This window comes from Kineosporia rhizophila (assembly GCF_021277265.1).
Classification (GTDB): Bacteria; Actinomycetota; Actinomycetes; order Actinomycetales; family Kineosporiaceae; genus Kineosporia; species Kineosporia rhizophila.
The window spans coordinates 111,759-219,583 of the sequence record NZ_JAJSOH010000013.1; the positions used below are offsets into that span (position 1 = coordinate 111,759).

82 protein-coding genes and 1 pseudogene (1 of these 83 only partly in view) are annotated in these 107,825 nt (G+C 70.9%); 16 read left to right on the top strand and 67 right to left on the bottom strand.

Features of this window, described 5'->3' with window-relative positions; all coding sequences use genetic code 11:
• Together LWF15_RS19205 and LWF15_RS19210 are read left to right on the top strand one after the other, a co-directional pair.
• Positions 1-440, top strand: the 3' portion of a protein-coding gene (locus LWF15_RS19205; protein ID WP_232812226.1) for a VOC family protein. It extends 43 nt beyond the left edge of the window; only the last 440 of its 483 coding nucleotides appear in the window; its start codon lies off the left edge, out of view; the stop codon is at positions 438-440.
• A gap of 183 nt (positions 441-623) precedes the next feature.
• Positions 624-3,329, top strand: a complete 2,706-nt coding sequence (locus tag LWF15_RS19210) for an AfsR/SARP family transcriptional regulator (RefSeq protein WP_232812227.1) — start codon at positions 624-626, stop codon at positions 3,327-3,329.
• On the opposite strand, the gene LWF15_RS19215 is transcribed toward LWF15_RS19210, so the two are convergent.
• The 46 genes from LWF15_RS19215 to LWF15_RS19440 all read right to left on the bottom strand — a co-directional run bounded on the left by LWF15_RS19215 (position 3,301) and on the right by LWF15_RS19440 (position 65,083).
• Complete coding sequence (locus LWF15_RS19215) at positions 3,301-4,275, bottom strand: acyltransferase domain-containing protein (protein WP_232812228.1); 975 nt, start codon at positions 4,273-4,275, stop codon at positions 3,301-3,303. The genes LWF15_RS19210 and LWF15_RS19215 overlap by 29 nt on opposite strands.
• Before the next feature lie 8 nt (positions 4,276-4,283).
• On the bottom strand, positions 4,284-5,216 hold the full coding sequence (locus tag LWF15_RS19220) for an ACP S-malonyltransferase (RefSeq protein WP_232812229.1): 933 nt from the start codon (positions 5,214-5,216) through the stop codon (positions 4,284-4,286).
• On the bottom strand, positions 5,213-6,397 hold the full coding sequence (locus LWF15_RS19225; RefSeq protein ID WP_232812230.1) for an FAD-dependent oxidoreductase: 1,185 nt from the start codon (positions 6,395-6,397) through the stop codon (positions 5,213-5,215). Before LWF15_RS19225 ends, LWF15_RS19220 begins: the two co-directional genes overlap by 4 nt.
• Positions 6,394-7,365 carry an aromatase/cyclase gene (locus tag LWF15_RS19230; protein ID WP_232812231.1) on the bottom strand — a complete coding sequence of 324 codons (972 nt, stop codon included), beginning with the start codon at positions 7,363-7,365 and terminating at the stop codon, positions 6,394-6,396. The genes LWF15_RS19225 and LWF15_RS19230 overlap by 4 nt, the downstream gene beginning before the upstream one ends.
• 12 nt (positions 7,366-7,377) lie before the next feature.
• Complete coding sequence (locus LWF15_RS19235) at positions 7,378-8,157, bottom strand: SDR family NAD(P)-dependent oxidoreductase (protein WP_232812232.1); 780 nt, start codon at positions 8,155-8,157, stop codon at positions 7,378-7,380.
• Positions 8,154-8,423, bottom strand: coding sequence for an acyl carrier protein (locus tag LWF15_RS19240; protein ID WP_232812233.1), 270 nt, complete (start codon positions 8,421-8,423; stop codon positions 8,154-8,156). Before LWF15_RS19240 ends, LWF15_RS19235 begins: the two co-directional genes overlap by 4 nt.
• A 16-nt stretch (positions 8,424-8,439) precedes the next feature.
• Positions 8,440-9,678 (bottom strand): beta-ketoacyl synthase N-terminal-like domain-containing protein, encoded by a 1,239-nt coding sequence (locus LWF15_RS19245; RefSeq protein ID WP_232812234.1) that lies wholly within the window; start codon positions 9,676-9,678, stop codon positions 8,440-8,442.
• A complete protein-coding gene (locus tag LWF15_RS19250; RefSeq protein ID WP_285625609.1) occupies positions 9,675-10,934 on the bottom strand; it encodes a beta-ketoacyl-[acyl-carrier-protein] synthase family protein in 1,260 nt (419 codons plus the stop codon). The genes LWF15_RS19245 and LWF15_RS19250 overlap by 4 nt, the downstream gene beginning before the upstream one ends.
• Positions 10,931-11,257 (bottom strand): TcmI family type II polyketide cyclase, encoded by a 327-nt coding sequence (locus LWF15_RS19255; protein ID WP_232812235.1) that lies wholly within the window; start codon positions 11,255-11,257, stop codon positions 10,931-10,933. Before LWF15_RS19255 ends, LWF15_RS19250 begins: the two co-directional genes overlap by 4 nt.
• 2 nt (positions 11,258-11,259) lie before the next feature.
• Complete coding sequence (locus LWF15_RS19260; protein ID WP_232812236.1) at positions 11,260-12,777, bottom strand: FAD-dependent monooxygenase; 1,518 nt, start codon at positions 12,775-12,777, stop codon at positions 11,260-11,262.
• Between the two features lie 170 nt (positions 12,778-12,947).
• Positions 12,948-13,148, bottom strand: coding sequence for a hypothetical protein (locus LWF15_RS19265; RefSeq protein WP_232812237.1), 201 nt, complete (start codon positions 13,146-13,148; stop codon positions 12,948-12,950).
• Between the two features lies 1 nt (position 13,149).
• Positions 13,150-15,408 (bottom strand): ATP-binding cassette domain-containing protein, encoded by a 2,259-nt coding sequence (locus LWF15_RS19270; RefSeq protein WP_232812238.1) that lies wholly within the window; start codon positions 15,406-15,408, stop codon positions 13,150-13,152.
• Positions 15,405-15,671, bottom strand: a complete 267-nt coding sequence (locus LWF15_RS19275; protein WP_232812239.1) for a hypothetical protein — start codon at positions 15,669-15,671, stop codon at positions 15,405-15,407. The genes LWF15_RS19270 and LWF15_RS19275 overlap by 4 nt, the downstream gene beginning before the upstream one ends.
• The gene (locus tag LWF15_RS36570; RefSeq protein WP_269810444.1) at positions 15,664-16,848 is read right to left on the bottom strand and encodes a cytochrome P450; all 1,185 of its coding nucleotides are present in this window, start codon (positions 16,846-16,848) and stop codon (positions 15,664-15,666) included. The genes LWF15_RS19275 and LWF15_RS36570 overlap by 8 nt, the downstream gene beginning before the upstream one ends.
• Before the next feature lie 15 nt (positions 16,849-16,863).
• Positions 16,864-18,000, bottom strand: a complete 1,137-nt coding sequence (locus LWF15_RS37645; RefSeq protein ID WP_232812240.1) for a glycosyltransferase — start codon at positions 17,998-18,000, stop codon at positions 16,864-16,866.
• A complete protein-coding gene (locus LWF15_RS19290) occupies positions 17,997-18,344 on the bottom strand; it encodes a hypothetical protein (protein ID WP_232812241.1) in 348 nt (115 codons plus the stop codon). Before LWF15_RS19290 ends, LWF15_RS37645 begins: the two co-directional genes overlap by 4 nt.
• Before the next feature lie 32 nt (positions 18,345-18,376).
• Positions 18,377-19,096, bottom strand: a complete 720-nt coding sequence (locus LWF15_RS19295) for a class I SAM-dependent methyltransferase (protein WP_232812242.1) — start codon at positions 19,094-19,096, stop codon at positions 18,377-18,379.
• A gap of 4 nt (positions 19,097-19,100) precedes the next feature.
• Positions 19,101-20,627 carry an FAD-binding oxidoreductase gene (locus tag LWF15_RS19300; RefSeq protein WP_232812243.1) on the bottom strand — a complete coding sequence of 509 codons (1,527 nt, stop codon included), beginning with the start codon at positions 20,625-20,627 and terminating at the stop codon, positions 19,101-19,103.
• The gene (locus LWF15_RS19305) at positions 20,624-21,307 is read right to left on the bottom strand and encodes an antibiotic biosynthesis monooxygenase family protein (protein WP_232812244.1); all 684 of its coding nucleotides are present in this window, start codon (positions 21,305-21,307) and stop codon (positions 20,624-20,626) included. The genes LWF15_RS19300 and LWF15_RS19305 overlap by 4 nt, the downstream gene beginning before the upstream one ends.
• A gap of 8 nt (positions 21,308-21,315) precedes the next feature.
• Positions 21,316-22,359 carry a methyltransferase gene (locus LWF15_RS19310; protein ID WP_232812245.1) on the bottom strand — a complete coding sequence of 348 codons (1,044 nt, stop codon included), beginning with the start codon at positions 22,357-22,359 and terminating at the stop codon, positions 21,316-21,318.
• A gap of 162 nt (positions 22,360-22,521) precedes the next feature.
• A complete protein-coding gene (locus LWF15_RS19315; RefSeq protein WP_232812246.1) occupies positions 22,522-24,126 on the bottom strand; it encodes a DHA2 family efflux MFS transporter permease subunit in 1,605 nt (534 codons plus the stop codon).
• Between the two features lie 186 nt (positions 24,127-24,312).
• Positions 24,313-25,017 (bottom strand): VOC family protein, encoded by a 705-nt coding sequence (locus LWF15_RS19320; RefSeq protein WP_232812247.1) that lies wholly within the window; start codon positions 25,015-25,017, stop codon positions 24,313-24,315.
• A gap of 67 nt (positions 25,018-25,084) precedes the next feature.
• Complete coding sequence (locus LWF15_RS19325) at positions 25,085-25,489, bottom strand: hypothetical protein (protein ID WP_232812248.1); 405 nt, start codon at positions 25,487-25,489, stop codon at positions 25,085-25,087.
• A gap of 39 nt (positions 25,490-25,528) precedes the next feature.
• A complete protein-coding gene (locus tag LWF15_RS19330) occupies positions 25,529-26,263 on the bottom strand; it encodes a thioesterase II family protein (protein ID WP_232812249.1) in 735 nt (244 codons plus the stop codon).
• The gene (locus tag LWF15_RS19335; RefSeq protein WP_232812250.1) at positions 26,260-27,078 is read right to left on the bottom strand and encodes a hotdog family protein; all 819 of its coding nucleotides are present in this window, start codon (positions 27,076-27,078) and stop codon (positions 26,260-26,262) included. The genes LWF15_RS19330 and LWF15_RS19335 overlap by 4 nt, the downstream gene beginning before the upstream one ends.
• Positions 27,075-29,870, bottom strand: coding sequence for a non-ribosomal peptide synthetase (locus LWF15_RS19340; protein WP_232812251.1), 2,796 nt, complete (start codon positions 29,868-29,870; stop codon positions 27,075-27,077). Before LWF15_RS19340 ends, LWF15_RS19335 begins: the two co-directional genes overlap by 4 nt.
• 13 nt (positions 29,871-29,883) lie before the next feature.
• On the bottom strand, positions 29,884-40,851 hold the full coding sequence (locus tag LWF15_RS19345; RefSeq protein WP_232812252.1) for a non-ribosomal peptide synthetase: 10,968 nt from the start codon (positions 40,849-40,851) through the stop codon (positions 29,884-29,886).
• A 41-nt stretch (positions 40,852-40,892) separates the two neighbouring features.
• On the bottom strand, positions 40,893-41,093 hold the full coding sequence (locus LWF15_RS19350; protein WP_232812253.1) for an MbtH family protein: 201 nt from the start codon (positions 41,091-41,093) through the stop codon (positions 40,893-40,895).
• A 146-nt stretch (positions 41,094-41,239) separates the two neighbouring features.
• Positions 41,240-43,747 carry an FtsX-like permease family protein gene (locus tag LWF15_RS19355; protein ID WP_232812254.1) on the bottom strand — a complete coding sequence of 836 codons (2,508 nt, stop codon included), beginning with the start codon at positions 43,745-43,747 and terminating at the stop codon, positions 41,240-41,242.
• The gene (locus tag LWF15_RS19360; protein WP_408623589.1) at positions 43,741-44,499 is read right to left on the bottom strand and encodes an ABC transporter ATP-binding protein; all 759 of its coding nucleotides are present in this window, start codon (positions 44,497-44,499) and stop codon (positions 43,741-43,743) included. Before LWF15_RS19360 ends, LWF15_RS19355 begins: the two co-directional genes overlap by 7 nt.
• Positions 44,500-44,603: 104 nt before the next feature.
• Positions 44,604-45,383: a DUF4097 family beta strand repeat-containing protein gene (locus LWF15_RS19365; protein ID WP_232812256.1), complete on the bottom strand. Its 780-nt coding sequence runs from the start codon at positions 45,381-45,383 to the stop codon at positions 44,604-44,606.
• The gene (locus tag LWF15_RS19370) at positions 45,380-46,057 is read right to left on the bottom strand and encodes a response regulator transcription factor (RefSeq protein ID WP_232812257.1); all 678 of its coding nucleotides are present in this window, start codon (positions 46,055-46,057) and stop codon (positions 45,380-45,382) included. Before LWF15_RS19370 ends, LWF15_RS19365 begins: the two co-directional genes overlap by 4 nt.
• Positions 46,045-47,334 carry a sensor histidine kinase gene (locus LWF15_RS19375; RefSeq protein ID WP_232812258.1) on the bottom strand — a complete coding sequence of 430 codons (1,290 nt, stop codon included), beginning with the start codon at positions 47,332-47,334 and terminating at the stop codon, positions 46,045-46,047. The genes LWF15_RS19370 and LWF15_RS19375 overlap by 13 nt, the downstream gene beginning before the upstream one ends.
• 79 nt (positions 47,335-47,413) lie before the next feature.
• A complete protein-coding gene (locus tag LWF15_RS19380) occupies positions 47,414-48,376 on the bottom strand; it encodes a TauD/TfdA family dioxygenase (RefSeq protein WP_408623591.1) in 963 nt (320 codons plus the stop codon).
• An 18-nt stretch (positions 48,377-48,394) separates the two neighbouring features.
• Complete coding sequence (locus LWF15_RS19385) at positions 48,395-49,324, bottom strand: TauD/TfdA family dioxygenase (RefSeq protein WP_232812260.1); 930 nt, start codon at positions 49,322-49,324, stop codon at positions 48,395-48,397.
• A 90-nt stretch (positions 49,325-49,414) separates the two neighbouring features.
• Positions 49,415-50,722 carry an MFS transporter gene (locus tag LWF15_RS19390; protein WP_232812261.1) on the bottom strand — a complete coding sequence of 436 codons (1,308 nt, stop codon included), beginning with the start codon at positions 50,720-50,722 and terminating at the stop codon, positions 49,415-49,417.
• On the bottom strand, positions 50,719-51,609 hold the full coding sequence (locus LWF15_RS19395; RefSeq protein WP_232812262.1) for an ornithine carbamoyltransferase: 891 nt from the start codon (positions 51,607-51,609) through the stop codon (positions 50,719-50,721). The genes LWF15_RS19390 and LWF15_RS19395 overlap by 4 nt, the downstream gene beginning before the upstream one ends.
• Positions 51,609-56,687, bottom strand: a complete 5,079-nt coding sequence (locus tag LWF15_RS19400; protein ID WP_232812263.1) for a non-ribosomal peptide synthetase — start codon at positions 56,685-56,687, stop codon at positions 51,609-51,611. Before LWF15_RS19400 ends, LWF15_RS19395 begins: the two co-directional genes overlap by 1 nt.
• Positions 56,688-56,720: 33 nt before the next feature.
• On the bottom strand, positions 56,721-57,728 hold the full coding sequence (gene sbnB, locus LWF15_RS19405; protein WP_232812264.1) for a 2,3-diaminopropionate biosynthesis protein SbnB: 1,008 nt from the start codon (positions 57,726-57,728) through the stop codon (positions 56,721-56,723).
• Positions 57,722-58,729: a 2,3-diaminopropionate biosynthesis protein SbnA gene (sbnA, locus tag LWF15_RS19410; RefSeq protein ID WP_232812265.1), complete on the bottom strand. Its 1,008-nt coding sequence runs from the start codon at positions 58,727-58,729 to the stop codon at positions 57,722-57,724. The genes sbnB and sbnA overlap by 7 nt, the downstream gene beginning before the upstream one ends.
• Positions 58,726-60,060: a condensation domain-containing protein gene (locus LWF15_RS19415; RefSeq protein ID WP_232812266.1), complete on the bottom strand. Its 1,335-nt coding sequence runs from the start codon at positions 60,058-60,060 to the stop codon at positions 58,726-58,728. The genes sbnA and LWF15_RS19415 overlap by 4 nt, the downstream gene beginning before the upstream one ends.
• Positions 60,061-60,102: 42 nt before the next feature.
• A complete protein-coding gene (locus LWF15_RS19420; RefSeq protein ID WP_232812267.1) occupies positions 60,103-60,348 on the bottom strand; it encodes an acyl carrier protein in 246 nt (81 codons plus the stop codon).
• A gap of 27 nt (positions 60,349-60,375) precedes the next feature.
• Entirely contained in the window at positions 60,376-61,332 is a 957-nt protein-coding gene (locus LWF15_RS19425; RefSeq protein ID WP_232812268.1) for a beta-ketoacyl-ACP synthase III, read from the bottom strand.
• 29 nt (positions 61,333-61,361) lie between these two features.
• Positions 61,362-62,117: a 3-oxoacyl-ACP reductase FabG gene (gene fabG / locus LWF15_RS19430; RefSeq protein WP_232812269.1), complete on the bottom strand. Its 756-nt coding sequence runs from the start codon at positions 62,115-62,117 to the stop codon at positions 61,362-61,364.
• Positions 62,118-62,188: 71 nt separating this feature from the next.
• The gene (locus LWF15_RS19435) at positions 62,189-62,686 is read right to left on the bottom strand and encodes a DUF1203 domain-containing protein (RefSeq protein WP_232812270.1); all 498 of its coding nucleotides are present in this window, start codon (positions 62,684-62,686) and stop codon (positions 62,189-62,191) included.
• A 15-nt stretch (positions 62,687-62,701) separates the two neighbouring features.
• Positions 62,702-65,083 (bottom strand): AfsR/SARP family transcriptional regulator, encoded by a 2,382-nt coding sequence (locus LWF15_RS19440; RefSeq protein WP_232812271.1) that lies wholly within the window; start codon positions 65,081-65,083, stop codon positions 62,702-62,704.
• A 420-nt stretch (positions 65,084-65,503) separates the two neighbouring features.
• On the opposite strand from LWF15_RS19440, the gene LWF15_RS19445 reads away from it, so the two are divergent.
• Positions 65,504-66,274, top strand: a complete 771-nt coding sequence (locus LWF15_RS19445) for a hypothetical protein (protein WP_232812272.1) — start codon at positions 65,504-65,506, stop codon at positions 66,272-66,274.
• Between the two features lie 6 nt (positions 66,275-66,280).
• Here LWF15_RS19445 and LWF15_RS19450 read toward each other — a convergent pair whose 3' ends face one another.
• From LWF15_RS19450 to LWF15_RS19470, 5 genes are read right to left on the bottom strand one after another with little or no spacing between them, the layout of a single operon-like run.
• A complete protein-coding gene (locus LWF15_RS19450) occupies positions 66,281-68,788 on the bottom strand; it encodes a protein kinase domain-containing protein (RefSeq protein ID WP_232812273.1) in 2,508 nt (835 codons plus the stop codon).
• Positions 68,789-69,331 carry an FHA domain-containing protein gene (locus tag LWF15_RS37650; protein WP_232812274.1) on the bottom strand — a complete coding sequence of 181 codons (543 nt, stop codon included), beginning with the start codon at positions 69,329-69,331 and terminating at the stop codon, positions 68,789-68,791.
• A complete protein-coding gene (locus LWF15_RS19460) occupies positions 69,319-69,960 on the bottom strand; it encodes a 4Fe-4S single cluster domain-containing protein (RefSeq protein WP_232812275.1) in 642 nt (213 codons plus the stop codon). The genes LWF15_RS37650 and LWF15_RS19460 overlap by 13 nt, the downstream gene beginning before the upstream one ends.
• On the bottom strand, positions 69,957-71,852 hold the full coding sequence (locus LWF15_RS37655) for an AAA family ATPase (RefSeq protein ID WP_232812276.1): 1,896 nt from the start codon (positions 71,850-71,852) through the stop codon (positions 69,957-69,959). Before LWF15_RS37655 ends, LWF15_RS19460 begins: the two co-directional genes overlap by 4 nt.
• A 2-nt stretch (positions 71,853-71,854) precedes the next feature.
• Positions 71,855-73,096 carry a hypothetical protein gene (locus LWF15_RS19470; protein WP_232812277.1) on the bottom strand — a complete coding sequence of 414 codons (1,242 nt, stop codon included), beginning with the start codon at positions 73,094-73,096 and terminating at the stop codon, positions 71,855-71,857.
• A 144-nt stretch (positions 73,097-73,240) separates the two neighbouring features.
• Here LWF15_RS19470 and LWF15_RS19475 point away from each other — a divergent pair, with 144 nt between their 5' ends.
• From LWF15_RS19475 to LWF15_RS19490, 4 genes are all read left to right on the top strand, one after another.
• Positions 73,241-73,411, top strand: coding sequence for a hypothetical protein (locus tag LWF15_RS19475; RefSeq protein WP_232812278.1), 171 nt, complete (start codon positions 73,241-73,243; stop codon positions 73,409-73,411).
• 1 nt (position 73,412) lies between these two features.
• Positions 73,413-74,321: a hypothetical protein gene (locus tag LWF15_RS19480; RefSeq protein ID WP_232812279.1), complete on the top strand. Its 909-nt coding sequence runs from the start codon at positions 73,413-73,415 to the stop codon at positions 74,319-74,321.
• On the top strand, positions 74,314-77,808 hold the full coding sequence (locus LWF15_RS19485; RefSeq protein WP_232812280.1) for a CHAT domain-containing protein: 3,495 nt from the start codon (positions 74,314-74,316) through the stop codon (positions 77,806-77,808). Before LWF15_RS19480 ends, LWF15_RS19485 begins: the two co-directional genes overlap by 8 nt.
• A 66-nt stretch (positions 77,809-77,874) precedes the next feature.
• Positions 77,875-78,468, top strand: coding sequence for a hypothetical protein (locus tag LWF15_RS19490; RefSeq protein ID WP_232812281.1), 594 nt, complete (start codon positions 77,875-77,877; stop codon positions 78,466-78,468).
• On the opposite strand, the gene thiE is transcribed toward LWF15_RS19490, so the two are convergent.
• On the bottom strand, positions 78,442-79,143 hold the full coding sequence (thiE, locus tag LWF15_RS19495; protein ID WP_232812282.1) for a thiamine phosphate synthase: 702 nt from the start codon (positions 79,141-79,143) through the stop codon (positions 78,442-78,444). The two genes, LWF15_RS19490 and thiE, sit on opposite strands and share 27 nt — an antisense overlap.
• Before the next feature lie 165 nt (positions 79,144-79,308).
• Here thiE and thiO point away from each other — a divergent pair, with 165 nt between their 5' ends.
• Genes thiO through moeB form a run of 4 tightly spaced genes read left to right on the top strand, consistent with a single transcriptional unit; the run spans position 79,309 to position 82,641 of the window.
• Positions 79,309-80,481: a glycine oxidase ThiO gene (thiO, locus tag LWF15_RS19500; protein WP_232812283.1), complete on the top strand. Its 1,173-nt coding sequence runs from the start codon at positions 79,309-79,311 to the stop codon at positions 80,479-80,481.
• Complete coding sequence (gene thiS / locus LWF15_RS19505; RefSeq protein ID WP_232812284.1) at positions 80,478-80,711, top strand: sulfur carrier protein ThiS; 234 nt, start codon at positions 80,478-80,480, stop codon at positions 80,709-80,711. The genes thiO and thiS overlap by 4 nt, the downstream gene beginning before the upstream one ends.
• Positions 80,708-81,526 (top strand): thiazole synthase, encoded by an 819-nt coding sequence (locus LWF15_RS19510; protein WP_232812285.1) that lies wholly within the window; start codon positions 80,708-80,710, stop codon positions 81,524-81,526. The genes thiS and LWF15_RS19510 overlap by 4 nt, the downstream gene beginning before the upstream one ends.
• The gene (moeB, locus tag LWF15_RS37660) at positions 81,523-82,641 is read left to right on the top strand and encodes a molybdopterin-synthase adenylyltransferase MoeB (RefSeq protein ID WP_232812286.1); all 1,119 of its coding nucleotides are present in this window, start codon (positions 81,523-81,525) and stop codon (positions 82,639-82,641) included. The genes LWF15_RS19510 and moeB overlap by 4 nt, the downstream gene beginning before the upstream one ends.
• Positions 82,642-82,738: 97 nt before the next feature.
• Here moeB and LWF15_RS19520 read toward each other — a convergent pair whose 3' ends face one another.
• Positions 82,739-83,812 carry a glycoside hydrolase family 6 protein gene (locus tag LWF15_RS19520; protein WP_232812287.1) on the bottom strand — a complete coding sequence of 358 codons (1,074 nt, stop codon included), beginning with the start codon at positions 83,810-83,812 and terminating at the stop codon, positions 82,739-82,741.
• 179 nt (positions 83,813-83,991) lie between these two features.
• Between LWF15_RS19520 and LWF15_RS19525 the strand changes: the two genes are divergently transcribed.
• Together LWF15_RS19525 and LWF15_RS19530 are read left to right on the top strand one after the other, a co-directional pair.
• Complete coding sequence (locus tag LWF15_RS19525; protein ID WP_232812288.1) at positions 83,992-85,281, top strand: SMI1/KNR4 family protein; 1,290 nt, start codon at positions 83,992-83,994, stop codon at positions 85,279-85,281.
• A 55-nt stretch (positions 85,282-85,336) separates the two neighbouring features.
• Positions 85,337-85,942 carry a DUF2625 family protein gene (locus LWF15_RS19530; RefSeq protein WP_232812289.1) on the top strand — a complete coding sequence of 202 codons (606 nt, stop codon included), beginning with the start codon at positions 85,337-85,339 and terminating at the stop codon, positions 85,940-85,942.
• Here LWF15_RS19530 and narI read toward each other — a convergent pair.
• Genes narI through LWF15_RS19555 form a run of 5 tightly spaced genes read right to left on the bottom strand, consistent with a single transcriptional unit; the run spans position 85,920 to position 93,957 of the window.
• Entirely contained in the window at positions 85,920-86,660 is a 741-nt protein-coding gene (gene narI, locus LWF15_RS19535; protein ID WP_232812290.1) for a respiratory nitrate reductase subunit gamma, read from the bottom strand. The genes LWF15_RS19530 and narI overlap by 23 nt on opposite strands.
• Positions 86,660-87,361, bottom strand: coding sequence for a nitrate reductase molybdenum cofactor assembly chaperone (gene narJ, locus LWF15_RS19540; RefSeq protein ID WP_232812291.1), 702 nt, complete (start codon positions 87,359-87,361; stop codon positions 86,660-86,662). The genes narI and narJ overlap by 1 nt, the downstream gene beginning before the upstream one ends.
• A gap of 14 nt (positions 87,362-87,375) precedes the next feature.
• Complete coding sequence (gene narH / locus LWF15_RS19545; protein WP_232812292.1) at positions 87,376-89,040, bottom strand: nitrate reductase subunit beta; 1,665 nt, start codon at positions 89,038-89,040, stop codon at positions 87,376-87,378.
• Position 89,041: 1 nt separating this feature from the next.
• Positions 89,042-92,776 carry a nitrate reductase subunit alpha gene (locus LWF15_RS19550; RefSeq protein ID WP_232812293.1) on the bottom strand — a complete coding sequence of 1,245 codons (3,735 nt, stop codon included), beginning with the start codon at positions 92,774-92,776 and terminating at the stop codon, positions 89,042-89,044.
• Positions 92,773-93,957, bottom strand: coding sequence for an MFS transporter (locus LWF15_RS19555; protein WP_269810499.1), 1,185 nt, complete (start codon positions 93,955-93,957; stop codon positions 92,773-92,775). The genes LWF15_RS19550 and LWF15_RS19555 overlap by 4 nt, the downstream gene beginning before the upstream one ends.
• Before the next feature lie 324 nt (positions 93,958-94,281).
• On the opposite strand from LWF15_RS19555, the gene LWF15_RS19560 reads away from it, so the two are divergent.
• The gene (locus tag LWF15_RS19560; protein WP_232812295.1) at positions 94,282-94,755 is read left to right on the top strand and encodes a MarR family winged helix-turn-helix transcriptional regulator; all 474 of its coding nucleotides are present in this window, start codon (positions 94,282-94,284) and stop codon (positions 94,753-94,755) included.
• Here the strand turns inward: LWF15_RS19560 and LWF15_RS19565 are convergent.
• From LWF15_RS19565 to LWF15_RS19575, 3 genes are all read right to left on the bottom strand, one after another.
• A complete protein-coding gene (locus tag LWF15_RS19565; RefSeq protein ID WP_232812296.1) occupies positions 94,752-95,639 on the bottom strand; it encodes a hypothetical protein in 888 nt (295 codons plus the stop codon). The two genes, LWF15_RS19560 and LWF15_RS19565, sit on opposite strands and share 4 nt — an antisense overlap.
• Before the next feature lie 90 nt (positions 95,640-95,729).
• Entirely contained in the window at positions 95,730-97,589 is a 1,860-nt protein-coding gene (locus tag LWF15_RS19570; protein ID WP_352396681.1) for an ABC transporter ATP-binding protein, read from the bottom strand.
• 119 nt (positions 97,590-97,708) lie between these two features.
• Positions 97,709-98,734 carry a LysR substrate-binding domain-containing protein gene (locus LWF15_RS19575; RefSeq protein WP_285625462.1) on the bottom strand — a complete coding sequence of 342 codons (1,026 nt, stop codon included), beginning with the start codon at positions 98,732-98,734 and terminating at the stop codon, positions 97,709-97,711.
• A gap of 98 nt (positions 98,735-98,832) precedes the next feature.
• Here LWF15_RS19575 and LWF15_RS19580 point away from each other — a divergent pair, with 98 nt between their 5' ends.
• Positions 98,833-99,879, top strand: a complete 1,047-nt coding sequence (locus tag LWF15_RS19580; RefSeq protein WP_232812299.1) for a threonine aldolase family protein — start codon at positions 98,833-98,835, stop codon at positions 99,877-99,879.
• Positions 99,880-99,887: 8 nt separating this feature from the next.
• Here the strand turns inward: LWF15_RS19580 and LWF15_RS19585 are convergent, their stop codons facing one another.
• A complete protein-coding gene (locus LWF15_RS19585; protein WP_232812300.1) occupies positions 99,888-100,838 on the bottom strand; it encodes an aldo/keto reductase in 951 nt (316 codons plus the stop codon).
• 132 nt (positions 100,839-100,970) lie between these two features.
• On the opposite strand from LWF15_RS19585, the gene LWF15_RS19590 reads away from it, so the two are divergent.
• Entirely contained in the window at positions 100,971-102,005 is a 1,035-nt protein-coding gene (locus LWF15_RS19590; RefSeq protein WP_232812301.1) for a glycosyltransferase family 4 protein, read from the top strand.
• Here LWF15_RS19590 and LWF15_RS19595 read toward each other — a convergent pair.
• The 5 genes and pseudogenes from LWF15_RS19595 to LWF15_RS19615 all read right to left on the bottom strand — a co-directional run.
• Complete coding sequence (locus LWF15_RS19595) at positions 101,945-103,429, bottom strand: glycoside hydrolase family 130 protein (protein WP_232812302.1); 1,485 nt, start codon at positions 103,427-103,429, stop codon at positions 101,945-101,947. The genes LWF15_RS19590 and LWF15_RS19595 overlap by 61 nt on opposite strands.
• Positions 103,426-104,472 carry a hypothetical protein gene (locus LWF15_RS19600; protein WP_232812303.1) on the bottom strand — a complete coding sequence of 349 codons (1,047 nt, stop codon included), beginning with the start codon at positions 104,470-104,472 and terminating at the stop codon, positions 103,426-103,428. The genes LWF15_RS19595 and LWF15_RS19600 overlap by 4 nt, the downstream gene beginning before the upstream one ends.
• On the bottom strand, positions 104,469-105,602 hold the full coding sequence (locus LWF15_RS19605) for a glycosyltransferase (RefSeq protein ID WP_232812304.1): 1,134 nt from the start codon (positions 105,600-105,602) through the stop codon (positions 104,469-104,471). Before LWF15_RS19605 ends, LWF15_RS19600 begins: the two co-directional genes overlap by 4 nt.
• A 265-nt stretch (positions 105,603-105,867) precedes the next feature.
• A complete protein-coding gene (locus LWF15_RS19610; protein WP_232812305.1) occupies positions 105,868-107,055 on the bottom strand; it encodes a serine hydrolase domain-containing protein in 1,188 nt (395 codons plus the stop codon).
• A 96-nt stretch (positions 107,056-107,151) separates the two neighbouring features.
• Positions 107,152-107,663 (bottom strand): annotated as a pseudogene (locus tag LWF15_RS19615) (molybdopterin-dependent oxidoreductase); the annotation flags it as partial.
• Between the last annotated feature and the right edge of the window lie 162 nt (positions 107,664-107,825).

Below are 107,825 nucleotides of genomic sequence, written 5' to 3' on the forward strand. Positions count from 1 at the left end.
TCGATCACATCAACGTCTCGGTGTCCGACATCGACAAGTCGCTGGACTTCTACGAGCGCGCCCTGAACGCCATCGGCGTGCTGAAGGTGCTCGACGTACCGGGCGACGAGAAGGAGTCACGGCCCCGCATGGTGGGTTTCGGCTTCGAGAACAAGCCCTACTTCTGGCTGGTCGAGGCCGGGACGGTCGACCCCAACCTGCACGTCGCCTTCAACGTCGGCTCACGCAACCTGGTCCGGCGCTTCTTCGAGGCCGCCGAGAAGGCCGGTGGGCAGGTGAAACTGGAACCCGCGGTGCATCCGGAGTACCACGAGCACTACTACGCCGCGTTCGTGCACGACCCGGACGGCGTCAATGTCGAGGCCGTGTGCCACCTGGACGACCAGGACGGCGTCGCCTTCGCCGAGCAGCAGGGCCAGGCGGTCGCCGGGAAGTCCTGACCACCCGCGGCCGGGCGGGGGCGCCCGGCGCATCCCGACACGATTCCCTGGGGGGAAATTGAGTAAGCACGGGCCACGGACGGCTACCGGATACTGCCTCACCGAAACGCTTTCCGCCGGACGGCGGAGACGGATCACCCCCCGGGGCGTCGTGGGCCGCCCCGCCCGGCCGACGGTCGCGCCGTGACCGGGACCCGGTTCGACGTCCTCGGCCCCCTGCACGTGCGGCAGAACGACGAGCTGATGACCATCACCGGCCAGAAGAACCGCACGGTGATCTCCTGCCTGGCCCTGCACCCGGAACAGACCATCAGCATGGACACCCTGCTGCGGGCGGCCTGGAGCGACCCGCAGCCGCGCAGCGCCGTGCACCAGGTCCGCAAGATGATCTCGGCGCTGCGGCTGGGCATCGAACAGGGCTGGGACCTGGTCCGCACCTCGCAGGAGGGCTACCTGCTGCGGGTCACCCCCGAGCAGTCCGACCTGGCCGACTTCACCCGCAGGTACGCCCGGGTGATGTCGGGTTCGCTGAACACCGACGAGGAACTGGCCGCCGCCTACGACGCCCTGGCCCTGTGGCGCGGCCGCCCCTGCGAGGGCTCGCTGCCCAGCGGGTGCGAGGAACGGGTCGCCGAGCTCGTCGAGCAGCACCGCTCACTGCTGCTGAAGACGTTCCGGGCGTTCTCGGACCGGGGCCGCGAGGACGAACTGGTGGCCGTTCTGCAGACGGCGGCCAAGATCCACGGGCAACCGGTCCAGGAGGCCGTCGCCACCGAACCGGCCCGGCCACCGTCCCCGGTTCCGGTAGTCACGTCGGCCCCGCCGGGCGGGAGCCCGCTGAGCCGGGTAGGGACGGTGGGCGGCCACTGCCTGCCGCGTGATCTGAAGGACTTCAGCGGCCGCGAGGAGGAGGGCCGCCGGCTGCACGAGTACCTGCTGGGCGAGTCGCCGGGCCCGTTCGTGGTCACGGTCCACGGGATGGGCGGGGTGGGCAAGACCGCCCTGGCCCTGCACACCGCCCACCAGCTGGCCCCGCACTTCCCGGACGGGCAGCTCTTCGTCAACCTGGACGGGGTCCGCTCGCCCGAGGCGCAGTCGGTCCGCAACACCCTGGGCGTCCTGCTGCGTCAGCTCGGGATGGCGGAGGAGGACATCCCCTCCTCGCAGGAGAGCCGGCTGGCCCGCTGGCGGGAGGTGACGGCCGGGCGCCGGCACCTGCTGGTCCTGGACGACGCGGCCGGCCTGGCCCAGGTCGAGCCCCTGATGCCGGCCTCCGAGGGCAGCGCCTGCATCATCACCTCCCGGGTGGTGCTGTCCGGCATCGACGGGGCGGCCTACCTGCGCCTGGAGGTGCCCGGCGAGGACGAGTGCGTCGAGCTGCTGCGCAGCATCGTCGGGGACACCCTGGTCGACCAGGACCCGAAGTCGGTGCGCTCGGTGATCCGGCAGTTCGAGAACCTGCCGCTGGCCCTGCGGCTGGCCGGGGCCCGGCTCTCCACCCGCGAGTTCGTCAGTTTCGGCGAACTGGCCCGCAGCCTGCAGGACTCCTCCAGCCCGGTCGACGAGGTGGAACTGCCCGGCCGCAGCCTGATCGGCCGGCTGGACACCTCCCTGACCTCGATGGAGCCCTCGGACCTGGACCGGTACCTGCGCCTGGCCCTGCTGCCGGCCCCCGAGCTGGACGAGGTCGCCGCCTCGGTGGCCATCGGCGGCGGCACCGACCAGGCGCGGCGGGCCTGCCGCCGGTTCACCGACCGGGCCCTGCTGCAGCGGGTGGCCACCGGCACCTACCGGATGCACCCCCTGCTGGCCCAGACCGCGGCCCTGCACATCGAGCGGTCGCTGTCGCCCGCCGTGCAGCGGTCGGTGATCGCGGCGGCGCTGGAGTACTACAAGAACGCCGTCGGGCTGATCGGATCGGCCCGGGTCAGCCCCTCTCCCGGCCCCTCGCCCGCCCTGCTCTTCGGGACCCTGACCCGGGCCGCGCAGCTGGCCGAGGAGCTGGACCTGCGCAACGCCTTCGCCGACCTGTGCCTGGCCTGGGAACGCCCGGTCAACCTCTACCTGGACACCGACCAGCAGCAGACCGTCTGGGACCTGGCGCTGGCCGCGGCCCACGACCACCCGGACCGCTCGATCCGCGGCAACATCCGGCTGGCGGTCTCGCGCTGCCTGTGGCACCGCACCGAGATGCGGGCCGGCATGCAGGCGGCCCGGCTGGCCTGGTTCGACGCCCAGGAGGCCGACGACCACCTGCTGCGGGTGCGCTCGCTGCTGCGCAGCAGCTCGTTCTGCTGGCTCACCGGCGAGACCGCCGAGGGGCTGCGCTACCTGGCCGAGGCCCGCGGGCACCTGCGGGCGTGCCAGGAGCAGGCCGGGGAGGCCGCGGCCGGGCGGGAGGCGATGGAGATCATGTCGAACGAGGCCGCCCTGCTGGCCGAGCGCCGGGAGTTCGCCCGGGCCGCCGAACTCAGCCAGAGGGTGATCGACGCCGACGGCATCGACGCCCGGGTGACGATCATGGCCAAGGTCACCCAGGCCGCCGCCCAGCTGGGCCTGGGCAACTACGGGCAGGCCCTGTGGGCCGGCACCGCCGCCCTGCACGAGGCCAACCAGATCCGCTCCGCCTACGGCCGTTCGCTCGCGCTGCAGCAGATGGCCCGGACCCTGCGGGCCATCCCGCACTCGGCCGCGGCCTCGGCCGCCGAGGCGGCCCAGGCCTCGCGGTCGGCGGTCCTGGAGACCGGCTCCCTGCGCATCGTCGACGAGATCGACGCCTTCCTGGACTCGGTCCCCGCGGCCGGGCCCTGCATCGTCTCCGAGGCCTGTGACCCGGCCGCCGCCGACCCCGGCCGGGAGGTCAGCGAGGGACCGGCAGTGAACTGCTGAGCTCGTCCCGGACCGCCGTCCAGGACGAGATCCCGCTGCTGGCACCGGGTTGCGTCCCCAGCACCCGCGACGAGCCGGCGGCGACGTGCCGCAGGGTGCGCGCCGCCGTGCTCAGGGTGGCGCCCGGGCCGGTCTCGACGAAGAGCAGACCCGGCCTGTCCAGCCCCCGCAGGGCCTGCCGGAATCGCACCGGCAGGGCCATCTGGGCGGTCCAGAAGTACGGGTCCCGAGCGTGCCCGGCGGTCACCGGCACGCCGGAGAAGGCAGATACCAGAGGACGATCGGGGCCCCTCAGTTCGTCGGCCCGGGTAGCGAGGAAGTCGCCCAGGGAGCGGGCCGACGCCGCCATCAGCGGCGAGTGGAACGGCCGGGTGGAAGGGACCCGCATACAGGCGATCCCGGCCTCCCGCAGGACCTCGACCGCTCTGGCCACCTGTGCCTCGGCGAGGCTCACGACGCACTGCCCGGGCCCGTTGTCGGCGCCGATCACCCCTTCCACCGCGTGCTCCTGGAGGTGGCGCATCACCTCGTGCGGCTCGGCGCGGCAGCCCACCATGCCGCCGGCCGGATCCTCGCGCAGCAGTTCGGCCCGCCGCCGGATCAGCGCTGCGGCCAGGTCGATCGACATCACCCCGGCCAGGGTGGCGGCCGCCAGCTCGCCGACGCTGTGCCCCACCAGGACCGGCCGCAGGTGCGGCCGGGCCGCGAGCAGGGCCCGGGAGGTGGCCAGCGTGACCGCGAACAGCAGCGGCTGGGCCACCTCGGCCCGGGCCAGATCCCGGCGATCTCCCTGACGCCACAGACGTTCCAGCTCCTCGGCGCCCTCGCCGTAGGCCTCGAAGAACTCGTCGACACAGTCCCGGAAGGCGTTCTCGTGCTCGTACAGGGCCTGGCCCATACCGGGGAACTGCGAGCCCTGGCCGGGCAGCATGAACACGACGTCCACGGCGCGGCTCACCATTTCGCCAGGGCCGCGGCGAAGGCGTCCCAGTCGTTGGCCCGGTAGGCGCGGGTCCCGGGCAGGGCCCGCTCGACGAAACCGCTGAGCACCCGGCCCGGTCCCAGTTCCCAGGTCTGGGTCACTCCCCGCCGGGCGATCTGGTGCATCACCTCGACCCACACCACCCGGTGGACCAGCTGGGCACCCAGCTGCCGGCGGACGTCCTCACCCGATCGGTAGGGACGGGCGTCGGACCCGGACAGCAGCTCGGTCCGCGGGGTGCGGAAGGTGAACTTGTCCAGGAACCGGGCGAAGTCCTCGGCCGCCTCGCCCATCAGGCTGGAGTGCGCCGGCCCGCCGATCCGCAGCACCGTGGCGCGGGTCTCGGGCTCGCGTTCCAGGTCCTCGATCAGCAGGTCCACCGCGACCGACTGGCCGGAGACCACCACCTGACGCTCCTCGTTGTGGTTGGCGACCTCGACGACCAGCCCACTGGCGGCACTCACCCGGGCACAGGCGTCCTCGATCTGTGACAGTGTGCGCCCCAGGACGGCCGCCATCTTTCCGTCCACCCGGTTCTGCACCCCGGCCATCAGCTCTCCCCGGTAACGCACGATCTGCAACACCTCCCGCCAGTCCAGCACCCCGGCGGCGGCGATCGCCGAGTACTCCCCCAGACTGTGCCCACTGACCACGTCGGCCCGGGCCCCGGCGGCCCGGGCCGCCGCGAAAGCCGCGTAACTGCACATGAAGACGGCGGGCTGGGTGACCGGCATCTGCCGCAGCAGGCCCACCGGCCCGTCCTGGCAGGCCCGGGTCAGCTCGAAACCGACGATCTCGTCGGCCTCCCGCCACAGCGGCCCGACCAGGTCCGGGTAGCGCTCGCGCAGGAACACTCCCATGCCGACCTTCTGGGTGCCCTGGCCGGGGAACAGGAACGCCTTCATCGGCTGAACACCGCCCCCATCGGGAAGGACGAGAAGCCCGACGGCGCGGGCCCGGAGGTCAGCCGCGACACCTGCCGCACCATTTCGGCCCGGAAGTCCTGGTCCTGCTCCAGACGCTGCGCGATCTCGGCCCTTTCGGTCACCGCGGCCTCGTCCACGTCGAACAGCAGCCGGGCCTGGGCCCGCAGCCGGCCGGCCTCGGCCGCCGCCTCGGCGGTGGCCTCGTAGGCCTGCTCGTCCCGGGCCACCGGGCAGCCGCGCAGGTCACGCACGACCCGGGCGGCCAGGGCGTGCGCCCCGATCAGGGCGCTGGAGAGTGCGGCGCCCCCGATCGGCACGAACTGGTGGGCCGCGTCCCCGCAGAAGGCGATGCGGGACAGCACCATCTGCTCGTTCCAGGTGGCCCCGTCGCCGAAGGTGTCGATCCAGGTCAGCCCGCCCGGCAGGGCCTGGCCGGTGGACTCCGTCCAGGCCCGGCGCAGCCGGGCCTCGTCCACCTCCGGCCCGACCGCCCACTCCGGGTCGTGCATCATGATCCGGGTGGTGGTCGCGTCGAGGGTGGCGCAGACCAGCGTGCGTCGGCCGATCCGCTCGAAACGGCGCGGCGGCAGACCCTGGGTGGCCAGGTCGGCCCGCACCAGCGAGCGGGTGGCCGGGTGACCGGTGCGCCCCACCCCCAGCACCTTTCGCACGGTGCTGTCCGCGCCGTCGGCCGCGATCAGGAATTGCCCGGCGTAGGTGCGACCGCTGCCGGTGCGCACCTCCACCCCGCGCGAGTCCTGACTCACGTGCGAGACCGGCTGCCCCCACTCCAGGACGACCCCCTGGTCCTGCGCCCACCGGACGAGCCGGCGCACGAGGTCCGGCTGGGGGCACTTGCGGATCCCCGCCCAGGCCGAGGGGGCGTCCGAAAGGTCCAGCGGCAGCCCCACGTAGTGGCCCTGCCGGCTGACCGGCAGGTCGCCCAGCCCGGGCACGCGCAGACTTTCGAGGATCTCCATGACCCCGGCGTGCAGGGTGGAGGCCCGGGACTGGGCCGGGGGCGTGTTCCCGGCCTCCAGCACCGTGGCCCGCAGGCCGGCCTGGGCCAGGGCGCCGGCGGCGAGCAGCCCGCTCGGGCCGGCCCCCACCACCAGCACGCCCTGGCCGTCGGAGGCCGGAGCACTCGTCGGACGGGTCACGAGACCGTCGTTTTCCGGCCGGCGTTCTCGTGGGCCCAGCGCACCGCCGCCTCCAGGGTGCGGAGGCTGTTGTTGCCCAGGTTGCGCCGGGCCAGTTCGCGCGCCTGCTCGACGGTCGCTTCCGGGCCGAGGACCCGGGTGACCGCGTCGGTACGGATGGCCACCGTGTGCTCCGAGCGCACCCGCCACTGTTCGCCGGCCGGGGTGATCGTCCAGACCCCGGTGTGCAGGGTGAGCAGCCCCGGCAACGTGGTCTGCTTGTACCGCAGCACCGCCGGGCCCTGGGAGAGCCGGAACGACTCGGTCACGTGCGAGTCGCCGTCGGGGGTACGGGTGGTCATCCGCAGGAACTGCAGCCCGTCGGTGAACTCGTCCATCCGCACCTCGGCCACGTGCCCGAGCCGCTCCGCCCAGCGCCCGCCCTGGTCCAGGAACGCGAACACCAGGTGCGGGTCGGCGTCGGTGAGGACCTCGTCGGAGAAGGTGAACGGGGCCGCGTCGGCGTCGTTCTCGCGCTCACAGGCGCTCTTCAGGGCGGCCAGCTCCTTGGTGCTGTTGCCGTCCACCGCCCGGGCGATCCACTCCAGCGACTGCTCGTCGTCGTCCTGCGCGGCGTAGGTGTGCAGCAGTTCGACCACGGTGTTGCCCGGGCCGGCCCCCATCACGCTCCAGGCGCCGCTCATCCGGGCCACGGGGGCGGCCGTGCGGCTCTGGTGCCAGGTGATGCGACGCTGCTGCTCGTCGAGCTGCCGCTCCGAGACCCAGGTCTTGGGCTCGCCGTTGGCGACGGCCCACAGCTGGATCAGCTGCCGGCCCTCGGTGCGGGACAGTTCGCAGGCGTGGATGGTGGGCTCGAACATCTCCGGCCAGCGCGCGACGTCCTGCAGCCGGGCGAAGACCGCCGCGGCGTCGGCGTCGATCCGGATGCGGTGCACGTCGGTGCGTTCGGTCCGGTCCTGGGTGCTCATCTGGTTGTCCTCCTAGAAGTTGCCGAGACCGCCGCAGACGTTGAGGGCCTGGGCCGTGACCGAGGCCGCCCCCTCGGTGGTGAGGTACTCGACCATCGAGGCCACCTCGTCGGGGGTGGAGTAGCGGCCGAGCGGGATCTTGGCCTCGAACTGCTCGAGGATGTCCTCGGTGGTGGTGTCCCAGGCCGCCGCGTAGTTCTGCCGGACGCGTTGCGCCATCGGGGTTTCCACGTAGCCCGGGCAGACCGCGTTGACGGTGATCCGCTGGGGGGCCAGTTCCTTGCCCAGGGCCTTGGTGAAGCCGACCACGGCGTGCTTGGAGGCCGAGTAGGGCGCGGCCAGCAGGACGCCCTGCTTGCCGGCGGTCGAGGCGATGTTGATGATGCGGGCGGCCGGCTGAGCGGTGATACCGCCGTTGGCCAGCACCTCGCGGGTGGTGTAGAAGACGCTGTCCAGGTTGGTGCTCATCACGTCACGCCACAGCTCGTCGCTCAGCTCGGCGGTCTTCCCGCCGCCGTTGCGCCCGGCGTTGTTGACCAGGATCGAGATCGGCCCGTTGCTGCGGACGGCCTCGGCGACCAGGCCGGCGACCTGGTCCGGAAGGCTGACGTCGGCGACCACGGTGGTGACCGCCACGTCCTGCTTGGCCAGTTCCTCGGCCGCCTCCTGCAGGCGCTCGGGGTTGCGCCCGCAGATCGTCACCCGGTGCCCGGCCAGGCCCAGGCGGGCGGCGACGGCCTTGCCGATACCGCTGGAGCCGCCGGTGACCAGGGCGTGCCCGGCGGCGTTCACGAGGCCACCTTCCGGCCGGCCAGGGCCAGGTTGACCGCGTCCAGCAGCTGCTGCGGGGTCTCCAGGTCGGTGAACACCTCGTCGTCGATCTTGATGCTGTTGTCCCGGCCCAGCCTCAGCCCGGTCTCCAGGACGGCCAGCGAGTCGTAGCCCAGCTCGCGGAAGGAGCTACCGAGCAGGTCGCGGTCGAGGTCGACCCCGTCCTGCACCCCGGAACCCTCCAGCAGGGCCTGCTTCACGTCGGCCATGGTGATCTGGTCTGCCATTGCGTTCTCCCTCTGGTCAGGCCCCGACGATCAGGGCCGAGTTGAATCCGCCGATGCCCCGGGCGAGCACCAGGACGTTGCGGACGGCGGTGCGGCGGGCGGCCCGGCACAGGTCGATGCCCAGGGCCGGGTCGGGTTCGACGTTGATCGTGGGCGGCAGGACCTGGTCGCGGATCGAGAGCAGGGCCATCGCCACGTCCAGCGGCGCGGTGCCGCTGCCCATCCGGCCGGTGGCCGCCTTCGGTGCGGTGACCGGCACCGAGTGCGCGCCGAAGACCTGCGTCAGGGCGTTCGCCTCGCTCAGGTCGCGGCGGCGGGCGCCGGCCGCGTCGGCGAACACGGCGTCCACGTCGCGCGGCTGCAGCCCGGCCTGCTGCAGCGCCGTGCGTACGGCCCGCACCAGCCCCACCGTGGAGTCCTCACCGGGACCGTCGATGGTGGCCCCGTGGCCCAGCAGGCGGCCGTACGCGCCCGGCGCCGGGGTGCTGGTCAGCACGAGGTGGGCGCCGCCCTCGGCCTGGACCCAGCCGCGGGCCCGGCGGTCGAAGGGCAGATAGGCCAGCTGCGGGTCGGCGACCGGCGAGGTGAGCCCGGTGGAGACGTGGGCCACCCGTCCCCACGGGCACATGGTGCTGTCCACCGCCCCGGTGAGCACGGTGTGGTTGCCGCGTTGCAGCCGCCGGGCGGAGGCGGCCAGGGCGTCCAGGCCGCCCGCGTCGTCGGCGACGAGCACCCCGCTGTGGCCCTTGAACTTGTGCCGGATCGAGATCTGGCCGGTGTTCACGGCGTAGAACCAGGCGTAGGACTGGTGGGTGCTGACGTACTCGGGGCCCTGGGCCCAGAGGTTCTGCAGCTCCTTCTGCCCGAAGGCGTAGCCACCGGCCGAGGCCGCGGTGACCACCCCGACCCCGTCCCGGTCGAGTCCGGCCGCCTCCAGACCGCTGTCGGCGATCGCTCCCTCGGCCGCCAGCAGCGACATCTGGGTCATCCGGTCGGTGGCCGGCAGCAGGCGCGGGGGCAGACGGTCCAGGGGCAGGTCCCCGGCCTCGCCGCTGACCGGGTTCTCCAGCCGCGCGGAGTCGAACCGGGCGGTAGGGGCCAGCCCGCTGACCCCGTCCAGGACGGCCTGCCAGTGCTCCTCGCGGGACAGGCCCAGGGGCGAGACGATGTCGATCCCGGTGACCGCCGCCGTGCCGAGCCCAGTGCCGCGCTTGATGCCCGCCTGGACCGGCCCGGCCAGGGGTGCGGCGCTCACGAGAACATCCCCGGGGCGGTGAGCACCATCGCGCTCTGGAAACCGCCGAACCCGCTGCCCGTGGTGAGCACCGCGTCGGTGCGCTGCGAACGTGAGTGCAGGGGCACGTAGTCCAGGTCGAGCGCGGGGTCGGGGGTGTGCAGGTTGGCCGTGGGCGGGATGCAGTCGTAGCGCAGGGCCATCGCGCAGGCCGCGATCTCGATCGCCCCGATCGCCCCGAGCGAGTGCCCGACCATCGACTTGATCGAGCTGATCGGCACGTGGTGCGCGGCCTCGCCGAGACTGGCCTTCAGCGCCGCGGTCTCGTGCTTGTCGTTCAGCTTGGTGCCGCTGCCGTGCGCGTTGACGTAGTCGACCTGGTCGGGGCGCAGCCGGGCCTGGCCCAGCGCCGAGGTCACCGCGGCGGCCAGCTCCAGCCCGTCGGCGGTCAGCCCGGTCATGTGGAAGGCGTTGCCGCGGCTGGCGTACCCCCGGATCTCACCGTAGACGCGGGCACCGCGGGCCACGGCGCTCTCCTCGGACTCCAGCACGAACATGGCGCTGCCCTCGCCGAGCACGAACCCGCCCCGGCTGACGTCGAAGGGCCGCGAGGCGCTGGCCGGGGTGTCGTTGTAGGTCGAGGTCGCCTTGATCGCGTCGAAGCAGGCCACCGTGATCGGTGAGATGGGGGCCTCGGTGGCGCCGGCCACGACGCAGTCCAGGACGCCGTCCTGGATCAGTTCCCAGGCGTGGCCCACCGCGTCGATCCCCGAGGTGCAGCCGGTGGAGATCACCGCGCTCTGGCCGCGGGCACCGACCTCGGCCGCCACCTCGGCGGCGAAGGAACTGGGCACGAAGTAGGAGTAGAGCGCCTGCGGCCCGTCGGCCATCACGTCCCAGAGCCGGCCCTCCAGGCTCAGTTCCCGGTACACCTGTTCCAGCCGGGTTGTGGCCCCGACCGCCGACCCGATGACCACACCGGCCCGCTCCGGCGGGCAGCTCTCCCGCCAGCCGGCGTCGGTGACCGCCTCGCGCGCCGCCACCAGGGCGAACTGCGCGGCCCGGTCGAGCACCTCGACCTGGCGCTCGCTCAGCCCGGCCACCTCCGGGTCGAGGTCCACCTCGGCAGCGACCTGCGAACGGAAGGGCGTGGGGTCGCACAGGCTCAGCGTGCGTGTGGCCGTGCGCCCGTCCATCAGCAGTTTCCAGAAGTCGTCGCGGCTGGCGCCGCCGGGGGCGACGACGCCTACGCCGGTGATGAAGACACGTCTGCTCACGAGGAGGCCTCCCAGTGGTAGAAACGCTCCGCCATGGCGTCCTTGGGGGATCGCCAGTCCGGCGCGAAAGGCTCGATGTAGGGCCTCAGATCGGCACTGACCTGGATGAAGCGGGGATCGGTCTTCGCGTCCTCCACCACGTGCTCACCGTTCTCGCCGGCGAAGTCCTGCAGGTGGAAGTAGAGGTTGTGGAAGCGGAACAGCTCCCGGCGCCGGGTGCCCATCAGGTACGGCATCTCGGTGCCGTCGAAGCGGCCGAACAGGTCGGCCACCGGCAGGGAGTGCGCCGGGTCCATCCGCGCGACGATGAGTGTGCTGAACACGATCAGACCTCCAGGGTCTGCGCGGCCGGCGTCCCGAGCCACGCGGTGAGCGACGCCTGCAGGTCCTGCAGGCGGTGGCCGGCCCAGGCGATGTGACCGTCCGGCCGCACGAAAAGAGCTTTCTCAGAGGTGAACCCGGGATCCACCGGCCGGGCGGCCACCACACGCAGGTGCGGCTCCCGACGACGGGCCTCCGGCTCCAGCTCACCCGGATCACCGGCGCCGTCCAGCAGGACCAGCAGGGCCTGGCCGTGGCGCAGTTCGTCGGCCGGGTCGCCGCCGGTCCGGGGATCGACCAGGACGCCCGGGGCGAGCCGGCCGCCCACCAGCGGCGAGGCGTTCTCGTCACCGAGGTCGTAGCGCACGTCCAGGCCGCTGACGCTGTCTCCCAGACGGGCTGCCACCGAGGGGATCTGGAGCAGGCCTGCGAGGATTTCGCGCAGCGGGTCCACCTCGGGGCCGCGCAGGAAGAGCTGCCCCTGGGCCGCGGTGTTGCGCAGCAGTTCCTCGGCGACCGGGCGCCTTTCGCTCTGGTAGGTGTCCAGCAGGCTCTCCGGCGCCCGCCCCTGGACCACCGCGGCCAGCTTCCAGCCGAGGTTGACCGCGTCTTGGACGGACACGTTCATCCCCTGCCCACCGGCCGGCAGATGGGTGTGGGCGCTGTCGCCCACCAGCAGGATGCCGCCCTCGCGGTAGGCGTCGACCAGGGCCGAGGCGTCGGTGAAGGAGCTGGCCCACAGGCACTCGCCCGCGTCCAGCGGCTCACCCACCACGTTGCGGTAGGCGATCCGCACCTGCTCGTGGGTGATCCCGGAGCCCTGGGGGGCGAAGGGGCGGCTGAAGTCGCAGACGATCACCCGCTCGGTACCGTCGCCGAGCGGGGCCGACATCACCATTCCGCCGCGGTGTTTCACTCCGAAGGGCCGGTCGGCCAGACCACTGCCGCGCAGGTCCCCGACCAGCATCTGGACCGAGGGCTCGGTCCGCCGGGAGCCGATGGCGGTCGACTCGCGCACCCGGCTGCGGGCCCCGTCGCAGCCGACCACGAACCGGGCGCTCACCACCCGGCGGCCGGCCGGGCCCTCCAGCACGCACCGGTAGCCGCCCTCGTGGGGTTCCACCGAGACCAGGCGCCAGGGCCGGTGCGCCTGGACCCCGAGGTCGGCGGCCCAGCCGGCCAGCGCCTCCTCGGTGCGCGACTGCGGGTACTGGTTGGCCGGGCGCACCGGGCTGGACAGGTGACCGGAGTCGATCCGCAGCCCGGCGAAGTGGACGCCCGGCTGCTGAGCGAGTTCGCCGAAGCGGGACAGGATGCCGCGTTGCTGGAAGATCTCCAGCGTGCGGACCGTGAAGCCGAGCGCCCGGGACTGACCCGTCGGGGTCTCGAGGGCGTCGATCAGCAGAGGCCGGGTGCCGGCCAGCGCCAGCTCGGCCGCCAGCATCAGGCCGCTGGGCCCGGCCCCGACCACGAGAACCGGGGCCTGGTCAGGGAAGTCGTCCCTGGGCTCGTTGGTGTTCACCCCAGGAACTCTCCGCGAGGCGACTACCCCTGGGTAAGGGCGCCGAACGCCACGATCAGGGTATATCCGTGGTAGCGGCCAGGAACGGGCAGTCCGGGCACAACGAAAAGCGGCCTCCCCCGCTCCGTTTCGGAGCATGGGGAGGCCGCAGTCGTTGCCGGCGGGTCCGGTCAGCCGCCGGACCAGGCGTACCGCAGCCAGCCGGGATCGTCCTCGACCGCGACGGCGGCATCACGCCGCCGAGCCGGCCGGGCGGTGGGCAAGGGCTGGACGGCGGCCCGCACGGCCGGGTCGAGGTGGTAGTAGACGCAGGAGGAGATCGTCAGGGCTCTCACCACCCACCAGGCGAACCGGCGCAGGGCCGGCGGCACCTCACCCCACCGCCTTGCGCAGGTGCCGGCCGGTCAGCGAGGCCCGGCAGCGGGTCAGGTCCTCGGGCGGGCCGCTGAAGACCACCTCACCGCCGTCCTCACCGGCTCCCGGGCCCAGGTCGACCACCCAGTCGGCGGCCGCCACCACGTCCAGGTCGTGCTCGATCACCACGACCGTGCTGCCCGCCTCGACCAGGCGGTCGAGCAGGCCGATCAGCCGGGTGACGTCCTGGCGGTGCAGCCCGGCGGTCGGCTCGTCGACGATGTACAGCTCGGCCGGCTCGGACAGCTCGATGGCCAGCTTCAGCCGCTGCCGTTCACCGCCGGAGAGCGTCGACAGCGGCTGCCCCAGGCTGATGTACCCCAGCCCGGCCTCGGACAGCAGGCGCAGCACCTCGGCGATGCCAGGTTCGGCGTCGAAGAACTCCGCGGCCAGGTCGACCGACAGCTCCAGCACCTCGGCGATGTTCTTGCCCCGCAACCGGTGCTCGAGCACCTCGGGGCGGAACCGGGTGCCGCGGCACTCCTCGCAGACGGTCTCGATGACGTCGCCGCGGCCCAGCTCGACCTGGATCACCCCGGCCCCGCCGCAGTTCTCGCAGCCGCCCTTGGAGTTGGCCGAGAACTGGCTCGCGGGCTGGCCGCTGGCGTCGGCGAACCGCTTGCGGATCGGGTCCAGGATGCCGATCCAGCTGGCCGGGATGCTGCGGCGGCTGCCGCGCGGCAGGTCCTGGTCGACCACGACCGCCCCGGGTACGGTGCGCCGCAGGGCGCCGCGGGTCAGCGAGCTCTTGCCGGCCCCGGCCACCCCGGTGACGGCGGTCATCACGGCCGTGGGGATCTGCACCGAGATGTTCTTCAGGTTGTTGTCGGAGGCGTTGTTGACCTTGATCCAGTCCCTGGCCTCGCGGGGTTCACGCAGACGGGTCGGGCGGCGCAGGGCCTCGGCGGTGGGGCCCTTGCTGCGGGCCAGCCCGGCCGGGGTGCCGGCGTAGACGATCTGCCCGCCTCCGGTACCGGCCTGCGGGCCCATGTCGATCACCCGGTCGGCCACGCTGAGCACCTGGTAGTCGTGCTCCACCACGAGCACGGTGTTGCCCTGGTCGCGCAGCTCGACCAGATGGCCCAGGACCCGCTCGACGTCGTGCGGGTGCAGCCCGTTGGTGGGCTCGTCGAACACGTAGGTCAGGTCGGTCAGCGCCGAGCCGAGGTGCCGGATCATCTTGATCCGCTGGGACTCCCCGCCGGAGAGACTGGCCGTGCGCCGGGACAGCGACAGGTAGCCCAGGCCGAGCTCGACCATGGCGTCGAGAGCGGCCTGCAGCCGGGGCAGCCCGGCCCCGGTGGGCTTCTTCCACCCCCGGATCTCCTCGGCCAGGTCCTTGACCTCCATCTGGCCGAGCTCGGCGATGGTGCGGCGGTTGAGCTTCACCTTGCGGGCCGGCTCGGCCAGGCGGGAGCCGTCGCACTCGGGGCAGGCCGACTGCACGGCGATGCGGGCCACCGCCTCGCGCACGTGCTTCTGCAGGGAGTCGGGCTCCTTGGCCAGGTACAGCCGGCGCAGCTTGGGCAGCAGACCCTCGTACTTGGTCTTCATGCTGCGGTTGACGATCGTCGCCTCTTCCAGCTCCAGCAGGTGGTGGCGTTCCTTCTTGGTGTAGCGGCCGATCTTCTTGTCCGGGTCGAAGAACTGCGAGTCCACCACGATCGACCAGAAGTTCGAGCCGACCGCGAAGGTCGGGAACCGGATCGCCCCCTCGTTCAGCGACTTGCTCTCGTCCAGCAGCAGGCCCGGGTCGACGTCGGCGTAGAAGCCGGTGCCGTGGCACTTGGGGCACATGCCCAGCGGGTCGTTGAACGAGAAGTGGGTGGCCGACCCCAGGGCCGGGGAACCGTACTGGGCGAACAGCGAGCGCAGTTTCCCGTAGGTGTCGGTGGCCGTGCCCACCGTCGAGCGGGGGTCGGAGCCCAGCCGGCGCTGGTCGACCATCACCACCGGGGCCAGGCCGGTGAGGTCGTCGACGTCGGGGCGCCGGGTGGTGGGCAGCAGTCCTTGCAGGAACGCGGGCTGGGTCTCGTTGAACAGCCGCTGCGACTCGGCCGTGATGGTGCTGATCACCAGTGAGCTCTTCCCTGAGCCGGAGACCCCGGTGAACACGGTCAGCGACTTCTTGTCGATGCTGACCGTGACGTCCCTGAGGTTGTGCGTACGCGCCCCCGTGACGACGATCTTGCTGTGATCGTGGCGCTTCGCGCTCATGAGTGCTCCTCGTGCTCGGTCGGTGCGGACGCCTCCGGCAGGATCCGGAGCGCGTCCATGGGGCACGAGCGCACCGCGCGCTCCAGGTCGCCCCGCGTCTGTGCGGCCGTCGGGACCGACAGATCGATCTGCAGCCGGCCCTGCCGGCTGCCGAAGACCCGGCGGGAGAGGCCCTCGCACTGGTCGTGCAGCTCACAGCGGCGGGCGTCGCCCACCACCGTGAGCCCACCGGCCAGATGGGCCTCCTGGCCGGTCTCAGGCATGAAGCCTCGCCTCCAGCCGGTCGATGCCGCGGATGGTGTTGTGCAGCCGCCAGGTCGGCCGGCCGGTCTCGATCCGGTCGACCTGCCGGATCAGCGCCTTCAGCAGGCTCTGCCCCTCCAGGCGGGAGAGGGCCTGACCGACGCAGGCGTGGATGCCGTGGCCGAACCCGACGTGCTGGCCGACTCCCGGCCGGGCCACCTGGAAGTCCTCCGGGCGGTCCCAGAACCGCTCGTCGCGGTTGGCCGAGCCGAACAGCAGCAGGACCCGGGAGCCCTGGGCCAGCGGGGTGCCGCCCAGTTCGGTGTCCTCGGCGACGTAGCGGGTGAAACCGCGCAGCGGCGACTCGATCCGGATGATCTCGTTGAACGCCGAGCCCACCAGCGAGGGGTCGGCCTTCAGCGCGGCCCACTGCTGCGGGTGCTCGGCCAGCAGCCAGATCATGCTGGACAGGGCGCTGACCGAGGTGTCCATCGACGGGGCCAGGAAGTCGCCGAGCAGACCGGGCAGCAGGTGCTCCTCGATCTTGCCGGCCCGGGCCTCCAGCACCAGTTCCTCGCCCCAGCTGCCGGGCCGCAGGTTGCCCGGCTCGGACATCCGCTGCAGGAACTGCGACATCTCCCCCAGGTGCGGAAAGCCCTCCATGGTGCGCTGGTTCAGCGGTCCGAAGGCGTTGAACCCGGCGCTGGCCCAGTCCAGCAGACGCTCCTTGCCCTCGTCCTCGGGCCAGCCCAGCAGGTCCGGCACCACGGCCAGGGGGAAGGCCTGGGCGAAGTCCCGGACCACTTCGAAGTCGCCCTTGGCCACCAGCTGGGCGACCAGGCGGTCGGCCCAGCCCTCCACGTACTCGTGGATGTCGACCATCGAGCGCGGCCGCAGGTGCCGGGCCACCAGCCCGCGGACGTGGGCGTGCCAGGGCGGGTCGCTGGTGAAGCTGCTGCCCTTCTGGGCCTTGTTCAGGGTGTCGGTCAGGCCCACGCCCTCGCCGGAGATGAACGCCCCGTGGTTGTGCAGGCCGTGCAGCACCTCGTCGTAGCGGGCGGCGCAGAACACCTCGTACTGCGGCAGGTAGCTGACCGGGGCCAGGTCGCGCAGCTCCCGGTAGACCGGGTACGGGTCGGCGATGGACGCGTCGCTGTAGGGGTCGATGTCGGTGGCCGGTACGGTGATGGTCGGCATGAGAGTCCTGACTCCTCAGGTGTCTTGGGCGACGAGCTGCTCGATCAGGGGCACCACACCGGCGGCGGTGGGCGCGGTGGCGGCGTCCTCGGCCAGCTCGCGGGCCTTCAGCGCGTAGCCGGGCTCACGCAGCATCTCGGCGGTCACCTCGGCGACGGCCTCGGGTGAGCCCTCCTCGCGGTACAGGCTGCGGGCCGAGCCCTGGTCGGTGAACCTCTTCAGGGTCGGCACGAACGCCTCGAAGGGATTGAGCAGCAACTGCGGGGTGGCGGTGTTGACGGCGTTGATCGCGGTCAGCCCTCCGGCCGGGTGGATCAGCACGTCGCTGCTGGGCAGGATGAACTCCAGGGGGATCCAGCCGGCCCGGACCTGGGGGAACTCCTGCCGCACGACCTCGGCCTTGTCCTCGCCGATGGCCACCACCACCTCGGGCCCGAGCCTGGTCAGCTCGCCCAGCAGCCCCAGCACCCGGCCCATCACCCGGGGGTCGGCATAGCGGAAACTGCCCATGGTCAGGCAGATCCGGCCGGCGTCGGGGGCCTGGATCATCCACGGCTCGATCCGGCGCGGGGTGTTGTGCGGGGTCCAGCGCATCAGCGAGTCGGTACTGGCCAGGCTGGGCGGGCAGATGTCGAGCTGCAGAGTGGGTTCCGGCAGCGTGGTGGCGCCGATCTTGCCCAGCTGCTCGGCCATCTCGGTGCACACGTACTGCTCGTAGCCGTGGATGTCGAAGACGTCCCAGGACTGGCGCACGAAGGGGATGCCCAGGTAGCGCGCGGCGACCTCGGCGCCGTGCCCGAGGCTGCCGGCGATGATCACGTCGGCGCCCCACAGGCGGGCCACCTCGACCAGGTCGTCGAACACGTAGCTGCCCTGACGGCCGAACCAGTGCCCCAGGTAGAGCATCTCCTGGGCCGGTTCGTGCGGGTACTCGATGGCCGGGCGGCCCTCGGAGGCCGCCTTGATCCCCTCGGTCGTGTGCCCGGCGGCGACCACGTAGGAGGGCAGCCCGACCCCCAGGACGGCCGGGGCCATCTCCTCGAACGAGGCCACCAGGATCTCGTGCCCGGCCGCCCGCAGGGCCGAGGCCAGCGGGCCGATCGCGAACGCGCTGGCCGGGCTGGTGCCGGCCGCGTAGAAGAGCGCCTTCACCGGGCCACCGCCGGCCGGGCCGCGTCGCGCTCGGCGAAGTAGGCCTCGTTGAGGCCGACGACCTCGAACGAGATCTCCGCCATCGCGTCGGTGATCAGCCGGCTGGAGCGCAGCTGCCGGACCAGGTCCAGGTAGTCCTCCATCTCCTCGAACCGCATGACGAAGAAGCTCTCCGCCTCGTGGCCGTAGCGGATCGCCCGCACCGGGGTGACCTCTCCCCCGGCCTTGACGAAGCCGGCGATGGCCGGGAAGACGTGCTCGTGCTCGAAGTCGATCCGGTTCTCGTAGGCCAGCGCGTACCAGGGCTTCTGGTAGTCGACGACCATCACGGCGGTGAACTTCATCGGTGCACTCCTGAGATCCTGGGGGCGGGTGGTCAGGCCGGTCGGGCGAGGCGCTCGGCGTGCAGGTGCCAGATCGACGAGACCACGCAGCCGTTCTCGTCCACGCTGACGCCGGTCAGGTTCTGCGTCGGCGCGTCCAGCTCGAAGGTGCGCGGGTCGACCATCTGCGCCACCGCGGCGGCCGGCAGCGAACTGGAGTAACGCGCCGAGGAGATCGAGTGGATCTTCCAGGTGGCCTCGAAGTCGGTCCGCAGCTCCACGGCCGAGCTGCGGCGCGGCCCCGGGAAGTCGGGGGTGAGCTCGGTGGCGAAGGTGAACAGGTGCAGCTGGGCCCGCTCCTGCGTGATCGCGTCCAGGAGCGCCAGGTAGGCCGGGATCTCGGTGCGGGGCAGGGTGTGGAAGAACGCGCTGTCCAGCACGGTGTCGTAGCGCACGCCGGCCTCGGCCAGACCGAACGCGTCCGCCGCCACGAACCGCACGTCCAGGCCGACCTTCTCGGCCTTCTCCTGGGCGCACTCGATCGCCACCGGCGAGATGTCGACGCCGGTCACCTGCAGTCCCTTGGACGCCAGGTACAGGGCGTTGTCGCCGAGCCCGCAGCCGATGTCCAGCACGTGCCCGCCCAGCGCGTCGCGGTCGGCCAGGGCCCGCACCGCCGGCTGGGGCCCACCGATGTTCCAGGGCATCAGCGGGCCGCTCTTCTGGCCGTCGCCGTACAGCTTCTCGAAAGGGATTCGTTCGGTGGAGGTCACGCGATCACACCTCTGCGGGGTCGATGGACATGCGGTGGTGGAAGACGCCGTGCGGGTCCCAGGTGCGCTTGGTGCGCTGCAGGCGTCCGTAGTTCTCCTGGTAGTACAGATCGCTCCAGGCCGCGTCGGAGCGGTTGTGCATGGGATCGAGCACGTCCGCGTCGGGGTAGTTGATGTAGCAGCCGTCGGTCGAGGCGTTGCTCAGCGGGACCCCGCCGGTCTCGGCGAAGAACTCCTCGTACAGCCCCCGGAGCCAGCCCAGCTGCAGCTCGTCCTGGCCCTGGTCCAGCCAGGCGGTGAACCACGACGACTTCGCGATCGAGTCGCGCTGCACCGAGGCGGTGGCGGTGCGCTCGCGCCGGTTGATCTCACCGCCGTAGCTGTTGAGCATCACGTACGAGGCCGGACCGGCGTGCGGGGTGGTCAGGTGCCGGTAGAGCACGGCCAGTTGCCCGGCGCCCGGGGCGGCCCGGTGATAGGCCGACTTGGAGGCCGAGCGGGCCCCCATCACGTCGCCGCAGTCGGCCTGGCTCATGTAGCGCGTGCCGGTCAGGAACGTCATCCGCCCACCCCGGGGGATGCCCATGACCCGGGTGCCGGCGGTCAGGCCGGCCACGAAATCGGCCAGGGCCGAGCCGTCCTGGTCGATGTCGGCGTCCGACTGGACCATCAGCTGCAGGTACGGCGTGGTGTTGTGGTGCAGGAAGAACGTGGCGAACACCGAGGCCTCGGCGGTGCCGGGCTCCTGATGGCGTTCGTGCCAGGCGAAGAAGCGCCCGATCAGCTCGGTGAAGGCGGCCTCGTCGATCATCGGCCACGGGTAGATGATCTTCTGCACGTGCAGGCCGCCGGCCGCCCGCGGCAGGCGCACGCCGGCGCCCGGCTCGACGAGGTGCTCGGGGCTACGGAACTCGTAGGCGGTGACCACACCGAAATTGCCGCCCCCGCCGCCGGTGTGGGCCCAGAACAGGTCGCCCAGCTCGCCGTCGTCATTGGCCCGGGCGGTGATCAGGCGCACCTGACGGTCGCCGTCGACCACCGCGACCTCGACCGCGGCGAGATGGTCGGCCACCAGGCCCAGTTGCCGCGACAGGGGGCCGTAGCCGCCACCGGCCACCAGACCGCCCATGCCGACCGCCGAGCAGGCACCCAGCGGCAGGGTCACGCCCCACTCCCGGAACAGCTCCTTCTGGACCTGGCCCACGGTGGCGCCGGCCTCCACCCGCACCCCGTGACCGTCGGCGGTGAGCCGGATGTCGTTCAGCCGGTGCAGGTCCAGCACCAGGTTCCGCCGGGGCGTACCGACGAAGTCCTGACCGCAGTGGCCACCGGAGCGGCAGGAGATCTCCCACCCCTGCGTCACCGCCTCCTGCATCGCGGTCACCACCTCGGCCGCGGTGCGCGGCAGGACGAAGGCGTCCGGAAGCACCTCGAAACGCTGGTTGTCCGAGTGCGACAGCTCGGCGAACCGGGGGTCACCGGGCCGGACCTGTTCCTGGAGCCGGATCCCGGGCGCCACCCCGGCGCTCACGGGGTCGCCTCCTCGAGCGAGCGGGAGAACACCACCTCGTAGGTGTTCGACTCGTAGGAGGTCAGCAGCGACCGGGCCCGGGCCCGCATGTCCCGGTCGTGCCGGGGGCGCTGCTGCTCGGGCTGGTCGTGGAACCGCTCGTAGTCGGCCTGGCTGTCCCACTGGGCGTAGTTGACCACGATGTCGCCGTCCAGACCGCGCAGGATGCTGTGCGAGCGGTAGCCGGGCTGCGTGCGCATCCACTCGTCCGGCTTGGTCATCAGGTCCACCAGTTCGGCCTGGTCGGCGCCGTCGCAGCCCATCAGCACGATCACGGTGAAGTCGTCCCGGTCGGGATCGATCAGCACCGGGGCGTCCGCGGAGCTCTGCACGGTGACCACCTCGGTCTTCAGCAGGTGCACCGAGGTGGTCAGGTCGGTGAAGTACGGCACCGTGTTGTGCTTGAAGTTCTCGCCCTCGTAGCGCTCGCGCAGGTCGGCCAGCGAACGCCACTGGATGTAGTTGGCGGCGCAGGGTTTCGCGATCCCGCCGTGCAGGGTGGAGGAGCGCCAGCCGTCGTAGTTGGCGTTGGAGATGATGCCGCGCATCGCCTCCAGCAGGGTGGCCTGCTTCTGCAGGTCGGTGGTGTTGAACAGGTTGAAGACGGTCAGCGAGCCGTTGTCGGGGGTGATGAGGGGCATGGGTCCTCCTAGGGGCGCTTGGTGCCGTGGACGATGGACTGCAGGCCGGCCCGGCTCAGACCGGTCACCTCGATGCCGAGTTCGGCGAGCAGGACGCGGAAGTCCTCCAGCGAGCGCTGCTTGCCGTCGCAGAGCACCAGCATGTCCATGTCCATCAGGCCGATCGCCTCGTCGAACTGCGCGTCGACCCCGACCACGGCCTCGATGACGGCCAGGTCGTCGCCCGGGCGCATGGCGGTGGCGATGTTGCGCAGGATGGCCCGGGTGCGCGAGTCGTCCCAGTCGTGCAGGACGTTCGAGATCAGGAAGATGTCGCTGCCGCTGGGCAGTTCGTCGAAGAACGAGCCCGGGGCCAGGGTGACCCGTTCGGCGACCCCGGCGTCCTGGAGCACCTGGGGGGCCCGGGCCAGGACGTCCGGCTGGTCGACCAGGACGCCGTTCAGGTGGGGGAACTCGCGCAGGACGGACGAGAGCAGGGCCCCGCGTCCGCCGCCGATGTCGGTGACCGACTTGTAGCGGCTGAAGTCGATGCCCTGCACCACCGGGCGGATGACGTGGCGCGAGAGTTCGGTCATGGCCGCGTTGAACACCGCGCCGGTGTCGGGGTGGGTGTCGAAGAAGTCCCAGACCCCGGTGCCGTGGACGGCCGCGAACGGCGACCGGCCGGTGCGCACCGCGGTGGGCAGATGGGCCCAGGTGGCCCGGTCGGCGCTGGAGCCGGACCAGCGCGCGAAGTTGCGCATCGAGTGGGCCGACTCGGTGGCCAGGGCCTCTCCGAGCTCGGTCAGTTCCAGGGTGCCGTGCGGGGCCTCGGCGATCAGGCCCACCGCGCGGGCGGCCCGGCAGAAGCGGTCACTGATGTCCCGCTCCAGACCCAGCCGGAAGGCCAGCTGGGTGGGGGTCAGGCTCCCGGCCCGGAACGCGTCGGCGACCCCGAGTTCGGCGAAGGTGCTGACGACCCCCGCACGCCAGCTCCCCATCAGCAGGTCGAGGATCTGCACGCTCACCGGAGGTCGGGCCGGCAGGGTCCTTGCGTCGTCCGAAATCTTCATGATGTCCCTTCGGGGGTACGCGGAACCGAGGGCGACGAACGTGGTTCCACTGAGATGGTCGTCGCCTCGGCGAACAGGCCGACAGGTATGCCTGTGGGAGGGAGGTGGGATCTTCGGGGCGGGACTGTGGGCGGGCGCGGCCGGCCCACAGCCCCGCGGGTGCTATGCCGTGGGCGTACCGGCCTCACGGCCGGCACCCGCCTCGGCCGGGTCGGCCTCGGCGCTGGGCCGGGCAGCTGCGGTCTTGGGGATCAGGAAGGTGGCCAGCAGCCCCAGGAACAGCAGGGCGGCGCAGGTGTAGCCGTTGATCTGCACGCCGTAGGTCATGGCCTCACGGGCGGCATCGGCGGCCGACGCCGTGTTCGGGTCGGCGGCCAGAGCCGGGATGGCCGCACCGGCGCTGTCGCCGACGGCCTTGCCGAGCTCTTCGGCCGCGCCCGCGGGGGCTCCGGAGTCCTTCAGCCGATCCACCGTGCTGGAAGCCAGGACGCTGAAGAACGTGGTGGTCAGCACCGCGATACCGAGGGCGGAGCCGAGCTGGCGGGAGGCGCTCTGGATGCCCGAGCCCTGACCGGCCTTGCGCGGCGGGACGTCGACCAGGACCACGTTGGTGACCTGGGCGGTGGCGAAGCCGACGCCGGTGCCGTACAGGAACAGGCCGATCGCGATGATCCACCAGCTGGAGTCGCTGCGGGCCAGGACCGCGAAGACCAGCAGGCCCAGCGCCTCCAGGACGAGGCCGATCTGGACCAGGCGCACCGGGGAGGTCTTCTCGGCCATCCCGAAGCTGGCGCCGCTGGCGAAGAAGCTGCCGATCGCCACCACGGCGATCATCAGGCCGGTCTGCAGGGTCGAGTAGCCCAGGGTGAACTGCAGCCACAGCGGCAGCACGGCCAGGATCCCGAACTCGGCCAGGCCGATGATCAGGGTGGCCAGGTTGCCGGTGCTGAACGACCGGATCGAGAACAGCTGGGTGTCCATCAGCGGCTCGGGCGAGCGGGTCCGGGTCAGCCGGGCCTGGTGCAGCAGGAACAGGACCAGGGCCACCGCCGAGACGGCCAGCGCGACCGGGATCACCGACAGGTCGCCGAACGAGATGCCCAGCGGCCCGGACTCCCGGGTCGACTCCCACCAGCCGTAGTTGCGGCCCTCGATCAGGCCGAAGGCCAGCAGCCCCAGGCCGACCACCGACAGCACGGCCCCGAGCACGTCGAGGGCGGCCCGCTGGGTGTGGGCCTCGGTCAGGTACTTCATCACGCCGGCCACGATCATCGCGATTACCACGATGTTGATGCCGAAGGCCCAGCGCCAGGAGATCTCGCCCAGCCAGCCGCCCAGCAGCGGGCCGACCGCGGCGGCCGCGCCGATGGTGGAACCCCAGATGGCGAAGGCCTTTCCGCGGTCCGGCCCCTGGAAGGTGTAGTTCAGCAGGGCCAGCGAGGTGGGCATGACGATCGACCCGCCGATGCCCTGCACCAGGCGCGCGGCGATCAGCACGTCACCGTTGGGGGCCAGGGCCGCGGCGATGCTGGCCACCCCGAACAGGAGGGTGCCGAGCAGGAAGAGCCGACGGGCCCCCCAGATGTCGGAAAGGCGCCCCATCACCAGCAGCAGGGCCGCCAGGGCGATGGCGTAGGACTCCTGGATCCACTGCGCGTCGAGCGAGGAGATGTCCAGGTCTTCCACGATCGGCGGGATGATCACGTTGACGATGGTGAAGTCGACGACCACGAGGGAGACCCCCAGTGAGATCGCCAGCAGGCCCATCCAGTCACTTCTGGACGCCTGCACGGGGTTCGGTGCATCGGCCGACATGAGGTGGCCTCTCTCGGTAGTGGAGACGGGCTGGGCGGTCCGGGCTGGCCGGATCTGCGCCTCGAGCCGAGATTCCCACCGCGGCGTGACAGGTCCTGTCCGCTACTACGCCTTCGAGAGGGGCTGTTCAGGGGAGGATCAGCCGGCGTCGGTCAGGCAGAAGGGGTGCCCGGCCGGGTCGCGGAACACCCGGAACGTGAGCTGATCGCCCGGCACCCTTGTGGCCCCGGCCTGCAGCGCGTGCGCCTCACCGGCGTCCAGGTCGTCCACCGCGATGTCGAGATGGGCCTGCTGCGGGTGCGCCGGATCGGGCCACTGCGGGGCGGTGTAGCCCTCGACCTGCCGGAACTTCACCACGAAGCTGCGGTCCGGGCTCAGCACGGGCTCGCCGGAGGCCACCTCGACACCCAGCAGTCGCCCGTAGAACGCGGCCAGTGCGGCCGCGTCGGGGGCGTCGACCACGACCGCCTCCAGACCGGCCGCCTCGCCGACGCCCGAACAGCAGCACAGGCCGAACGGGTGCCCGGCCGGGTCAGCCAGGGTGATGTGGCCGAATGTCTGCTCCAGCCGTGTCGCCCCCAGCCGCTCGGCCTGCTGAGCGGTTGCTGCCGGATCGCTGACCAGCAGATCCAGCCGAAACTGGGACGGCGGCCCCGGCACGTGGTCAGGTGCCGCCTGCAGCCCGACCTCGAACCCCTCCCGGGTGCGCAGGGTGACCCAGCCGGCGTCGGACTCGGCGATCGTCCAGCCGGTCAGCGAGGCGTAGAACCCGGCCAGGGCCTCGATGTCGGCCGCATCGAGAACGACCGCCTCAAGACGCCCACGAATCGATTCGCCCGACATGCGGCAACCCTATGCTCAGCCGCCCCAGTACGACCCCCTTTGCCGCGACTCGCACCGGCGGGCCTTCTCACCGAGCGAGAATGTCGATCTCCGCCGCCCCGGAGTCCTTGACACTGGTCTCGAGCGTGGCCGGGCCGGGCACAGCCCCCGGTGGCAAAGTGACCGTGGTGGCGAAGGCGCCGGTCTCGATGTCCGCCTGGGCCTCACCCACGTCGATCCGGGTCTCCCCTTGAACCAGGAAGAGCCTGATCGGCCGGGTCATCCCCTTCGACTCCGCCGCCCTGCCGTTGGCGATCGTGTCACCGCACTCGCTGAGGAACGACTCCCCCTGCACCTCAAGGGAATCGCCGGGGACGGCCTCGCGAATCGACACCAGCAGGCCGGGGCGGGCACAACCAGCGTTCTCAGACGTCGACGTTGCGCAGGCCGCCAGTCCGGCCACCGCCAGCAGAACGACCACAGACCGCGCCATCCCTGGCCTCCTTCGACACTCCCCGACGCAGAAATCCTGTCACATCGGCGCGAGCACGTCCCTCACTACCTCCGATAGCCGGGGCACCAGGAAGAAGTGCCCGCCCGGATGCACGCCCAGCCGGAAGGGCCCGGCGGTGACATCGGCCCAGTGCTCCATCAGCGGCGGCGGGGCATGCTGGTCGTCGGTTCCGGACAGAGCCAGGACCGGGGTGCACAACGGCGGATGGGGCAGGGCCGCATAGGTTTCGACGGCCTGGTAGTCGGAACGCATGATCGGCAGGATCAGGGCGCGCATGTCCGGGTCGGCCAGCAGGGCCTCCGGGACACCGCCCAGCTGAAGCACTTCCGCTGCGAAGGCCTTGTCGTCGAGCTGGTGCAGCACACCGGGACGATGGTGGCGCCGGGCGATCCGGCCCGAGACGACGAGCCGTTGCAGGGTTGTCGAGGTCTCCAGGCGGCGGGCGACCTCATAGGCCACGAGAGCACCCATGCTGTGCCCGAACAGCCACAGCGGTGTCCCGTCGAGAAGGCCCGGCACTTCGGCTGTCTGGTCGGCCAGACGCTGCAGATCGGGTACGAGCGGCTCGCCGAAACGGTCTTCCCGGCCGGGGTACTGCACGGCCCAGAGTTCGCAGTCTGCGGGTAGCGCCGCGGCCCAGTCACGGTAGAAGCCCGCACCCGCGCCTGCGGGTGGGAAGCAGACGAAGCGACGGGCGCGCACGCCCCGGGCCGGCCACCGCCGCACCCAGGAGGCCGTCGTGGCTGTGGTCACGACGTTGCCAGAAGCTGCTCGATCGGTGCGAGAGTGGCCACCATGCGGCCGATCTCGAGCACAGGCACGCCGTTCACCCGACTGCCCCCACGCACGATGCTCATGCCGCCGAGGTTCCGCACGAAGACGATCTCGTGGTCGATCCGGGAGCCCAGCTGCACGGGCGGGCCGAACGTGACCCGTTCGGCGGTGCCCGCCACCGGAACCCCGCCGACGCTCACGTGCGGGTGGGGGCGTTCGGCGAGCAGGAGGACGAGGGCCGCCTGGGCCCAGGACTCCAGCAGCATGGCCTGAGGCAGCACATCGCCCACCGGTTCCAGCCAGGCCGGTTCGGCCGACACGGTGTGGTGGGCCACAGCCCGCTTGCCCGGCACGAGTTCGCTGACCTGGTCGACCAAGAGGATGGGAGGGCGGTGCGGAATGATGCCGGCGATCGCCTCCCGGTCCAGCACAACCGGCAGCTCTGCGGCCGGAGGACGCACCGGGAGCGGTCCCGGATGGTGGGCGGCCTGGGTGCGGAAGCGGATCTGGGCCGATGGGCGACCGGCGGCCGTGACCATTGCGGTGCATAGACTTCCGCCGGGCTCGACGGTGATCTTGGCGACGATCTCCTCACCGGGGAAGGTCGGGCCGACGAACCGGCACTGCTCGACCTCGACCAGTTCGGCGTCCGGGAAGGCCCGCCGGACCACGTCGACCAGGTAGGCGCCCGGCACGAGCGGGAAGTCGGGGTAGTGGCCTTTCAACACCGAATGATGGACGGGTGTGGTCACCTTCACGGTGATGCCTACCGGGGTGGTGGTGTCAGTGGTCATCGGATACTCCGGGGGCCGGTGCGGCTGATCAGGTCGGCTGTGCTGGTGAGGACGGCCTTGCCGCCGTCGGAGTTGGTCAGGCAGACGAAACCGGTGCCGGAGGCGATCCGGGTCATGCTGATCGCCCGGAAGCCCACCACCTCACCGGCGTGACCGAACTCGGGGTCCTCGCCGCTGGTGTCGAGCACCGTGCCCAGGCCGTAGAAGCTGCCCGGGTGCTGCAGGGTGAGCATCTGCCGGGCCGCCCCGGGTGAGAGCAGGGTGGCCGGTTCACCCCGATAGGCGTGCCGCAGGTCGACTGCGATGCGGGCCAGGTCGGCGGCGGTGGTCCAGAGACCGTTCGCGGCCACCGTGGGCCGGGTGCGCCAGCCTTCCGTGATCGGCCGGCCCACGGCATCGTGGCCCAGGGCGCGTTCCTGGTCGTCGAAGTCGTGCCGGAACGTACTGCCGGTGAGGCCCAGCGGGGCGAACACGAACTCGTCGGCGAGTTCGGCGAAGGGGGTGCCGGTGCGGTCTTCCAGGAGAAGCTGAAGGACGGCCCAGTGCGATCCACTCTTCTGGAACGTGCTCTCCGGCGCCGCGTCCCGGCGGATCGGCCCCTCCTGCCCCGGCGCGGTGCCCTGCAGGACGGCGACCAGCGAGGGCAGGTCCTGGGTGGGCGAGTACCAGGTGGCCGGCGTCGGGGACAGGCCCGAGCGGTTGGCCAGCAGGTGCCGCATGGTCACCGGGCCGTACCCGCCGGGGATCCGCCAGCGGCGCAGGTGGATGTTCACGTCCTGGTCGAGGTTGAGCAGGCCCCGGTCGACCAGGCGCAACGCCAGGCAGGCGCTGACGTGCTTGCTGATCGAGGCGACGTGGAAGCGGGTCTGCTCGGTGACGGCGGCCCCGCCCGGCGTGAGGAGACCACTGGTCGTCACCTCGCTGATCTCACCGTTGTGGATCACCGCCACACTGGCGCCGGGGACGTCGTTGTCCTCGAGCGCCTGACGCAGGCCCAGCGCGACCACCGAGCGGGCCGACCGCGCAGCCTGGTCGATGCTCGCCGCGAGCTGCTCGACGGTCTCGGACATCAGCAGCGTCTTCAGCTGCACGGTGAGCCCGGCCCGGCGGGCGGCCCCGAGCAGGCTGACGATGCGCAGCGAGTCGATGCCCAGGCGGGAGAACCGGTCCCGCACGCTGATCCGGTCCCGGCCCAGGGTCTCCGCGCAGATCCGCACGATCAGCCGCTCGGTGTCGGTCCGCGGCTCGACGTACTCGTCCCCGTCCCGGTAGCTGTCACTCGAAGGGGCGGGCAGGGCCTGCCGGTCGACCTTGCCCGAGGCCAGCAGGGGCAGCTCGGGCAGCACCACCACCGCGGCCGGGACCATGTATGCAGGCAGTTCCTGGCCCAGGTACTCCCGCAGGCCGACCGCGTCACCGCCGGTGGCGTAGGCGACGAGGCCCTTGTCACCTTCAGAGTCCTCCCGCAGCACCACCACGGCATCGCCGCCGGCCAGGTCCGGGTGCCTGCGCAGACACTCCTCGATCTCACCGAGCTCGATCCGGTGGCCGCGCAGCTTGACCTGGTGATCCACCCGGCCCAGGCACTCCAGCTCGCCGTCGGGCCGCATCCGGGCCAGGTCGCCGGTGCGGTACATCCGGGCCCCCGGACGCCCGAAGGGCTCGGGCACGAACCGTTCCGCGGTCAGGTCGGGGCGGTCGGCATAGCCGCGAGCCACTCCGTCCCCGGCCAGGTACAGCTCGCCGACCACCCCAGGGGCGACCGGCTCGAGGCCGTCACCGAGAACGTAGGCGCGAGTGTTGTGCAGCGGACGCCCGATCGCCACTCCCCCGGCGCCGCCTTCTGGAATGAGCCAGCCGGTGGACCAGACCGTGGTCTCGGTGGGCCCGTACAGGTTGTACAGCACCGGCACCCGCCGGCTCAGCTCGGCCGCCAGACTCGGCGGGCAGGCCTCGCCGGTGGTGATCGCCGTGATGTCTCGCTGCCCGAAACCGGTGGCCAGCAGCAGTCTCCAGCCCGAGGGGGTGGCCTGCAGGTGGGTCACCCCCTCGCCCTGGACCAGTTCGCACAGGGCGAGGGGGTCGTGCACCTGCTGGTCGGTGGCCAGCACCACCGTGCCGCCGGTGATCAGCGGCAGCCAGAGCTCGGCCATCGAGATGTCGAACGAGAACGAGGTGGCGGCCAGCCAGACGTGCCCCGGCCCAGAACCGAGCCGGGCCCGCATCGAGAACAGGAGGTTGATCAGAGCGCGCCGGCTGATCTGCACGCCCTTCGGCCGCCCGGTGGAGCCGGAGGTGAAGAGCACGTAGGCCAGCAGATCCCGGTCGTCCCGGCCGGGCCCGGCCTGGGCCGGAGGACCGGTCAGACGGTCGGTCAGCACAGTGTGCCCAGCGAAGCCGGCAGGCAGGTTCGCGGTGAGCCCCGAGGCGGTGAGCACCACCCGGACCCCGGCCGTGGCCAGCATGTACCCGATGCGCTCGGGTGGCAGAGCGGGATCGACCGGCAGGTAGGCCGCCCCGGCCCGCCAGACCCCCAGCATCCCGGCAAGGGCCTGCTCGGACCGTTCCAGCATCACCGCCACCACCTGGTCGGGCCCGGCCCCGGCCGCGGCCAGCCCGCGGGCGACCGAGCCGGACAGGCGGTCGAGCTCGGCGTACGTGATGCGGCGCCCGCCCACCACCACCGCCTCAGCGTGCGGAGTCCGCAGAGCCTGCTCGGTGAAACAGGCCGCCAGGCTGTCGATCGGCGCCTTGACCCGCACCGGGGCCGAATCCGTCGTCAGAGTAGTCATTGTGAAGCCCCCCTCACCACTCGACGTCCGTGTCGTTCCATTCGTGCAGCAGCCGGTCGCGTTCGGCCTCGGAGACCAGGGCCGGCTGGGCCGGTCCGTCCGGGTCGGTGGCCATGGCCTCCAGCACGGTGCGGTACATCGCGGCGATCTGCTCGGCCCCGGCCCGCGCCACGGCGTGGTTGACCAGCCGCACCGTGAGCTGGCCGGGCTGCGTGTTCACCGACATCAGGAACTCGTTGGCGCTGTCGGAGGCGCCCCCGCGCACGTCGACCTGCTCGCCGTCGACCTGCCCGAAGTCGGTGTAGTTGAACATGACGTTCAGCAACTGGGCGTCCCCGGCCATCCTCTGGATCTCCGGCATCGGGAAGCGCCGGTGGCCCCAGATCGCAGCCTCGGTGTCGAAGGTCCTGCGAACCAGCTCACGCCAGGTGGTGGCCGAGCGGTCGTACGGGAAGGGCAGGGTGTTCAGGAACATGCCGTAGACCCGCTCGGCCCCGGCACTCTCGGGCCGGCCACTGCTGACCAGCCCGGCGTGGAACGCCTCCGCGCCGGTCAGCTGGCTCAGCACCTTCAGGTGGGCCGACAGCAGCACACTCTTGAACGAGACCTGCTCGACGCGGGCCAGTTCGCGCAGGGCCGGTTCCAGGTCGGCGAACCCGACGCGCAGCTTGAACTGCTCCCGCGGAGTGCCGGCCGGTTCGCCCCAGCCCTCCGGAAGCACGAAGCTGCGGTGGCGATCCACCAGATCCCGCCAGAACGCCCGATCACCATCGCCATTCAGAGATTCGCGTTCCGCCGCAATGAACTCGGCATACCGCGAGACTGGCGGTTCCCAGACCGGTTCCGGTTGCCCGTCACTGCAGGCCCGGTACAGCTCGAGCACCTCCATGAGCAGGTTGTGCTGGCTCCAGCCCTCGGTGATGGCGTGGCAGTGGGTGAAGGCGAGCCGCCAGGAGTCGCCATCAGTGATCAGCGCCCCGATGCGCAACAGCGGCGGTGCGCTGAGGTCGAACGGCGTGGAGCGCTCGGTGCTCAGCCATTCCCGTACCGCCTCCTCCTCGTCCCGGCCTCGCACATCGGCCACCTTCACCCTGACGTCGGCCCGTTCGTGCACGACCTGCAGGGGCTCGGCGTACTCGTCCAGATGAATCGAGGTGCGCAGCATCTCGTGCCGGGCAACAACAGTTTCGGCGGCGCGTTGCAGCGCCTCGATCTGCAGCGGCCGGCCGTCCCGGATAACGAAGGTGGAGGCGTTGATGTAGCGGCGCTGCCGGTCGTCCCCCAGCATCTCGACGAGCATGCCGAGCTGCACCTGGGCCAGCGGATAGGCATCAGTGGCATCCTGCGGCAACCGGGTGCGGTCAGCCGCGCTGATCATCGAGAACGGCTGCACCGCAACCTCGGCCACTGCCTCGGAAGAACCGACCACCGCAGCCAGAGCCCGAACGGTGCGGTACTGGAACACATCCTTGACCTGGACCTCGCACCCGGCTGCCCGCAGGGCGCCGACCAGGGCGATGGCCCGGATGGAATGCCCACCCACGGCGAAGAAGTTGTCCTCCACACTCACCTGATCGACCTCGAGCACCTCGCACCAGATCCGTGCGATCAGCGCCTCCAGCTCGGTGGCCGGCTCGACCACAACCTGCTCCGAGGCGTCGATCTCAATGGGCGGCAGGGCCTTCCGGTCCACCTTGCCGTTGCGGTTCAGCGGCATTTCGTCCAGCCGCACGAACACCGACGGCACCATGTACTCCGGCAGGCGGTCCCGGCAGAAAGCACCAACAATGGACGAGTCGCCACCAGTGAAGTAGCACACGAGACGAGCGTCGGGTCCAGTTCCGTCGACGACCACCACGGCCTCGCCCGCGCACTGCCGCACCACCGCGGCCACCTCACCCAGCTCGATCCGGTAGCCACGAACCTTCACCTGGTCGTCCACGCGCCCCAGGAAGTCGACCACCAGAGGTGAGTCCGAACCGGAGGGATCGGCCGCGACCGGGGTCTTCTCGACCCAGCGCACCCGGTCGCCAGTACGGTACATCCGGGCACCGCCGCCCGCGAACGGATCGGGCAGGAAACGCTCCGCCGTCAGGCTGGAACGGCCGATGTATCCCCGGGCCACCCCGGTGCCGCCGACATACAACTCACCCGGCACACCGACGTCCACTGTTTGAAGGTCGCTGTCCAGCACGTACATCCGCATGCCGGGCAGCGGTCGTCCGATCGGCACGACCCCCGGCTCCTGAACCCCGACAACCGGTAGAACGCAGGTACCCACGGAGGTTTCGGTGGGTCCGTATTCGTTGATCAGGCGGCCTTCGCCCAGCAGGCCTCGCCAACGTTCCGCCAGGGCACCCGGAAGCGCCTCACCGGCAACGACAATCACGCCCGCCAGGGAAGCCAGCTCGTTGTCCGGCAGCTGCCGGCCCAGGACCTCCAGGTGACCGGGCGTCAGTTTCAGGAAGCTGTAGGCGCCACCGGTCAGAGTCCGGCCGAGTTCGGAGGGGTCGACCGATTCGGGCACCACGTGCACGGGCTGCCCAGAGACCAGGGGCGCCCACAGGTTCGGCACCACCAGGTCGAAGGCCACCGAGGAGAACAGCGCCGAGCCACCACTGCCCTGGGACGCCAGTTCCGCTGCGGCCCAGGCCACATGGTTGGCCAGGCCACGATGCGGCACCGCGACCCCCTTCGGCCGGCCGGTCGATCCGGAAGTGAAGATGACGTAGGCCAACTCGTCCAGGTCGATCTCAGCCGGAACGAACTCCGGTGCAGCCGACTCGACCGCGAGCTGGTCGGCACCGTCGAGCACGACGATCCGCTGCTCGGACGAGGCGAACCGATCGGCCAGGGAGTCTTGCGTGAGGACGACCGAGGCATCGGCCGCGGCGAGCATGTACTGCACCCGGTCGGCCGGGAACGTGCTGTCGAGAGGGACGAACGCGGCGCCGGTCTTCCAGACCCCGAGCAGACCGGCGATCAGCGAGGGGCCGCGTTCCAGCAGCACCCCGACCACCGAACCACGCCCGCAGCCCAGGCTCGAAAGGTGGTTGGCGATCCGGTTGGCCCGCACCTCCAGTTCCCCGAAGCCGATGCTTTCACCGTTGCACCGGACGGCGGCCAGGCCCGGCATGCGGGCAGCCACGGCCGATACCGCCGTCGGCACACTCACCGCTGCGCTGGGCAGCGGCGAGACACCCAGACCCACCTCGATATTCACCTGCAGGCCGGGCACCCGCACCGGCGCCGAGAGCCCTTCCTCGGCAAGGTTCTGCAGGGCGGCCCGGTAGGCCGCGCCGAGACGTTCGGCCGAGGTGCGCGAGAGCCGGCTGGTGTCGACCGTCAGCAGGATCTCACTACCTCTGGCCGCGATGGCCAACCCGAATTCGGTTGCTCCCTCCCCCAGTCCGGACTCAGCGTCTACAACGTCCGAGTCGTCAGAGTTGTCAGAGGCAGACCGGTCCAGGTCCAGATAGCTGAACCGGGCGTCGAGCAGACGCCCTTCGCCGGCCATTCGCTGGATCTCCGGCATCGGGAACCGTCGGTGCGGCCAGATCGCGGCCTCGGTGTCGAAGGTCTGCCGGATCAGCTCACCCCAGCTGCCGGACTGCCGACGGTGCGGGAACGGCAGCGTGTTCAGATACATGCCGTAGACCTTCTCCGAGCCCAGAACCTCGGGCCGGCCACTGCACACCAGCCCGGTGTGGAAGGCCTCCAGGTCGGTCAGGCGCCCGAGCACGGCCAGGTGCGCCGACAGCAGCACGCTCTTCAGTGAGGCGTCGGCCCGACCGGCCAGTTCCTGCAGTCGGGGCCGAAGATCGCCCAAAGGCACCCGCACCACATGGGTTCCGGGCACGTCGCCCCAGCCTTGCGGCAGCTCGAACCGTTCGTGCTCAGTGATGGTGTCCTGCCAGAACTCGCGCTCCTCAGGGCTGTCCAGCGACTCCAGCTCGGCGGCGACGAAGTCCGCGTAGCGCACCTGCGGAAGTTCCAGTGCGGGCGCAAGTTCCCCGGCGCGGGCATGCAGGTAGCCCTCGACCAGCTCGACCAGAAGCGCCCGGTGGCTCCAGCCCTCGGTGATCGGGTGGCACACGCTGACCGACATCCACCAGGCCTCGTCGCTCTCGACGTGAGCAGTGATCCGCATCAGCGGCGCCTGCTGCAGGTCGAAGAGCGTGCCCCGCTCGGCTGCCGTGAACTCCTGCAGGTCCGTAGCGAGATCCTGCGGGGAGAGCCCGCGCAGGTCCCGCACCTGCACCGGCATGGTGGCGGTGGTGTGGACCAGTTGCATGGGCACCGAGTACCGGTCCAGATCGAACGAGGTACGCAGCATCTCGTGCCGTTCGAGCACCGCCGCCGCGGCCTGCTGCAGCGCCTCGGTCTGGAACGGCCGGCCGTCACGCACCCGGAAGGAGGCGGTGTTGTGGTAGCGGTTGCGGCTGTCGTCGGCGAGCATCTCGACCAGCATGCCCAGCTGCACCTGGGCCAGCGGGTAGGCATCGGTCAGACCACTGGGCAGCAGCGCCCGGTCTTTCTCGCCGATCAACGAGAAGGCAGATACGCAGCTACTTTCGGCGCTCTGCGCACTGGGACTCAGAGCAGCGGCCAGAGCGCGGACGGTGCGCAGTTCGAAGATGTCCTTCACCTGCGCCGGCAGGCCCGCGGCCCGGAGCGCACCGACCAGGGCGATGGCCCGGATCGAGTGCCCGCCCACGGCGAAGAAGTTGTCCTCCACGCTCACCTGGTCGGTTTCGAGCACCTGGCCCCAGATGCCCGCAATCAGCGCTTCCTGTTCGGTGGCTGGTTCGATCAGAACCCGCACCTCAGAACCGGTCTCGACCGGCGGCAGGGCCTTCCGGTCGACCTTGCCGTTGCGGTTCAGCGGCATCTCGTCCAGCCGCACGAACACCGACGGCACCATGTACTCGGGCAGGCGGTCCCGGCAGAAAGCATCAACAGTGGACGAGTCGGCGCCGGTGAAGTAGCACACGAGACGAGCGTCGGGTCCGGTTCCGTCGACAACCGCTACGGCCTCGCCCGCGCACTGCTGCACCACCGCGGCCACCTCACCCAGCTCGATCCGGTAGCCACGGATCTTCACCTGGTCGTCCACGCGGCCGAGGAAGTCGACCACCGGTGATCCGTCCGCCTCGATCCAGCGCACCCGGTCGCCGGTGCGGTACATGCGAGCGCCGGCGCCCGCGAACGGATCGGGCAGGAAACGCTCGGCGGTGAGGCTGGAACGGCCGATGTATCCCCGGGCCACCCCGGTGCCGCCGACGTACAACTCACCCGGCACACCGACGTCCACTGTTTGAAGGTCGTTGTCCAGCACGTACATCCGCATGCCGGGCAGCGGACGCCCGATCGGCACCACCCCCTCCCCCTGGACTCCGGCCACCGGCAGGATGCAGGTGCCGACCGAGGCCTCGGTGGGGCCGTACTCGTTGATCAGGCGGCCGTCGCCCAGCAGGCTGCGCCAACGTTCGGCCAGGGCGCCCGGAAGGGCCTCTCCCGCAACCACGATCACGCCGGCCAGCGAGGCCAGTACGCCGTCGGTGAGCTGACGGCCGAGCACTTCCAGGTGGCCGGGCGTGAGCTTGAGGAAGCTGAAACCGGGCGATCCGGCGGCCCGCAGCGAGCGCACCAGGGCGGGGCCGAGCTCGGCCAGGTCGACCGAGCCGGGCACGATGTGCACCGGTTGCCCGGTGCTCAGGGCGGCCCACACGTTGGGCACCACCAGGTCGAACGCCACCGAGGAGAACAGCGCCGAGCCGCCGGTGCCGCGCAGGGCCAGCTCCGAGGCGGCCCAGGCGACGTGATTGGCCAGGCCGCGGTGCGAGACCGCCACGCCCTTGGGGCGGCCGGTCGATCCGGACGTGAAGATGACGTACGCGAGGTCGTCCAGATCCACACTGATCCGGGGACTCTGGAAGCCGTTCGCATTGGCGGCAGTGATGACCCGTAGGCCCGGTGAGGTGAACCGGTCGGCCAGGGACGGCTGCGTGAGCGCCACCTCGGCCCCGGCTGCGTCGAGCATGTAGGCCACCCGGTCGGCGGGGAAGGCCTCGTCGAGCGGCACGAACGCGGCCCCGGCCTTCCAGACCCCCAGCAGTGCGGCGATCAGGTCGGGGCCACGCTCCAGCAGCACCCCCACCACCGAACCCCGGCCCACGCCGACACTGGCCAGGTACCCCGCCAGACGATCGGCCTGGGCGTTCAGGTCCCCGAAGTCGACGCGTTTGCCGTTGCACCAGATCGCTGCGGCGGTCGGGCGGCGTGTTGCCGTCCCTTCCACGGCCACCGGAACGCTGACCCCGGCCCCGCTCAGAGGCGGTTCGCCCACACCCCAACGAGCAGCCTCCGGGGGTACAGCGACCGGCGCGACCAGGCCGTCGGGCCCGTCCGTCACCATGGCTTCGAGCACCTGCCGGTACATCCGGCCCAGGGTGGCAAGCCGCTCGGGGGCGATGTACCGGTTCTGCGCGGTGAGCACCAGGAACCCGGCGCGGGTGGAGACGCCGAGGGGGAACTCGGTGGGGCTGTCGTCGATCGTGGCGGCGTAGTCGATCACGTCGGCGTCGACCTGGCGGAAGTCCTGGTAGCTGAAGCGCACGTCGAGCAGGCGCCGGCCGCCGTTGAACTCACGCTGCATGGCGCCCATCGGGAAGCGCCGGTGCGGCCAAAGTTCCAGTTCGGTGGCGAACACCTGGCGCAGCACCTCGCCCCAGGTGCCGGCGGCATGGGCCCGGAACGGGAACGGCAGCGGGTTCAGGTACACGCCCGCGACCCGCTCGGCCCCCTGGGCCTCGGGACGCGCATTGGTGACCAGCCCCGAATGGAAGGCACCGACGTCCGTGATTCTGCTCAGCACCGAAAGGTGCGTCGAGAGCATGACGGTCTTGAGCGAGACCCCGGTCTCGGTGGCCAGCCGCCGCAGCTGCGGCTCCAGGTCGCGGTAGGGCACCCAGGTGCGGTTGACCCCGGTGGCGTCGGGCGCCTGACCCCAGACGTCGGGCAGCGTGAGCCGTTCGTGCTCCTCCACGACGCTCTGCCAGTAGGCCCGGTCCTCGTCTCCCTGCAGCGCCTCCATCTCGGCGGCCACGAAGTCGGCGTAACGCACGGCGGTGGGTTCGGGGGCGGTGACCGGCCGGCCGTCGCGCACCTGACGGTAGACCGAGACCAGTTCCATCAGCAGCGAGTGGTGGCTCCAGCCCTCCAGCACGGCGTGGCACTCGGTGAGAGTCATCCACCAGCCGTTCTCGCCAGGGGTCGCGTGCGCGAAGAACCGCACCAGGCCGGGCCGGGCCAGGTCGAACAGCACCGAACGCTCGTGGGCCATGAACGCCCGCAGCGTGCGCTCCCGCTCGTCCTGCTCCTGCGCGGGCAGGGTCTGCCAGCCGACCTGCGCCTCGACCTGGGCGTGCACGAGCTGCATGGGCACCGAGTAGCGGTCCAGATCGAAGGCGGTACGCAGGATCTCGTGCCGATCCAGGACCTGCTCGACCGCGGTGCGGAAGGCCTCGCCGGAGAACGGCTGGTCGTCGATGATCCGGAAGCAGGTGGAGTTGTGGTAGACCCGACGGCTGGTGTCGGCGAGCATCTCGACCACCATGCCCAGCTGGACCTGGGCCAGCGGGTAGGCGTCGCTCAGCCCCTCCGGCAGCAGAGCCCGGTCCTGCTCGGAGACCAGGGCGAAGGGCGCGACGGCCAGATCGGCCGCCGACTGGGTGCCGACCTGAGCAGCCAGCCGGGCGATCGTCCTGTGCTCGAAGACGTCGCGCACGCTGATGTCCAGGCCGCTCTGCCGGAGGGCACCGACCAGGGCTACGGCGGCGATGGAGTCTCCCCCGAGCTCGAAGAACCCGTCGTCGACGCCGATCCGGTCTACGGTCAGCACCTGGGCCCACGCCTGGGCGATCTGCTCCTCGGCCGGCGTACGCGGGGCCACGTATTCCTGTCCGGAGGCCAGCGCTGCGCGGCCGGGGGCGGGCAGCGCTGCCTTGTCGACCTTTCCGTTGTTGGTCAGCGGAATCCGGCCGAACGGCACGAACGCGCTGGGGATCATGTAGTCGGGCAGATGGCGGCCCAGCAGTGTGCGTAGGTCGACGGGATTGGGCACCGCGCCGCCCTCGGGCACGACGTAGGCCACGATGCGCCGCTCGCCGGGGGTGTCTTCGCGCACCAGCACCACGGCGTCGCGCACGGTGGGGTGGGTGAGCAGCACGGTACGGATCTCGCCGAGCTCGATCCGGAAGCCGCGTACCTTCACCTGGTCGTCGGCGCGGCCGAGGAACTCCAGGCTGCCGTCGGGGCAGCGGCGGGCCAGGTCGCCGGAGCGGTACAGGCGCCCGCCGCGAGGGCCGAACGGGTCGGGCACGAAACGCTGGGCGGTGAGGTCGGGGCGCCCCAGGTAGCCGCGGGCGACGCTGGGCCCGCCGACGTGGATCTCGCCGGTCACGCCGATCGGCACCGGCTGCCCGGCCTCGTCGAGCAGGTACACGGCAGTGTCGTCGAGCGGGTGGCCGACCTGGTTGCCGGCCCCGGGCACCAGGTCCGCGGCGGTGACCCGGTGATAGGTGGTGTGCACCGTGGTCTCGGTGATGCCGTACATGTTGACCAGCTCGGTGCGCTGCAGGTCGCGCCGGGCCACCCAGGGGGCCAGGTCGGGCATGACCAGCTTCTCGCCGCCGAAGATGACGACGCGCACGTCGAGGTCGTCGATGCGGGGGTCGCCGGTGGCGGCGAGGTCGACCAGGCCGCGGAAGGCGGAGGGGGTCTGGTTCAGCACGGTGACCCGGTGGCGCACCATGAGGTCGAGGAACTCTTCCGGGGAACGGCGTTCCTCGTGGGAGACCACCAGCAGGCGCCCGCCGGTGGCCAGGGAGCCCCACAGCTCCCAGGCCGAGAAGTCGAACGCGTAGGAGTGCGACAGCGCCCAGACGTCGGCCGGGCCGAAGTCGTAGTGCCGCTGGGCGGTGGTGAACAACCGGTGCAGGTTGGCGTGGGTCAGGGTGACGCCCTTGGGCCGTCCGGTGGAGCCGGAGGTGTAGATGACGTAGATCAGGTTCTCCGGCTCGTGCACCGGCTCCGGGTCGGTGTCCGGCTGGGCGGCCAGCCGGTGCTGGTCGCGGTCCAGCACGATCAGCTGGTCGTTCCCGAACAGCTCACGGTGCTTCTCGGTGGTGACGACCAGGCCGGTGCCGGAGTCGGAGACCATGTAGGCGATCCGGTCGGCCGGGTGGGCCGGGTCGAGCGGCAGGTAGGCGGCGCCCGCCTTCATGATGCCCAGCAGCGCGGGCAGCAGGTCCGGGCCGTGCTCCAGGCAGAGACCGACCGGCGCCTCCACGCTCACACCGCGCTCGCGCAGCAGGTGGGCGAGGCGGTTGGCGCGGGCGTTCAGTTCGGCGTAGGTCAGTTCCTGCTCGCCGCAGACCACGGCGATCGCGTCGGGCGTCAGGGCCACCTGGCGCTCGAAAACCTCGGTGATTGTGGACGTCGGTGAGGCTGCGGTTCGGGGGGCGGGGGTGACCAGGGCCAGCTCGTCGTGGTCCAGCAGCTGCAGCTCGGACACGGGGGCGAGGGGGGTGGCGCAGGCCTGTTCCAGCAGCCGGAGCAGATGGCGGGACATCCGCCTGACGGTGGCCCGGTCGAACAGGGCGCTGACGTACTCCAACGAGCCGCTGAGCCCGCCGTCGGCGTCCTGGGTGATCTGCAGGGTGAGGTCGAAACGGGAGACCCGTGAGGTGTTCTCGAGGGCCTCCGCGTCCAGGCCGGGCAGGCTGAAGGCGTCCTGGCGGGACTCGTGCATGGTGAAGGCGACCTGGAACAGCGGGCTGCGGGACAGGTCCCGGGCCGGCTGGATCTCGTCGACCAGCCGGGCGAACGGCACGCCCTGGTGGTCGAAGGCGCCCAGCACGGTGGTGCGGGAGCGGGTGAGCAGCTCCCCGAAACCGGCCTCGCCCTGCCAGCGGGCCCGCATCACCAGGGTGTTGATGGCGTAGCCGATCAGCGACTGCAGCTCGGGCCGGCCCCGGCCGGACATCACGGTGCCGACCGGGATGTCCTGACTGCCGGTGTAGCGGGACAGCAGCACCTGGAAGGCGGTGAGCATGACCATGAACGAGGTGGCGTCGTAGCGGCGGCCGAGGTCGGCGACCTGCTGCGAGAGCCCGGCGCCGAGGTCGAACCGCACGGCGTCGCCCTCGCTGCTGCGTACCGCCGGGCGGGGCCGGTCGGTGGGCAGGGCCAGGGTCGGGATCCCGTCGAGTTCGCCGCGCCAGTAGGACATCTGGCGTTCCAGGCCGGGCCCGGTGAGGGAGGCCCGTTCCTGGGCGGCGTGATCGGCGTACTGCACGGGCAGCGGGGGCAGCGCGCCGCCGCCGTAGAGCACGCCCAGTTCCTGGGCGAACTGCCGCACCGACCAGGCGTCGCAGGCGATGTGGTGGAACACCACGACCAGGACGTGCTCCACGGCGCTGATCCGGATCAGGCGGGCCCGCACCGGCCACTGCTGCTCCAGGTCGAACGGCTGCCCGGGTTCACGCCGGGCGATCCCCTCGGCGGCCTCCTCGCGGCGCTGCGGGTCCAGGTCGCTCACGTCGTCGACGGGCAGGTCCAGGTCGGCGGGCGGGTCGACGACCTGGACCGGCGCGGTGCCCTCGAGCACGTAGCGGGTGCGCAGCACCTCGTGGCGGGCGACGATGCCGCTCAGGGCCCGGCGCATCCGCCGGGCGTCGAGCGGGCCGTTCAGCCGCACCGCCAGAGGTACCACGTACTCCCAGCTCTCGGGCTCGAGGCGGCTGAGGAACCACATCTGCTGCTGCCCGGCCGACAACGGCAGGGGGGCGCTGCGGTCGGCCCGGACGATCTCGTCCCGCTCGACGCTCAGCCCTCCGAGCCGCCGGCGCAGCAACTCCTGCCGGGCCGTCCTCAGGGCCGCCCCCGAGTCGATCGCTTCCATCTCGTCCGTGCTCATGTCCCCCGCCTCCGGCCGTTGCCGTCGTGTCTGGTGAAAGGTCAGGCCTGCGCGGCCATCCGCTCGCGCAGGCTGCGCGGGCGCATGTCGGTCCAGACCTCGGTGATCCGGGCCAGGCACTGCTCCTTGGGGCCCTCGGTGCCCTCGGCGTGCCAGCCGTCGGGCAGTTCCCGCCCGGCCGGCCAGACCGAGTACTGCTCCTCGTCGTTCAGGACCACCTGGTAGGCGCGCTCGTCGCTCATCTCTGGGACTCCTCGCATTCGGATGCCTTGACGAGATCACCTTCGGGGGCGCGGCTATATCTGACCTATATCGAGATCCACCGAGCACCAAAAGCACGGCGCCCGGACCTTTTCGGGTCCGGGCGCCGTGGTTCTGGCCGACGTGTCTACTCACGCAGCCCGGCCCTTTGCCCGGCCGGACCGCGACCGGCGGCCAGGGCCGGCACCACCGCCCCGAGCACGGCCAGGGCCAGGCCGACGCAGGCGATGGCCACGACCGGGAGCCAGGGGATCTCGATGGTGGTGCTGCCGAACATGCCGCCCAGGGCGAACCGCAGCCCGATCAGGTTCAGCCCCGAGGCCAGCAGGGCCAGGACCACGCCGATCAGGCCGACCAGCAACGACTCTCCGGCGAAGACCCGCAGCACCTGGCGCGGGGTGGCCCCGGCCATCCGCAGCACGGCCAGGTCGCGGCGCCGGTCGGCGGTGGCCATCAGCAGGGTGTTCAGCACCGCGATGAAGCAGAACAGCACCACGATCACCGCCACCGAGCGCTGGCGGACCTCGATCAGGTGCCGGGTGGCCGCGTCCTCGCTGACCTCGAACTCGGCGGTGGGCTGCAGCTTCAGCCCGGCCGTGGTGGCCAGGCCGCCCAGGGCCGACTGCACCTGCTCGGCGCCGGTGCCGGCCGGGGGCACGACGAACGCCCGGCGGGCCATCCCGTTGGAGGCGTAGGCCGTGCTGTCGGCGTGCGCTTCGGACAGGTAGCCGATGTCGTCGCCGCGCAGGGCCTCGTACACGCCGGTGACGGTGAGCTCGACCGGGTCGCCGTGGCCCAGGTGCACCGGAACCCGCTCGCCCAGTTCGTAGTGCCACACCTCGGGCACGACGATGCTGTTCGCGTCCAGGTCGTCGGCGGATCCGGCGACCATGGGCAGTTCCAGCACGCTGGACAGCTCACCGCCGTAGATGACCTCGGCCTCGTTCTCGTCCCAGGCGTCCTCGTCGCGGGTGTAGACGGTGGTGTGCACCGGGGCGACGACCTGGGCTCCGGGCATCTGCTGCTGCATGCGGTCGATGTCGGCCAGGCTGATGCCCGGGGCCGTATCCGGGGCGATCGTGTAGGGGGCGGCGACCCGGTTGCGCACCCCGTTGTCGCGGGCCAGGCCGATCGAGCCGGTCGCGGCCAGCAGCGAGGTCGCGATGCCGACGGTGAGCAGTACCGGTGCGGCGGTGGCGGCGGTGCGGCGCCGGGCGGTCAGCGCGCTCTCCCGCACCAGCATCGGCCCGGCGTGCCGGGAGGAGGCGAAGGGCCGCATGAGGATGCGGGTGAGCGGGCCGACCGCGACCGGGGCGAGCAGGGCGAAGGCGATCACCGGCACCAGCAGCAGCGGCACGTAGCTGTTGGGCGAGAGGGTGATCCGCGGGTCGAGCCAGCCGATCCACACCACCACGGCCAGCGCGCAGGTCAGGGCCAGCGCGCCGACCACCCGGCGGCTGCGCTGCCCGGCCGAGTCGTCGGCGTCGGCCTCGCGCAGGGCCTCCATCGGGCGGATCTTCCCGGCCCGCCCGGCGGCCACCACCACCCCGAGCACGGCCATCAGCACCCCGCCGACGAACGCAGCCAGCAGGGGCAGCACCACCAGGGTCAGGTAGGGCCCGTGGAGGCCGAAGCCCTCGGGGGCCACGCCGAGGCGGTGCAGCCAGCCGGCCAGCACATTGGCCCCGGCCAGGCCGAGGGCGCAGCCGGCCAGCGATGCGCCGGCGCCGACCAGGGCGGCCTCGCCCAGGATCATCCGGCGCACCTGCCGGCCGGTGGCGCCGACCGCGCGCAGCAGGGCGATCTCGCGGCGGCGCTGCACCACGGTGAAGGCGAAGGTGGAGGCGACCACGAAGATCGCGGTGACCCCGGCGACGCTGGCCATCACCGGCAGCAGGGTGACGGTGTTGTCGATGTCCTCCAGGTCCTGCGCGCGGCTCTCGTCCAGGACGTGCTTGTCCTGGCCGGTGAGCACCTGCGCCCGCTCGCCGGTGACCTGCCGCACCTGCTCGAGCGGGGCACTGGGCACCACGGCCTGGATGCGCGGCGAGATGCGGGCGGCCTGGGCGGCGCTGAAGAAGACCGCGTCCTCGTAGCCCACGTCGTTGGTGAGGCCGCTGACGGTATAGGTTTTCGCGCCCTGCGGCGTGTAGACGTTGGTCTGGGCGCCGACCGTCAGGCCGGTGCCCTGCGGCACGACGATCTGCTCGGCACCGGTCGGTGCGGCGCCGGCGATCAGGTCGTAGCCGCCGTAGCGGGCCACGTCCCAGGGGTGCCCGAGCCCGTTGGCCGGGCCCGGATCGGCGGCGGTGCCCAGACGCACCTCGAAGCTGCGGTCCAGGGTGACCGGGCCGGTCCGCCTCAGGTCGGCGACCAGTTCGGGGTCGACGCCCTCGGCCTCCTGCAGGGGGCGCTGGTGCAGGTCGTGGTGGACCGGGTTCCACTCCGGGTCGGTGGCGAAGACCACCGCGGGGGCGGCGGCGAACCGTTCGGGGGCCCGGTCGGGCCGGGACATGGTGGCGCACAGCAGCAGGGCGACGGCGGCGATCTGGGCGACGCCCAGGACCAGGGCCAGCACGCTGCCGCTGAAGCCCACCCAGCGGGCCCGCAGGGTCTGGGCGGCGACGGTCAGCACCGGTCCGCCTCCAGTCCGGTCATCCGAGCCGCCACCTGGGCCGCGGTCGGGTTGGGCAGTTCGCCGACCACCCGGCCGTCGGCCAGGAAGACCACCCGGTCGGCGTGGGCGGCGACCACCGGGTCGTGGGTGACCATGACGATGCTCTGCAGGCCGCCGTCGGCCGCCTGGAGCAGGCCGCGCAGGGTGACCAGCAGCTCCCGGCCGGTGGTGGCGTCGAGGGCACCGGTGGGCTCGTCGGCGAACAGCACGGCCGGGCGGGCCACCAGGGCCCGGGCGATCGCGACCCGCTGCTGCTGCCCGCCGGAGAGCTGGGCCGGGCGGTGCCCGGCCCGCTCGGCCAGGCCGACCGCGGCCAGGGCCTGGGCGACCCGGGCCCGGTCGGGGCGGATCCCGGCCAGCCGCAGCGGCAGCTCGATGTTCTGGGTGGCGGTCAGGGAGGGCAGGAGGTTGAACGACTGGAACACGAAACCGATGTGGTCGCGCCGCAACAGGGTCAGGGCGGTCTCGTCCAGGCCGGTGAGGTCGGTGCCGCCGACCGTGACCCGGCCCGAGTCGGGGCGGTCGAGCCCGGCCGCACACTGCAGCAGGGTCGACTTGCCCGAGCCGGAGGGGCCCATGATGGCGGTGAAGGCACCCACCGGGAACGCGATGCTGACCTCGTCCAGGGCCCGCACCACGGTGCCGCCGGTGCGGTAGGTCCGGGTCAGCCCGGTGATCTGGACGGCCTGGTCGGTGCCTGGAATGGTCATGGAGCCCCCCGGCTCGTCCGCGCCCGTGTACTCGCTGGTCTCGATCTCGCTGGTCTTGCCTCGCATGATTCCCCCCACTGGGTCGATGCGTGGTCCGGTTGCTCTCAGTCGGTGTGAGCGACCTCGACCCGGCCGGCCTCGGCCGTGGCCGTGATGGTCGACCCGGCGTCCGGGTCGGGAGTGAAGCCCACGGTCGTCTCCTGCGACTGTGAGCGGGCGACGACCGCGTAGGGCCCGGCCGGGACCAGCACGGAGACGTCTCCGGCGCTGGTCACCGCCCGCACCTGGCGTGGGGCCGCGTGGTAGTGCAGCTGGGCGTCGCCGGCCTGGGCCTCGACGTCGGTGCGGGCGGCCTCGAGGTCTCGCCCGACGATGCTTCCCTTCTGGGTGCGGGCGTGAATGCTCCCACCCAGCCCGTCCAGTTCGATGTCGCCGGCGCTGCTCTCGGCCCGTACGTCGCCGGTGACACCGGTGACGCTCAGGGTGCCGGCCTCGGTGCGCAGGTCGACGTCCACGTCGGCGGGCACGGTGAGCACGAACTCGGCCGAGCAGTCGCCGATCCCGGCCACCCCGCCCTCGGGGCAGCGGGCCCGCACCCGCAGCACCTCGCCCTCCCAGCGCTGCTCGATCTCGGGGGTGGCCCCGAACGAGGAGACGGTGCTGCGGCCCAGGGTGACCTGCCCGGCCGGGCCGACGGCGACCACGGCGTCGCCGGCGTTGGAGTCGACCACGACCTTGCTCACCGGGTGCACGAGAACCTGCTCCCCCTCGGCACTCTCGGGCGGGACCGCGGCGTCGGCGAACACCCGGCTCATCGAGGCCAGGACGATCACGGTCACCACGGCCCCGGCGGCCAGCCAGGCCGCCCGTAGATGGATGCTCATCGCTTGCCCCCGCCGGTCGTGGGGTCCGAGGAGTCGTCCGCCTCCAGGTAGCGCAGTACGGCCAGTACCCGGCGGTGGTCCTCCTCACCCCCGGTGATGTCGAGCTTGGTGAAGATCGCGTTGATGTGCTTGGCCACCGCGCTCTCGCTGATCGAGAGGGCGCCGGCGATCCCGGCGTTGGAGCGGCCCTGGGCCATCACCTCGAGCACCTCGCGCTCGCGCGGGGACAGGCCCTCGATCGGGCTGCGGCGGCGCAGCAGCAACTGGGCCACCACCTCCGGGTCGAGGGCGGTGCCGCCGCCGGCCACCCGGCGAACCGCGTCGACGAACTCCTGCACGTCGGCCACCCGGTCCTTCAGCAGGTAGCCGACCCGTTCGGTGCCGGTGGCCAGCAGTTCGTTGGCGTAGCGCTCCTCCACGCTCTGGGAGAGCACGACGATGGCGACCGCGGGCTGCTCGCGGCGGATCCGGATCGCCGCCCGCAGGCCGTCGTCGGTCAGGTCGGGAGGCATCCGCACGTCGATCACGGCCAGGTCGGGCGGGTCCTCGGTGACCGCCTGCAGCAGCGCGTCGGCGTCGCCCACGGCCGCCGTCACCGACAGGCCGTTCATCTCCAGCAGCTTGGCCAGGCCCTCGCGCAGCAGCACCGAGTCCTCGGCGATCAGAACGCGCACGGCAACTCCGCAGTGATCGTGGTCGGCCCCCCGCTGGGGCTGTCGATGCGCAACGTTCCGTCGACCGAGGCGACCCGGTCGCCCAGGCCCTGCAGACCGGTGCCGCCGCCCGGACGGGCGCCGCCCCGGCCGTCGTCGCTGACCTGCACCCGCAGCACGCCCTCCTGCAGCCGCACGTCGATGTCGACGGTGGTGGCCGCGGAGTGGCGCACGGCGTTGGTCAGGGTCTCGGCCACCACGAAGTAGGCGACCGCCTCCAGGGCGATCGGCGGGCGCTGTTCGGGCAGGTCGACCTTCAGCCGCACCGGCACCGCCGAGCGGGCCGCGATCCCGGACAGGGCGGCGTCGAGCCCGCGGTCGTCGAGCACCGCCGGGTACAGGCCCCGCACCAGGTCGCGCAGCTCCGAGAGCACCAGCTTGGCCTCTTCGTGGGCGTCCTGGACGGCCAGTTTCGCCCCTTCGGAGAGGTCCGGGTGGGCGGTGCGCAGAATGCCCAGGTTCATCGCCAGGGACATCAGTCGTTGCTGCACCCCGTCGTGCAGGTCGCGTTCGATCCGGCGGCGCTCGGCGTCGGCGGCGCTGACCGCCGCGGCCCGGCTGGCCCCGACCGCGCTGAGCCGGCGGTCGAACTGCAGGCGCCGGTTCTGCCCCAGCAGGGCCTGCGCGGCCCGGGAGTCGGCCTCGGCCAGGCCCATCGCCAGCAGCGGGGTGGCCAGCAGGACCACCACGCCGAAGACGAAGAACCCGATCTGGGCCAAGGTCAGCCGCAGGTCGGTGCTGTACGGCCCACCGATCGGCATCCACCAGGCATAGGCCGGCAGCACGCTCAGCGTGACCCCGGCGACCCAGCCCAGGCCGATCAGCAGGGCCCCGGCGCCCAACACGGCCGACAGCAGGTGGTAGCTGACCTGCCGCCAGAAGCCCTCCGATCGCAGGTCGGTGACCCGGCGCCCGAACCAGCCCCGTCCGGCGTAGTCGCGCTCGTCCGGCGGGATCGCGATCTGCCGGAAGGCCAGGTGCCGGGAGCGCTGCACGTCGGTCATCACCCGTACCAGGATCAGCAGCAGCCCCAGGCTGAGCAGGGCGCCGACTACGGTCACCGCCAGGGTGGCGGTCAGGGTGAGAAGAACGAGCACCCCGACCGCCGCGCTGATACCGAGCGGCACGTTCAGGCACAGGTAGGCGGTGTCGAGCCAGGCCTGGCGGCGGAACGGTCCGCGCAACAGGGTGAGGGCGGTCTGCCTGCCGCTCACCGTGCGCACTTCCCCCTCGTCCATGCCCTCGAAGGTAGGCAACCGCGGGCCTGACCCGCGAGTACGTCAGTACCCGTTCTCACCCTGTACCCAGCACCACCCTTCAGCCCATGACCGGTGTTCCCGCCGGTTCGGGAACCCGGACCACCGTGGCCGAGGACGGCTCGGCCATCGCCACCGCGATCCGGCGGGGACCGGTGAACGGCTCGCGGGCGTGGGCGGCGGCCATGTTGTCCACCACCAGAACGTCACCCTGACGCCAGTCGAAGCGCCGGGAGGCGGCCCGGTAGCAACCCCGCAGGTGGTCCATCACGTCGTCGGGGATCCGCCCGCCGTCACCGAAGTAGGTGTTGGTGGGTAGGTCCGGTTCGTCGAAGATGCCCAGCAAACCTTCCCGCACCTCGGCCGCGAGGGTGCTGACGTGGAAGAAGGTGGCGTGGTTGAACCAGACCGGTTCCCCCGAGACCGGATGGGTGTGCACGGCCTGGCGTACGGCTGTGGTGCGCATCGAGTCCCGCCCGGTCCACTCCACCTGCATGCCCCGGCTGCGGCAGTACTGCTCGACCTGCGAGCGCTCTTCGGTGCCGAACAGCTCCCGCCAGGGCACGCCGAAGCCGGGGTGGAAGTTGCGCACCACGCGCCAGCGGCGGCGGGTGAACTCCTCGCGCACCGCCGGGTCGACCGCCTGCCAGACCTGGCGGATGTCGGCCAGGGGGGTGGCGCCCTGGGTGAGGGGTTCGCCGAGGCAGTGGAAGTACAGCGTCTGCGGCCAGACCGCCTGGTAGGAGTTCTCGTTGTGAAGGAAGATCTCCTCGGCCGGCGGGTAGTCGGTGGAGGTGTAGATGTCGCCCTTGATGCTGTGCCGGGGTGAGGAACGCTCGGCGTAGGTCAGCGGGTCGTCGCCGGAGAAGGCCCGCACCACGTCGGCGAAACCGTCCACCCCGCCGATGTCGAAGCCTCGCAGCAGCACCGCTCCGCGTTCGGCCAGGCTGCGCCGCAGGGCCGGGCGGTCCTTGGTGATGAGTTCCAGCACGGAGCCGTCGTCCTCGACGAGGGCCGGGAGCATCTCGCTCATGACCGCGGCTCAGTCGGACATCGCGACGAGAACCCGCCGCGGCCCGGTGAAGGAGCGCCGGCCGTGGCCGACGGCGATGTTGTCGATCAGCATCAGGTCGCCGGTGCGCCAGGGCACGTCGACGGCGGTGGCCAGGCCGCGGTCGCGGACCTGGATCGCGTACTCGCCGGGGATCGGGCTGCCGTCGGCGAAGGTGACCGACTGCGGCAGTTCGTCCTCGGGCATGATCTTGGCCAGGGCGGCGGCCGTCTCGTCGCCGAGGGCGGCCGAGTGCCACTGGTCGGACTGGTTGAACCAGACCTCGTCGTGGGTGACCGGGTGCTTGATCGTGGAGGGCCGGACCATGTGCACGCGCAGGCCGCCGTCGCTGCGCCACTCCCAGGTGGCGCCGGAGGCGGCCAGCAGCTGCTGCACCTGGTCGCGGTCCTGCGACTCGAAGGTGTCCTGCCAGCTCTTGCCCAGACCGAGCCCGTCGTGCAGGTTCTGGGTGTAACGCACGCCCCCGGCGAACGCGTCGCGGACCTCGTCGTCGAGGGCCTCCAGCCAGGCGGTGCCCTCGACGATCGGGGTGGCGCCGCCGGTGGCCGGGGCGACCTGGCAGAAGAACATCAGCCGGGCCGGCCAGGAGGCGGCGTAGGAGAGCTCGTTGTGCATGGAGATGGTGTATTCGGGCGGGTACTCGGTGGAGGTGTACACGTTCTTGCCCACCTTGGTGCGGGGCGAGTTGCCGTGCACGTAGGCCAGCCGGTTGGGCAGCAGCAGGTCGATGGCGCTCTCCAGGGTCTCGGGGCTGACCCCGAAACCCCGGAACACCAGGGCCTTGTGCTCGGTCAGCAGCGAGTCCAGCGCCCTCTCGGCGCGCAGGTACTCGAGGAGCCCCTGGGCGGTGGCGGGCGAGGAGACGTCGCCCGGGGCGATCTCGTGCGGGTGCCAGCTCATGATGAAGACCCTCTCTGTGCGGGTGGTCTCAGCGGGTGATGGGAGGTTCCCAGCCCCGTCTATACGTTTCCGATATGGCTCACCAGCAGCTCACCAGCAGTGCCGGCCGCGGGTGGTACGGCGCGGGCGGGGGGCCAGGTGCCGGCCGCGGGGGTTACGGTGCGGCCCGAACACCACGATCGTCACCAGGGCGAGCGTGGCCATCACGGCCGAGAACACGATCATGGACGTGCGGGTTCCGGTCTCCTGCAACAGGTATCCGGCACCGAGCGCACCGAAGGCGCTGAAGCCGGAGACCATGAGGAGGACGACGCTGCCGACCCGGCCCTGCAGACGGTCGGGGGTGACCCGCATCTGGTGCACGGTGCCGGCCACGGTCACCGAAGCGCCGATGCCGGACATGAGCAGGAAGAGGGCCCCCAGCAGCCAGGGGTCGTCGGCCCAGATCATCCCGGGCAGCACCAGCGCCCAGGCCAGGTAGGTGACCACCATGATCCGTTCCATCCGGGCGCGCTGGATCCAGCGCCCGCCGAACAGGGCCCCGGCCAGGCCGCCGACTCCGCCCGCGGCCAGGATCAGGCTGACCGACAGCGGTGAGCGCCCGCCGTCCTTGGCGATGAACTGCAGGGCCAGGATGATGCCCTGGAAGATCATGTTGCTGACCGCGATCAGGCCCAGGGCGATGCGCAGTTCGCGTTCGCGCCACACCCAGGTGAGCCCCTCGCGGGCCTCGGCCAGCGGTGAGCGGGGGTTCGTGCGCTGCGGCGGCGGCATCGGCCCGCGCAACGAGAGGATCGCCAGCAGCGAGAGCAGGTACAGCACGGCGCTGGAGGTGAACGGGGCCCAGCGGGTGAGCTCGTACAGCGTGCCTCCGGCCGGGTGCCCGCCGAGCGCGGCCGCCCGGGCGCGGGCCTCGTTGCGGGCCAGGGCGACCGGCAGCTGCTTCTTGGCCACCACGAAACGCACGGCGGCGCGCTCGGAAAGCGTGTAGAAGACGGTGAAGGCCCCCTGGAGGAAGGCGACCACGACGAGGTGGGCGATCCAGACGTGGCCCAGCACCAGCGCCACGGCCACCGAGCCGATCCCGATCAGCCGCACCAGGTCGGCCACGATCATCACCCGGCGCCGGTCCCACCGGTCGACCAGCACCCCGGCCGGCAGCTGCACCAGCAGCTGGGGCAGCAGGGCGGCGAAGGCGACCAGCCCGGCCAGGCTCTTGGCGTAGCCCTCGTAGACCACCACGAAGGTGAAGGGGGCGGCGCTGAAGCGCTCGGCCAGCACCGCCGCCCCCGACCCGGCCCACATCAGCAGGAACTGCCGGTTGCGGCCGAGCGGAACCTCCGCGTCCTCTGCGGTCGGGGAACTTTGAGGACGGGTGTCAGGCTCGGTCAGGGTCACCGGGAGCCGGCCAGGCACCATTCCAGCACGGCCATGGCGCTGTAGAGCTTGTTCCCGGCCTGGTCGAAGGCGATGCTGTGGCGCCCGTCGAGCACCGCGGCGGTCACCTCCTCACCGCGGTGGGCCGGGAGGTCGTGCATGAACACGGCCTTGGGGCTGTCGCGCCACAGCTGCTCGCCCACCTGGAAGGGCGCGAACACCTGCCGCCAGTCCGGGTCGGGCTTGCTGGTGCCGGTGGTCTGCCAGCGGGTGGTGTAGATGACGTCGTAGTCGCTCTCCAGGTTCTTCAGGTCGTGCCGCTGGGTCACCCCTGGCGCCGTCAGACCTTTTCCAGGGACGCCGTACCCGGGTGGGGTGCGCAGGTCCAGCACGGTGCCGGGGAAGCGGGGCAGGGCCAGGGCGAGGGCGGCCGCCGTGTTGTTGCCCTCGCCCAGGTACAGCACCCGTAGCCCGTCGATCCGGCCGAAGTGCCGGAACAGGGTGGTCAGGTCGGTCAGGGCCTGGGTGGGGTGCTCCTCGGTGGTCATCGCGTTCACCACCCCCATCCGTTCCTGCCCGGTCCAGGCGCGCAGCTCGGCGGTCGGCGCGGCGGTGCGGGCGACCAGGCCGTCGAGCATCCGCGAGAACACCTGCCCGGTGTCCTCCAGGGTCTCGCCGGTGTTGGTCTGCAGGTCTTCCGGGCCGTAGGCGATGATCCGGGCCCCCAGCCGCAGGGCGCCGCTGGAGAACGCGGTGCGGGTACGGGTGGAGGTCTTGCGGAAGTACACGCCCACCACCGCCTCGTCGAGGGCCCGGGAGCGCTCGCCGTCGGCGAACTCGGCGCCCCGTTCGACGATCTGCCGCACCTGCCGGTCGGTCAGGTCGGCGATCGAGATGAGATGTCGCATCAGGAGTTTCCTTCCTGTACCTGGTTCTGCACGCTGGCCAGCAGGTCGGTGGCGGTCATCTGCTCGATCTCGGCGCGGATCGCGGCCTCGATCTCCTCGGCCAGCTCGGCGACGGTGGGCCGCTCGAACACGGCACGGATCGACAGCTGCACACCGAAGGCGGATTTCAGCTCGGAGATGAGCTGGACCGCGCGGATCGAGTGCCCACCGGCTGCGAAGAACCCGGTGTGCACGTCGACCTCCTCCTCCGGGCAGCCGAGCACGCCGGCCCAGATCTGCGCGACGCGTTCCTCGGCCGGGTTACGAGGCGCGGTAAGGGCCGACTTCGCCTCAGGTTCGGGCAGGGAAGAGCGGTCGAGCTTGCCGTTGGCGGTGAGCGGGATCGCCGGGAGGGCGATGAAGGCGGCCGGGACGAGATAGGCGGGTAGTCGCTGCGCGCAGTAGGCGGCCAGGTCGTTCACCTCGCCGGTTGCGGCCGGGACGTAGTAGGCCAGCAACCGCTGGTCGGTGAGGGGACCGGCGGCCACGACCACCGCGTCCTCAATTTCGGGGTTCTCCAGCAGCCGGGCGCGGATCTCCCCGGGCTCGACCCGGTAGCCGCGGATCTTCACCTGGTCGTCGATCCGGCCGAGGAACTCCACGGCCCCGTCGGCGTTGACCCGGGCCAGGTCTCCGGTGCGGTACATCCGCGCCCCGGGAGGGCCCCACGGGTCAGGGGCGAACCGCTCGGCGGTCAGGTCGGGCCGCCCGATGTAGCCGCGAGCCACGCCCACGCCGCCGACCCACAGCTCCCCCGGCACCGCGATCGGGGCGGGCGAGCCGTCGGGCTCGAGCACGCGCATGCTCAGGTTCGGCAGCGGACGGCCGATCGGCACCACGTCGCTGGTCACCTGCCCGGTGACCGGGTGCACGCAGGTTCCGACCGACGCCTCGGTGGGGCCGTACTCGTTGATCAGCCGCGCGTCGCCGAGGACGTTGCGCCAGCGCTGGGCCAGCGGCCCGGCCAGGGCCTCGCCGGCGACCACGACCACCTCGGCCAGCCGGTCCATCTGGGCCGGGGTGAGCTGGTGCTCCAGCAGTTCCAGGTGCCCGGGGGTCAGCTTGACGAAGCTGAACGAGCCCGCCCCGGCCAGGGCCTTCCCGAGGCCGTCCAGTTCAGCGCTCTGCGGGTACATCCAGACCCGCTGACCGGCCACCAGCGGCGCCCACAGGTTGGGCACCACCAGGTCGAAGGCCACCGACGAGAACAGCGGCGCTCCCCCGGTGCCCTGACCCGCCAGTTCGCGGGCGGCCCAGTGCACGTGGTTGGCCAGTCCTCGGTGGGTGACGGCGACCCCCTTCGGGCGGCCGGTGGACCCGGAGGTGAAGATGACGTAGGCCAGTCGGTCCGGGTCGGCCGGCACATCCAGCGGGGTGTCGGGGTGGACGTCCAATGTGGAGCTGTCGAGCGCCACGGTGCGCATCTGCTGTGGGAACCGTTGCGCGTAGGCGGAACTGGTGACGGCGACGGTGGTACCCGCCGTCTCGGCCACGTCGGCGATCCGCTCGGCCGGGAACGACGGGTCGAGCGGGACGTAGGCGCCCCCGGCCTTCCAGATGCCGAGCATTGTCGTGATCAGATCCGACCCACGATCGAGCAGAACCGCTACCGTCGGCTCGCTCTGGCCGGCTATCAGACCCGTGAGGTGGTGGGCGATCCGGTTGCTGGCGGCCTCGAGTTCGGCGTAGGTGAGCGCGTGCAGGCCCGACTCCACGGCCACCGCTTGCGGGTTGGCCTGCCCGGCGGCCCGGATGTCCTCGTGTACGCAGGTGAGGGGCAGGGGGCCCGGGTTGACCGACCAGCGTTGCAGCTGCCTGCGTTCGGCGGCGGGCACGAGGTCGATGCTGGACAGCCGGCGGCTGGGCTTGGCCACGATCGCCCGCAGCAGGCGCATGTACCGGTCGGCCAGGCGCTGCACGGTGGTCTGGTCGAAAAGGGCTGCGGCGTATTCGAAGGCTGCATCGAGGGTGCCGTTCTCACCCCGGCGCACGAACAGGGTCAGGTCGGTCTTGGACACCTTCCAGGCCTGCTGGAACGCGGCGTTCACCACCGGGTCGGCACTCATCGTGGTCGCGCCCTCCTCCTGCAGGTCGAAGGCGACCTGGTAGAGCGGGGTACGGGAAAGGTCGCGCTGGGGCTGAAGCTCGTTCACCAGGCGCTCGAACGGCACGCTCTGGTGGGCGAAGGCCTCGGCGCAGGTCTGCCTCACCCGCTGCACCGCGGTCAGCGCGTCCGGATCGTCGTCGAGGCGGCAGCGCAGCACCACCGAGTTCAGGAAGAACCCGACGACGTTGCTCAGCTCCTCGCGGTCGCGGCCCGCCACCGGGGTGCCGATCACCACGTCCTGCGAACCGGTGTGCCGGGCCAGCAGGGCTGCCAGGGCGGTGAGCAGAGTGGTGAACGGGGTGACGCCCTGCGCGCGGGAGAACTTCTCGATCGACTGGGCCAGCGCGGCCGGGATGCGCACCTGCACCCCGGCTCCGGCGGCGTCGCGTCGGGCGGGCCGGGGGTGGTCGGGCAGCAGTTCGGTGGGCACGGCCCCGGCCAGCTGCCGGCGCCAGTACGCCAGGTCACCGGCCAGCGCCTCGTCGCTGGTGTGGCGGCGCTGCCAGTGCGCGTAGTCGGCGTACTGCACCGGCAGCTCGGGCAGATCCTCTGCACCGCCGCCCGAGATGAGGTGGCGCAGTTCGCGTTCCAGCACGGCGGTGGACCAGCCGTCGGAGGCGATGTGATGCACCGTGACCAGCAGCACCGGGTCCTGGCCGGGTACGTGAACCAGCAGAGCCCGCCAGAGGGGGCCGTTGGCCAGGTCGAAGCCGCGGGCGAACTGCTCGGCGAAGAGCCCTTCCAGCGCCTCACTGTGTTCGACCCGCAGTTCCACCTGCCCGGCGGCTACCACGACCTGGCCGTCGTCGCCGGGGTAGCGCGTGCGTAGCGACTCGTGGCGCTGCTCGATGTGGTGCAGGGCGCGACGCACGTTGACCTCGTCAGCACCCGCGGGCAGGCGCAGGAACAGCGGGGCGACCCATTCCGGGCTGCCCGGATTCAGGCTGTCCAGGAACCGGAGCCGGTGCTGGCCGGGCGAGAGCGGCAGTGGTCCGGTGCGGGGTACCCGCCGGATCTCGGCCTGCTCCGACCCGCCCGTACCGATGGGATCGCCCTGATCCGGCCCAGCCTGCCCGACCTCACCGGCCCGCCCCGCCCCGGCCGTACCGGTCAAGGTGGCCTGCTCCGACGCAGCCGTACCGATCAGGGCAGCCTGCCCGGCCAGGGTGGAGGCGCCGAACAGGCCGGGCAGGTCCACCCGGCCGCAGCGAGCGCGCAGTCGGGTGGCCAGACGGGTGACGTCGAGCGAAGTAGCACCCAGAGAGAAGAAGTCGTCATCAACGCTGACCTCGTCCACGCCGAGCAGTTCTCGCCAGATCTCGGCGATCAGTTCTTCGGCAGCGTTACGCGGCGGCACCACCTCCCGCTCGGCCGCGGGCGGGGCCAGGGCGGCCAGGGCGCGGCGGTCGGTCTTGCCGCTGGTGTTGAGCGGGAACTCGGCCAGGTGCACGAACCGGGCCGGGATCATCACCTCGGGCACCCGCTCGCGCAGATACGCCCGCGTCTCGTCGGCGCTGGGCAGGTCGGGGCCGGCCAGGTATCCGACCAGCCGCCGGGCCTGCTCATGTTCCTCGACGAGGACCGCGGCGTTCTGCACGGCCGGGTGGCCCAGCAGGGCGGCCTCCACCTCGCCGGGCTCGATGCGCACACCGTTGACCTTGACCTGCCCGTCCAGGCGGCCCAGGAACTCCAGGCTGCCGTCGGAGCGCCAGCGGGCCTGGTCGCCGGTGCGGTACAGGCGGGCGCCGCGTTCGCCGTAGGGGTCGGGCACGAACCGTTCGGCGGTCAGGGCCGCCTGGTTCAGGTAGCCGCGGCCCAGACCGGCGCCGCCCACATGCACCTCGCCCGGCACCCCGACCGGCACCGGCTCACCACTGGGCTCCAGCAGGAGGATGCGCAGGTTGTCCAGGGGGCGGCCGATCGGCACGGCGCCTTCCGCGGCGGAGGGGTCGCTGCGGTGCGCGGTGACGTCGATCGAGCACTCGGTGGGGCCGTAGGTGTTCCACACCTGAGCCTGCCCCTCCAGGCTGAGAGCCCGGGCCAGAGCCGCATCGAGGGGCTCCCCGGCGGAGAAGACCAGACGCAGGCAACGGCAGTCGGGCCAGGCCGGTTCGGTGACCAGCCTACGCAGCACCGACGGCACGCCCTGCAGCACGGTGATGTCCTGCTCAGCGATCGCCCGGACCATCAGCTCCGGGTCCCGCTCAGCGCCGAGGGGGGCCAGCGCCACCGTGGCACCGCTGACCAGGGGTGCGAAGAACTCCCAGACAGCGGCGTCGAAACCGGTGGAGGTCTTCTGCAGCACCCGGTCCCCCGGTCCGAGGCCGTGGGTACGCACGGTCCACAGCACCCGGTTGGCGATGCCCCCGTGGCCGATCACGATGCCCTTCGGGCGTCCGGTGGAGCCGGAGGTGTACATGACGTACGCCGCGTCGTCGGCACTGACGTCCACCAACGGGCCCACTGGCGAACCCGCCGTCGGCAGATCGTCCAGCACAAGCGTCTTCAATTGAGAAAGCCGACCCACGCGGGAGGTGAGGTCGCCGCGGGTGACGGTCACCCGGACGCCGGCATCATCGGCCATCCAGGCCAGCCGCTCGTCAGGGTGATTCGGATCCAGGGGCACGTAGGCGGCCCCCGCCCACCAGATTCCCAGCAGGGCGGCAACCAGGTCGGGGTGGCGGTGCAGGAACACCCCCACCGGGTCGCCCCGCCGTACCCCCAGGTCTTTGAGCTTCTGGGCCACGGCCCCGGCGCGCCGGCCGAGGTGCGCGTAGTCAGTCGTGTTCTCGCCAAAGGTAATCGCCGCGCGCGCTGGATCGCTGCCGATGCGCTGAGCGACCAGGTCTGGCAGTAGGTAGGGTGCGGATGGGAGGTCGCCACCCCCGCCCCGGAGGGCCGGTTCGGGCGAGGTGGTGACCAAGGGCTTCATGAGAATGTCCTCTTGTTGAGTGGTTTGGGGGCGTCAGGCGAGGGCCGGCTCGGGCAGGAACCCGTCCACAACCACGCCCAGGCCTTCCTGCCGGGCCCGGGTCACGACCAGGTGAGCCAGGGCCAGGTCGAGCACCCCCAGACCGAACGGAGAGAAGATCACCGGACGTCTGCGGGCGGCGTGGGTGCGGAACGTCCCGTTCTCGCCCCGCATCAGGGATCCGATGGTCGCGGTCACGAAGTCCCGCTTCCCGGTCGCCTTTTCGGCCAGATGTAAGGACGTCTGTTCCCGGCACACGTGGTCGGTGTCGTCGACGATGTTGTCGGCTGCCAGCACCGTGGCCACGCTCAGGTCGCGCAGCGAGACGTGCAGCACCGTCGTGGCCGGATCGGCCTGCGACAGGTCCAGATGAGGAGTCGAGGAGTTGGTGGCCAGGCTGACCAACGCCTCCTCCTTCAGCGCCTTCTCGACGTTGTGGTGCGTTTGCACAGTCAGGTGCGGCATTTCGGTGATAGCACGGCCGGCGAACGCTTCCGCGCGGGCCGGGTCGGTGTCGTACAGCGTCACCTTTCTCAACGCGGGCAGGGCGGCGGCGGCGAACCGGAGAATCTCGAAATTGATCACACCGCAGCCGATCAGCACGATGCCACCGGTGTCGGCAGGAGCTAGTTCGCGGGCTGCGAGGGCGGCACTCGCGGCGGTGCGGCGGGCCGAGATGAGCGAGCCCTCAACCAGGGCCTCGGGGTGACCGGTGCTCATCGAGTTGAGAATGATCGCGGCGCTGGCTCTTTCGCGACCGGTGTCGATGTTGCCCGGGAACGAGGAGATCCACTTGATCCCGGCCCGGGGCGGCCCGTCCAGGTAGGCCGGGAGCCCGATGATCCGGTTGCGGGGCTCGTCCGGGAACCTCAGGAAGATCGAGTGCGGCAGCGAACTGCGGCCCCGGTCGTGCTCGGCGTAGGTCTGCCCGACCAGCTCGACGAGTTCCCGCTCGCGCCCGTCCAGCACTCTGCGCACGGTGGCGTGATCGACGATCAGCACGGCGCGACCTGCCTCTGCGCGGCGGTGCGCCACTGGTCGGAGACGTCGCCGAAGTGCTGCTGCACCCAGTCGTCGGAGTAGATCGTGTCCAGGTAGCGGTCGCCCCCGTCGGGGAAGATCATCACGCAGCGCGAACCGGCCGGGATCCGCTCGGCCAGCCGGTAGAGGGCGGCCACGGCGGCGCCGGACGAACCGCCGGCCAGGATCGCCTCCGAGCGGGCCAGACGCCGGCACCCGACCACACAGTCGAGGTCGGTGACCCGCACGACGTCGTCGGCCAGTGTCTGGTCCAGCAGCGCCGGCCGCACCGAGGCCCCGTGGCCGGGGATCAGCCGCCGGCCCTCGGCCCGGCCGAACAGCACACTGCCCACCGCGTCGACCGCCACCACCTTGGTGTCCAGGCCGTTCACCCGCACGTAGCGGGCACTTCCGACCAGGGTGCCGCAGCTGCCGGCCGGGAACAGGACGTAGTCGACGTGACCGTCCAGCGCCTGGGCGATCTCGTGCATGGTCTCGTGATGGGCGCGGGCGTTCAGGGGATTCGCGTACTGGTTGGGCCAGTAGGCGCCGGGCAGGGTGGCACTCAGCTCCCGCACCCGGCGCAGCCGGGCCGGCAGGTACTCCCCCGTCGCCGGGTCCGGCTCGGTGATCATCTCGACGGTGGCGCCGAGGGCGTGCAGGAGCCGCACGTTGGCCGCAGTGGTCTTGGCGTCGACCACACAGACGAAGTCCAGCCCGTGGTAGAGGCAGAACTGGGCCAGACCGACGGCGAGGTTGCCGGAGCTGGACTCGACCACGGTGGAGTAGCCGGGCACCAGGTCTCCGTCGCGCAGGGCGGCCCGCAGCATGCTCACCGCTGTGCGGTCCTTCACGCTGCCGCCCGGGTTGAACCGCTCGAGCTTGGCGTAGGCGTCGAGGCCGAGTTCGTGGGACACGCGGGTGAGGCGGACCAGCGGGGTGTCTCCCACTGCCCCCAGCACCCCGTCGACCGGTGGCCTCATCGCACACCGCCCAGAGCCAGCAGACGCATGCGCTCGTCGGCCTCGACCATCGGCACCCGGTCGGCCGGGCCGTCCGGCCGACGGGCGGCGTTGCCGGTCAGGGTCAGGTACTGCTCGAGCATCCGCTCGACGGTGGCCGGCTCGAACAGGTCGCTGTCGTAGCGGAAGGCCACGGTGAAGTCGTCCGCGCCCTCGGTGATCTCTGCGGACAGGTCGCACTGTCCTTCCAGGTGCGGCACCTCGAAGTAGGACAGCCGGCGCCCGGCCAGCTCGATCTCGTGGTCGTAGACCTGCTGCATCCGTCCGCCCAGGCGGTCGGCGGGCACCATCGTCATCGACACCCGGTAGGCACCGTGCTCGTAGGGGCAGGCCGCCCGGGCCATGCCGTTGCGCAACTGGTCGCCGGCACCGTCGATGATGTCGGCCACGGTGGTGTTCTCGTCGAACCGGACCCTCACGGTGATGGGATTGACGAAGTAGCCGACCACCTCGGCGCTGTTGCGGCGGCGGGTGGAGGCGGGGCACACCAGGGAGAAGTCGCGCTGGCCGGTGTAGCGGTGCAGCAGCATCTGGAAAGACCCCAGCATCAGGGCGAACGGCGAGACGCCCTGCCGGGCAGCAGATTCACGCACGGCACGGGCCGGCATGCGCCGGGCCACCGTCTGCCCACGGTAGGAAGGCGTGGCTGGACGGGGCCGGTCCAACGGCAGCTGCACCTGGGCCGCGCCGTCGGTGATGCCGCGCCAGTACTCGCGCATCCGGGCACCCCGAGGCGAGGCCATCAGGTCCTCTTCCCGGGCCACGTGGTCGTGATAGCCGGTGTGTGTGGGCATCCAAGCAGGGCCTCGGCCTCCGGCGTAGGCCTCGTACGCGTCCATCAGGTCGCGCCAGATCAGCCACTGCGAGGTGGCGTCGGAGGCGATGTGATGGGTGCCCAGCAGCAGCACCGCATCGTGCGGCCGATGGATCAGGACGGCCCGGAACGGCCCTTCCTTGCCCAGGTCGTACGGTTGCCGGGAGGCCGCGGTGACGGCCCGGCGCAGTTCGCCGTCGTCGGCGTCACCCAGGTTCTCCACGCGCAGCACCGACGTCTGAGTGAGCCCTCGGGGCACGACCCGCACGACCTGCCCGTCGCGTTCGACGAAGCGCGAGCGGAGCATGTCGTGCCGGCGTACGACGGCGGCGACCGCCTTGTGCAGCACCGGCAGGTCGGGGCCGGGGCGGAAGAGCCCCGCCCCGCCGGCGTTGTAGGCCGAGCTGTGCGGGGCCATCGAGTGCAGCAGCCACAGGGCCTGCTGCCCCACGGCCAAGCGGTGTTCGAGCTGTTCCACCTGAGGGCTCCGTCCGTCGGTCGTCTGATTCGGGCGAGTGGCTCAGGCCGCGGCCTGGCTGTACATCACGAAGTCCACGAGGTCCTGGACCCGCACCAGCGAGCCCACCTCCTCGTCGGGCACCTCGATGCCGAACGACATCTCGGCCGCCGAGAGCAGGTCCACCCGGGTCAGGGAGTCCATCCCGAGCTCCTCGAAGACGGTGTCCATCCGGACGGTCTCGTCCAGGCCGGGCATCAGGATGCGGATCTGGCGGGCGATCTCGTCGAGGATCTGGTCGTTGTTCATTGCGGTCTCCTTGATGGTTGCTGGTGCTTACGGCATGCGGACGACTTGGCCCGAGTAGGTGAGGCCGGCTCCGAACCCCAGCAGGAGCACCAGGTCTCCGGGGGTGGTGCGGCCGCTGTCGTACAGGCGGGACAGGGCCAGCGGCACCGAGGCCGCCGAGGTGTTGCCGGCGTCGACCACGTCGCGCACCACCTGCTCCTCGCGGAAACCGAGGCGGTGCGAGAGGGTGTCGATGATGCGGCAGTTGGCCTGGTGCGGCACGAACCACTGGATGTCGGCGAGGGTGACGCCGGCGGCGACGCAGGCGCGCTGCGCCGCTTCGGGCATCACCGAGGTCGACCACTTGTACACCAGCGGCCCGTTCATGCCGACGTACTCACGTCCGTCCTCGGCCTCCACCAACTCGAGGACGCCGTGTCGGTCACCATCGCTGCCCCAGATGGACGGCCCGACACCCCATTCCGATGAGCGCGACACGACGACGGCGCCGGCCCCGTCGCCGAAGATGACGAAAGTGTCGGGGTCGGCCGGGTTGATCCAGTCGCTGACCCGTTCCACCCCGATCACCAGGGCGTGGCCGGTCTCGCCGGAGCGGACGGCGTTGGAGCCCATCGCCACGGCGTAGGTGAAACCGGCGCAGACCGCGTTCAGATCGAAGGCGCCGGCCACCGGCAGCCCGATCCGGCTGGCGACCTGCGGGGCGATACCGGGCATGCGCTGGCGGCGGGTGGCCGTGGCCAGCACCACCAGGCCGATGTCGCCCGGATCGGCGGCGGACATGGCGATCGCCTTGCGGCCCGCCTCGACGGCCATGGTGACCAGGTCCTCCTCCGGGCCGGCGAGGCCGCGGGTCTGGATGCCGGTGCGCTCGACGATCCAGTTCGGCTCGACCGTGGTGCGGGCGGACACCTCCTCGTTGGTGACCAGCCGGGACGGCCGGTAGGCGGCGATACCGCTGATCCGGGACTCGTGACTCTGGGGCATGGCTCCTCCTTGCGGTGAAAAGGCTGGGTTCAGATCGCGATGCCACCGTCGACCTGGATCACCTGACCGGTGATGTACGAGGCCTGGTCCGAGGCCAGGAAGGAGACCGTGCCGGCCACCTCGGCGGCCTGACCGAAACGGCCCAGCGGGATCCGGCCGCGCAGGTCGTCGGAGGCCTGGGCGGGCATCCCGGCGATCATGTCGGTCTCGATCAGTCCCGGGGCGACCACGTTGGCGCGCACGCCGTAGCGGCCGACCTCCTTGGCCATCGCCCGGGTGAAACCGATGATCCCGGCCTTGGAGGCGGAATAGTTGGTCTGACCGGCGTTTCCGCTCACCCCGGAGACCGAGGAGACGGTGATGACGCTGCCCTGACGGCGCCGGATCAGCTTGCGGACCACGGCCCGGCAGACGTGGTAGGTGCCGTCCAGGTTGACGCGCAGGACGTCGTCCCAGCTCTCGTCGTCCATCAGGGCCAGCGGGCGGTCGCGGATGATGCCCGCGGAGGTGACCACCGTGCTGATCGGGCCGAGTTCGCGCTCGGTGAGGGCCACGAACTCCTGGGCCGCGGCCCCGTCGGAGACGTCGATCCGGCGTTCCAGCAGCCGGCCGCCGTGGGCCCGGGCCTTCTCGGCCACCAGGGCAGCGGCCTCGGAGCTGGAGGCGTAGCAGAACGCGACGTCGTGTCCGTCGTGGGCCAGCCGGGCCACGATCGCGGCCCCGATCCCCCGCGATCCTCCGGTGACCAAGGCGACCGGCCGCTGTCCTCGCTGTCCATCAGGCATGGTGAGAGCCTGGGGCGGGCGCCTATCCCGGTTCTATCGGGATCTATATCTTTCCTACGTGCCGCGCGGTCTCAGTGGCCGGAGGTGGTGACCTCACACAGGAAACACCCGTCGTCGGCCCGGCGCACGTGCACGAAGGCGACGGCCGGATCCGCGAAGAGGTGCTGAAGCGCCTTGCCCACCGCGGGGGCGCCGGTGGCGCACTCGATCCCGGTGACGGCGGCGGTGTCGTCCGGCTGGACCGGGAAACCCTGCAGCAGCACGCTGAGGTCGTCGGTGAAGACGGCCGGGTCGAGCCCGGCAGCTGCGTTCTCGTAGGCGCAGCAGCCGTCTTCGTGCACCTGCACCGGCCCGGGGGCGGGAACCGGGCCGCGGCCCCGGACCGGGTCGTAGACGAACCAGACGGCCCGGTCGACGCCGGAACGGAACGGGTTCAGGCAGACCCGGCAGGGGCCGTCGCCACTGGCCAGTTCGACGTAGGCGGGGTAGTCACACCCCGGCGAACGCAGAGTGGCCCGCACGTTCCAGGCGACGTCCTGGGTGATCGGCAGCACACGGAAGCTCGGCACCCTGAAACGGTAGGTTCAGAGACGCTTCCCGGCAATGGCACTTGCGCCCGCCGCGGGGTGTAGGTAGGTCCACCCCACCACGGCGGTCTCCTTCACCCTGGAACCCAGCTGCCCGTTCAGCATCTCCGCCTGACCGGCGTAGCCGCGGCTGGCTCCGTCGTCGCCCAGCACGGCCGACAACCGGGCCAGCCCCTGCAGGATCGCCGCCTGCCCGAGCACGTCGCCGCTGGCGTGGGCCACCGTCCAGGCGCGCTGGTGGGTCCGCCGCCAGTCGTCGTGGCGGTGGTGGTGGCCGAAGTAGCCGGACAGGCTCTGCGCGGTCTCCCACGCGTGCGCCGTGCGCCCGGTACGCACCGCCTGCTCGAGAACGGCGACCAGAGCGCCCTCTTCCTGCTCGAACCAGGTCAGCGGATCCTCGAGCAGCCGCCTCAGGTAGCCCGAACCCAGCCGCCAGCGGCTCGCTCCCCCGGCCGGGGCCTCACCGCCGAGGCGGCGGTCCGCCTCGGCCGCCACCGTCAGCCAGGCACCCATCGCCCGGTCGAGCGCGGCCTGCCGTTCACCCGCCGGTTCCTCGGCTGCCGCCCGCTCACGCGCCATCAGGCGCACCAGGTCGTGCACGCGGTACCGGACACCGCCCGTCGGCCGGCCCAGGACGCTGACCAGCCGGGCGCCGACCAGCACGTCCATCACGTCCTCGGCGTCCTCCTCGCCGACCTCCAGCACGGCCGCGGTGACCCAGCTGGCGAAGTCGGGCACCTCCAGCAGGGCCAGGCGGCGCAGGGCGGTGCGGGCCCGCGGGTCCAGGTCCCAGTAGGCGCCTTCCAGAATGGCCCGCACGTCCAGGCTGCCCAGCCGCAACTGGTCCAGACGCCCGGACTCGGCCCACAGCCGGTTGGCCAGCCGGCCCGGGGAATGGTGGCCGCCACTGACCAGCCGGGCTCCTGCCACCCGCAGTGCGAGCGGCAGGCCGCCGCAGGCCGCGGCCAGGCGGGCCACGGCCTTGTTCTCGGCCACCACGGGCTCCCGGCCGATGATCCCGGAGAGCATCGCCACCGACTCGGAGACGTCGAACGGCTCGAGGTCGACCAGTTGCGTACCCTCCAGCGTGGTCAGCGGCGAGCGGCTGGTGATCAGCACCCCGCACTCCGGACCAGAGGGCAGCAGGCAGCGCACCTGCCGGTCGCTGGCGGCGTTGTCGAGCACCACGAGCACGCGTCGGTCGGCCAGCAGGCTGCGGTAGCAGCGGATCCGCTGGGCCCGGTCCTGCGGCACGTCCGACTCGGGCATCCCCAGCGAGCGCAGGAACGAGCCGAGCACCAGGACGCTGTCGGCCGGGGTGCCGTTGGCCTCGCGCAGGTCGGCGTAGAGCTGACCGTCGGGGAAGTCGTCGCGACAGCGGTGGGCGGCCTGCACAGCCAGGGCACTCTTACCCACCCCGGGCATGCCGGTGATCATCGCGATACCGGAGCGGCCGGATCCCGCGCCCGTGGTGAGCAGCTCGGCGATCTGCCGGACCTCGCACTGACGGCCGGTGAAGTCGGGGACGTCGGAGGGCAGCGTGGAGGGGCGCTGCTCGCTCGCGGCCGGTTCCGGTGCGTCGGCCCGCAACGGTGTGCGCCCGGGCCCGACCTGCAGTTCGCCGTTGAGGATCTCCTGGTAGAGGCCGGTCAGCCCGGGCCCGGCGTCGACACCGAGTTCCTCGGCCAGCAGGGTGCGGCCCTCGTGGAACACGTTCAGCGCATCAGCCTGCCGGTCGGCCCGGTACAGGGCGATCATCAGCAGGGCGCGCAGCCGCTCGCGCAGCGGGTAGAGGGCCACCAGGCTGGTCAGCTCGGCCAGCAGCGGGCCGCTGCGGCCAAGGGCCAGGTCGGCCTCGATCCGGCTCTCCAGCGCCACCGTGCGGGCCTCCTCGAGGCCGGGCAGGCCCATCTCGGCCAGGTGCTCGGTGACGTTGGCCAGGGCCGGGCCGCGCCACAGCCGCAGCGCCCGGCCCAGGGTGGCCGAGGCGTCCTCGTAGGAGCCGGCCTCCAGGGCGGCCCGCCCGGCGGTGCTCAGCCGCTCGAACTCGACGTGGTCGATCTGGGCCGAGCCGATCTCGATCAGGTAGCCGGGCCGCTGCCGGCGGATCGCCGCCCGTTCGCCGAGCAGCTTACGAAGGCGGGAGACGTGGGTGTAGAGCTGCGCGGCCGCGGTGGCCGGCGGTTCCTCGCCCCAGAGCAGGGAGCTGAGCCGGTCGTCGGCCAGGATCCGGCCCTTGGCCAGCAGGAGGGCGGCCAGCACAGTTCGCTGTTTGGACCCGTCGAGCGAGTACTGCCGGCCGTCGAGCCAGACCTCGACCGGCCCCAGGATCCGGAACTCGACCCGGCCCTCCTCGGTGACCCCGACTGCTTCCCCCATGGTGCTCCCCTCCTTGCGCGAAGTGTTCCCAGTCGCCCTTCGCGCCACTTCGGCCTCCCGGTCCGGTGCGCCCCCGCGCTCCGCCACTCCGGCACCGCCCCCGCCAGTTCGAGGACTTCTTCGACGGGTTCGGTACGGCCCCTGCCCCCACAGGTGTTCGAACAAGGGAGATGAAACCACGCCGCCTGATACACATCCGCACACCTGTCTTCGGCGAGTGCGGTAGATCCGTTCTCTGACAGGCCTTTTCAGTGCATGACGAAAACCCATGCACTACTGGACAACTGGCCAGTACTACTCACGGCGGCGGGGCCCTCTGGGGTGACGGATCAACATTGCCATCCACCCCCAAATCCACCACTGGTCGATACCTGTACCAAAACCACCACGTGGGGCTGCTTCCACTGCCATCCTCACTGCATGGTGACGTGCCCACGATGTGGTGGCAGCAAGGTCGAGCAGGTGGACGTCGGCCTGTGGAAATGCCACAACCGGTGGATCGAGGAGTTCCGCGGCCCCGGCATGGATCCCCGCGATCCGAGCCTTCCCCACATCGAGCACATCCCAGCCTCCTGCGGTCACACCTGGCACCAGCCGACTGCCCGCCCCACCGGGGATACCCCGCTGTGCCGGTGCGGCACGTTCGCGGTCGGGTACTGCGCCCGCTGCGGCAACGCCGTCTGCGTGCTGCACAGCGAGGTGAAGGGCGACAGCCGGCTCTGCACCTGGCTCAAGAACGACGACCTGCTGCGCCGCTCGGAGGTTCTCACCGAGCAGGACGCCCAGGAGCGGGAGTACCTCAGCCGCCGCGGCGATCCAGCCTTCATGGACAAGATCTACACCAACCTTCTGCGGGTGCTCCGGGAACGGGGGCGTGCCACCGACGCGGTGGTCGAGGTGGTCACGCTCGGCAAGGCCAAGAGAACCGTGTTCGGCAACCTCAAGCGGTACACGACCCGGACGGCCGTGGTGACCAGGGGCTGGCAGGTCTACCTCACCGACCCTCACGACTGGATCGAGGGCGACGGGTGGTCCGCCACCTCCTGGACCTCACGCAGCCAGCAGATCTTCGGTGAGGACGGAGGCTGGTGGGACGTGAGCGAGGGGGTTTCGTGGGATCACCTGGGCGGGGTGCTGCCGCAGGTCGAGATGCGCCCCCAGCGGGCGTGCTCGGACCGCATCAAGACCTGAGGCCGGCTAGGTGCCCCATCCCTGGGTCGGCGGCCGCACCGGGGCCCGGCGCGGGCCGGCGGCCACGCGGACGGCGATCCAGACCACCAGCATGATCCCGATGGCCTCGCCGTCCAGGGTGGCCATGGCCACCCAGAAGCCCCGGAAGTCGGTGGCCAGGAGGTGCATGATCAGGCCGATCGCGGTCAGGGCACCGAGGGTGGCAGCCGGCAGGACCATCCAGGAGCGGGCGCCCGAGCCGCGGGTGGAGCGGCGGATGACCACGATGCAGACCGCCACGACGACGGGGTAGGCGATGAGCGCCTTCCAGGCCGGGCCGGGGAAGACCCCGCGCAGGACCGGCGTCATCCAGTCCGGGATGCCCTGCGTGTACAGGTGGGTCTCGGCCATCACCTCCTCGGCCGCGGCCATGAAGGCCTGGTCGCGAGGCAGGGCGTTGCGCTTGGCCACCAGCAAATAGGCCGGTTCGTAGGTGCTGGCGAGCAGGGCGATCCACAGCAGGAACATCACCGGCCGGGGCGCGCTGAACACCCGGCCACCGGTGGGGGTGCCGGTGAACTGCGAGAGGGTCCAGCGGCCGGCCCGGGCCGCGTTCTGGCGGCGGCTCACCTGCCGGCGCTGGTCGTCGGCCAGGCGGTAGCGCCGGGCCAGGTCCATCAGGTGCTCGATGATCGCCACCGCGGCCGTGCGCTCGGCCCGGTTACCGCGCGGGTTCTTGGCGGTGCGCTCCAGTTCGGTCCACCAAGGTTGGCGCGGTAGCCGCGTGGACTGGGCGCGTTGCCGCAGCGCGGCAGTCGTGGCCGGGTCGATCAGCATCTCGGTGATGCGGGCGATGGCCGCCGACGCGTTGACCGTGGTGTCCACCCAGCCGCCGAACGCCGCGGCGACCAGCGGGTCCAGCCTCAGCGTGGTGGTCACCTCGTCCAGCCGGCGTTCGAAGAAGCGCACTGCCTGGGGGATGTCCTCGGCGAGCTGGTCGAGCCGCCGGCAACGGCCGGTGCAGCCGGGATGTTCGCAGTTGTGCCGGGCGGCGATGCCCAGGACCCCGCTGTCGACGATCTCGTGCAGCAGGGCGTGCCGGGACGGGTCACGGGCGAGCCTGAGCAGACCTGCGGTGTCGATCGCCTGCCCCCGGTACAGCGGCTGCACGTCGCGCAGGAAGGCGGCGCCGAGGTGGGCCAGCACCAGGTGCGCGGAGACCTCGTCGCGCCCCAGGCCGGCCAGCCGCGCGGTGTCGAACGGCTGGTCGGGGAAGGTGCGGCGCAGCCAGCCGTCGAGCCGGCCCGACCCGCCGCGGCGCAGCCAGCTGATGGCCTGGTCGGGGTGGGTGACGAGCTCGGCGACCAGCAGCCGCGGGTCGTCGAACGAGTTCCCGTTGAAGCTGAGCTGTTCCATCCGGGAGCGGTCGCGGGTGGAACGCCGCACCGGGACCTGCTCGCGCGCCAGCCATTTCCGCACCTCGACCGCCCCCCAGCGGTCGCTCAGGCCGCGGGTGAGCAGACCTTCGACGAGGGTGCGCCAGCGCTGGTCGGTGATGCCGGAGACGTCGATGTCGTCGGTGGCCAGCAGCAGCCGGTGCACGTTCTCGTCCTGCCCGGCCAGCACCGTGGCCCCGGTGACCATCTCGTGGACGATCATGCCCAGGCTCCAGAACGGGCTCTTGGCGTGGCTGGCGCTGCTGAGCGCCTCGGGCGCCATGTAGGCCAGCTTCACCTGCAGGATCCCGAAGGCCTGGCTGAGCCCGGTGCCCTTCACCCCGCCGAAGTCGCCCAGCACCAGTTCGAGCGGCTCACCGCGCCGGAGCAGGACGTTGCCGGGCGAGAGGTCGATCTGGCGGCCGAGTTTCTCCCGCTCCCAGAAGTCCAGGGTCTCGACCAGAGCGGCGACGACCTGCTCGGCCTGGCCGGCGGGCAGGACTCCCGGCCGGGCCGAGCGGATCAGATCGGCCAGAGAGCCGTCGGGCAGGTACTCCATCGCTTCCCAGGCGACGTCGCGGCCGCCGTGAGGCACCGTACCCCAGCCGTACAGGCGGGGTACGTGGCGCCGGAACACCTCGTCACCCAACTCGTTCCGCCGAGCTTCCAGATCACGACGCACCCGCTCGTCGAAGTCCTCGGCCTGACCCCGGTAGACCTTCAGGGCCACCAGGCAGTCGTTCTCGCTGTCCTGAGCCAGCCAGACGTCGGCTTCTCCCCCCGCACCGAGGGCGGGCGAACCGTTCGGGCCCGGCCGCAGTTCGAACCGCACCGCCAGGGCCGCCGGAAGCCCGGAACTCCCGGCACCGGACCGGGCAGCACCCGGAACCGGCTGAACCAGGGTCGGGGCCTCGTGCGCACGCAGGTCGATGACGGGAGTCTGATCGGCCGGAAGCTGTATCACCGTGGGGTCTTCGTGATCCGCGGGACCGCCGGCCGGCGTCTGGACGACGGTGGGTTCCTCACCACCGTGGCGCACCTGCGGGAGGTCCTCCGGCCTCTGACGAACGGTTTTCGGCTCTTCGTCGCTGGTGCTCACTCAGTCGTCCTCTGGTTCGCCGAACTCGTTGATCCGGACCACCGGGCACTCGACGTCGAGCCCGAACCGCAGGATCTGCCCGGCCCGCAACGGAACCGGCTGTTCCCGCACCGCGACACCGTCGACGAAGGTGCCGTTGGTCGACTTGAAGTCCTCCACCATGAGCACCCCGCTGCGATCGCGGAAGAGCCTCAGGTGCCGCCGCGAGATCTGGTGGCTCGCCAGAGCCTCGGGAATCTCCTTCAGCGGTGGGTGTGAGCGGCCCATCAGCAGATCCCCCTCGTCGGGCAGGCTGACCACCCGGCGCCAGGGGGTGCGCAGAGCCAACCGCTCCGGTGACGGGCGGACGTCTTCAATCTCGTTGCCGGGCGCGAGTTGTGGATCAGAAACAGTGGACGTCGGTTGCGCCACGGTGGGCGTGGACAGTACCGCTTCGGGCTCGGGTGGTCGCACCGGGACGTACTGCACGAAATCGATCATGCAGGTGGTCTCGTAGGAAGAGGTTGCCCCGCAGGCCGGGCAGTGCCAGGTCACGGCCTCCACGACACTCCTGCCACCTCGATACCCCGCTGGCGCAACTGCTTCTCCACAGCGGTCAGCTGCCCGGCCCGGGGCACCCCGATCGTCCAGATCCGGTCGTCCTCCACCGCGAACTGCACGGGCGGCTCGGCGGTTCTGGCCTCGACGAACCGGCCGTAGCGCTGGTTCCCCAGCGCCGTCATGGGTTTGAGCACCTGCCCCGCCGAGCCGCGCCAGAGAAGGTCGGTGGGACGGGCGATCTCGAACCGGCCGAACACCACGGCATCGGCGGCCTCGGCCAGTCCGGGTGCCAGCTCGGCCAACTCGGGCTCGGTGTATCCGGTGTAGAGCAGCACGTCGGGCTCGGCGCCGCCGAAAGGCACCGCCCGCACTCCCTCGATGAGTTCCCGCACCGCCGCGGCCTGCTGACCGGGTTCCCCGCCGCTGATCGTCAGGCCTTCGGCGCCGACCTGCTGCCACAACTGCACAACCTGGGCCACCGGCACCTCCTGCCCGCCGTCGGCGGGCCAGGTGTCGCGGGACATGCAGCCCGGGCAGGCCAGGTCGCAGCCCTGCACCCAGACCGCCAGGCGCCGGCCGGGGCCCAGAGCGGTCACCGGGAAGTGCGCCCGGCTGACCCGTAACGACGTCATCGGACCGTCAGCACCCAGCCCTTCTCGTCGTCGAAGAGCAGGTCGGCCAGCTCCAGCTGCTGCCCCTCGACCGGGGACCTCGCGAACAGGTGCCGGGCCAGCGGGTTCACCAGCGCGGCCTCGAGCACGTTGTTCACCCCGCGGCCGCCGTCGTCCTTCTTGGACAGGGAGGCCTCGATCAGGCTCTCGCGCACGTCCGGCCCGACCACGAGCGTGGTGCCGTGCACGGCCTTCAGCCTCGCCGTCACCGCGGCCAGCCCCTTGTCGACAATCTTGCGGACGGTTGCCTCGTCGATGTAGCTCAGGGCCACGTAGTTCTCGCCGAGCCGGTTGCGCAGCTCCGGGCGGCCGATGTCCTCGTTGAAGAACTTCTCGTAGGCGCCGCGCAGCAGTTCCTCGACCTGGCGCGGGTCCATCCCCGAGTGCACCAGGTCACGCACGGTCTTCGGCGGGCCGGCCGGGCCCGGTTCGGTCTCGGCGCCGCCGGGCCGGACACCGAGGTTGGAGGTGAAGATCAGGAAGCACTCGGTGAAGTACACCGTGGCGCCGCGGCTGTCGGTGAGGCGGCCGTCCTCCAGGATCTGCAGGAAGAGGTCGAAGATGCGCGGGTGGGCCTTCTCGACCTCGTCGAACAGGAGCACGCAGACGGGGTTGGAGCGCACGGCGTTGGTCAGTTCGCCGCCCGCGTCGTAGCCGACGTAGCCGGGCGGGGCACCGATCAGCCGCTGGTGGGCCTCGTCGGCCCGGAACTCGCTCATGTCGAACCGCAACGGCTCGGCGCTGCTGCCGAGCACGAGATTGGCTATGCCCTTGGCCAGTTCGGTCTTGCCCACGCCGGTGGGCCCGGACAGGAACAGCACCCCGCGCGGCCGGTTGGGCGAGCTGGACACGTGCGCCCCGTTCAGGCCCACGGCCGAGCGGTAGAGCACGTCGAGGGTCTTGGCGACCGCCCGCTCCTGCCCCAGGACCCGGGCGTTCAGGTACTCCTCGGCCTCTTCCAGCTTCTTGCGCAGCGACTGCGCCGACCACGGGTCCTCGGTGATCCCGACCCGCATCAGGCGGGCCGCCTCGGCGAAGCGCTCGGGCGGGAGCTGCCGGTCGCGGGCCACCCGGCCGCAGGCCAGGACCTCACCGATGTTCATCCCGTGGGTGACCTCGGCCAGTTCACCGGCCGCCCGGGCGGCCTTCCCCGGCTCCGGATCCCCGGGAGTGAGCATCGCCAGCGCCGCTGCGTAACGGTTTTCGTAGGTGGGGGTAGGGACCCGGATCTGCCGCACCGCCCGATTGCTCAGAGGAAAGGCCTGGTGCAGGTCTTCCTGGCGGTCGCACAGCCAGAACACCACGTTGTAGGGCGTGATCCGGGGCTGCCCGGCCCCCGGGACGGTCTGCGGCGCCGTCGGTTTCGCCTGATGGGCCAGCGCGTCGATCTGCCCGAGCATCTCGAGCATGCCCGCATCGGCGAGCCCGGCGGCGGGGAACATCCGGGCCGCGTACGGGATCAGCAGGGCGATGGCCGGCCCGCGGTGCTCGGTGAGGGAGCGCAGCAGGGCGCCGAACTTGCGCACGTCGAGGCGAGGGACGCCGTTCACGTCCTCGATCGAGAAGCACTCCTTGGCGTGGGACGTGAGCACGTCGGGCACGGCGCCCTCGTTCCGCAGGTCCAGCCGGTAGGTGACCGGGTCGAGCACCGCGAGCGCGGCGAAACCCCGGGCCTGGCAGACCTGCCAGAGGGCGCTGCCGATCACCACGTACCGGGTGCCGCTGCCCTCGGGCACCAGCCCTGGCACCGGCACCGGGTACTGGTCGCGCACGTTGCCGGTCAGCACCATGTGCGGGTGCAGCGACAGGGCGAAGTCGACCTCGCGCAGCCAGGCCGGGGACTCGGTGGTCACGCTCATCCGTTCTGGCGCCGGCTCTGGGCGGCCCGGTTCGCCTGGGCCGCCCGGGCGGCGTTCTGCTGCGCCGCGGCGGCCGCTCGGCGGCGGCGAGCGTCCTGGTCGGAGGACGGCCAGGCGTCGGCCTGCATGACCGGGGCCCGCTCACCCGGGGCGCGCAGGGCCGCGACGCTCAGGTCCGCACCGTGTTCGGCGGCCCGTTCGATGGCGTTGTCCAGGTCCCGGCAGGTTGCCTCCTGCACGGCCTGGTCGTCCTCGTGCGAGCCGGTCCGAGCCGTGCCGGCCCTGCGCACCACCGAGACGTAGAGGTGTTCCTCGGTGACCTTGACCCGCACCCCGTGCTCGGCCGAGTGGATGGACGGCAGGACCACCGGAGCGGCCTTGTCCAGGTAGGTCTCGAACCCTTCTCCGACGTCGTACCCGAGCTCCGACAGCGACGCGGCGAGCGCACCGACGGCCGCGTCGCGTGAACGTTCCCGGGTGGCCTGCTCGTTGGCGGCCACGATCTCGGCCCTGACGCCGGGCAGGTCGGGCCCCGGGGCGGTGGTGATGCGCTCCCGCAGCCGGGGCGTCTCGGTGTCGGGCACCCCGCCGAGAAGCATCATCAGTTCTTCGCGTTCCACGGCCTGCGCCTCGGCCGCGGCGGTGCGGCGGGCCAGTTCACCGGCGGTGGCCCAGATGCGGTCGACCCCGGCGGCCGCCCGGCCCGGGTCGGCGCTCAGACCCTCCCGCAGGCGGTGCAGCTCACTCAGGTCGCCCTCGGGGCACCGGACCGCGCACTCGCTGATGATGCGGTCGGCCTCCGCGCCGAGATCGGCAACGGTGGGCTGGTTCGAGGGGCCGCGGTACCGGCCGATCGCCTCCGGATCGAGGGTGACCGTGCTGTCGGGAGTCCGGACCGGAGCCCCGGCGCCCGCGACCCGGGTGGCAGGGCCGGCCGACCGGGCGGCGGTGGACAACTGGGTGATCCGGGCCCGTAGCGCCTCTTCGGTCTGGTCGAGTTCCCGGGCGGCGGTGGCGACGGCGATCTGCAACTGCTCGACGGAGGCGCTGTCACTGAGCACGTGCACGGCGGGCACCTTCAGGCCCAGGCCGCTCCAGGCCGCGTCGGCGGCGGCGCGACGGGCCTCGATCTGGTCGCGCCGGCGGGCGAGCCCGGCCAGACGTGAACGCAGCTGCAGGACCTCGCGACGCTGCTGCTCACGGACGGCGGCCCAGTCGATGGTCACGGATGAGCTCATGGCCGGAAGCGACTCCCCTCCTGGATCTCACAACCCAGTCGTTTCAGGTCGGCTTCACCCTATACTCCGATCGGGGCATTCTCTTGACTTTTCGGAATCGTGACATCACACCAGGTCACGCCAGGTCGGGCGGGAAACGGACAGATGAGCGACGAACGCGGCATCCCTCCCCGGCCGTTGTCGGGCCGGGGGCTCACCTCGTGGGCCTGCACCGAGTGCGGGCACCGGGTGCCCGGCACCGCCGACGCCCCGTTCGAGGGCGACGGCACCTGCCCCCGGCATCCGGACGTCGTCCTGGAACCCGAAGCGCCCTGACATGGATGCGCTTGTCGGAAGCATCCTTTCCTCGCGAGGCAGGCCCTGGGCCGCCGGGGCCGTCGCCGGGGCCCTGGCCTTCTGGTGCCTGGGGGTGCTCGCCCTGGCCGGCCAGATCCCGGCCCCCACCGCGCCGGGCGCCTGTCCCGAGGGCAGTTCGCAACTGTGGTGCGCCGTGGGTGACACCGCCGGTCTGCGGCTCACAGCCGTGCTCGTGCTGGGTCTGCTGGTCGTGCTCGCCTCCGGTTCGCTGGTCTCGGCCCTGACCCCCAGCGTCCTTTATCTGATCGTCGGCCCCGGGCCCGGGCGGCGGCTGTCCTCCCTGCTCACGAAACGGCAGTTCGAGCGGCGGAAAGCGCTGGCCACGGCGGCGGCGGCCGGTGACGGGCCGGCCACCGCGCAGCTCCTGTGGTTCCCCACCGGCGACGACCTGCTGCCCACTCGGGCCGGCAACACCTTCGCGGCCCTGGGCCAGCGCATCCGGCGGCGTCACGGGTTCGACGTCGCCACCTGCTGGACGCTGCTGGAAAGTGTCATGCCGGCCGAGCGCCTGACCCGACTGGACCGCAGTTCCGACATCGTCACCGCCCGCGTGCAGAACCTGCTCTGGGTGCTGCTGAGCCTGCTCTGGACCCCGCTGCTGGGCCCGGTCGCCGTCCTGGCCGGCCTCGTGGTCGGTGCGGTGCTGGTCGTGGCGTTGTGGACGGGGATCCGCTGGGCGCTGGTCGAGTACTGCACGGTCATCGAGGCCACCGTCCTGACCTGCCGCTCGAAGCTCTACCTGGCGATCGGCTGGGTGCCCCCGGCCTCCAGCGCCGACGAGGTCGCCCTCGGCGCGGAACTGGACTTCTACCTCACCCGGCTCGGGCCGGTGGCCGAGCGTGAACTGCAGTGGCCCACGGATGGATGAGCCGCACACCCTCGTGGACCGACTGCGCTCCGTGTTCGACGACCCTTCGGCCGACGCCCTGGACCGCCTGGACGCCGGCCGGCAGATCGGTCTCCTGCTGGCCGAACTGCCACTGGCCCGCCAGGAGGCCGTCGACGCTCTGGAGACGGTTCTGCTGCACGGGATCGACGGTCTCCACCTGGACGACCCCGAGTCCTGGCTCCTCCTGGCCGCTTTCCGGCTCGACTCTCCCGCGACAGACCTGGAGCGGGCCGCCCATGCCCTTCAGCAGGTGCTGCGCATCGAGCCGAAAGGGTCCGAGCTGCGGGATCAGGCCGTGTTCCTCTTGGCCGAACTGAGTGCCGAGAACACCCGAGAGGCCCGCGCCACCGGAGGAGACCTGCCCGGAGCTCTGGCCGCCGCCGCTAACGCCTGGTCCCGGGTCGAAGAGACCGCACCAACCGCCGAACTGCAGGAGTACGCGGCCCTTCGGGCGGCCACCAACCTGGCGGAGCGCCTCCTGCTCGTCGGCCACAATCCGGACGACCTGGCCGCCCTCGCCCACCATCTGCAACGACGCCCGCGCCCGCACGCCCTGATCGCGGGCGACGACGGCCCGGCCCAGCTCGCGGCCACCGGGCTCCTGCTCATGCAGGGTTACGGGTTCCTCTACGAACAGCAGGGGCGCCCGGCCTGGCTCGAGGCCCTGGCCGAAGTGGCCGACTCACTGCTGGCCTCCGGAGTGCCCGACCCCCGCTGGGCCGCCCTGACCAGCGCAGCCCTCGCCGGGGCGATCCTGACCTCCCCCGACGGCTCCGCCCTGGTGCGGCGGCTGCCCGAGGTACCGGCCCTGCTGCAGGTGGCCTCGGCCGGGCTCCCGCCGGGCGACGAGCACCGCCCGCAGGTCGAGGCCCTCCGGCTCACCTACGACCAGCGCCGTACTGCCCCCGGCACTCCCGTCGAGGCCCTCGAGAACCGCGACTCGCTGGTCGAGCTCCAGAAACTGCACGCCGAGGCCCGATTCGAGGGGGACACCGGCACCGCCCTCACCGGGGCGCTGACCATGGCCCTGGACACCCGCTTCCGGCACCACCGGGACCTGCGCGACGTGCGGGCCGCCCGCGCGCACACCCTCGCCGCCCTGGACCAGCAGGGGCACGGCGACTTCGCCCGCACGATCATGCAGGCCAACCTGGCCCTGTCCGACCTGCAGATGAGCACCCTCGACCCGCAGAACCACCCGGCCTCCACGGCCGTCCGCAACCTGCGCAAGGTCCTCGAGCGCGTTCCCACCGACGCACCCCAGCACCGCGAACTGCTCGCCCTGATCGCGATCGGGCTGCTGCTGCAGGCCGGCCAGACCCGCGACCGGCCCACCTCCGACCGGCTGGTCGCCGAGTCCCGGCAGATCGTGGGGCAACTGGACGGGACCGAACTGGCCGACCGGGGCGGGCTGCTGGGTGCCCTGGCCGGCACCTTCCACCTGCTGCTCGAGAACGAGGACGCTCCGGGCGAACGGCTCAGCCGGTTCCAGCAGCAGCTCGCGCCCTACGCCGACGTCATGCCGCCGGAACTGGTCACCGCGCTTCGCGGCGCGACGGTCCGCACCCTCGACTGGGACGTCAACTCCACCGCCCCGAAAGACATCGACCAGGCCCAGACCGACGCCCTCGACGAGACGCTCGCCGAGATGGAGCGCTCGGCGCAGGATTCCGGCCGCGCCCCGGACAACGCGTTCGACGCGTTCCTGGCCATGGAGAGAGCCCGGCTGCTACGGGTACGCGATGCCGTGCGCTGGCGGCAGATGAGCGATGCCCTGCTGGACGCGCCGGTCGTCAGCGAGTCCGAGCTGGCTATGATGCGCGACTGGGCCCGGGGCGGCGTCGGCAGTCCGGGGGCGCTGCTGCGGAAGATGACGCAACACTCGGCCGATCACGTTCGAGACAGCGACGACCGCCGCGTGGCGCGCACTCTGGGCCTGGAGGCGCTGAACCGGCATGCGCTGCGGGTCTTACGTCAGAGCGGCACCCGTGATGCGATCACCACCGCCCGCGCGGGGGCCGGCGACGCCCACGAGGTGGCCGCCTGGTGTCTGCGCGACGGAGCCACCGACACCGCCGTACGGGCCCTGGAGTCGGGTCGCGGACTCACCCTGCTGGCCGTGCAGGCCGGGCCCGCCATCGACGAGCGCCTGCGGGCGCTGGGTTTTCAAGATCTCGCAGAACAATGGACGATTGGTCCCGCCGACGGCGGTGCGGTTCCGGACGATGTTCGTCACCGGGTGATCGACGCCCTGGCCGCCAACGGGATCACCGACGTACTGCCGGTGCCCACCCCCGACGAGATCGCCCGCGCCCTGCGGACGCTGAACCAGGACCTGCTCATCTACCTGGTCCCCCGTGACCGGGACGCCGGCCAGCAGCAGGACGTCCCACCCGGTGCTCTCGTCGTGAGCGCCGGCGGTACCACCGACTGGGTTCCGCTGCCCGGCCTCGAGGTGGGCAGCGGCAGCATCGTCGAACGCTACCTCCAGACCCACCACCAGGCCCTCGACAGCCTCGACCCGCACGACCGCAGCGCCTGGCGCGAAGCCCTCGACGACGTCTGCCGTTCGGCCTGGGACACCACGATCGCGCCGCTGTCGGCCCGTCTGCAGGGCGCTCACCCCAGCCGGCCCGCCCGCGTCGTCCTCGTTCCCGCCGACGCCCTGTGCGTCGTCCCCTGGCACGCGGCCTCCCCCCACCCGGCCGACCCGGGTGGCCGGCGCGCGCTCCGGCTGGCCTCGTTCTCGCAGATCGCCTCGGCCGCACTGCTTGTCACCGCCGCCACCCGCCCCCGCCCTCAGACCGGCGGAAGCGTTGTGCTGGTGGGCGATCCGGGCGGAGACCTGCCCTACGCCCAGCTGGAGACCCGGGCGATCCGTTCGGCGTTCTACCCCGATGCCCAGATCTGGGGCAAGCCGCCTCATCTCACCGACGGAGCCGCCACCCAGCCCCGGCTGCGAGGGCTGCTGGCCAGCGGGAGCTGCGACGTGTTGCACTACGCCGGGCACGCCACCGTCGATCCCGAACACCCCGGAGCCTCGTGCCTCGACCTCGGCCCGCAGCGACTGCGCGCCGAGGTCATCATGCAGTCCGCCGCCGGCGCCCCGGCTCGCGAACGGGGCCTGTGCGTCTGCCTGGCCGGCTGCACCACCCACCTGACCCGGTCCGCGTTCGACGAGGCCCTCACCCTTTCCAGCGCCTTCATGGTCGGCGGGGCGTCCTCGGTGATCGGCTCCCTGTGGCGACTGCGCGACGCCAGCGCCGCCGTCATGATGTTCATGCTGCATCGCGGCCTGCACCGAGGACTGACCCCGGTGCAGGCGCTGCACCGGGCGCAGAGCTGGATGCTCAACCCGGACCGGAGCGTCCCGCCCGAGATGCCGGCCGATCTGCGGGAGGTGCTGGCCGGGATCGACCCGGCCGACCCGGTGCACTGGGCAGGGCTGGTCCACCAGGGAGCCTAGGCCTCGGAACCTCCTCGGCCCGCGCTGCGTCCAACTCCCCGACCACCGTTCAGGAGGAGGCCCTCGATGCGTGCACCGTGGATGATCGTCGTAGCCGTCAGCGGCACCCTGGCCCTCGGGGCCTGCGGCAGTGAGGCCGCACCGGCCGCCGCCGCCCCCGAACCGGAGCGCTCCCACCTCCCGATCCAGGTCAGCGAACCGGCGCCCTCGGGCGGACCGAACTACTCCCGCAACCAGAAAGCCGGCGCGCGGGCGGCCGAGGCGGCCGATCCCTACGTGAAGAACCTGGAGGCGGACCCGACCTTCGGCGGCCTGGCCATCGTGCCCGCGGGGCTGCGCGTGGACGTGGTGGGCACCCCGAGCCCGGTCGTTTCCGCCGCCGTGACCGAGATGGAGAAGACGGTTCCGGTCTTCACCAGAAGCGTGCCCAACAGCTACAAGGATCTGCTGGCGCTGACCGCGCAGCTCAACGAGGACAGTGAGTCGTGGAGGCAGAAGGGCGTCAACTTCTCCTCCTGGGGCCCGTCAGGCCACACCAACACCGTCCGGATGACTCTCACCAAGTACAAGCCCGAATTCGCCCAGCAGCTCATCGAAACCTACGGCAGTGAAAGGTTCTCGGTGTCCAAGCGCTCAGAGACGAACCGGCCCATGTCCTGACCCCAGCGAACCAGGCAGGCGCCGCAACAGTTCGACCGTAGCTGCGGCCGGATCCTCTGCTTCAGTAATGGCTCTCACCACCACGATGCGCCGCGCCCCCGCGGCAACCACCTCGTCCACGGTGGTCAGATCAACACCCCCGATAGCGAACCACGGCTTCTCACCGGCCTTTGCTGCGGCGTACCGCACGAGCTCCAGGCCGGTGGCGGCTCGACCGGGTTTGGTGGGCGTGGCCCAGGTCGGCCCCACGCAGGCGTAGTCGACCTCCGGGTCGGCCACGGCCGCGTCGAACTGCTCGGGTGAGTGGGTGGAGCGGCCGATCCCGGTGCCCGGGCCGATCAGGCGGCGCGCGGCTGCGGGCTGTAGGTCGCGCTGGCCCAGGTGCAGCACGTCCGAGCCGGACACCGCGGCGATGTCGGCCCGGTCATTGACAGCCAGCAGACGTCCGTGGCGGCGGGCGGCGTCGGCGAAGACTTCCAGCAGCTCCAGTTCCTCGGCTGCTTCCAGCTGCTTCTCCCGCAGCTGCACGATGTCGACCCCCGCGGCCAGGACTGCGTCGAGGAACTGTTCAAGGTCCCCCTCGCGGCGGCGAGCGCCCGTGCACAGGTAGAGGCGGGCTGTGCTCAGCGCGGTGCGGGCGTCGGGCGTGGGCTGGAGGGTCTCGGAGGTCGGCACGGGGGCGAGTGTGCCAGGGGTCAGAACGGGGAGGGCAAATGGGGGACGTCGGTGGCGGGGTATGGTGGGCCGCACCACGGGAGCCCGGGATCGCGGGCTGAGAGGGCGAGCGCACTCGCCGACCGTCGAACCTGCTCCGGGTCATGCCGGCGAAGGGAGTGCTGGGTGGTTCCCCTTGGGAACTCCCTGGCCGCGCAGAGCGCGGTACAGGGGGACGTGGTTGTGCTGGGTGGCGGCCTGATCGGCACCGCCTGCGCGTGGCGGCTGGCGCAACGAGGCCATGATGTCGTGCTCGTGGATCCTGCTCCTGGGGCCGGCGCCTCGTACGCGGCCGCCGGGATGCTGGCGCCTGTCAGCGAACTGCACCACGGCGAAGAAGAGCTGCTGGCGCTGTGTCTGCTGGCCGCAGCGGGTTTTGCTGACTTTGCGAGCCAGGTCAGCGAGGCGTCCGGCCTGCCGACGGGATATCGCGCCTGCGGCACGCTGGCCGTCGCCCTCGACGCCGGGGACCGGGCGCGGCTGGCGCGGGTGCGGGCTGCTCAGACCGCGCTCGGCCTGGAGGTCGAGGCGCTGAGCGGGCGGCAGGTGCGTCAGCTGGAGCCGTTCCTCGACCCGAGTGTCTGCGGCGGCACGCTGGTGCGCGGCGATCATCAGGTCAATCCCCGGGAGCTGCTGGCGGCGCTGCGGGTCGCGGCCGAACGGGCTGGGGTGCGGTCGGTCCGGGCTCTGGGCGAAGTACTGGTGCACGAGGGCCGGGCTGTCGGCGTGGGCCTGGCGGGCGGCGGCGAGCTCCGCGCTTCGCTGGTAGTCCTCGCCACGGGTGCGCGGGCACACGAGCACGTTCCGGTCCGGCCGGTGAAGGGCCAGATCATCCGGTTGCGCATGCCGGCCGGAGAGCACGTGCTGCAGCGCACGGTACGAGGGCTCGTGCGCGACCGGGAGGTGTATCTGGTGCCGCGTGAAGATGGTGAACTGGTGGTGGGAGCCACCTCGGAGGAGCGCGGTTTCGACGAGAGCGTGACCGCCGGGGCAGTGCACGAGTTGCTGCGTGATGCGCAGACTCTCGTGCCTGCGGTGGCGGAACTGGAGCTGGTCGAGGTGCTCGCGCGCTGTCGGCCCGGCTCTCCGGACAATCTGCCGCTGATCGGGTTCGGTCCGGTGCCGGGTCTGCTGGTGGCGGCTGGGCACTACCGCAACGGTGTGCTGCTGTCCGGGCTGACCGCCGACGCGGTGGCTGCGCTGGTCAGTGGTGAACAGGTCGCGCCTGAGGTCGCCGCGTGCGACCCGGGCCGGTTCGGGCTGCGAGCAGCGGCCCGGGAAGAGGTGGGTGCACGGTGAGCACGGTCCCTGACGGTGAGGTCGAAGTTGTGGTCAACGGCAAGCCTTTACAGGTTCCACTGGGGTGCAGCGTGGCCGATGTGGTGGCCCGTTTCGCGCCGACGGTCAGGCCCGGCCGCGGTACCGCCGTGGCGCTGAACGAGGAGATCGTGCCCGCCGGCCGCTGGTCGCAGACCACGGTCGCCGGGGGCGAGCACCTCGAGCTGCTGCAGGCGGTGGCCGGAGGATGAGCAGCGTTGCGATGCAACCGGTTCCGACGGTGGACGCGGAGCCGTTCGTGGTGGCCGGCCGGGCGTTCGGTTCCCGGCTGATCACCGGGACCGGTGGGGCCGCGAACCACGACATCCTGGAGCGGGCCCTGAGAGCCTCGGGCACCGAGATGACCACCGTCGCGCTCCGGCGAGTCGACCCGTCCGTACGCGGTTCGCTCTTGGATGTCCTGGACCGCGTCGGTGTTCAGGTACTGCCCAACACGGCCGGCTGCCGCACCGCCCGTGAGGCCCTGCTGACCGCGCGTCTGGGCCGGGAGGCTCTGGGCACCGACTGGGTGAAGCTGGAGGTCGTCGCCGACGAGGAGACCCTCCTGCCGGACGCGGTGGAACTGCTGGAGGCCGCCGAGCAGCTCGTGGACGACGGATTCACCGTCCTCGCCTACACGAACGACGACCCGGCCCTCGCCCTGCGCCTGGAACGCATCGGCTGCGCGGCGGTCATGCCGCTGGGGGCGCCGATCGGCACCGGGCTGGGCATCCTCAACCCGCACAACATCGCCCTGATCGCCGAGCGCGCCAACGTTCCGGTGGTGCTCGACGCCGGTGTCGGGACTGCCTCGGACGCCGCCCGGGCGATGGAACTGGGGTGCGACGCAGTGCTTCTGGCCACGGCCGTCACCCGCGCCCAGGATCCCGAGCTGATGGGCACGGCCATGCGTCATGCCGTGCTGGCCGGTCGCGCGGCCCGCCTGGCCGGACGAATTCCCCAGCGGGCGCTGGCGCAGGCCTCCTCCACGTGGGAGGGCCTGGCCAGCTTCGGTACTGAGCCGTGAGCGCGCCGATTGTCGAGCCGGCGGCGGAACTCACCCACGACGAGCGCCGCCGCTACGCGCGACAGATGCTGCTCCCGGATGTGGGTGAAATGGGCCAGCGGCGGCTGAAGGCCGCCCGAGTCCTCGTGATCGGCGCCGGTGGCCTCGGCTCCCCCGCCCTGCTGTACCTGGCCGCCGCCGGGGTGGGAACGATCGGCATCGTCGATGACGACGTGGTGACCGAGTCGAACCTGCACCGGCAGGTCGTGCACGGCAGCGCGGACGTGGGCCGGGCCAAGGTCGACAGCGCCGCCGACGCCGTGGCCCGCTCGAACCCGTTCGTGCGGGTGGTCGGACACGGTGAGCGGCTGACCGCGGACAATGCCCAGGAGCTGATCGCCGGCTACGACCTGGTCGTCGACGGCTCGGACAACTTCGGCACCCGCTACCTGGTCAACGACGCCTGCGTGCTGACCGGGACGCCGTGGGTGTGGGGTGCGGTCCTGCGCTTCGAGGGCCAGGTCTCGGTGTTCTGGCCCGGCCCCGGCCCCACCTACCGCGACCTGTTCCCCGCCCCGCCGGAGCCGGGCACCGTCCCCTCCTGCAGCGAGGCCGGGGTGATCGGCGCGGTGTGCGCGGCCGTGGGCGCGGCCATGGTGACCGAGGCCGTCAAGCTCATCACCGGCGCCGGACAGAGCCTGCTGGGCCGGGTCCTCGTGCACGACGCCCTGGCCATGACCTGGCGCACACTGCGGCTGACGCCCGACCCATACGGCACGCCCCCGACCCGCATCGAGTCCGTCGACGCCGATCGGGAACCCTCCGACGACCTGCCCGAAGTGGATGCCGGGGAACTGGCACACCGGTTACGCGACCACAAGGCGGATCTCGTTCTGGTAGACGTGCGCGAGCCCCACGAGCACGCCGAGAACTCCATCCCGGGCTCGATCCTGGTCCCGCTGGCCGACGTGCTGGCCGATCCGGGCCGCTTCGACCCGGATCAGCCGCTGGTGCTGCACTGCGCCGGCGGGGTGCGCTCGGCCCGGGCGCTGCGGGCCGTGCTGGCTGCGGGGCATCGCGATGCTGCTCACCTGCGCGGCGGCATTGCGGCCTGGGGCAGGCTCAGCCACTCCTGAGGTGTGAACCGACCCAAGCCCCAAAGGACGTCGGTGACCACCAAGGCTTTGGTGGTCACCGACGTCCTCAATCAGTCACTGCAACTGCTCCGGGAAATCACTGGCCCTTGATCAGGGAGACCGCGATCTGCGGGTCGAAGACCCCGGCGGCCGTGCCGGAGGCGATGCCGCAGTTGCCGTCCGACTCGCCGGGCGTCTTGATCCACAGGCGGGCCTCGGGCGTCTTGGCCGTGGGCTTCTTGTTCACCTGGGAGACGGCGCCGAGCTTGCGGCCGGCCGGGTTGCACCACTCGCCGTTGCTGCCGTTGCCGTTACGGCTGGTGTCGACCACGTAGGGCTTGGCCTTGGCGCCGCGCTTGCGCAGTTCGGCGTTCACCTTGGCGGCGTACGCGTTCTCCTGCGCGGTGGTGCGGTAGTTGGACACGTTCAGGGAGAAGCCACGCACGTTCTTCAGGCCGGCCTTGACCAGGCGGCCCGACATGTCCTGCGCCGAGGCCCAGTTCGAGTTGCCGGCGTCCAGGTAGACGTAGGCGTTGGGGGCGCTCTTCTTGAACTGCTCGGTGGCGTAGCTGAGCAGCTTCGTCCGGGTGGTGGCGTCGGCCGTGCTCATGCACTGGAAGTCGGCCAGCGAGTCGGGCTCGAGCACGACCAGGGCGCGGCGCTTGCCCACGCCGTTGGCGAACGACTTGATCCAGGTGCGGTACTCGCTGACGGCGGTGCCGCCGGAGGAGTGCCCACCGCAGGCGTCGCGGCCGGGGATGTTGTAGGCCACCAGGATCGGAGTCTTCTTCTTCTTGGCGGCCGCCGAGACGTAGGTGTTCACGGCCGGCTTGATGCTGCCCGACCAGTTGCCGAACCACTTGGCCGAGGGCTTGGACGACAGCTTCGCCTTGATCGTGGCCTTGCGGCTGTCGCCGGCGTTCTGGGCGACCCAGGTGGCCGGACCCGACTTGGGGTCGGCATAGAACGTCATGGTCTTGGGCAGGCCCTTGACCGCTGCCGCAGCCGGGGCGGCCTCCGCGGCCGGTGCCACGGTCGTGACGCTGGTCTTACCCGCAACCGCAGCCGCGGGGGCGGCGGGCTCGGCGTGCCCGACCAGGCTCTGCGTCACTGCACCGCCGATCGCCAGAGCGGTTGCAGCAGAGATGATCACGGTGGTACGACGCTTCACGGTTCCTCTTTGGTCGAGCCTGGGGGGCAGGTGTCCAAAGGTAGAGAAGTGGACGTTATGGGTTTCCTATGTGACCCGCTCCGCTTCTGCGGCGTTTGTCACGGCAACCTTTTGCCGACTTGGTTTTCTTGAACCGGGCTGAAATCCCCGGGACGTCCATGCCGTAACGCGCGTACGCAATGAGTACGCATCCCTTCACGCAAGGTGCAGGCGGCAAGATCGTCGGTGGTGCTGGCTACGGTCCTCTCGTGGACTCTGAGATGCGACCCATCCGCAGCTTGCTCGCACATCTGGACACCCGGACCTGGTTGGAGCGGTGGAGCCGGGAGGCGCTCGAGGCCGGCGACGAGATCGCCCTGGACGTCACCGAGCAGATGCGCACCACCGGTTGGATCGGGTCGCCACCGGCCTCCGCGCAACAGGTGCGAGACGCCGAGACGAAACTGGGCCGGAAACTGCCTCCGTCGCTGAAAGACTTCTATGCGGTGACCAATGGCTGGCCGGTGCTGTCGATGGGGTTCGACGCCTTGCGTCCCGTTCAGGAACTCGGCTGGGTGCGGGACCTGGAGTCGGAGCTTGTCGCGATCTGGTCCAGCACCGAACCTGACGACGAGACGTACGCGCAGGAACCGGATGACGGCTCTTTTTTGCTGCGCCGGTCCTTGCTGCTCAACACGGGAACCGATCACTTCCTGCTGGACCCGGCGCGCCTCACATTCGGCCGGCTCCAGAACGAGCCGGAGTGGGCAGCCGTCGGCTTCACCAGCTGGTACCCCGGTGCCGGGGAAGCCGACTGGTCGTTCCGCGCAGGCCTGGAAGACCACTACGCAACCTTCGTCAGGTTCCACTCCCCCGGCAGCCGGACCCGCCAAGAAGTGGCCGAGCAGGTCGAGGTCGCCTACCAGTTGCTTCTGGAGGGTGACCGTGCCCGGGCTGACGTTCTTGACCGGGCGGTGAGCTTCGGGGACCACCGTGCGGATGTCCTACGTTCGCAGCTCCACATTCTTGACGGCCGTCACGACAGCCCTTCGCATATCTCGGATCTCGACCTTCGCAAACCCGAGATCGCCGAAGATCCGGCCGTCTTCGAGGACCTGCTGCCGCTCTTGGTCCTCGGCTGTCCCGGTAACGATCGGCAGGCTCTGGACCGCACGATCGAGCGGGCTCCGCAGCAGCTTGCACACCGTCTTCGGGAACTGCTCGCCACCTTCCAGCGCGAACCCGGTCTGCGGGCAGACTTCAGTTACGCCCCCGCCTTCGCTGTCACGGTGGACGAGGCCCGGTCGCTTGCTGCGGCGGGGCGCGGACAGGAGTCGTTCAATCACCTCGTCAACGGCCTCAAGCAGTGGCGCCCTCTGTCGAGCGGGCATCTAGCCCCGATGGGCCTGCTGTGGGACGAGGAACTGGCCGGTGTGATGGCCGACCCGACTCGACGCCGGGCGTTACTGGAGACGAAGCGAGGACACTGACCCCGTTGCACCCATGTTCAGGATCGCCGAACCGAGGGCATGCAATCCTGACCCCATGAGCACACCGGCCTGGCCCGAGATCCGCGAATGCGCCGACCAGGCCCCTTACCCCGTCGAGGTTCTGCCGGTGGATGCGCAGCGGGCTCAGCAGTGTCTGAGCGCCTTTGGCATGACCGAGCGCTCCTGGCTGGGCGCGGTGATGCTGCACACCGGCGCGATCCTGATCGACCACGGCTGGTTGCGGGTACTCGGCAGTGGCTACGAGGGCCGGCGCGGCCCGCTGCCCGACGTGGTCTCGGCCGCAGCCCCTTCCACCGGATCCGTCACCGTCGCCCACGACGTGCTGGGCGGGCACTTCGTCTGGCGCCAGTCCGCCCCTGAGTCACCCCCGACCGTGCACTACTACGCTCCGGACACCCTGGCCTGGGAAGACCTGGAACTGGGATACGGCCGCTGGCTCGCCGCCATGCTCACCGGCTGGCTGAGCGACTTCTACGCATCGCTGCGCTGGTCAGGATGGGCCGACGAGGTGGCCGGCACGCGACTGGACCAGGGCATCCACACCTGGCCGCCACCCTGGACGGCCGAGGGCAAGGATCTGGGAACCGTCTCCCGGCGCGCGATCTCCATGACGGAACTCATTTCGTTCCATCAGAGCTGACGCGGTCCCAGCCGGGCCGGGGCCGGTGACTGCCCAGCTGGATGTCGCGACTGCGGTAGACGATGTAAGGCCGGGTCAGGTAGCCGAGCGGGGCGCTGAAGACGTGCACCAGCCGGGTGAAGGGCCAGATCGCGAAGAGGCCGAAGGCGACCAGGGCGTGCAGCTGGAAACCGATCGGCGCGTCCGCCATCAGTGACGCGTCGGGCTGGAAGGCGAGGAAGGAGCGATACCAGACCGAGACGCCCTCACGATAGTTGTACTCCCCGCCGATGGTGAAGACGGATCCGGCGATGGTGTTCCACATGCCCAGCAGGATGGCCGCGGCCAGGAACAGGTACATGACCTTGTCCATGACTGTGGTGGCCGAGAACACCGGGCCGACCGTGCGCCTGCGGTAGATCAGGATGAGCATGCCCGCGGTGGCGGCGATCCCGGCGAGCAGGCCGCCGAGCACGGCGACGAGGTGGTACAGGTGGTCACTGATCCCCACCGCCTCGGTCCACGAGCGCGGCACCAGCAGGCCGATCACGTGGCCACCGACCACGCCGAGCATGCCGAAGTGGAACAGCGGGCTGCCCCAGCGCAGCAGGCGGTTCTCGTACAGCTGGGACGAGCGGGTGGTCCAGCCGAACTTGTCGTAGCGGTAGCGCCACAGGTGGCCCGCCACGAAGGTGGTCAGGCAGACGTAGGGCACGACGACCCACAGGAACGTGTCCATCAGCGGGCTCCGCGGAAAGTAGGCATGGGCAGCTGGACTGCCGGGGCAGGGTCGAAGCCAGGGATGGCATATGGGCTGAGTCCGACCTCTTCGGCCGGGGGTCCTTCGGCCGCCAGTCTTCTCACCGCGGACATCTGGTCTCCGGCCAGGGGCGGCAAGGTAGCGGAGACGGCCTGGACGGCGCCGGCCCAGGGCGAGTCGCTCTTGGTGAGGCCGATGTTCAGCAGTTCCAGGCCGGCGCGGTGATCCAGCAGCAGCTGACGGCCGCGCTCGAGGTCGACGGCCGCACCGTATTCCAGCACCACGCAGAGGTGATCGGGAAGTTCACCGTTGGCCAGCTGACCGTCCGGTCCCAGTTCGACGCCGGACTCCAGATAGGTCTGCTTGAACCGCAGCAGGGCCATACCGCGCTTGCGCGTGTCGCCGTGGGCGAAGTAGGTCAGGAACAGGTTGTGCCGACGCCGGGTGTCGAAGGTGCCGACGTAGTCGGCCTGCAGGTCGACCAGGGCAACGCCTCGTAAACGGTGCTGGCAATCGTCCAAAAGTTCTGCACTGCGCCCTGGAACGGCCCGCGCCACGCGCTCGACCAGGTCGAGCCGCTCCGGGAGCTGTTCGTCGGGGTAGTCCAGCAGCAACGAGGCCGCCTGCCAGATCCACGCAGTGTGCTCCGGCGAGATCTGGTGCGGCTTGCTGCGCCTCATCCTGGTCAGACTTTTCACCGCGCATCGCCTTCCGGATCGCCCTCGGCGGGTGGGAACAGTCCGGCCGGTGAGCCCTTGCCGTCCCAGTTGAGCAGATTCACCCGTCGGCGCTTCCCGGCGGCAGCGGTCATCGTGTCGGAGGTCTGACGCTCCTGCAGCATCTGAAAGTTTTCTGCGGCAAGGGGAACCAGCCGTCCGGACCCTTCACCGAAAGGCCCCTGCTGACCGCCACCGTACTCCGACACCGAGCACTCGGTCGCTATTTCCTCCAGGGCATGGGCCTGTTCGGCGTGGGCAGGCGGGATGACGTACCGGTCTTCGTACTTGGCAATGGCCAGCAGGCGGTACATGTCATACATGTCCTCCTCCCCCATCCCCACCGAAGCCGGGATAGCACCGTTGGGAGACCGTCCCATAGTGATGTCTCGCATGTACGAACGCATCGCGGCCAGTTTGCGCAGAACATTGTGGACGGGTGTCACGTCGCCTGCGGTGAAGAGCTCGGCGAGGTACTCGACCGGGATCCGGAGCGTGTCGATGGCCGCGAACAGGTTGCCGGAATCCTCTGCGTCCGAACCGGTCTCCTTGACCACGTCGACGATCGGCGACAGCGGGGGGATGTACCAGACCATGGGCATGGTGCGGAATTCGGGGTGCAGGGGCAGCGCGACCTTGTAGGTGTTGATCAGCGCGTGGATCGGGGATCGCTGGGCGGCCTGGATCCAGTCGTGCGGGATGCCGTCACGTTCGGCTGCGCTGACCACCTCCGGGTCGTTCGGGTCCAGGATCAGGGCACGCTGGGCCTCGTACAGGTCCTGCTCGTCGGGGGTGGCTGCGGCCTCGAGCACCGCGTCCGCGTCGTAGAGGATCAGGCCGAGGTAGCGCAGCCGGCCCACGCACGTCTCGGAACAGACGGTCGGCAAGCCGACTTCGATGCGGGGGAAGCAGAAGGTGCACTTCTCGGCCTTGCCGGTGCGGTGGTTGAAGTAGACCTTCTTGTAGGGGCAGCCGGAGACACACATCCGCCAGCCCCGGCAGCGGTCCTGGTCCACCAGCACGATGCCGTCTTCTTCGCGCTTGTAGATCGCTCCGCTGGGGCACGAGGCAGCGCAGGAGGGGTTCAGGCAGTGCTCGCAGATGCGCGGCAGGTAGAACATGAAGGTCTGCTCGAACTCGAACTTCACCTTCTGCTCGATCTTGGCCAGCATCGGGTCGCGTTCCAGGGTGGCCGCCGAGCCGCCCAGGTTGTCGTCCCAGTTGGACGACCACTCGACCTTCATGTCCTTGCCGGTCAGCAGCGACTTGGGCCGCGCGACCGGGGTGTGCTGCTGCGCCGGGGCGTCGGTCAGGGTGGAGTAGTCGTACGTCCAGGGTTCGTAGTAGTCCTTGATGGAGGGCATCTTCGGGTTGGAGAAGATGGAGGCGAGCTTGCGGATGCGTCCGCCGCCCTTGAGCACCAGGTGCCCGCGCCGGTTCAGGGCCCAGCCGCCCTTCCACTCCTCCTGGTCCTCGTAGGTGCGCGGATACCCCTGTCCGGGACGGGTCTCCACGTTGTTGAACCAGACGTACTCGGTGCCGGTGCGGTTGGTCCAGGCCTGCTTGCAGGTGACCGAGCAGGTGTGGCACCCGATGCACTTGTCGAGGTTCATCACCATCGCCATCTGAGCCATCACGCGCATGTCAGTACTCCACGTCCTGCGAGCGGCGACGGATGACCGTCACCTCGTCGCGCTGGTTGCCGGTCGGGCCGAGGTAGTTGAAGGCCCAGGACAACTGGGCGTACCCGCCGATCAGGTGCGAGGGCTTGACCAGCAGTCGGGTCAGGGAGTTGTGGATGCCGCCTCGCTTGCCCGAGGTCTCGGCCAGGGGCACGTCGATGAGCCGGTCCTGGGCGTGGTGCATGTACACGGTGCCCTCGGGCATCCGGTGCGAGACCACGGCCCGGGCCACGACCACGCCGTTGCGGTTGACGGCCTCGATCCAGTCGTTGTCCTTCACGCCCACCTTGGCGGCGTCGCGGTCGCTCATCCAGATGGTCTGGCCGCCGCGTGAGAGGGACAGCATGAACAGGTTGTCCTGGTACTCCGAGTGGATCGACCACTTGTTGTGCGGGGTCAGGTACCGCACCGTGAGCCCTTCCACCCGATCGGCGCCGGGGCCGGCGACGTCACCGATCGCCGGCTCTGCGAAGAGGGCGCCCATGTTCAGCGGTGGCCGGAAGACCGGCAGGTTCTCGCCCAGTTCGCTCATCCAGTCGTGGTCGAGGTAGAAGTGCTGGCGTCCGGTGAGGGTGTGCCACGGCTTCCGTCGCTCGACGTTGATCGTGAAGGGTGAGTAGCGCCGGCCTCCGGACTCCGAGCCGGACCATTCCGGGGAGGTGATGACCGGGACCGGGGCCGCCTGGGTGTCGGCGAACGTGACCTGCTTGCCCTCGTGTTCGGCGGCCAGGTCGTGCATCTGGTGGCCGGTGCGCTTCTCCAGCTGTTTGAACCCCTGTACGGCCAGGTGACCGTTGGTGGTTCCCGACAGGGCCAGGATCGCTTCGCACACGTGGACGTCACGTTTCAATGAAGGACGTCCGTCAGCGACGCCTCCGCGCACTGCACCGTTCTTCGCCCGCAGGTAGTCGATCTGCTGGCCCAGTTCGAAGGTCACGCCTTTGGTGGTGGCGCCCAGCGTGTCCAGCAGCGGCCCCAGCGCGTTCATCTTCTCGCTGATCGCCCCGTAGTCGCGTTCCACCTCCACCAGCCGGGGCATGCTCACTCCCGGCACGGGCTCGCACTCGCCCTTCTTCCAGTCCCGCACCACCCCGTGGGGGTTGGCCATGGCGTCGGGGGTGTCGTGCATGAGTGGAACGGCGACCACGTCGCGCCGGGTGCCCAGCCGGGGACCGGCCAGTTCGCTGAACTTGGCCGCGATCGCCTGCCAGGTCTCCCAGTCCGTGCGGGTCTGCCAGGGTGGGGCGATGGCCGGGTTGAACGAGTGGACGAACGGGTGCATGTCGGTGGTGTTCAGGTCGTGCTTCTCGTACCAGGTGGCGGCCGGGAAGACGACGTCCGAGAAGACCGTGGTGGAGGTCTGCCGGAAGTCCAGCGTCATCAGCAGGTCCAGCTTGCCCTCCGGAGCGTCCTCGTGCCAGGTCACGTCCCGCGGCCTCAACGACGGAGCAGTCTCACTGGCGCGCACCGAGGAGTCGGTGCCCAGCAGGTGTTTGAGGAAGTACTCGTTGCCCTTGGCCGAGGAGCCGATCAGGTTGGCCCGCCAGATCGACAGGATCCGGGGGAAGTTCTCGGGCGCGTCCGGGTCCTCGCAGGCGAAGTTCAGTGACCCGTCCTTCAGCCCGGCCGCGACGTGCTCGGCGGTACTGCGCCCGGCTGCGGCTGCTTCTTCGGTGATCTGCAGCGGGTTACGGTCGAAGGTGGGGTAGGACGGGGACCAGCCCATCCGAGCGCTCTGGGCGATCACGTCGGCGGTGCTCTGGCCGGCGAACGTGCCCTGCCCGCTGCTGGCCGAGAGGGTGTCGGCGCCGAACTGGTCGTAGCGGAACTGGTCGGTGTGCAGGTACCAGTAGGCGGTCTGGATCATGTTGCGCGGCGGACGGTTCCAGTCCAGGGCGTTGGCCACCTGGTTGTAGCCGGTGATCGGCCGGACCTTCTCCTGCCCGACGTAGTGTGCCCAGCCGCCGCCGTTGACGCCCTGGCAACCGGTCAGTGTGGTCAGGGCCAGGAACGCCCGGTAGATCGTGTCGGAGTGGAACCAGTGGTTGGTGCCCGCGCCCATCAGGATCATCGAGCGTCCGCGCGACTCCTCGGCGTTCTGGGCGAACTCGCGGCCGATCCGGGCCGCAGCGGCTGCCGGGACGCCGGTGAACTGCTCCTGCCAGGCCGGGGTCCCGGGCGCGTCGGCATCTTCGTAGCCGGACGGCCACTGCCCGGGCAGCCCTGCGCGGGCCACGCCGTACTGCGCAAGCATGAGATCCAGCACGGTGGTGACCAGGTGCCCCTCGACCGTGCGCACCGGAACGCCTCGCCGCATAGAGGCGGCCGCGCCGTCCGGGTTGTCGAACCGCGGCAGTTCCAGCTCCACCACATCGGTTTCGGCACCGACCAGACTCAGCCGGGGGTCCACCGCACCCAGGTCGAGGTTCCAGCGTCCCTCGCCCGTCGGCCCGAAACGGTGACCCAGTGCACCGTTGGGGACCACCACGTCGTCGGTGGCGGCATCGATGAGCACCGTCTTGAAGGCGGCGTTCTCCTCGTCCCGGTGGGCCGCGAGGTCTTCGGCGGTGAGGAACTTCCCGGGCCGGTGCACCCCGTCGGCGCCGACGTCGATCTTCACCAGGAACGGCAGATCGGTGTAACGCTTGGTGTAGTCGACGAAGTAGGGGGTCTGCCGGTCGACGAAGAACTCCTTGAGGACGACATGCCCCATCGAGATCGCCAGCGCCCCGTCCGTACCGGGATTGGCCGGCAGCCACTCGTCCGCGAATTTCACGTTGTCCGCGTAATCGGGCGCCACGACAACGACTTTCTGGCCACGGTAGCGCGCCTCGGTCATCCAGTGCGCGTCCGGGGTGCGGGTGACCGGGACGTTCGAGCCCCACATGATCAGGTAGCCGGCGTCCCACCAGTCGCCGGACTCCGGAACGTCGGTCTGGTCGCCGAACACCTGCGGGGAGGCCACCGGCAGGTCGGCGTACCAGTCGTAGAAGCTCAGCATCGAGCCGCCGATCAGATGCATGAACCGGGCCCCGGAAGCGTGCGAGACCATCGACATGGCCGGGATCGGCGAAAAACCGGCGATGCGGTCCGGTCCCCACTTCTGGATGGTGTGCACGTGCGCGGCGGCCACCATCTCGACCGCCTCGTCCCAGCCGGCCCGCACCAGGCCGCCTTTGCCGCGGGCGCTCTTGTACGTCTTCGCGCGCTGGGGGTTCTCGACGACATGGGCCCAGGCCTTGACCGGGTCGCCGTCGTACTGGCGCTTGCCCTCGCGGTACATCTGCAGCAGCACGCCCCGCACGTACGGGTAGCGCACGCGGGTCGGGCTGTAGGTGTACCAGGAGAAGGCCGCGCCCCGAGGACAGCCACGAGGCTCGTACTCCGGGGAGTCCGGCCCGACCGAGGGATAGTCGGTCTGCTGGGTCTCCCACGTGATGATGCCGTCCTTGACGTACACCTTCCACGAGCAGGAGCCCGTGCAGTTCACACCGTGGGTGGAGCGCACGACCTTGTCGTGGCTCCAGCGGTCACGGTAGAAGTCGTCGGCCTGGCGGCCGCCCTTCTTGGTCAGGGTCCGCCCGTCGGCCGAGACCTCACCACGGGTGAAGAACCGCCGCGTGCCCACCAGGGCCTCCGACAGAGGGCCTTCCAACAATGGACGTTTGTGGGCGTCCGGTTTGCGTTCGGTGCTCACGCAACTTCCTTTCCGGAGGTGACGCTCACCGCGGTGCGGCGCACGACGGTCAGGGTCAGGGCCAGGGTGAGAGCAGCGGCGGCCGACAGCAGCCACAGCCCGATCGCGTAGGAGTCGGTGCGGCCGTAGACGTAGCCCATGATCAGCGGCGGGACGAACCCGCCCAGGCCACCGGCCGCCCCGACCAGGCCCGTGATCCCGCCCACCCGTGAGGGTTCGGCGATCTGGGCGATCAGCGCGAACGTCGCGCCGCTGCCGGAGCCCAGCGCTGCGGCCATGGCCAGGAACGCGACCGTGCCGATGCCGTCCAGCGGCGGCGTTCCGGCCGAGATGCCCGCACCGACCACGACCACGCCGAACCCGGCGCCCAACACCGGGATCGCACCGAACCGGTCGGCCAGCCAACCCCCGGCCGGGCGCATCAGCACCGCGACGATCACGAACCCGGCCATCCGGTTCGCCGCGTCAGCCGCGGTCAGCCCGTGAGCCGTCTTCAGGTAGGCCGGAAGGTAGACCGAGAACGCCACGTACCCACCGAACGCCACCGCGTACAGAACGCAGGCCTGCCAGGTGATCGGCAGCCGGGCAGTGGCGGCCAGACGGGTGGCCAGGGAGGTACTGGGCACGCTTCGGCCGGGCGCGTCCCGCAGCACCAGCCAGGAGATGACGGCGTACAGCGCCAGCGCCGCAGCGGTGATGAGGAACGGCGCCTGCTCCCCCACGTTCTGGAACAACCGCACCGTGGTGAGTGCGCTGATCGCGGTCCCACCCATACCGGCCCCGAAGATGCCGACGGCCAGGCCGCGCTTCTCCGGCGGGAACCAGGCGTTGACGAACGGCACCCCGACCGCGAACGCCGTCCCACCGATTCCCAGGAAGAAGCCGCCCACCAGGATCAGGGCGTAGGAGTCAAGAGCGAAGAAGGCCAGGAAGAGCACGGGGACCACGGTGGCGGCCGAGACCAGCGGGAACATGACCCGCCCGCCGAAGCGGTCGGTCAGGGCCCCGACCAGGATGCGCCCCAGCGAGCCCACGATGACCGGCACGGCCACCATGAGCGAGACGTCGGACTCGCTCAGCTCGCCGAGCCGGCCGTTGTCGCGGAACAACGGCCCCAGTGGGCTCACCAGGGCCCACGCCCAGAAGTTCAGGGCGAAGCCGAGCGTGGCCACGACGACCATCACCCAGGGCGAGCCCACCCCCGCCTCGGCCGCCGCCCGCGTCCGCTCTGTCTCGATGTCGCGACTCACGACAACCTCTCTGCCCGTATGACCGATCACACCGTCGTGGTGACGCCAGCATCTGAATGCGGCGTCCTGCCCGGATCACGTGGCTGAAATCCGTGCTCTCACAGTGCTGTCAAGCGGGCTGGCGCCATCAGGGCCACTGGTCCCATGCGGTCCCCGCCAAAGTCCTTTTACATGTTCAAGCGCATGCAAATCGTCGGGCCGAACCGGTGCGGGAGAATGGGCGCTGCGTCAGAGCCCGACCTAGGAGCCGCCCCCGTGTCCACCCCCAGCCCCACGCCCGGGGAGCACGCACGAGCGACCGATGCCTTGCTGACCGCCAGCCGGGCCCTGATCGGCATCTCCCTGCGCTCCCTGACCGCCTCCCCGGTGGACATCACCCTCGCCCAGCACCGACTGCTGGTCCTGCTCGCCGCCCGGGGTGGTCAGACGATCAGCGCCCTCTCCGGCGAGCTGGGTGTGGATCAGTCCAACGCCAGCCGGCTGGTGGACCGGCTACAGCGCATCGGGCTCATCGAGCGACGCCCGTGCGCCTGGGACCGGCGGGCCGTCGAGGTGGCGCTCCTCCCGGCCGGGCGCGAGGTCCTCGACGCGGTGACCGTAGCGCGGCGACAGGAGATCGCTGCTCTGGTCGCGGATCTGACGCCCACCGAGCGCCGGGCAATCGCTCGCGGCGTGGTGGCGTTCAACCGGGTGGCCGGTGAGGTCGACGACGCCGACTGGCCGTCCTAGGGCCGGATGCCTGCCAGGATCGCTGTGCTCTGCGGTCCGGCCTGAACGGGAAAGTCCAGCTGGGTCTGCCCCACGTGCACCGTGATCACGTGCACGCCCCGGAAACGCTCCCAGGGCCGGCCCATGACCTGCGTGATGCGCGAACGCGGCACGAGCGTGCGGGCCAGGGAGATCTCATCGCCCGCCGGCGTGCACCAGTCCCGCCGGTGGATCACCTGGATCTCGCGCTCGTCCTGCAGAGCAACCAGAGGGTGCAGGGTCAGAGGCTGCAGCCGCCGGTAGAACCGCTCGACGGCGGAGGCGGGTGTCACGGTGACGCCGGGGGCGGTGTGCAGCACGCGCAGCTGCGGTTCGGCCTGCATCAGCCGCCTGACCTCCGTCGCCAGCCCCACATCGCCGCGGCCCAGTGCCGGAATCGCTTGCTGCGGCACAGCCGTCATGGCCTGGGGCCGTGGCGCATAGGTCTCGCGGATCTGGTCGACGAGCTTGCGCACCGTGTCAGTGGCGGAGCCGTTGTAGGCGACCTGAACGTTCGAGCCGTCCAGGGCATGAACGGTGAGCCGGCCGTCCAGCAGTCGCACACTGTCCTGAACAGCGGCGATCTGATCGATCGGGATGCTCCGGGTCTGGAAGCGCTCGCCGCTGCGCTGCAGAACGGTCAGTTCTGCGAAGCCGAGCACGACCAGGTAGTCGTACAGGTGCATGCCCGGGCCGACATTGCGGCGCTCGATGTCGCGCGGCACCTTGAGCACCAGCCGCTGCTCGCGCGGGTCGATCCCGGCGGAGCGGAAGAGGCGGGGTATTTCCTCGAAGGTCCTGACCTCGGTGACCCAGGGCCCGAACTCGACGTACTCCTGCTCATCGGGGTCGACAGGGCGGGTCACGACAACTCCTCCGGATGGATGGCCGACCACCCTATCCGCCTGGAGCCCATTCTGGCCCGACGCCTTGTGCACGGCCGACGGTCGACGGCGTCAGTCCGACGTGGCGAACTGGGTCCGGTGCAGCTCGGCGTACCGCCCGTCCAGAGCCAGCAACTCCTCGTGGGTGCCGCGCTCCACCACCCGGCCGGCCTCCAGCACCAGGATCTGGTCGGCCGAGCGCACGGTGGACAGACGGTGCGCAATGACGATGGCGGTACGGCCCTCAAGGGCCTCGTCCAGCGCCGCCTGCACGGCCGCCTCCGACGCCGAGTCCAGATGTGCGGTGGCCTCGTCCAGGACTACGACCCGAGGCTGCGCCAGCAGTAGTCGGGCGATGGTCAGCCGCTGCCGCTCCCCACCGGAGAACCGGTAGCCGCGCTCCCCCACGACCGTGTCCAGGCCCTCCGGCAGCCCGGCGATCACATCGGCCAGCCGACTGCGCCGCAGGGCATCGAGCAGTTCCTCGTCGCTGGCCTCCGGGCGGGCCAGGTGCAAGTTGGAGCGCAGAGACTCGTGGAACAGGTGACCGTCCTGGCTGACCACTCCGACGGTGCGCCGCAGCGAGTCCGTCTGCAACTGCCGCACATCGGTCCCGCCGACCAGGATCTGCCCGGAACTGACGTCGTACAACCGTGCGAGCAGGTTCGCCAGCGTCGACTTCCCCGCGCCGGACGAACCCACCAGGGCCACGACCTGCCCGGGCTCCACCCGGAACGACACGTCGTGGATGATCTGCGCCCCGCCGCGGGTCTCCAGCGTCGCCACATCCTCCAGCGAGGCCAGCGAAACCTCCGCCGCGCTCGGATAGGCGAAGCCGACATCGCGGAACTCGACACTCACCGGGCCGTCCGGCACCGGACGCGCATCCGGGGCCTCCTGGATCAGCGGCACCAGGTCCAGCACCTCGAACACCCGGTCAAAACTCACCAGCGCACCCATGATGTCGATGCGGGCGCTGGCCAGAGCGGTCAGCGGTGCGTACAGCCGGGTCAGCAGCAGGGCCAACGACACGATGCTGCCGGTCTCCAGGTTCCCGGCCACCGCCGCCACCCCACCGACCCCGTAGACCAGCGCCAGGGCCAGCGCGGAGACCAGGGTGAGCGAGGTGATCAGGACCGTCTGCAGCACCGCCGTACGCACCCCGATGTCCCGCACCCGCCCGGCCGCCTCGGCGAAGAACCGCGACTCGTCCTCAGGTCGCCCGTAGAGCTTGACCAGGGCCGCCCCACTGGCCGAGAAGCGCTCGGTGCTGCGCGTCATCATGGCCGCGTTCAACTGGGCGGCATCCTGGGACAGCAGAGCCAGACGCCGGCCCATGATCCGGGCCGGCACCACGAACAACGGCAGCAGCGCCAGGGCCAGCAGCGTCACCGGCCAGGAGATCCCGATCATCACAGCGCCGGTCAGGGCCACCGCGATCAAGTTGCTGACAATGCCCGACAAGGTGTTGCTGAAGGCCCGCTGGGCCCCCAGCACGTCATTGTTCAGCCGGCTGACCAGCGCACCGGTGCGGGTACGGTTGAAGAACGCCAGCGGCATGCGCTGCACGTGGTCGAACACCCGGGTGCGCAGATCCAGGATCAGGTCCTCACCCAGCCGCGCCGACAGCCAGCGCACCGCCACCCCCAGCCCCGCCTCCGCCAGCGCAATGACCGCGATCAGCAGCGCCAGCCGCACCACCGCGCCCCGGTCCCCCTCACCGATCGCGTCCACCACCCGCCCGGCCAGGACCGGGGTGACCACCGAGAGCACCGCCGTCACCGCGCTACCCAGCACGAACAGGCCGAACGAGCGCCTGCGCTCACGGGCCAGGACGATCACGCGGCGCACCGTGCCGGGGCGGAACGGCTGCCGCTCCCGGGCCGACCGGGCCCCGGCGATCGTCGACCACGCGGCCATTTCCATGCTCATAACAGTGCAGACCTCTGGGTTCGTTCGGTGACCGAGGGAAGCTCCTGCCGGCCTCTGGACAGCGCACATTCCCCGTGCACCCGACGCGTGGACGAGTGGCTGAATCCGGTAGGACCCTATTACCTTCCGGCCCTCCGCCTCGGCTGAAGCAGGCACAAGCGGGTGATGGGGGCACCAGACCGTCGGTTACCTTCTTGCCGGTGGGCATGACTGTTGCAGCCCCCGCACCCGACATGGTTCAGGATCCCTGCTGGGACTCTTCCCGCCCTTCGGACAAGTTCCCTTTCGAAGGCCAGGGTCGCTGCCGCCCAGTCCCCGCTGCGCCTCGTGACGTGAACCGCGCGAACGAGATCCGCAGGTGAACAAACGCCCAGCAGAACAACACCTCGCGGGGCGGCGACGGCACCTCGAGGCACGAGCGCTACGCCCAGGCCGGCTGCTACAAGGTCGAGCACCAGTGCGTACGTGTCGGCGCGGGCGGTGATCCGGGGCTCGAAGCCGCACAGCCCGGTGACCATCTCCGTCAGGGCCTGGAATCCATGACCCGACCGGCCGGATATCCAGCCGTCCTGGGCAAAGTCCAGAAGATCGACGTCACCGGTCTGCGCGCCGTGAGTCGGCACCGCCAAGGCAAGTGGGTCACTGAGCAGGAAGGTCTGCTGAAGGCCACGCAGATCAGGGGCTGCGAATCCGGCGTACTGGTGGGTGAGGGCCAGGTCGATGTCGCCGGACCTCAGGGCGGGGACGGCTTCTTCCGGCTCCATCTCGGTAAAAGTGATGTCGAGGTCGGGCGATCGGCGTCGAAGGCTCGCGATCACCGGCCCGACCAGACGCCGGGCGCCGCTGGCGAACGAGGCGACCCGGACTCGTCCATGGTTGGGGGATCCGGCCGCGACGACCGCCTGCTCGGCGGCGGCGAGGTCGTCCAGGATGCGGCGGCCGTGCTCGGCGAGCACCTGCCCGGCGTGGCTCAGGCGCACGCTGCGCGCGCCGCGTTCCAGCAAGGAGACACCACTCTCGCGTTCCAGCACAGCCAACTGCTGAGAGGCGGCGGCTGCGCTGCACCCCACGGTCTGCGCGGCTCCTGCGATGGAGCCGGTGTCGGCCAGGGCCACCAGCAGGCGCAGACGCCCGGAGTCAAGCACAGGCAAATCCTACGCTCAGCATCGGCGGAACCCGCTTTCGCCACTGTGCCACCAGCCGTCAGCGTGGGGGAAACAAGAACCGAGAAGGAGCTCCCCCAGTGAGACTGCACGATCCGGACCACCGAGGCTTCGCCAGCGACAACTACTCGGGTGTGCATCCGCAGGTGCTGGCCGCCCTGGCCGAGGCGAATGAGGGCCATCAGGTCAGTTACGGCGACGACATCTACACCGAGCGTCTGCAGGAGGTCTTCCGGGAACACTTCGGCCCGCAGGCCCGGACGTATCCGGTGATCAACGGCACCGGGGCCAACGTGGTGGCGCTGCAGGCCGCCACCGACCGCTGGGCCTCGGTGATCTGCGCCCGCACGTCGCACCTGCACGTCGACGAGGCCGGGGCGCCCGAAAAGGTCGGCGGGATCAAGCTGCTCACCGTTCCGCACGTCAACGGCAAGCTCACGGTGGACAACATCCGCGCCGAGGCCCGGGGCTTCGACGACCAGCACCGCGCCCAGCCGCAGGTGGTCTCCATCGCCCAGTCCACCGAGCTGGGAACGGTTTACAACCCCGAGGAGATCGCCGAGATCACCGATTTCGCCCATGCCAACGGTCTTCGCGTGCATATGGACGGCTCTCGGCTGGCCAACGCGGCGGCTCACCTGGGCGTGCCGTTGCGTTCACTGACTACGGACGTCGGTGTCGACGTCCTCTCGTTCGGTGGCACTAAGAACGGGCTCATGGTGGGCGAGGCGGTCGTGGTTCTCGATCCCGAACTCGACCACGGAATCAACTATCTGCGCAAGATCACGACCCAACTGACGTCCAAAATGCGGTTTGTCTCGGCCCAGCTGCTCGCCCTGATGGAGTCGGACCTGTGGCTACGAAACGCCCGGCACGCCAACGCCATGGCCAGCCAACTGCACGACGCGGTCAAAGGGCGGGACGACGTCACGGTGAGCTACCCGGTACAGGCCAATGCCGTGTTCGTACGCCTCCCGGCACCGGTTCTGGTGCAGCTGCACGAGCAGTTCCACTTCTACGACTGGGACGAAGAGGCCGGCGAGGCCCGCTGGATGACCACCTGGGACACGACCCCCGAGGACGTCGCGCACCTGGCAGACACTCTGGCCGCCCTCGCCGACCGGTGACCCACTGATCAGGGAACGTTGTGCCCGGCCGCCTGGATCAACCCGTACCACTCGGCCCGGGTGAGCGGAATGTCCGAACCCGCAGCCGCTTCGGTGATGCGTTCGGCCTTGGTGGTACCGAGCACGACCTGGATCCCGGCCGGGTGCCGGGTGATCCAGGCGGTGGCGATCGCCGCCGGGGTCACGTCGTACTTGGCGGCGAGCTGGGCGAGGGCCGCGTTCAGTTCCGGAAGGTCCTCCGCCCCCAGGAGAAGGCCGCCGCCGAAGCTCTTCTGGAATGGCGACCACGCCTGCAGGGTGATCCTGTTGATGCGGGCGTGCTCGACGACGCCACCGCCGTCGCGGGTCACCGAGTCCTCGAAACCCACCATGTTCGAGGACAGGCCCTGCGCCACGATCGTGGAGTGGGTGATCGACAGCTGCACCTGGTTGGCCACGATGGGCTGCTTCACCGCGGTCTTCAGCAGGTCGATCTGGCGCGGCGTGTAGTTCGACACCCCGAAGGCCCGCACCTTGCCGGAGGACTCCAGGTGGTCGAAGGCCCGCGCGACCTCTTCGGGCTCGATCAGCGCGTCGGGGCGGTGCAGCAGCAGCACGTCGAGGTAGTCGGTGTCGAGGGCCTTCAGCGACTCCTCGGCCGAGCTCACGATGTGCTCGTAGGAGGAGTCGTAGTGCCACGGCTCGGCCACGATGCTGGTCTTGGTCTGCAGGGTGATCTGCTCGCGCTCGGAGGGCCTGAGCTTCAGGGCCGAGGCGAAGCGGTGCTCGCACCAGTGCGGGCCGCCGCCGGGATGGTCGAAGCCGTACAGGTCGGCGTGGTCGAAGAAGTCGATCCCCGCCTCCCGGGCGGCGCCGTACAGCTCCTGGATCTGCTCGTCGCCGTCGGCCTTGATCCGCATCATGCCCGCGACGACGTTGGGAACCTGGACGTCGGTAGGTCCGAACTGAACTGTGCGCATAAGTCCTTCGCTCCACAAAGATTTTGAGAACGCTCAACAGTAGGGCCCGGGCCCGGGAATGCAAGACAGCTCTGACCTGCGGTGGGCAGGCCGGGCGAGACGGATCGAGGCCCAGAGCCTAGGGTGGGTCTCATGCGAATCGGGGTGATCGCCTCGGTCGCGCATCGCACGCCGCCGCGGGCATACGGGCCGTGGGAACAAGTGGCCTCCACATTGGCCGAAGGGCTGGTCGCCCGCGGGCACGAGGTGACCCTCTTCGCCACCGCCGATTCCATCACCGCAGCGCGGCTGCACGCCGAGAGTCCCACGGGTTACGAAGAGGACCGATCGCTCGACGCCAAGGTCTACGAGTGCCTGCACATCTCGGCGGCCTTCGAGCGCGCGGCGCAGTTCGACGTCCTGTCCAACCAGTTCGACTTCCTGCCACTGACCTACAGCCGCCTGGTGGACGTCCCGATGGTCACCACCGTCCACGGCTTCTCCTCACCCGCCATCGTCCCGGTGTACCGGGCGTATGCCGATGTGGCGCACTACGTCTCCATCAGTGATGCGGACCGGCACCCGGATCTTCCCTACCGGGCCACGATCCATCACGGGATCGACCTGGCCCAGTTCACCTTCCGCCCCGACCCGGGCGAGTACCTGCTCTTCATGGGGCGGATGCACCCTGACAAGGGCGCGCACCTGGCCATCGAGGTGGCCCGGCGCGTCGGTCTGCCCCTCGTCATGGCCGGGATCATTCAGGACGAGGCCTATTTCACCGAGCTGGTCCGGCCGCACATCGACCAGGCGAACGTCACCTACCTCGGCCCGGTGGGGCCCGCAGAACGCGACCGGCTGCTGGGCGGGGCGCTGGCCCTGCTGCACCTGATCGGCTTCGCCGAGCCGTTCGGCCTGTCGGTGGTGGAGGCTCTGGCCACCGGGACGCCGGTGATCGCTCATCCGCTGGGCTCGATGCCCGAGCTGATCCGGCCCGGCCGGACCGGTTATCTGGTTGAGACTTTGGAGAGCGCGGTCGCGGCGGTGGCCTCGGTGGCGGCCCTCGATCGTCGTACCTGCCGGGACGACGTCGAGGAGCGCTTCACCGACGCGCGGATGGTTCGCGCCTACGAAGACGTGTTCGCTGCCGTGACCGCAGACATCGCGTCAAGCAGCTCCTCCACGTAGGCCCAGGCCACCCCGATGCGGGCGTCCCCGATGCCGTAGGGCAGCCAGAGCCGCCCCTCGTGCACCACACCGCCGCACGAGTACACGACGTTGGGCACGTAGCCTTCTCGCTCGTCGGGGGCGGCCCGAAGGAACGGCTCGTCCAGCCGGGCCAGCACCCGGCGCGGGTCGTCCAGATCCAGCAGCAGGGCCCCGATCGCGTACACCCGCATCGGCCCCACACCGTGGGTCAGCACCAGCCAGCCCCGGTCGGTCTCGATCGGCGAACCGCAGTTGCCCACCTGCAGGACCTCCCAGGGCAACTGCGGCACCTGCAGGGGAACCGGTTCGTCCCAGAGGAAACCGTCGGCCGAGCGCGCGAGACTGGTGCTCTCGCCGTCCGAGCGGCACAGGGCCAGGTACTCGCCGCCGACGCGCCGCGGGAACAGGGCCATGCCCTTGTTCCGGGCCGCCGGGCCGGCCAGGCGGTGGGCGTGGAAGGTGCGCAGATCGGGGCTGGTGAGCAGCCGGGGCGCGATGCGGTGCCCGTCGTAGGCGGTGTACGTGGCCCGGTACTCGAGGCTGCCGTCGTCCTCGGTGAACTGCACGAAGCGGGCGTCCTCGAGCCCGTTGCTCTCCTCTTCGGTGGCCGGGAAGAGCACCCGCTGACTGAGCTCGACATCCTCGGGAAAGCTCACCTGGTAGGCGGAAGTCACGAGGTGACGCACCTGTTCCAGGGTGGCCTGGCCACCGGTGTGCCCCAGCAGGTTCTGGTGCACCCCCGCAACCGCGGCCTCCAGGCCGGCCTCGGTGAAGTGTTCCGGCAGGGCCGCCAGCAGGCTGTGGGCCAGCCCGTCGACCGCGCCACGGTCGGCCAGTACGGCCCGTAGATGATCGCGGCGCCAGCGGGCGGAGGAGTTGACCCCGACGACGGCGGGCAGCCGGCGCGGCTCGAAGACCCACTTCTCGCCCGGCCCGGCCACCGCGCTACAGAAACCGATCGAGGACAGGTGGCCCTCACCGATCGAGCGCAGGCTGATCGCCAGGCGCACCTGGCCGGCTTCCAGCCCGCTCTGGTCGGGGTGCGCGACCGCGCTGGGATTGCAGATCGCCGCCCCCTCCAGGGCGTACTCGTTGGTGAAGGTGGCCCCCATCAGCAGAGTCCGGTCCGGTGTCATCGGGACTTGCCCCGGCACGGGTGGATGGACCATCGAGGCGTGCGCGCGCAGCAGGTCCGGATAGCCCCGGTGGCGGCTGGAGAAGTCCTTCAGGAGCTGGGCCGCGAGCCGTTGTACTTCCGGCTCGGGCAGGTCCAGGACGCGTTCGGCCACTGCGGCGCGGCGCGATCGCCCAGGCGTCAGTTCCTCCCCCGGCACGAACAACCGCGCGATCACCCGCTCGGGCTGGGGCAGCACCGAGGCACCGGTGTCATGGGCCAAGCTCACGAGAACACCCCCAGGCGCTGGGCCTGCTGGGCGGTGGAGAGAGCGGCCAGGGTGGACTCCGCTCCCTGATTGAGGTTTCGGCCCGCCCTGAGCAGGCCGTCGAATCCGGCGCCGGTCTCGGCGTCGAACATCGGCGTCCGGGAGTCGTTGTCGCCCAGGAACCAGGCCCAGGCCGTCCGGACACCCCGTCGCCAGCGTTCGTCACCGCTCAGGTCGTAGGCCCGGGCACAGGCATCGGCCAGGCTCGAGACCTCGATCGGCTGCTGGTCGAACCCCGGCTCCGCAGCGGCCCGGTCCCGGCCACCGACAGGGGTCACCGAGAAGTGCCGGTCGCGGGTCTCGATGCGGACCAGGAAGTCCAGCAGTCGGAATCCGTGATCCAGGGCGGCCCGGTCCTGCAACACCGTCCCGGCCACGATCATCGCTTCGGGAACGGCCGCGTTGGCGTATCTCAGCCGCCGCTCCGGCCAGGGCCAGAACGGGTCCACCATGGCCGCGGAGGGCACCCCGACCGTGCGCACGACATCCCTCAGCAGTTCCCGGGCGTCCTCGTTACCTGGATCCGCTGCGGCCACCTCGGTCGCGCCCAGGGCGGCGAAGACCCCAGGACGCAGATGATGGGGGCTGACTCGGGCCCGGGAGGCCACGGTGAAGCCGTCCATCGCCTGCCGGCGCAGTTCCAGGGTGGGCCCGCGGGTGGCGGCCACGCCCAGACCCCACACGGCCCGGCCCCACCAGTCACCGGCGACGGGTGCGTCGGCCCAGCTGCCGTCTGCGCGCATCCGGTTGTGGAAGCTCCCGTCGGGCTGCAGCGCGGCCAGGGTGAAGTCCAGGTACGTCTGGGCCAGTTCCTGGAGGCTGCGGTCGGGATCGGGCTCACGGCACACCACGACCAGGGCCCGGGACACGTCGTCCAGGCAGTAGCCGTGCTCAGGACGCGGCTGCTGATGATCGGCGTGCTCGAACAGCCCTGGGCCGGTGCTCAGCCGCCGCAGGTGCTCGAACCTCGGCCCGGGCGCGGTACGTGTACTCGTGGGGATCACACGTTCACCCGGTCCTTGATCAGGCGCTCGGCCAGGTTCAGGTAGCGCTGGGCCACCGCCGGCCAGAGCGTCCGGGGCGCCGCGACGACCGCGGCCCGGCTCATTCCCTCGGCGATGTCCCGGTGGGTCAGCAGGGTGCGCAGGGCCACGGCCAGGGCGGCCGGGTCACGATGGGGCACCAGCAGGCCGGCACCGGTGCTCAGAAGTTCCTGGGCGTGCGGGAAACGGGTGGCCACCACCGGCTTGGATGCGGCCACCGCCTCGCTGAGCACGCCCGAGGTCACCTGCTCGGTGGAGTCGTAGGGCAGCAGGACGATGTCTGCCTGGGCCACCAGATCGTTGAGCTCGTCGCTGGTCAGGTAGCGGCTGTCGAAGATCACCGACTCGTCCAGACCCAGCTCGTGGGCTCGGGCCTGAAGCCCGTGGCGGTAGCTCTCGCCCGCATGGGCCAGAACCTTCGGGTGAGTCTGGCCGGCCACGACGTAACGCGGTGCCGGGCTCAGGTCCTGCAGCAGGGCCATCGCCTCCACGCCCCACTCGATCCCCTTGCCCGGCCCGATCAGGCCCCAGGTGAGGATCGTCGGGCGGTTCGCGGCGCCCGGGCTGACCGGGGCCGACGGCAGGGACGTGATCGGGGCACCGTGCGGGATCACGCTCACCTTGGCCATGTCCACGGCGTAGCCACCGGCCAGGCGGTCGCGTGCGGTCATGGTCATCGTGACCACCGCACCGGCCAGGCCCGCAACCATCTCCAGCACCGCGCGCTGACCAGGGGTGGGCTCGCTCAGCACGGTGTGCAGGACGACGATCGAGGGCACCGTCAGGGCGGCCAGCAGCGGCAGGATCTCATCGCCGTCGGCGCCGCCGTAGATGCCGTACTCGTGCTGGATGATCGCCACGTCCCCCTGGTTCAGCAGGGCGGCCGCACGCAGACCGCCGCCGGCCTCCCCCGCGACGAGGCTGCCCACCACCTCCTCGGAGGCCGCCGGCGCCGGGCGGTCGACGGCCTGGATCACACGGCCCGGGCCGCCACCGGCCGTCTCCAGTTCGCGGTACAGCGCTGCGGTGAAGGTGGCCAGGCCACAGCGGGTGGGCGGGTACGAACTCACGTAGCCGAATCGGGTCGTCATGGCTCGGGGGCCTTTCGGTCGAGCGGCACCCCCAGCAGGCTCGAGACCTGCGGGCGGTCGCTCCGACACCCCACCTGCGCAAGGAATCGGCTCTTTCGAGCATCGGCGGAATACCGGTCGGTTCAGCGACCTGGAAGCCGAGAGACACCATGACTGTACCTGCATGGCAAAGCCCGCCGGTTCTCGCCGCCGTACCAGGCCTCGATCCGACGGCGCCGACGCTCGCCCCGGAGACCAGCGACGATCTCGGGGGGGCGCGGTCCGGTCAGAAGCGGTTCAGTTCCAGAGCACCTGTGGCCCTCCCGGCGCTGGAGACCTTCTTGCCGAACATCTGGCAGATCCCGGTGATCTGGGCTTCCGCAAGGGCCGCAATGAATTTGAGACGGCGTGGGTCTCGTTGGTCGGTGGCGTACGGACGGGTGTTGGTCTCGCCGGCGAACGTGCGCCGGCCGTCAGCACTGGCGTACGTGGCGCTGATGCTGCCGAAGGTGGCACCGTCATGGCCCCAGATCGTGCCGCAGGACGTCTTCGTCCGGACAATCCCCAGGCCGTAACCGCTGGGGGCACCGAAGTAGTGCGTGGCATCGACCGTGGTGCGCATCTGCCGCATTTGCAATGCAGGCAGCACCTTTCCGGCCAGCAGGCCGGAATAGAAGGTGCTGAGGTCCTGGGCGGTGGAGACCACGGCTCCGGCCGCCCCGGCCCAGCTGAGCGGCCACCCGGTGGTATCGGTGTACTGCACGGGTTTGGCGCCTACATCGGCCAGGTAGGTGTGCGCGTAACCGCGGCCGGTGCGGTTGGGGAAGGGGTCGGCCAGGTAGGTGTCGTGCAGGCGCAATGGCCGGGCGATGCGCAGTTCCAGCAGGGTGGCCAGCGACTTCCCGGTGACCTCTTCCAGCATCTTCCCGATGATCACGTAGTTGGTGTTGGAGTAGGCCCAGCCGGCGCCGGGGGCGAAGACCGGCGGATGCGAGAAGGCCGCATGGAGAAGGCGTTCCGGGCTCACCGGCGTTTCCGGTGCGGCCAGCAGTTGCCCGGTCAGCGGCCCGTCGTCGGTGTAGTTGAACAGCCCGGAGGTCTGCTGCAGCAACATGCGCACGGTGATGTTCGCGCCGTTGGGTATCCGGTCCGGCAAGTACCGCTCGATCGGGGCATCCAAGGCCACCTTGCGCTCAGACACGAGTTGGAGGGTCAGGACGGCCATGAAGGTCTTGGTCTGGCTGCCGGCCTCGTACTGGTCCTGGTTGCGGAGCTTGCGCTTGGTCGCACGGTCGGCCAGCCCTGCGGTGGCGGTGCGAACGGTGCGCCCGTCGTTCACCCGGGCCAGGTGGCCGACGGGCCCGGTTCTGACCACGGCCTGGGCGGTTCGCTGCAGATCGCTCAGCTCGGCCGCATCAGCCGGGCCGGCCAGAGCACCGATGAAGAGAGTCACCGCCAGCGCATGGAGCAGCATCGGGTCGGGTCTCCCTCGTGGCCGGGCGTAGGCGTCCGGTGCATCTTGCCGAACGCCGTACGCCGACCTGGAGCTCCCACGCCGAACAGGGGCGGCTCAGACCACCGTGACGGGGTGCTTGACCACAGCATCGAAGAGGTAGCCGAAGGAATTGAACTCCGCCACCTCCGGCTGGGTGTTGCCGTGTTCGTCGACCGCCCGTGCCCGCACCTCGTAGGAACCCGCCGAAGGCCGCCACGGGATGCTCCAGCGCGACCAGCCGTCCCGAGCGGAGGGGCCGTGCGGGATTGCGCGGCGCCAGCTGGCTCCGTCGGTGCTGACCTCGACGTGCCGGATCCGGCCACCGCCCGACCACGAGCGTCCGGTCAGCACCTGAGGGCCGGCGGGGACACTGGCGGGGAAGGGCAGCTCGAAGGCGCTCCTCACGACCTGCCGGGTCAGCGGGCCGCTGCCCTCGGGCGGGTAGTCCGGCCCGAAGCGCCGGTAGTAGTTGGTGGACCAGGGAGAGCTCAGGGGCTCGTTGGACACCTCGATGCCCACTTGATCGACGCAATGCCGATCCACGACGGCACCACGACCCGCACCGGGAATCCGTGGTCGGGTGGCACACGAGGGCATGCAACGACTCTGTTCCCGAATAAGGCCTTCATATTCTGTACGAAGTTGGTCTAAATAGTGCTGACTCGCGGCCCGCTCAGGCTGGCCAACCCTCACGGACCGGCCCGACGTCGCAAGGGATCGTGTTGTCAGGTCGGATCAGCAAGCCAGTG

What these genes read in the sequence shown, in the direction of transcription:
- LWF15_RS19315 (WP_232812246.1), bottom strand. Translation starts at nt 24,126, where the DNA reads ATGGGCCTGCTGGCGATCTCACTGGGGGTCTCCCTCGTGGTCGTCGAC.
- LWF15_RS19525 (WP_232812288.1), top strand. Translation starts at nt 83,992, where the DNA reads ATGAGTACGCATCCCTTCACGCAAGGTGCAGGCGGCAAGATCGTCGGT.
- LWF15_RS19480 (WP_232812279.1), top strand. Translation starts at nt 73,413, where the DNA reads ATGGATGCGCTTGTCGGAAGCATCCTTTCCTCGCGAGGCAGGCCCTGG.
- narI (WP_232812290.1), bottom strand. Translation starts at nt 86,660, where the DNA reads ATGGACACGTTCCTGTGGGTCGTCGTGCCCTACGTCTGCCTGACCACC.
- LWF15_RS19470 (WP_232812277.1), bottom strand. Translation starts at nt 73,096, where the DNA reads ATGAGCTCATCCGTGACCATCGACTGGGCCGCCGTCCGTGAGCAGCAG.
- narJ (WP_232812291.1), bottom strand. Translation starts at nt 87,361, where the DNA reads ATGAGGCGCAGCAAGCCGCACCAGATCTCGCCGGAGCACACTGCGTGG.
- LWF15_RS19555 (WP_269810499.1), bottom strand. Translation starts at nt 93,957, where the DNA reads ATGGTCGTCGTGGCCACGCTCGGCTTCGCCCTGAACTTCTGGGCGTGG.
- LWF15_RS19440 (WP_232812271.1), bottom strand. Translation starts at nt 65,083, where the DNA reads ATGGGGGAAGCAGTCGGGGTCACCGAGGAGGGCCGGGTCGAGTTCCGG.
- LWF15_RS19375 (WP_232812258.1), bottom strand. Translation starts at nt 47,334, where the DNA reads ATGGACGAGGGGGAAGTGCGCACGGTGAGCGGCAGGCAGACCGCCCTC.
- fabG (WP_232812269.1), bottom strand. Translation starts at nt 62,117, where the DNA reads ATGCCTGATGGACAGCGAGGACAGCGGCCGGTCGCCTTGGTCACCGGA.
- LWF15_RS19610 (WP_232812305.1), bottom strand. Translation starts at nt 107,055, where the DNA reads ATGCTGCTCCATGCGCTGGCGGTGACTCTCTTCATCGGTGCTCTGGCC.
- LWF15_RS19240 (WP_232812233.1), bottom strand. Translation starts at nt 8,423, where the DNA reads ATGGCAGACCAGATCACCATGGCCGACGTGAAGCAGGCCCTGCTGGAG.
- LWF15_RS36570 (WP_269810444.1), bottom strand. Translation starts at nt 16,848, where the DNA reads ATGCCGACCATCACCGTACCGGCCACCGACATCGACCCCTACAGCGAC.
- LWF15_RS19220 (WP_232812229.1), bottom strand. Translation starts at nt 5,216, where the DNA reads ATGAAGGCGTTCCTGTTCCCCGGCCAGGGCACCCAGAAGGTCGGCATG.
- LWF15_RS19350 (WP_232812253.1), bottom strand. Translation starts at nt 41,093, where the DNA reads ATGAGCGACGAGCGCGCCTACCAGGTGGTCCTGAACGACGAGGAGCAG.
- narH (WP_232812292.1), bottom strand. Translation starts at nt 89,040, where the DNA reads ATGCGCGTGATGGCTCAGATGGCGATGGTGATGAACCTCGACAAGTGC.
- LWF15_RS19570 (WP_352396681.1), bottom strand. Translation starts at nt 97,589, where the DNA reads ATGAGCATGGAAATGGCCGCGTGGTCGACGATCGCCGGGGCCCGGTCG.
- LWF15_RS19340 (WP_232812251.1), bottom strand. Translation starts at nt 29,870, where the DNA reads ATGACTACTCTGACGACGGATTCGGCCCCGGTGCGGGTCAAGGCGCCG.
- LWF15_RS19305 (WP_232812244.1), bottom strand. Translation starts at nt 21,307, where the DNA reads ATGCCCCTCATCACCCCCGACAACGGCTCGCTGACCGTCTTCAACCTG.
- LWF15_RS19400 (WP_232812263.1), bottom strand. Translation starts at nt 56,687, where the DNA reads ATGAAGCCCTTGGTCACCACCTCGCCCGAACCGGCCCTCCGGGGCGGG.
- LWF15_RS19345 (WP_232812252.1), bottom strand. Translation starts at nt 40,851, where the DNA reads ATGAGCACGGACGAGATGGAAGCGATCGACTCGGGGGCGGCCCTGAGG.
- LWF15_RS19420 (WP_232812267.1), bottom strand. Translation starts at nt 60,348, where the DNA reads ATGAACAACGACCAGATCCTCGACGAGATCGCCCGCCAGATCCGCATC.
- LWF15_RS19475 (WP_232812278.1), top strand. Translation starts at nt 73,241, where the DNA reads ATGAGCGACGAACGCGGCATCCCTCCCCGGCCGTTGTCGGGCCGGGGG.
- LWF15_RS19605 (WP_232812304.1), bottom strand. Translation starts at nt 105,602, where the DNA reads ATGACGACCCGATTCGGCTACGTGAGTTCGTACCCGCCCACCCGCTGT.
- LWF15_RS19425 (WP_232812268.1), bottom strand. Translation starts at nt 61,332, where the DNA reads ATGCCCCAGAGTCACGAGTCCCGGATCAGCGGTATCGCCGCCTACCGG.
- LWF15_RS19485 (WP_232812280.1), top strand. Translation starts at nt 74,314, where the DNA reads ATGGATGAGCCGCACACCCTCGTGGACCGACTGCGCTCCGTGTTCGAC.
- LWF15_RS19385 (WP_232812260.1), bottom strand. Translation starts at nt 49,324, where the DNA reads ATGAGCTGGCACCCGCACGAGATCGCCCCGGGCGACGTCTCCTCGCCC.
- LWF15_RS19270 (WP_232812238.1), bottom strand. Translation starts at nt 15,408, where the DNA reads ATGAGCGCGAAGCGCCACGATCACAGCAAGATCGTCGTCACGGGGGCG.
- LWF15_RS19590 (WP_232812301.1), top strand. Translation starts at nt 100,971, where the DNA reads ATGCGAATCGGGGTGATCGCCTCGGTCGCGCATCGCACGCCGCCGCGG.
- LWF15_RS19335 (WP_232812250.1), bottom strand. Translation starts at nt 27,078, where the DNA reads ATGACCACTGACACCACCACCCCGGTAGGCATCACCGTGAAGGTGACC.
- LWF15_RS19360 (WP_408623589.1), bottom strand. Translation starts at nt 44,499, where the DNA reads ATGACCATTCCAGGCACCGACCAGGCCGTCCAGATCACCGGGCTGACC.
- LWF15_RS19230 (WP_232812231.1), bottom strand. Translation starts at nt 7,365, where the DNA reads ATGAGCACCCAGGACCGGACCGAACGCACCGACGTGCACCGCATCCGG.
- LWF15_RS19585 (WP_232812300.1), bottom strand. Translation starts at nt 100,838, where the DNA reads ATGCGCACAGTTCAGTTCGGACCTACCGACGTCCAGGTTCCCAACGTC.
- LWF15_RS19460 (WP_232812275.1), bottom strand. Translation starts at nt 69,960, where the DNA reads ATGACGTCGTTACGGGTCAGCCGGGCGCACTTCCCGGTGACCGCTCTG.
- LWF15_RS19310 (WP_232812245.1), bottom strand. Translation starts at nt 22,359, where the DNA reads ATGAAGATTTCGGACGACGCAAGGACCCTGCCGGCCCGACCTCCGGTG.
- LWF15_RS19275 (WP_232812239.1), bottom strand. Translation starts at nt 15,671, where the DNA reads ATGCCTGAGACCGGCCAGGAGGCCCATCTGGCCGGTGGGCTCACGGTG.
- sbnA (WP_232812265.1), bottom strand. Translation starts at nt 58,729, where the DNA reads ATGAGGCCACCGGTCGACGGGGTGCTGGGGGCAGTGGGAGACACCCCG.
- LWF15_RS19320 (WP_232812247.1), bottom strand. Translation starts at nt 25,017, where the DNA reads ATGTCGGGCGAATCGATTCGTGGGCGTCTTGAGGCGGTCGTTCTCGAT.
- LWF15_RS19510 (WP_232812285.1), top strand. Translation starts at nt 80,708, where the DNA reads ATGAGCAGCGTTGCGATGCAACCGGTTCCGACGGTGGACGCGGAGCCG.
- LWF15_RS19325 (WP_232812248.1), bottom strand. Translation starts at nt 25,489, where the DNA reads ATGGCGCGGTCTGTGGTCGTTCTGCTGGCGGTGGCCGGACTGGCGGCC.
- LWF15_RS19490 (WP_232812281.1), top strand. Translation starts at nt 77,875, where the DNA reads ATGCGTGCACCGTGGATGATCGTCGTAGCCGTCAGCGGCACCCTGGCC.
- LWF15_RS19445 (WP_232812272.1), top strand. Translation starts at nt 65,504, where the DNA reads ATGGTGACGTGCCCACGATGTGGTGGCAGCAAGGTCGAGCAGGTGGAC.
- LWF15_RS19365 (WP_232812256.1), bottom strand. Translation starts at nt 45,383, where the DNA reads ATGAGCATCCATCTACGGGCGGCCTGGCTGGCCGCCGGGGCCGTGGTG.
- LWF15_RS19290 (WP_232812241.1), bottom strand. Translation starts at nt 18,344, where the DNA reads ATGAAGTTCACCGCCGTGATGGTCGTCGACTACCAGAAGCCCTGGTAC.
- LWF15_RS19380 (WP_408623591.1), bottom strand. Translation starts at nt 48,376, where the DNA reads ATGCTCCCGGCCCTCGTCGAGGACGACGGCTCCGTGCTGGAACTCATC.
- LWF15_RS19395 (WP_232812262.1), bottom strand. Translation starts at nt 51,609, where the DNA reads ATGCGACATCTCATCTCGATCGCCGACCTGACCGACCGGCAGGTGCGG.
- LWF15_RS19530 (WP_232812289.1), top strand. Translation starts at nt 85,337, where the DNA reads ATGAGCACACCGGCCTGGCCCGAGATCCGCGAATGCGCCGACCAGGCC.